Here is a 108,831-nt window from a genome sequence, read left to right as displayed (position 1 = left end):
TGACACGGCGCGGCCTACGCCGCCGACGGCGAAAAACCCCGCGCTGTGGGCCGCCACGGCCACGGACCGGCGTCGGTTCGTTCCCAGACGCTGAGAACAGCCGGTGCGGTTGACCCCGGCGCTGGCCTCGCTTCAGATATGCCCACCACGGACTCGGCGACGGAGACCGAACAGGTTTGGATGGTCGAACGGACGTTCTCCGCGGACTCGCCGCACATCCTCGTCATCGTCTACGCGACGCCGGACGGCGAGCGCTACCTGCAGAAAGAGCGGGCGTACAACCGCTTCGGCGGGTCCGCGCCCGAGGTCACCGCCGCAATCGAGGTCGGCCCCGACGACCTCGTCCCCGTTGACGACGCCGAGCGACGCGCGCGGTACGCTGCGGAAGCCGACCGGATGATGGACCGCCACGACCCCGACGACCCGGTCTGACACCCGGTTCCCGCCCGGCCGACTCCGACCCTTACTGACTCTCGCACGAGGCCACTTCCACCATCCCGTCACCCGTCACGGTCACCTCACAGTCCGCGTACCGGAAGGAGATGCGTCCGTCCGGTCCCATGCTCTCGTAGAGTGCGTCCAGCGCGTCGGCGTCGACGGTCCTCGTCAGCGGGTCGAGGGTGATGGGGTCGACCTCGAGCATCTCGCTCACGGCCATGACCACCCCATCCGTGGCCCCTTCGCCGGCCCGTATCTCTCGCCGCCTCCCGATGTGGCCGTTTCTGTTCATCCTATAGTCTCACGGAACGCCCCGAAATATTATTCTTTTGGCATCTATTCACGCCCGGGAAACGCCCGACGGCAGTCCCGGTGGCCCGCGACCACGGCGTCAGTTGTACTCCCGCCAGCGGTGCCCGCAGGCCTTGCACTTGAAGAATCGCGTCGGGGGTTCGTCCGCCGACCCTGTCTGCTTGATAGTGTACCAGGCCACGCCGTGGCCGCAGTCCTCGCAGGTCGCGTCGTCTGCGGTGGGCTTGCCCTCGAAGTTCGCTCCCTCCTCGGTCTCGATGACCTCCTCGCCCGACTGTTCCTCGGTGCTGACGAAGTCGGCGGCCACCTCCTCGTCCTTGCCGGTGCGGGCACCACAGGACGAGCAGACCATCTCGTCGCCCTCCGGTTGCATCATCGACCCGCAGTCGTCACAGAATTGCATACGTCGGCGTAGTCGATTCGGCCACTAAAACTATTCCTGCTGGAGCTTGCGGCGCTCCTCGACGACCGGACAGTCGACCAGCCGGACCGTCTCCAGGTCGACGAACTCCAGAATCTCCGTTCCCTCGTGGCCACAGCCCACGTCCGGCGGTGCCGAGAAGTGCTCGCAGCGCTCGCAGAAGCTGTGTTTGGACACCTCGGCGTAGGTCTGGCCCTCCCGCTGCGCGACGGAGCCGCCCTCCTCGGCTGCGGCCAGGCTCTCCCACACGCTGTCGGCGTCGACGTCGCCGACGTCCATCCGCTCGAAGGCCTCGAAGGGGTCGCCCTCGCGCTGGTCGACCCCGGCGAACGGGTCCACGTCCGTCGCGCCCCCGCCGCCCAGAGCGCTCGACTCCTGTCCATCTGGCTGGTCTGTGCCCGTCGAGAGGCCACCCTCGCGTTCCCCGTCGACTGGGGAATCGGGTTCGTCGTCGGCATCGACCGGCCCGCCGAGCTGTTCCTCCCGGTCGGGGGCCCAGATGTCGTCCGTTTCCCCGGTGGCGGCCTCGTCGGCGTCCGTCTCGTCGTCGACGTCACGGGGGCCGTCGAGGGAGTCGAACGGGTCGCCCTCGCGGTCGGCGACGGCCTCGTCCAGCTCCTCGAAGGGGTCGTCGGCGTCCTCGTCGTCGCTCATCGCCGCTCACCGGATTCGAGCTGGGAGGCAGTCAGCAGCTGCGCCTTGCCGAAGAAGCCGCTCGCGGGCTCGACGCTGGTCACCGTCGCCTGACAGTGCGGACACTCCGGCTCGGTCAGGAGTCCGATGCTGACCCCGGCACCGCAGCTCTCGCAGCGCGCGCGCTCGACGTCGGCCTTCGCCGCCGCGCGCTTGATGCGGTCGACAGCCTCCGTCCCGGTGTCGTCCTCGTGGGCCTCGCGGAGGTCGCTGACGACCCAGGCGACGGTCTGCAGGCGGTCCTGCACCGAGTCGAGGCGCTCCTCGATGTCGTCGGTCTCGGTCCGCTGGTCGTCAAGTCGGGACCCCACGTCGTCTTCGAGCGAATCGAGGTGGTCCTGGAGCGTTTCGACTTCCGTCGCGAGTTCGTCGACGCGGTCGAGTTCCGCGTGGTCGTGGTCGGCCGCAGCCCGCCCGTCGAGTTCGCGTTTGAGCTGGACGACCCGCTCGCGGACGTCGGAGATCTTGTCCATGTAGTCGTCCTCGACGTCCGCGATGCGCCCGGCGACGCGCTGTCGGACCGCTTCCGACACCCGCTCCTCGACGGCGGCGTCGACGGCCGCCTGTACCTGGCCCCGGACGGCGGACTCGACGCGCTCGTCGAGCCGGTCCGCGAGTATCGATTCGACGGTCTCCTCGACGGTCTCGGTCTCTGCCACCGGCATCCCCTGCCCGTTCGCGGGGTCGAACTCGCCGTCGAGTTCCACCGTCGCGCGGTAGGAGGCGAGTAACTGCACGAGCACAGTCTCCCGGTCCTCGTCGAGCGCAGCCGCGCGCTCGTCGAGCCAGTCTTCCAGCTCGGCCGGGAGATTCACCGTCACCGTCCCCTCCTCGGTCGACTCACTCGCCATCACTCCCCAGTTTACTCACCGGGCAGTTAAGGGTTTGCCGCCGATTTCAGGTGACGATAGCCGGTTCCTACCGGCGGGTAAGCACTTGCTACGTCAGCGTATCTTGCGGACGTCGCTGATGTCGAAGCCCGCGTCGCCCAGTTCCGTCTCGAACTGGACGATGTTCTCGGACTCTATCTGGGAGAGCACCCCGCGGAACTGCTTGACGACGAGCGTCCGCGCCCGCGTGCTCCCGCCGGACTCCCACCGGAAGCGCAACGTCCCGCTACAGGCGTCGACGAGCTGTCCGTGGCGGATGTCCGAGAGCGTCTCGTCGTTGACGTGCAACAGGATGAGGCCGTCCCACTCGTAGGCCGCCTTCTGGAGGCCCTTCACGAGGTAGCCGACGTCCGACCACTCCAGTGTCTCGCCGAGCGTCGTCAGCAGGTCCGACAGCGAGTCGATGACGACGAGGTTGCCCGGGGCGCGCTCGCTGAGCGCCGTGCCGAGTGCGCTCAGCAGTCCCTCCCGGTCCTCGTGGCGCTTGGCCATGTTCTGGATGTTCGGCGTCTCCTCGGCGTACCAGGTACGCGGCACCGGGCTGACGTGGAAGAACTGCCGGGAGAGGGACCGGAACGACACCTGCTCCAGCCCCTCCGCGGCGATGTCGTCGTCCATCGTCGTGGCTATCTCCTCTCTGAGCTGTGGCTCCTCCGCGGTGAAGGAGATGTAGTGAATCTCCTCCGGCGGGCGCGCCCGCTCGTGGAGGTCGCCGTAGTGCAGGTCGAAGAGGTCGCCGCCCCGGCCCGCCAGGCCGTTCATGACGGCTGCAGTGTACATGAACTCCCGCGCACCCGCGCCGGCCTCGCCCGACAGCAGGACGACGCTGCCAGTCGGTGCGCCCCCCTGAATCAGCTGGTCCAGTCGGTTGATGCCGAAGGGTAGGCGGTCCATACGCACACTTCCCCCTGCCCCGAGTTAAAACCTCGCGCACGCCTCACTCCTCGACCGTCGCCCCGCGGTTGCGCGGGGCCGCCGTCAGTACCCGCCCCTCGCAGCCGGCGTCGTCGAGAGCGTCCGCGGCCGCTGCCCGGGCCTCGCTGACGTCCGCCGCGCGGGTCACGCCGTAGACTGTCGGCCCCCACGAGGACTGTCCGGCTCCGTGAACCACCGGGCAGTCGCCGAGGCTGTCGATGAGGTCGCCCGCTGGCGGCCGGTAGACGCCGCCCTGTTCGTCGGCGTACCACGCGCCGTTGAGCCGGCCGAGACGAGCGACCGCCGCCCCGAACTCCGCGACGTCGCGCTCGGCGACGGCGGGCAGGAGCCGTCGCGTCAGCAGCAGCGAGATGTCGTCGGCGATGCCTGGGTCGGCCCGCTCGACGACCGACCGCATGCTCTCGTCCTCGGCCGCGCCGCTTTGCCCCGTCGTGGCCGCTGGCGTCACCAGCACGAACCGCCACGAACTGGGGAGGTCCCGGCGAACCATCGGCCGGGGAACCTCCCAGGACCCCTCGGCCGGCGGGCTGGTCGTGAACCGCTCGGTCGGGTGCCCGGCGTCGACGACGAACCCGCCGTGCTCGAAGCAGGCCACCCCGACCCCCGAGCGCCCGCCCCGGCCGAGTTCGGGTGCGACCGTCCGCGAGTCTGCATACTCGTCGTGCGCGCGAGCGACGGCGACCAGCGTCGCGAGTGCCAGTTGCGTCCCGCTGCCGAGTCCGACGTGGCGCTCGAACCGCTCCTCGACGGTGACCCGCGCGCCCTCGACGCCCAGCACGCTGACGGCGTCCGCGACGAACGGTTCGACGACCGGGTCGTCGCAGACGACGTCGGTGGCCGACTCGGCAGTGACCCGGACCCGCGGTTCGGCGAGTGCGACCCCGACGCCCCCGTACAGGCGCTCGTGGGCGAGCGCGAGGTTCTGGAACCCGAAGTGCAGCCGTGCCCCCGTCTCGACTGTCGCCATACCTCCTCTCCGGTGTGGCCCCTTATCAAAGGCACTCCCGGGGCCTCGACCGGTCGCGACGCCCCGAAGACGGGACTTAAGTCCGCCGGGTGCAACCACTCTGGCATGAGCCAGCAGGAAACACCAGAGCGGGAGCAGTCGGGCAAGGACCCCGACCTCCCGAGCAACGAAGTGACAGAGGGGACAGAGCGCGCCCCCCACCGCGCGATGTTCCGCGCGATGGGCTACGACGACGAGGACCTCGCGTCGCCGATGGTCGGCGTCGCCAACCCCGCTGCGGACATCACGCCGTGTAACGTCCATCTCGACGACGTGGCGCAGTCTGCCTACGACGGCATCGACGACGCGGACGGCATGCCCATCGAGTTCGGGACCATCACCATCTCCGACGCCATCTCGATGGGGACGGAGGGGATGAAGGCCTCGCTCATCTCCCGGGAGATAATCGCCGACTCCGTCGAACTGGTCGCCTTCGGCGAGCGCATGGACGGGCTGGTCACCATCGGCGGCTGTGACAAGAACATGCCCGGGATGATGATGGCCGCCATCCGGACTGACCTCCCCAGCGTCTTCCTCTACGGCGGCTCCATCATGCCCGGCGAGCACGACGGCCGCGAGATAACCATCCAGAACGTCTTCGAGGGCGTCGGCGCAGTCGCAGACGGCGAGATGAGCGAGGCGGAACTCGACGAGATGGAGCGACACGCCTGCCCCGGTGCCGGGTCCTGCGGCGGGATGTTCACCGCGAACACGATGGCCTCTATCAGCGAGACCATCGGCTTCGCCCCGCTGGGCAGCGCCTCCGCGCCCGCCGAGAACGAGCGCCGGTACGAGGAAGCCCGCCGCGCCGGCGAACTCGCCGTCGAGGTGGTCCAGGAACAGCGCAAACCCTCTGATTTCCTCACCGAGGAGTCGTTCGAGAACGCCATCGCTCTACAGGTGGCAATCGGCGGGTCCACAAACGCCGTCCTCCACCTGCTCGCGATGGCGGCCGAGGCGGGCGTCGACCTCGACATCGAGAAGTTCAACGAGATCAGCGCCCGGACGCCGAAGATTGCCGACCTCCAGCCCGGCGGCGAGCGCGTGATGAACGACCTCCACGAGGTCGGGGGCGTCCCGGTCGTCCTGAAGGCGCTGCACGACGCCGACATGCTCCACGGCGACGCGCTCACCGTCACCGGCAACACCATCGCCGAGGAACTGGAAGCCATCGACCCGCCGGCAATCGCGGACCTCGACGTCGACTACCTCCACCCGGTCGACGACCCCATCCACGAGCGCGGTGCCATCCGCATCCTCACCGGCAACCTCGCGCCCGACGGCGCGGTCATCAAGATTACCGGCGAGGACCACCTCCGGCACGAGGGCCCGGTCCGCGTCTTCGAGCAGGAGGAGGGTGCGATGGAGTACGTCCAGGAGGGACACATCGAATCGGGCGACGTCATCTGCATCCGCAACGAGGGGCCGCGCGGCGGTCCCGGCATGCGCGAGATGCTCGGCGTCACCTCCGCCGTCGCCGGCCAGGGCCACGCGGACGACGTCGCGCTGTTCACGGACGGCCGCTTCTCGGGTGCGACGCGCGGCTTCTCCATCGGTCACGTCGCCCCCGAGGCGTACGTCGGCGGTCCCATCGCCGCGCTGGAAGACGGCGACACCGTCACCATCGACATCGACGAACTCGAACTCTCGGTGGACATCTCCGACGAGGAGATGCAGCGCCGCCTCGACGAGCGCGACGCGCCCGAACCAGCCTACGAGAATGGCGTGCTGGCGAAGTACGTGCGGGACTTCGGCTCCGCCGCCAACGGTGCAGTGACGAACCCCGGCGTGCAGTGGGACTGAGGGCGTAGTTCCGCTCCGAACGGAGTAAGCGAGGATTTCTGCGGCAGAGTGGGAAGAGAGGCTACCGCTCGTCGAACAGGTGCTCGGCCAGCATCGGCACGAACGTCCCGATGTCGGTGACCATCCCGACGGCCTGCGCGCTCCCGCGGTCGAGCAGTTGCGTGACGGTGGCGGGGTTGATGTCGACGCAGACGGTCTTCGTCGTCGAGGGCAGGCAGTTCCCGACCGCGACAGAGTGCAACAGCGTCGAGAGCATGAGCACGAGGTCGGCCTGGTGGGCCTGCTCGCGGATGGCGTTTTGCGCCTCGACGGCGTCGGTGATGGTCTCGGGCAGCGGCCCGTCGTCGCGGATGGACCCGGCGATGACGTAGGGCACGTCGTTCTGGACGCACTCGTACATCACGCCGGAGTCGACGAGGCCGTCCTCGATGGCCTGCTCGATGCCGCCGGCGCGGATGATTTCGCTGATGGTGTAGATGTGGTGTTTGTGGCCCTTCCGCGGGTGGTCCAGACTCTCCGTGTCCATCCCGAGCGAGGTGCCGTAGAGGTCCCGTTCGAGGTCGTGGACCGCGAAGCCGTTGCCGATAGAGAGGAGGTCGACGTAGCCCTCACGGACCAGGCGGGCCAGGTCCTCGCGGGCACCGGAGTGGATGAGCGCCGGGCCACAGACCGCGAGGACGTCCCCGCCCTCCGCTTTCGTCTCCGCGATGGCCTCCGCGATGTTGCTGATGGTCGTCTCGGAGGGGCGCTCCGAGGAGACGCCGCCCTGCATGAATCCGAACGCGCCCTCGGACCCGCGGGGGCGTTCCGGGGGCTGGACGCGGATGCCGGCCTCGCCGGTGACCACCATGTCGCCCTCCTCGATGGCGTTGAGGACTTCGGTGTACGCGTAGGGGTGGCCGTCGTCGTCGCGCTCGACGATGACCGCGCAGTCCATCTCGATGTCCTCGACGGGGACCCACATCCCGTCGATGCGGATATCGGTCGGGTGGTTCGTCGTGGAGTAGAAGCCCTTCGGGACCACCTGATCGGCGGGCGCGGGTTCGAGGCGGGCGTCGTTGGGGTCCGACGGGTTCGCGCCGTTCTGGTGGAGTTCGTGGACGATAGACTGCAACTGGTCCGGGTCGTCGGCCTCCACCAGCAGGCGTGCGTAGGACTCCTCGGTCTTCGAGCGGCCGATCCGGAACTCCTCGACCTCGAAGGACCCACCCATGTCCATGATGATGCCGAAACAGCTCTGCATCATCCCGGAGTCGATGATGTGGCCCTTGAGTTCGACCTCGCGCGAGACGGTCATGGGTTACGGCTAGGGGCAGGGGGGTAAGTCGGTTTTGGGTCCGGCGGCGCTACGGCAGGTCAGACGGTCGTTCGACAGTCGACGCGCCAGTCGGCGTCGCTGCGGGCGACGAGGCGGTCGTAGAACGCCCGCAGTCCCGCCGACTCCGTGGCGGGGAGGACGTGGAGTCGGACCCGCCCGTCGCGGACGGAGATGCGGAAGACATCGGCCGTCTCGTCGTCGCGGACGAGGTACAGCGGCATCGGCAGGTCGAAGAAGTCGCCGTGGCGGTAGGGGCCGGCGGTCAGCGTCGCCTCCACGAGGTCGCGCAGGTCGGCGCTGGAGCGGTCGGCCCCCGGCGTGAGCGTGAACACCGTCTCGCCCTCGTACTCGACGCCGCCCTCGTAGGGGTAGCGCCGCTCCGGGTGGGCGGGAATCTCGAACGAGGGGTCGCCAGCCTCGTCGGCGTCGTGGGCTGGCGGCCCTCCGGCGGCGTCACCGGCCATCACACCCTGGTACGTCGTTCTCCCTTTTAATTTCGCGGGCGGGATTGGGGGAGGTCGACCGGACAGCCGCGGATTTCGCCGCCGCGCATCCCGTCGGCCAGCCAGTACAGCGAGAGCACGAGGACGACGGCGGCCAGCAGCGTGAACTCCAGTCCCTCCAGCGGCAGCGCGGTCAGCAACCCCGTCGCGCCCACCAGAGAGAGGACGCCGACGAGAATAGCCGACCCGCAGGCGGCACAGCCGGCACCGAGGACGCCCAGCACGACGCCGACGGCGCTGCCGCCGCCCGACTCCACCGACAGGCCGTGCTCCCGGACGTGGTAGACGACCATCGCGATGTCCGCCCCGGTCAGCCCCGAGATGGCGACGAGCATCAGGCCGGTCACGGGTCCGAAGTCAGTCCCGACGAACGGATAGCGTTCGAGCAGAATCGTCAGGCGGCCGTCCAGCGGCAGCGACCCCGTCAGCGCGAACGAGACCAGCGGCACGTTCTGCGAGAAGACGAACACCGACAGCGCGAGAACGGCGGCGAGGACGGCCAGGGCGGCGTAGGTCGGAATCGACAGGACGAGCCTGAGCGTGCGGCCGAGGAGTCGCCAGTCCGCGCGTCGGGTCGGGAGTCGCGGGCTCATACCTGGAGGACGGCCTCGATGGTGTCGTAGCTGACCGACCCGGCGGCCTTCGTCTGGAACTCGCCGTCGCGAAAGAGGAACAGATGGGGCGTGGTGCGGCCAGCACCGGCGGCCGTGCCGGCGTCGAGGTCGGTCTGGACGGCGCTCGCGGCCGCCTCGCCCTGCGCGTCGCTGACGACGGCCGCGGCATCGAGGTCGGTCTCGGCGGCGAGGAACGATTCGGTCCCTTCGTACACGTCCGCGGCGGATTTCCCCCGGAAATCGCTCTGGTTCTCGAAGTAGTGGCTGGTCAGCGCCCAGAAGGCGTCGGCGTCGCGGGTGAACGTCGCCTCCAGCGCGTGACTCGCCGGGTTGCCCCACTCGTAGACCACGGGATACCCGCGGAAGACGAACGTCGCCGCGCCCGTCTCGACGAGGTTCGAGCGGATCTCCGGGAACACGTTCCGGTCGAAGGCCCGGCAGCGCGTGCAGGACGGGTCCTCGAAGGCGACGATGAGTCCCGGCGCGTCACCCGGTGCCGGCCCGAGCGTCGGCTGGCTGTCGAGAGCGGTCCTGGCCTCGTCGGGGTTCGGGCCACTGCTGCCGCCGGAGCCGCCGGTACCGTCGTCGCCGTCGCTACCACCGTCGCCACTGCCGCCGCTGGTCCCCGTGTTCCCGCTACAGCCGGCGAGAGCGGCCAGGGCGGCCCCGCTCAGGAATGTGCGGCGCTTCATCTACTGGAACAGTAGGTCATCCAGTGGTAAACAGTTGTCCGCACGTGCAGCACAGTCGCGCAACCGGCTCGGGGTTGGCGTGCGGACGGCTTTATCGGCCTCCGGCCCCACGGTCGGAGTATGTGTGGTCGCTACAGTCTGTTCGCGCCGCCGGGCGACATCGAGGAGCGCTTCGACGCCGCCTTCGCCGACGCGTTCCAGCCGCGCTACAACGCCGCCCCGCGGCAATCGCTGCCGGTCGTCCGCGACAGCGCCGCCGGGACCATCGACACCGCGGAGTGGGGCATCGTCCCGCCGTGGGCCGACGACCGGAGCGACTTCGAGTTCATCAACGCCCGCGCCGAGACGCTGGCGGAGAAGCCCACCTTCCGGGACGCCTTCGAGCAGTCGACCGAGGGAGACCTCCGCGTCGGCCGGTGTCTCGTCCCCGCGGACGGCTTCTACGAATGGACCGAGGCGGAGGGCCGCAAGCAGCCCTACCGCGTGACACTGGCCGACGACTCCCTCTTCGCGATGGCGGGGCTGTGGGCGCAGTGGCGGCCGTCGGGGACCCAGACCGGACTTGACGCCTTCGCCGGCGGCGACGGAGCGGCGGAGACGGAACCCGACGTCGTGGAGACGTTCACCATCGTCACCACGGACCCCAACGACCTGATTGCGGACCTCCACCACCGGATGGCCGTCATCCTGCCCGCGGACCGCGAGAGGGAGTGGCTGACGGCCGACCCCGAGACAGCGCAGGAACTCCTCGAACCGTATCCCGGCGGCGAGATGCAGGCGTATCCGGTATCGACGACGGTCAACGACCCGTCGAACGACTCGCCGGACGTGGTCGAGCAGGTCGAACTTGAGTAATCTCCTCTCCCACGCGGGACTGGCGCGGGACGACACCCCGGAGTAACGGAGCAGTCGCTCGGTGTAGGCGCGGTGGAGAAAAACGGACCCCGGAAATCAGTAAACGGCCTCTTTGATGTCGTCGGAAAGCGTCTCGAACTGGGCGAGGTACTCGCGGCGCTCGGCGCGCATCTCGGCGAGTTCGCTCTCGTAGTCCTCGAAGTGCTCGGGCGGGTAGAGATTCTCGACGTCGACGCCCGGGACGGACTCGGGGAGGTCCATCTCCAGGGTCTCGTCGTGGGTCCACTCGATGTCGCCCCGGGCGGCCCCGACGAGGATGTTCACGGAGTCCTCGACGCCGATGTCGGCCTCGTCCTCGCCGACGTAGCCGGTGTTGATGACGTAGGTCTCGACGTCGTTGTCGGCGATGAGGTCGTAGAACCGGTTACCCTCCTCGCCCTCCGGGCCGACGATGAAGGGGTTGGTCCCGACGACACGGATGGACTCGCCGGCGGCGTCCGGGTCGCCGGCGCTGGTCTGGATGGACTCGCCGAGCATGAAGGCGACGGCGGCCTGCTTCGGCGAGAGCCGCGCGACCGGCGGCATGATGGGATTGCGCGTGATGAAGAACATCTGGTCGACCTCGTCCAGGTCGATGTCGTCGGCGGCGGTGTCGAGACAGTCCCGCAGGATGACCGCGCGGCCGTTGGTCGTCAGGGAGCCGTCGTCGAAGTCGACGGTGCCGTCCTCGTCGACGGCGACGTTCTCCAGCACGGCGCTGTCGTGGGTCGCCGCCCGGTGGAGCGCGGGCTGTTCCTCGGCCTCCAGGCCGATGGTCTTGATGTAGAGCCCGTTGCCCTCGCTGCCGGTGACCTGGCCGTCGGGGAGCAAGGCGCAGACGTCGTCCTGGAGCATCTCCGCGCCCTCGGGGTCGTCGAGCCAGCACTGGTGGCCGGTCAGAGTCGACTTGCCGGTCGCGGAGAGGCCGAGGAAGGCCTGTCCGACGTCGGTCAGTTCGCCGTCGCGTTCGATGGTGACGCGCTTGCTGCCGGCGTGGATGCCGAGGCCGCCCATCTGCTTCGCGCGGTACATGTAGAGGCGCAGGAACGACTTCTTGGCCTCGCCGGTGTAGTCGCTGCCGAGGACGAAGGTCAGTCCCTCGTCGGGCAGGACGCGAATGCGGCGGCGGTTTCCGTCTCGTTCGTCCCACTCGGGGAGTTGCAGGGTCTGGAAGTCCGGTTCCCCCTCGGCGGGTTCGAGCATCTTCCCCCACGCCAGCGCGATGCGGGCGTACTCCGTCGGGACGAACAGCCGGCAGACGAACGAGGTCTCCGGATGACGGCCGACGACCCGGTCGAGACAGACGAGGTCGTGGTCCTCGACGCCGTCGAGCGCGTCCGCGATGGCCCCCCAGTCCGCGTCGTCGAACTCGTCGTCGACGAGGTTCTTGGTCTGGTCCGCGCTCCGGGACTTCTGGTCACTGACGTACCGGGCACTCCCGTACTCGGTCGTCGTTTCGTCGTGACTGGCAAGCTCGCGAAGCTCCTCGAACGTCGGATTGTATAACACGTTCTCGGCAGCTTCCGGGTCCGGGAAGTCGTCCTCGAGTCTGGACGTCTCCACCCTCTGGCTGGACATGTAAGTGAGGGGTCGCCAGCACGAGGCATAAAGTATTGGAAATCGTCAGCCTTTGTGCAAGCGGCACAAATATACGTTTCCATATACAACCATTATTCCGATAGGTAGTCGGGTTTTACCGTTATCACTCACGTAGGAACTAATAGAGAAACTACCCGAGATGGGCCACTACGCGGTTTGAGAGAGATTTCTCCGACCGACACCAGTCACACTGCAATCAGTTTCACCCACATGATTTAAAATGTCATCCGGGATTATACAGACTTCCAATATATAAGTAAGATTTTATTAACGCCAGTAAACGCTCGGTTTAGGAACCGCCTGAGACGGCTCAAAAAACTCTTTCCTACGAGCGTATTTTCTTCATGACCACGGACAGAATGATGGTCAGTCGTCGCGACCGGCGCGCCGGTGACCGACCGACTGACAACCGGCAGACGGGACCGCCGAAGGAAGGTCTAAGCCCCGTGACACCCATTTCCGAACTAGCGCCGTGCACGGTGACCGAGCCAGGTCGGACGACTGCACAGACGGTGGCGGCAGATGAGCGGTGCGTCCGAGGTGCTCATCGTCGTCGTGACAATCATGGGGCTGGGCGTCGCGGCCCAGGTGCTCGCCGACCGGCTCGCGGTACCGAGCGTCCTCTTCCTGATTCTGGCGGGTATCGGCGTCGGTCCGGAGGGGCTGGCACTGGTCTCGCCGGACGTTTTCGGCGACTCGCTGCCGGCCATCGTCGGACTGAGCGTCGCTATCATCGTCTTCGAGGGTGCCTTCTCCCTGAAGCTGAACCGGCTCCGCGAGGCACCGCGGGAGACGCTCCGGCTGGTGACCGTCGGCGCCGCAATCGCGCTGCTCGGCACCGCGGCCGTCGTCCACTACGCACTCGGAGTCGCCTGGGACCTCTCGCTGCTCGTCGGGTCGTTGCTCGTCGCCACCGGCCCGACCGTCATCACGCCCGTGATGAAGGTCGTCGCCGTCCGCGAGCGCGTGGCCTCGACACTGGAGACGGAGGGCGTCGTCAACGACGTGACCGCGGCCATCCTCGCGGTCGTGACCTTCGAGTACGTCCTGCTGGGCAACGAGGGCCTCGTGCGCGTTTCGAGCGAGTTCGCCTACCGGCTGGGACTGGGCATGCTCATCGGGGCCTCGGTCGCTGTCGTCCTGTGGTACGTCCTCAGACACACCGACCTCTCGGCCGAGAACGCCCCGCAGAACGCCCGCCTGCTCGTGCTCATCGGCGCGCTCGCGAGCTACGGGCTGGCCGAATCCATCGCGACCGAGGCCGGCATCGCCGCCGTCGCCACCGGCGGCCTCGTCCTCGGGAACACGAACGTCCCCTACAGGGAAGACATCGAGCAGTTCAAGGGCGACGTGACGCTGCTCGTGCTGGCGTTCGTGTTCATCACGCTGGCCTCGCTGCTGTCTCTCGACGACCTGGTCGCGCTCGGTCTCGGCGGGCTCGTCGTCGTGCTCGCCGTCGTGGCCGTCGTCCGACCGCTGCTCGTCATGCTCTGTACCGCCGGGGGCCGGTTCAGCACCAGCGAACGGGTCTTCATGAGCGCCATCGGTCCGCGGGGCATCATCCCGGCGTCGGTCGCGACGCTGTTCGCGCTGGACCTGCGGGCGCGCGCCCAGACGCTGGACACGACAGCCGCCGAGGCCACCGGTCAGCGGGCGGCGACGCTGGCAGCCCAGGCGGACACCCTCACGGCGCAGGCGGACGTGCTCGTGGGGACGGTCTTCCTGGTCATCTTCGTGACAGTCGTCCTGCAGGGCGGCTTCGCACGGCACATCGCTCAAACACTGGACGTGATACCAATGCGTGTACTCATCGTCGGCGGCGGACGCGTGGGCAGAGCACTGGCCACGCGCCTGGAGGACAGAGACGAGCAAGTCGTCATCATCGAGAACGACGACGAACAGCTCGAAAAACTACGACAGGAGGGCTTCACGGCCCGGCGGGGCGACGCCACGGAGCGCGACGCACTGCGCCAGGCCGGCGCGGAGAACGCGTCGGTGCTTGCGGTGACTACCGACGACGACGACGTGAACCTGCTGGTCGCCCAACTGGCGAAAAACGCCTTCGACATCGAGACGGTCATCGCCAGGGTCAACAGACCCGAGAACATGGACGCCTTCGAGGACCTCGACGTCGACGCGGTCCAGTCCTCGATGTCCATCGCGTGGGCCATCGACAACCGCGTCGAGCGGCCCGCGATTTCGGAGTGGATGACGGAACTCGACCGGACGGGCGACGTCCAGGAGATAGAGGTGACCGCCGACAAGGTGGTCGGCCGGACCGTCTCGGAACTGGCCGACGACCTGCCGGAGGACGTCCACCTCGCCCTGCTGAGCAAGGACGGCGACAGCCGCATCCCCCACGCCGACGACGTGCTCAATCGGGGCGACCACATCACACTCATCGGACGCACCTCCGCCGTCGGCGAGGCGATAACCTACTGCGAGACGGAGTGAGAGTCCTCCAGACGGAGTGAGTGCCCTCCGTGGTGCCCCCTTATTAGTCCTGAAGCCGAATTGAAAGGTGCAGTATGAGCACAGATGACTCGACCACGACAGAGGAGATGTCCGAGCCGACCTCGTGGCCGGAGCTCGGCATCGCCCTGTACGAACGCCTGACCGGCCGCAACGCAACGATAGAGTACACGTTCGACGACATGAAAGTCGCAGTGCCCAGCAAGGTGGGCGAGGACGCCGAACACGCCCACTGGGAGATAGACGGAACCGTCAGCATCACCACCCACGAGGACTGATGGCCGCCGCAGTCGACCCGCTCTCGGTCGATGTCGACCTGGAGGTGACCATCGACGGCAGGCAGTGTGCCGTCTGGAACGAGAACGACCACGTCGTCGTCAACGCGCCGACGCTGGCGACCGCTCGGGCGGTGCTAAAGGGCGTCGAGGCCCTGCCCCTCGACCAGACGCGCCTGGCGGCCAGGCTAGCGGAGGCCGACCTCGCAGTCGAACTGCGCGTCAGGCACGCACCCGTCGCACGCCTCGGGGGCCGCGTCGTCCCCTCGCTGCTCGCCGACCTCGCCGGCTACGACGCCGACATCTCGTTGCGAGGGGTCGCAGTGGCCGCCTGGCGGGCGCTGCTGTAGCCGCGCGGACTCACCGGTCCGCGAGCGGGATCCACAGCGCGCTCCCGTCGCGTTCCATCGGCGTGCCGAACTCCCCCGAGAGCGTCCGGACGCGGTCGCGGACCCACTCCGCAGCGTCCCCATCGGTCGGACCGACAGTCTCGTCTTCGATGACGACCGGGACGACGCGGACGCCGGCGAACTGCCCGTCCTCGACGACCAGTTCGAACAGCGCGCTGCGGTCGTTGTGCAGGGACTCCTTGACGACGTAGTCGTCGACGATGTCCGCCGTGTCGTAGAGAATCGGCCGCCCGCGGTAGACCTCGACCCCCTGCAGGACGTGCGCGCTGTGGCCGTGGACGACGTCGACGCCCCGGTCGACGAGCCAGCGTGCAAGCCGCTGCTGCGTGCGGTCGGGGGCAATCACCCAGTTCGGCCCCCAGTGCAGCGAAGCGACGACGAGGTCCGGGTCCGCCTCCCGGGCGCGGGAGAGTGCCGAGCGGACCTCCCTGAGCGTGCGCTCGGCCCCGGTATCGAGGCGCAGGTACGCGGTCCCGGGGCTGGCGAGGCCGGCACGATACGGCCGGAACTGGTCCGTGAGCGCGACGACGGCGACGGTCACCTCCCCCGCCCGGACGACGGCGGGTTCGAGTGCCGCCTCGCGGTCCGGACCGGCACCCGCGGCCCCGATGCCGGCGTCGTCGAGGTGGCCGAGCGTATCCGAGAGGGCGGATTCGCCGAAGTCGAGCGCGTGGTTGTTGGCCAGCGAGACGCAGCTCGTCCCGGCAGCCTCCAGTGCAGGGACGGCGAAGTCCGGGGCAGCCCGGAAGTAGTACACCTTGTCGGGCCAGCGCTCGCCGCCCTCGGAGATGCAACACTCCAGGTTGCAGACGAACCCGTCCAGCGACTGAAGGCGCGAGCGAAGCCCGCCCCAGACGCCCGCCGCGTCCCGCCCCGCCCAGCGGTCGGTCACGCTGCGGCCGAGCATCGCGTCGCCGCCGAAGCCGACGGTGGCGTCGACGCCCCCGCCGATGGTGGACTGCGCCGTGTTCGGGCCAGCGCGGAGACTCGCCGAACAACCCGACAGCGCCAGCGCACCGCTCGCGAGGACGGCCCTGCGTGTCCACCCCATTGGAATCTGCATCCCTCTCGGAGGCACCAGGGTTTGAATCCTTCTGTGTCCGGCGTCCGTCACGGTCCGGGCCGGACGACGGCGGTCACCCGCCCGCGACGAGCGAGGTGGGCCCCATCTTGTGCCGCGTTACCGCACATCTGAGACGACTTATATGTCCACCCTGCCTAGTAGGAGTATGAGTGAGGAGAGAGGGCGTCGCAATCTGCGAATGCCCAACGACAACGAAGTATTCGCCGTAGTAACAGAACATCTCGGTGGGAACCACGTCCGACTGCAGTGTGCAGACGGCAAGACCCGCATGGGCCGGATTCCCGGTCGCATGAAGTTCCGGACCTGGATTAACGAGGACGACGTCGTGCTGGCCGAGCCGTGGGACTGGCAGGACGAGAAGGCCAACGTCGAGTGGCGCTACGACGGCCAGGCGGCCGACCAGCTCCGCCGCGAAGGCCACATCGAATAGCGACCCGGTTTTCCGTCGATTCACTGCTTTCTGGTCCGTTTTGGACAGCAGTAGCTGTACGTGAAGTTTTTTCGACAGCCGTAGCTGCGCGTGAAGTCTCCAAGAACCCTGTACGTGACGTTTCCAGGACCCAGGACACGCTCCAGCACGGGCCGTGCCCGGCGTTCTGTCCATATCTGGCGTTCTACCAGCACCTCCCCGGTTAGCACCTTGCGGGTTTCCGCTGTGCCGACCGAGCGTAGTCACTGCGGAGCAGTTACTGCCTGAAAAACCGCGGTCCTCCGTCGTCCTTAGACGCGCTGGACGTTCGTCGCGCGGGGGCCCTTGGGGGCGTCTTCGATGTCGAACTCTACTTCCTGTCCCTCTTCGAGGTCCGGGCCGCCGATGTCCTCCATGTGGAAGAAAACGTCGTCGTCCGCATCCTCAGTCTCGATGAAACCGTAACCGCCAGTGTCGTTGAAGAAATCAACCTTACCGTTTGCCATTGCAACTGGATAGACGCCAGTACGGGGCATAAGGGTTCCGAGGGAGCCGTTACCACGGCCCGCTACGGTTCGCCAGCCCGCCTGTCGGGGACCGAGTTGTCCACGTCTTGCGGCAATCTCCGACCGGAGACGTACTCGCCAGTCGGCGAGTGTATCGTCCGGTCGTTCGAACCGCCGGCGCCGTCGCTGGCCGGTCAGAAAGACTGAAAAAGTCTCTACGTTCTGCGTCGGGGCTTAGTTGCGGACGACGTTCGTCGCGCGCGGGCCCTTCGGTGCCTGTTCGATGTCGAATTCGAGTTCCGTCCCTTCAGTGAGATCCTCGCCGCCCACGTCCTCCATGTGGAAGAAAACGTCGTCGTCGGAGTCCTCAGTCGCGATGAAACCGTAGCCGCCAGTGTCGTTGAAGAAATCAACCTTACCGTTTACCATTGCAATTAACTCAATCACCGGACCACGGATAAGGGTTCCGAAGATAATATCAGTATTAAAATGCGCTGGACATTCGTCCACTCAGGTGCCGTCAGGAGTCGGCAGCGGCCCACTACCCGCTGTACTGGTCGGTGACGTCGTCGAGGTTCACGACACCCTCTGGCACGCGGTATGCGGCGACCACGTCGCGGTCGGCGTCCGGGGAGTCGACTGTCTTGTCGACGGCGTAAGCGACGTACGTGCACTCGTCGCGGGTGAACTCCACGACGGAGTACCCCCAGTTGTGGCTGTCGAAGAACTCGATGTGGGGGTTCATCGCGGTGACGAGTTTCGACAGGAGCGGTTCGGTTAGCTTGCCGCGCAGGCCACGGGTCAGGTGCAACGCTTCGGCGGCGTTCAGCGACGTCGTGGCCGGGGTCATGAACTCCACGCCGATGCGCTCGCCCTGGGCGACGCCCTCGCCCCCGGTGACGCGGCCGGGGTAGGACGTCTGGTTGTACCCCGCGACGTAGCAGTGCATGTCCCCGGTGAGCGTGACGTAGTTGTCCACCTCCGCCTCGGCGACGGCCTCGGAGATGCGCTGGCGCTCGCGGGTGTAGCCGTCCCACCCTCCCTGGACCGGGTAAACCGACAGCGGCCCCGACCCGAGTCGGAACGGCACAGTCAGCACCTCGTCGGCCCAGACCGTCCACAGGTTCCCGTCGGTCGTCAGCGTCTCGACGAGCCACTCCCGCTGCTCCTCGCCGAGCATCGTCCGGCCGGGTGGTTCGCGGTGCGGTCCCACGTTGTCCGGCGTCGGAATCGCTTCGCGTGGCGGGTCCCGAAAGAGCCGCTCGTCGGTCATCACCAGCGAGACGAGGTCGCCGAACTCCAGTTTCCGCCAGAGCCGGAAGCGCTCCTGCAGCGAGTTGCCGGCGGGGTCGTACTCGACGCGGGCGGGCATGTACTCCCACCAGGCGTGCATCGCGTCGGCGACGAGTTCGGTCATGAACTCCGGGTCGTCGCTGCGGGGGTGGTCGCCCGCTGGGGCGTCCGTGCGGTGGTCCCAGTAGATGTCGTTGACCATCTCGTGGTCGTCCCAGCCGGCGACGAGCGTGTGCGACTCCAGCGCCTCCTGGAGGAAGCGGTCGGTGCGATACGTCCGGTGGAGATAGCGGTAGTCGTCGAGTCCGTGGACCCGGTCGAAGCCACTCGGCAGGGAGAGTTCGCGGCCGGGATAGTCGTACGAGCCGAGTCCCTTGAAGTGGCCGTCGTCGGACTCGTAGATGAAATCGCCCAGGTGGACGATGAAGTCCACGTCCTCCTCGGCGACGTAGTGCAGCGCCGGGAAGTAGCCGTTGAGGTAGTTCTGGCAGGTGAGCACGGCGAAGCGGACTGACTCGGGCGAGTCATCGGGCCGGGGCAGCGTCCGGCAGTGGCCGGTCCGGGAGGCGGTCTCGCCGTAGACGAACCGGTAGGCGTACTCGGTGTCGGGGGAGAGCTGGCCGTCGAGGTCGACCTTGACGGTGTAGTCGTGGGCGGCAATGCGCTCGCCGTCGGTGACGACGCCGTCGTAGACCACCTCGTCGAAGGAGTCGTCGGTCGCCACCTGGACGGCCAGCGGCCGGCCGGCGTCGAAGGCGTCCGGGTCGACCCGCGTCCAGAGGATGACGCCGGTCGGCGTCGGTCCCCCGCTTGCGACCGACTGCGGGAAGACCTCGTCGGGGTCCGCGCCGGGGTCGAAGTCGAAAGCGTCGGCGTCGCTGGCTGCGACGGCGTCCATCGCCAGCGCGAGGTCGTGCGAGTCCAGTTCCGAGAGCAGTTCGGCGTGGTCGTCGTCGCCGGTCGCGGGTTCGTCGCGCCCGTCGACCGGCGTCCCGTCTGACATAGGGGCCTCTCGGAGGCGGAGGTAAATCCCCGTTACGGCCGTCGGAACCCGCAGCGAACGGGCCTCGTCAGGGACCGAGGCGGTCCCGGGCGGTTCCGGCGAGGTAGCCCGTCGCGCCGCCGAAGCCGGCACCGATGCCGGCCCCGACGGGACCGAGCGGGCTGCCGAGTGCCGCGCCGATGCTCGCGCCTGCCGTCGCGCCGCGTTTCGCGTGCTTGTCTTTGCTGCAGAACATTGCAGTCATAGTCAGGGCCTGGACGATAATATATGTCCGGCTGGCGCAGATCGACGACTCCCCAGTTCGTTCGCTCGCTGGCCCGTCCTCGACGGAATCGGCTGACACAACACCTATGTCGACGCCACACACAGACGGGAGCATGGAAGGAGAGTTCGAGGAATTCGGCGGTCGGCACGTGCCGGAGCCGCTGGAGGAACCGCTCGCACAGCTCGCAGAGGCCTTCGAGACAGTCGTTCCCACCGAGGAGTTCCAGGAGGAGTTCCAGTACTACCTGAAACACTACGGCGGTCGCCCGACGCCCGTCTTCCACGCGGAGACGCTGAGCGAGCGCTGGGACGCGAACATCTACTTCAAACACGAGGACCTGCTCCACGGCGGTGCCCACAAGCTCAACAACACGCTCGGGCAGGGCCTGCTCGCGAAGAAGGCCGGCAAGGAGCGCCTCATCGCCGAGACGGGGGCCGGCCAGCACGGCACCGCGACGGCGATGGTCGGCGCCTTGCTCGACCTCCCCGTGAAGGTCTACATGGGCCGCAAGGACATCCAGCGCCAGGAGATGAACGTCTTCCGCATGCGCCTGCTCGGCGCGGAAGTCGAGGAGGTCACCCGCGGCAACGAGGGGCTGGCCGAGGCCGTCGACGCCGCCCTGGAGGACTTCGCTGCGAACATGGAGGAGACCCACTACCTCGTCGGCAGCGCCGTCGGCCCCGACCCCTTCCCGCGGATGGTCCGGGAGTTCCAGTCGGTCATCGGCCACGAGGCCCGCGAGCAGATTCAGGAACTCCACGGCGACCTGCCCGACGCCTGCGTCGCCTGCGTCGGCGGCGGCTCCAACGCCATCGGCCTGTTCCACGCGTTCAAGGAGGATGACGTGGCGCTGTACGGCGCGGAACCCGGCGGGACCGACGACACCCACCACTCCGCGCCGCTGTCGAGGTCCAAGCAGGAGGAACCCCAGGTGTTCCAGGGGATGATGACGAAGGTCATCGACGAGGACACCGAGAACCACTCCGTCTCCGCTGGCCTGGACTACCCCGCCGTCGGCCCGGAACACGCCGCCCTCCAGTCGCTGGGCAGGGCGGAGTACCACGCCATCACCGACGAGGAGGCACTGGACGCCTTCCAGGAACTGTCCCGCGCGGAGGGCATCATCCCCGCGCTGGAGCCGAGCCACGCCATCGCGCTGGCGAAGAAACTCGCCCAGGAGGACCGCCACGACACGCTGCTCGTGAACCTCTGTGGCCGCGGCGACAAGGACATGCAGACCGCCGCCCAGAAGTTCGACCTCTCCTGAAGCCGGGAAATCGCCTTAAATCGGCGTAATTCGGCCAAAACCGGACACACCAGGGCTAGGCGCTTCCCCCGCTTATTCTCCCGGCGTCCCACCCACCAGTCGCATGCAGAAAAGCGACAGCGCAACGACGTCGAGACGTGCGTACCTGAAAGCAATCGGTGCCGTCGGCGCGGCGAGTGCGGTCGGACTGGCCGGTTGCACGGGCGACGCCGCGGCGGCGACGGGGACGCTCGCCACCGCCGTCACCGACCAGCCCGGCGACATCGCCGACTTCGAGTCCTGCGTCGTCACCATCCAGGGCATCTGGCTGAAACCGGCCAGCGAGGACGGGGACGACGGTGAGGACGACGACGGCGATGAGGGTGGTGACGGCAACACCACGGACGGCACCAGCACCGACGGCGACACGACCGACGGCACGGTGGTCGAACAGGCGGAAGAAGACGTCGACGAGAGCGAGGCCCGCGAGTACCACGAGTTCGACGAGCCCCAGACCGCCGACCTCGTGGAGTTACAGGACGGAGCCACCTCCCTCGTCGACGAGCGCGAGGTGGCCGCGGGGGCCTACGAGTTCCTCCAGCTCGACGTGTCGAGCGTCGACGGCACGCTCGCAGACGGCGGCGAGGCGCAGGTCGACACGCCCGGGAACGCGCCGCTGCAGTTCAAGCAGTCCTTCGAGGTCCGCGAGAACCAGCGGACCCGGTTCGTGGCGGACTTCACGCCGGTCAAGCGCGGACAGGGGAGCCGCTACCTGCTCCAGCCCGTCGCGACCAACACCGACGTCGTCTACGAGGCGACGGAGACGCCAACTGACAGCGGCGGCAGCGACACCGGGACCGCCCAGTCGTAGACCGTCAGTCCTCGACCGCAAAGGACTGCCGCACTGAGAGGTCGGCGTTCGTCGCTTCGAGCGTCGCCTCCGCGGTGTAGGAACCAGGAGACGGGTGCTCCCACGTCGCCGTGTGCGTGAACGACTCGCCGGGGTCGAAGGTGTCGGTCCGCAGCGCCTGGGTGAACATCCGGCCGTCGCTCCAGCGCCAGACCACCGCGTCGCCGTCGTACACCGCGACGTCGGCCACCTTCCCGGAGCGGAACGTCAACTCGACGGGGTCGGTGTCCGCGTTGCTGACGGTGAACGCGAACTCGACCGCCGACGGGTGGACGTCGACGACGAGTGTGCCGTCGAGCACGGCTCAGATTGACCGGGAGTCCGAGTCGGAGGCCCCGTCGGTGTCGGTGACGGTCACGGCGACCGTTGCCCCGGTTTGCTTGCTGCGGACCTCGTCGACGCCCGACGCGGCGGAGCCGCTGACGTTCCTCGTCACGGAATCGAGCACGTTCCCTGCGGAGTCGAGCATCTCGACGACCACCGTGTCGAGGTTGCCGTCGGCGTCGCCGGCTCTCCAGTCGACTTCGTAGCGGTCCCACCGCGGATTGCTCCGGTTATTCAGCGCGTCGATGCTCGCCGATGGCGCGGCGTTGGTGCTCTCGGTTTCGCTGACGGCTGTCGACCTGGAGCCGGTATTCTCATAGGAGTCGGTGACGGTTGCCTCGACCGTGTAGCTGTTTCCGGACCCCTCGTCGCCGGCGGCGACCAGGCGGGTCGTCCCGCTGGCGGTATCGCCGGAGACAGTGACAGTCACCGAGTCCTCGTTCTCGCTGTCGGTGTCGTCGGTCAAGCTCAATTCGACCGACGAGAGGTCGCCGTCGGCGTCGCTGACGCCCCAGGAGACGTCGAACTCGGCGTCGGAATCGCTCGTCTCGACTTCGCTTGCGGAGAGGCTGTCGACGGCGGGCGCACTCTCCGACTCGGCCGCCGAGGCCGTCACGGAATCCGTCTTCCCGGCCCCATCGGTGACAGTCGCGTCGACCGTGTAGGAATTGCCCGTACCCTCGTCGCCGGCGGCCACGAGCCGGGTCGTCCCGCTGGCGGTATCGCCGGAGACGCTGACGGTTGCAGTGTCCTCCGTCGACCCGTCAGAGTCCTGCGTGAGCACGAGGTCGACCGACGAGAGGTTACCGTCGCTGTCGGAGACCGACCAGTCCGCGTCGAACTCCGCGTCGCCGTCGCTCGTCTCGACTTCGCTCGCGGAGAGGCTGTCGACGGCGGGCGCGCTCTCGGTGTTGTCGACGGTGACGGTGATAGTCGCAGTGGTGGTGTTGCCCGCCGAATCGGTCGCCTCGGCAGTCAGGTCGTAGCTCCCGTCGGAGACAGCGGTGCTATCCCAGGAGTCCTCGTAGTAGCCGGAGTCCGAACTGTAGGTGGTCACCCGGGAACTGCTGCCGAGAATCCAGTCGACGTTCAGCGTCCCGGGGTCGTTCTCCGCATCCGAGGCGTCTATCTGTACCGTGACGGTCCCGCTGACAGTCCCGCCGTCGCTCGGAGTTACCCACGAGACGCCGGGTGCGGAGTCACTCGACGAGCTTCCGACGGCGGCCTCGGCGTCGAGGAGACCTGCACCCTGTTCGTTGGCGGCGAGGCCGACGTCCTCGGCGGAGTCGGTCAGTTGCTGGCGAATCTCCGCGTTACTCAGGCTGCCGCTCGCGGCCACCTGCCCGGCCGCGCCCGCGACGTGCGGCGTCGCCATCGACGTGCCGGAGAACCTCTCGTAGCCGTCGTTCGAGTCGTCCTCGCTCTCGGGCGGGATGGTCGAGAGGATGCCTGTCCCGGGAGCGGCGAGTTCGACTTCCGAGCCGGTCGAGGAGTAGTCCGCGAGCGAGTCGTCGCTGTCGGTGGCCGAGACGGCCATCACCGTGTCGTAGCTCGCCGGGTAGGAGACGCAGTCCGAGCAGGGACCGTCGTTGCCCGCCGCCGCCACGAGGACGACACCGTTGTCGGATGCGTACTTGCAGGCGTTTCGCAGCGTCGAGTCACTGGAGCCGCCGCCCAGGGACATGTTGACGACGTCGGCACCGTTGTCGGCAGCGTACTTGACGCCGTCGGCGATGTCGGCGTACGTGCCCGATCCACAGCCGCTGAGTACCTTCACCGGCATGATGGTCGCCTCCGTCGAGACGCCGCCAGCGACCCCCTCGCTGTTGCCCCGGACGGCGCTGGCGGTGCCGGCGACGTGGGTCCCGTGGTCGTCGTCGTCGGACCACTCGTAGTTGCAGTCGTTGCCGTTGTACCCCTCGCGTCCGTACCGGCAGCCGCCGCTCTCGGAACCACAGGCGGACCCGAAGGCTGCACCGAGGTTCGGGTCGACGTTGGCCGCCAGGTCGGGGTGGTCGTCGTCGACCCCCGTATCGAGGATTGCGATGGTTGCCCCCGCGCCAGTGTCACCGTTGTCGTGGAGTACGTCCGCGTCGACGCGGTCGACACCCCACGGCAGCGTCTCCAGTTTCTCCGCGGCGTAGTTCGGTTCGACGTACTCGACGTTCGGGTTGTTCTGCAGGTTCGCCCGCGCCTCCGGTGCGAACTGCCCGACGACGACCCGGCCGTACGGACCGAGGTCGATGGTCTTGCGCACCGCGTCTGCGGCCCGCTTTGCCGCCCGTTCGGCGCCGCGGGCCCCCGCCGCGACGCCGACGTTGAACTCCGCTGTCCCCGCTGCGGAGGCGAACCCGGAGAGTCCGCCAACCGCCCCGAGTGCCCCCGCTGCCTGGAGGACCTGCCGTCGTGAAATCGACAGGTCCTCACGGTTACTCTCACGTAACATCTCGTCTTACCCCGTCACAGTGGCAGTATATATGCGTTTTTCGTACGTAGAGGATAGATTAGTAGTACGTCAAGTACAGATTAGTAGCCACTTACAGAGCGTCGAGAATGTTCAGAAAGCCGCTGCCGTAGTACGTCTTGTCGTAGCCGTCGGGGACGTCAGCCGCACGTTTCAGCCGCGACTCCACCTGGTCGGCGCCGAGGTCCGGATACTGACTCCGGACGAGGGCGGCGGCACCCGCCACCTGTGGTGCCGCCATGCTGGTTCCGGCGACCCAGCTGTAACTGTACTCCGCTCCGAGGTACTTGCCGCTCTTCGTGAACTGCGGCTCCGCAAACGTGCTCAGCACGAGGTCGTAGTACCACGGGACCCCCGTCCCGATAGCGCCGAGGTCGTAGTCGCCGCCCGGCGCACCGAGGTCGACGGCGTTGGTCCCGTAGTTCGTGTAGCCCGCCGGGCTCTCGGGCGGGTCGTCGAGGTCCAGCGTCTCGCCGTCGCCGTCGGCGTCCCACCTGTAGCCGATAGGGCCGGTGGCGCTGACGCTGACCGCCTGTGCCCCCTCGTTCGGGAGACTGATGAAGTCGCCGTCGTGCTGGAGGTCCGCGCTGTCGTTCCCGGCCGCGATGCACAGCAGCGTCCCCTCCTTGTTGACGTAGGTCATCGTACGGTTGAGCGACTTGCCGTAAAAGCCGCCGAAGCCCTCGCGGGGAATCGGGTACGCGCCCAGGCTCAGGTTCGCGACGTCGCAGTCGACGTTCGCGCTGTAGACGATTGCCGCCAGGATGTCCCCGAAGAAGGCCCCGGCGTAGGTGGGCGAGAAGACCCGACAGTCGACGACTTCCGTCGCCGGTGCAGTCCCGACGACGCCTTCGCCGTTGCGACCGTTCGCGGCGGCGATGCCGGCGACGTGGGTGCCGTGGTACCCGGCGTAGGGAGCCCCAGCGCCGTAGTCGTCGGTCGTGAAGTTCCGGGACAGGGTCGTGTTCACCGCGTGCTGGAGGTCGGGATGACCTGCTGCGACGCCGCTGTCGACGATGGCGATTCTGGTACCCTCCCCGCGAGTGACGTCGTGGACGGCCGGGACGTCCAGCGCCTGTTTGTCCCACTGGAGGGGATAGAGCGGTTCGTCGGTCGCACTCGCGGTCGAACTCCCGCCGGACTGCCCCTTTCCGTTGGCTTGGCCGCCGCCTCCCGTGCCGGAGTCGGACTCGTACTGCTTCTGGAGGGTTCCGTCGCTCGGGCGGTCGAGCTGGTATGAGACATCCGGCTCGTAGCGCTCGGAGAGGGCCGCGACCCGGGACTCGTCACCCCGGACGACAGCGACGTCGACTGCATCCAGCGCGTGGATGACGTCTACGCCGTCGAGCGCGTTTACTCCGGTCGTATCTACGATGTACCGGTCGGTCGATGTCGCGGCCGTGACGGTCGACCCGACGGCGATACCCCCGAGCACTGCGCCGCTCACCTTGAGAAACGTGCGTCTGTCTTGAGATGACATGGCACAGAAATGTAGACGAAACATCACCAAAAGTGTTTGTCCAGTATCCAGTTGTCAGTGTTCCGGACGTACCGGGCCGTCGATGCCGGGAGTGACAGCCACTGGTAGATGAGGAGGCCTCGGTACTCATAGGGTTCGTCGTCGCCGGGAAGTGGTAGCTCCCGCGGCTCGGAACACAGGGTTCGTCATCGGCCGGTCGACGGTAGGTGCCCGACGACTAAAAGGCACAGCCGTTTCCTGCCGGGGTCGGCGGCCACAAGCCACATACCATTATGTAGGCAAGGTGGGAAGCGTACCGCAACAATGGCACGGGACTGTCGGAGCAGCGGGGCAGTAGTGACGTTTCTGGAGACACAGAGGACCGGTGAGCGGCCATGAGTGCCGCCCGGAAGGCCGGCCTCGTCGTGGTGGCGCTGTTGCTGGTCACCAGCGTCGGCGCGGCGAACGTCGTGATGACCACCGAGCGAACGGTGTTGAACGCGAATTTCGTGGACCAGTCGCTCGCCGAGGAGGACGGGTACAACGAACTCCGTGACATCACCGTCGACGCCGTCACCACCGAGGTCGAACGGGCGGCTCCGGGGCAGAGCGAGCAGTTACCGGCGGCGATACAGGACAGCATCGACGCGACGGCGCTGGTCGAGGAGACGGTCACGGCCGAGTACGTCAGGAACCAGTCGCGAGCGAACCTCTTTCGGCTGTACGAGTTCCTGCACGGGCAACGCTCGGACCTGGTGCTGCGAATCGACATGGTGCCGCTGAAGGAGGGGCTGGCCGACGCTGTCGGCGACCAGGTCAGGGACGTCAGCGTCGCGGACCTCGTCGACCAGTACGCGCCGTCGACGGGCGACGTCCCCATCGAGATAACCGGTGACCGGATCAGCCGGATGCGGTCGAGCCAGTCCGGGTATCAGGACGTCCGCGACCAGTTCCGCAGCGACGTTCGCGAGGCCGTCCTCGACCGCCTCGTCGACGAGGCGTTCCAGCAGGCGAGCAACGACGAACTGCTCATGCTCATCGGCGAGGACCCCCGACAGTACACGGATGCGGAGAAAGAGCAAATTGTCACCCAGCAGGAGGACCAGATACGGCAGGCACTCCGACAGCGGATTCTCGAGGAAGAGGACGGGCGACTCAGCCGCGAGATAGACGAGGAACTGGCGGACCGCGCCGAGACGGCCAAACAGCGCGTCCGCGAGGAGACCCGACAGGCGACACAGGACTTCTCGGAGAACGTGACCGGGGCCGCCATCGACCTGCAGGTGGCCGTCATCGACGGGCTGGCGACGGATACCTCGTACCAGGAGTTCTCCAGCCGGATGGACGCCGCCGAGAGCCGACTGGCCGACGAAGCCGCGCGTCTGGCGGCCCAGCAGATAGACGAACAGGTCCCCGACGCCATCTCGGCGGGCGAGGAGCTTGCACCACAGGACCGCCAGCAACTCGACAGGCTGGCGAGCAACGTCCAGTTGCTCGATACGGCGAACCTCGTCCTGCCGGTGCTCGCGCTCGTGCTCATCGGGTTGCTCTACCTCATCTCGCGGTCCCTGGAGACGACGGCGCTGACGACCGGGGTCGCACTCGGCGTTGTCGGACTCTTGAGTTTCGTCGGTGCGTCACTCGCCACCGGACCGACCGAGACGTTCATCAGGGACCAGGTGAACGGCGAGGACGTGCAGGCAATCCAGGACGTGGCCGTCGGATTCGCCGGGAAGATACTCGGGACGCTCAGCGCGCAGTCGCTCCTGCTGCTCGTCGTCGGCGTCCTGCTGGTGGGAGTCGCCATCGCCAGCAGACAGGGATACCTCGACAGCCAGCGGAGCTAACGAGAGAAGCGGTCACTCCCTGATTCGTTCGCGGGCGGCGGCGACGACGAGCGGGAGCGTAATCGTCGCGTCGGCGTAGACGGACACGTTGCGGGCGGCCTTCTCCAGTTTCCCCCACGAGCGGGCCTCGTCCAGCGTCGCGCCGGAGAGCCCGCCGGTCTGTGGCGGATCCATCGTCAACTGGACCGCGTAGTCGTAGGCGTCCGGCGAGACCAGCATCGTCTGGAGGACGTAGTTCTTCGGGACGCCGCCGCCGACCACCAGCGCGCCCGCCTGCTCGGCCTCGAAGGCCTGGTCGGTCAGCGTGTCCATGTCGGCCAGCGCGTCCAGCGAGAAGTCGGAGGTCTGTGAGTACATCCACGCCTGGATGCCGAGCACGGAGTCCTGCACCGCAGGACAGTAGACCGGCACGTCGTGTTCGTAGGCCGCCGCGGCGATGCCGGGTTTCTCGGCGACCTCCTCGCGGTCGTTGACCTCGCTGTTCGCCCGTCCCAGTTCCTCGGTGAGCCGCTGGATGCTGACGGTTCCCTCGTCGGCAAGAACCGGGAAGACCTCCTCGCGGAGGTGCGATTCGAAGGCCGCGAAGTGCTCCTGGGGGAGGTAGACGTTGTAGATGCGGTCGACGCCCTCGTCGCGCAGTTGTTCGTCGTGTTCGCGCATCGTCGACCCCTCGGCGACCTCCTCGCCGTGATGGTGCTTGCCGCCGATGGCTTCGATGGTGTCGTGAGTGAGGTTCGCGCCGGTGGTGACCAGCGCGTCGACGTACCCGTCCCGGATGAGGTCTGCGACGACGGCCCGCATCCCGCCGGGGACCATCGCGCCGGCCAGGCCGAGGAAGACGCTGACGTCGTCGTCGCCGAACATCTCGGCGGTGACGTCGACTGCCTCGTGGACCGCCGTCGCGCCGATGCCGGCGTCGCCGTAGCTCTCGGCGAGTTCGGCGACGGTCATCCCTGCCTGGACCTCCGCGTGCCCTACCGGGTCGTGGTCGAACGCCTCGCGGTCGGAGTCGTCTGTCATTGGGTAGGGGTGGGAGACCGGGCGGTTTCAACGGCGCGGTTGCCGGTCGCCGCCGGGACAAGATGTTTCCTGGCCGGCCCCTTACCAGCGGGGAGTGACAGCCGACCCACCCGCCGGTTACGACGGACCGTCGCTGGACACCCTCGCCGCCGACGTCGACACAGGGACTGCGGAGACCCTCAACGTGACCGCACCGTTCACCGGCGAGGCGGTCGGCGAGGTGCCCGCGTGCACGCCCGACAACCTGCGTCGAGCGGTCGAGCGCGCACGCGAGGCACAGGAGCCGTGGGCTGGTCGCCCCGTCAGCGAGCGGGTCGCCGCAGTCGAGCGGTTCCGGTCGCTGGTCCGCGAGCGGCAGGCGGACCTGCTCGACCTCGTGCAACTGGAGAGTGGCAAGGCCCGCCTGGACGCGATGGAGGAGGTCCTCGACGTCCAGCTGACCGCGGGCCACTACGCCGACAAAGCGCCGGAGTACCTGGCACCCGAGCGGCGGACGGGTGTCGTCCCGGGGCTGACGCGCGTCCGTGAGCACCGCGACCCGTACGGCGTCGCGGGATTCGTCACGCCGTGGAACTACCCGCTGACGCTCTCGGTGTCGGACGCACTGCCGGCGTTGCTGGCGGGCAACGCCGTCGTCGTCAAACCCGCCGAGGCGACGCCATACACCGCGCTGTTCGCGGCGGAACTGCTCCGGGAAGCGGGCGTCCCGAACGAACTCGTGCAGGTCGTCACCGGCGACGGCGAGCGGCTCGGGCCGGCGCTGGTCGAGGCCGTCGACCACGTCAGTTTCACCGGGAGTACGGCGGTCGGTCGCGAGGTGGCCGCCCGGGCGGGTCGTGAGCTCACGCCGGTCTCGCTGGAACTCGGCGGGAAGGGACCGATGGTCGTCCGTGCGGACGCGCCGCTAGACCGGACCGTCACCGGCGCGGTCCGGGGAGCCTTCGCCAGCGCCGGACAACTCTGTATCGCCGTCGAGCGAATCTACGTCCACGACTCCCGCTACGACGACTTTTGCGAGCGACTCGTCGGACGGACGCGCGCGCTGGAGGTCGGAACCCGGTTCGACTACGGCCCCGACGTCGGCTCGCTGGTCTCCGAGCGTCAGCTGGAGAAGGTGGCGACCCACGTCGAGGAGGCCGTCGACGCGGGCGCGACAGTGCTGACGGGCGGCCGGCGACGACCCGACGTCGCTCCGTTCGCCTACGAGCCGACCGTCCTGACCGACGTGCCCGACTCGGCCTCCGTCGCCTGCGAGGAGACGTTCGGTCCGGTCGTGACCGTCGAAGCCGTCCCCGACGACGACGCCGCGGTCGAACGAGCCAACGACTCGACGTACGGCCTCCACGGCACCGTCTGGACCGACGACACCGCCGCCGGCAGGGACGTCGCCCGGCGGATGGACTGTGGCACCGTCGCCGTCAACGACGCCCACGTCGCGATGTGGGGCTCGATAGACGCGCCGATGGGCGGGCGGAAGGAGTCCGGCATCGGCCGTCGCCACGGCGACGAGGGCTTCGAGAAGTACACCCAGTCCCAGAGCGTCACCGTCCAGGGTGGTCACCCCATCGCGCCGCCGCCTGGCGTCCCGAACCGTCTCGTCGCGGGGGGACTGTCGGCGTATCTCCGGGTCATGCAACGGCTGGGGTTGCGATGACTGCGTTCCTCACCGGCTTCCCCGGGTTTCTGGGCTCTGCGCTGACGGAGCGACTGCTCGCCCGCGGCGAGTCCGTCACCTGTCTCGTCCAGTCACACTACCGGGAGCAGGCCCGCGACCGGGCGCGAGCAATCCGCGAGCGGGTCGGCGTCAGCGACGACAGCCTCACTCTCGTCACCGGCGACATCACGGACTCCGAACTGGGGCTCGACGACCCGGAACGCCACCGCCGGGAGGCCGACGCGTGCTACCACCTCGCGGCCATCTACGACCTCGGCGTCGACCGGGAGCCCGCCGAGCAGGTCAACGTCGACGGGACCGGGCGCGTGCTCGACTTCGCACAGCGCGCGGCCGTCGACCGGTTGCACTACGTCAGCACCTGCTACGTCAGCGGCCGCCACGACGGCGCCTTCGGCCCCGACGACCTCGACGTCGGCCAGTCGTTCAACAACCACTACGAGGCCACCAAGTTCGAGGCCGAAGTCGCAGTGCAGGCGCGGATGGACGACCTGCCGACGACCATCTACCGGCCGGCCATCGCCGTCGGCGACAGCGAGACCGGCGCGACCGACAAGTACGACGGCCTCTACTACCTGCTGGGCCTGCTCGACCGCCAGCCCGGGATCGCCGTCGCGCCAGTCCAGCCGCCGTCGCGGCGCTACGAGTTCAACGCCGTCCCGCGGGACTTCGTCGTGGACGCAATCGCCCACCTGAGCGGCCGCGCGGACACTGCGGGGGCGGTCTACCAGCTCTGTGACCCGAACCCGCCGACGGTCCGGCGGCTGGTGGATATCTGTGGCGAGGCGGTCGGGAGCCGCGTCGTCCGCGTGCCGGTCCACGCCAGGCTGGGCCGCCGATTCGTCGAGCGGGTGCCGGGCCTGGAGCGGCTACTCGGCGTCGAGCCGGCCTCGTTCGACTACCTCGCGCACCCGACGCGGTACGTCTGTCCCAACACCAGCCGCGCGCTCGCGGGGGCCGGTATCGAGTGCCCGCCGCTTGCGAGCTACGTCGACGACCTCGTGGCCTACATGCGCGCGAACCCGTCGGTGACCGACGCGGCGATGGCCTGACTACAGCCCGGTCGGGTGGTCGATGTAGGTCGTCCGCAGCCCCCAGTCGGCGACGAGGTCCTGCAGCGCGCGCACCCCGAAGGTCTCCGTCGCGTAGTGACCCGCGAGCACGACGTGGATGCCCGCCTCGCGGGCCTCGTGATAGGCGAACTGCTTGCCCTCGCCGGTGACCAGTGCGTCCACGCCGTCTTCGATGGCCTCGTCCAGCCAGTCGACGCCGCTGCCGGTGACGATGGCGACATCGCGTATCTCCGCTGGGCCAAAATCGAGTAGCTGGACGTCCCGGCCGCCGGTGTCCAGTTCCGCCGCCAGCGTGTCGCGCAGCTCCGGGGCGGTGAAGGGGTCTGCGGCCGTCCCGCGCTGGCCGATGAACTGCTCGCCCATCGTGCCGAAGGGCGCGCGGTTGCTCAACTCCAGTACGTCCGCGACGCCCGCGGCGTTGCCCAGCGACTGGTGCCCGTCGAGCGGAAGGTGGGAGACGTACAGCGCGAGGTCGTCGTCGAGAAGCGGCGCGATGCGGCGGTAGTGCTTGCCCGTCAGGCGCTCGATGCCGTCCCAGATGAGGCCGTGGTGGGTGACCAGCAGGTCCGCACCCGCCTCGGCCGCGCGGTCGATGGTCTCGACGGCGGCGTCGACGGCGAAGGCGACGTGGTCGACCTGCGTCGCGGCGGGTCCCACCTGGAGTCCGTTCGCGCTCGCGTCCACGTCGGCGTAGGCCGCCGTCTCCAGTTCCTCGTCGAGCCGCTGGCAGAGTTCGCCACAGTGCATACGTGGACCTTGCCCGCGCTGGTCCGTAAGGCTGTCCGCCCTACTCCGGCCGGGCGAGCTGGCCGTCGGTCTCGGCGATGAGCCCCCGGTCGACGGCGAGGTCGATGACCGCCGCGCACTCGCTCCGGGAGAGGTCGTAGGCGTTGGCCGCGACGGTCTCTATCTCCGCCCGGTCGACCGGAAACTCCCGGTTCTGGAGCAACCGCATCACCTTGTTGTACTCCAGCGCCGAGATGCTCGCCTGCGCGCTGGGCGTCGCGTCGGCCGCACCCTCGTCGCTCGCTGGCGCGTCCACGTCAGCGTCCTCCCCGGCCACCTGCCCGTCCGCGCCAGCGTCGTCCGCTGCCGACTGCCCCGCGTCGGTACCGTCGTCGGCTTCCGTCTCGTCCGCCGACTTCACGCCGTCAGATCGGGAAGCGTCGCCCCCACCCGCCCCGGTCCCGCTGTCGGCCAGCGGGTCCGCCTCGTCGTCCGGCGCTTCGTCGGCCACCTCGTCGTCTCCCGCCGTCTCCTCGACCGATTCGTCGGCAGTCTCACCGCCGGACCGGAACTCCTCGGGGACGTCGGGGTTCATCGCATCCTGGAGTTCCTCGTCGGCGTCGGCTTCCTCGTCTTCGAGGACGTCCGCGTCGACGTCCCCGGCCATCGCTGTCACGTCCGCGGCCGTGATGTCGTCCTCGTCGGGCGAGTCGATGGCCTCGTCCGGGTCGACGAGGACGTCGCGCGCCCCAGCGCCCGCAGTTCCTTCGTCGGCATCACCTGCGGGCTCCGCCTCGTCGGTCCCCGCGTCGCCACCGGACGTGGCGTCTGAACTGACGGATTCGGCCCCCTCCGCGGCCGCGACGACCGCGTCGAGGACACGTTCGAGTTTCTGCTGGCAGGTCGGACACAGGGTTGCGGTCGTGACGTCGCGCTCGGCGTCGCGGAACGCGGGCGGCACGACGGCGTACTCCTGCAGTTGCTCGTCGAGCGCGGTCCCACAGAAGTAACACGATGAGAGGTGGTCCATGTCCGCACCAACCGCGGCCGCCAGTAAAAAGGCCCCGGCAGGTCAGCCGTCGGCGTGCGCGTAGACGAACGCCCGGAGGAGTTTCGCGGCCAGCGTCGCCGCCTGGCCGTCGTCGCGGTCGTTGACCTCCACCACGTCGAAGCCGACGGCGTCCGGGGCCACCGCGCGCACCACGTCGTGCATCGTCGACGGGTCGAGTCCGAACGGCTCCGGCGTCCCCGTGCCCGGTGCGAAGCCGGGGTCTGCGGCGTCGACGTCGACGCTCAGGTACACGTCCCGACCTCCGAACTCCGGTTCCCACGAAGGTACTTTCCGGGGTGGGACGACCGTCACGTCCGCTGCGTCGGCGCGTTCCCACTCGGCCTCACAGCCGGAGCGCGCGCCGAGGACGACGGCCTCGTCGGCGTGGTCGAGCGCGTGCCGTGTGACTGTCGCGTGGCTCAACGGGTTGCCGGCGTAGGATTCGCGGAGGTCCAGGTGGGCGTCGAGACAGACGAACACGTCCGGGTCGAGCGCGCGGACCGGCGCGAGCGAGACGGTGTGCTCGCCGCCGACGACCAGCGGGAGCGTGTCCTCGTCGCGATAGTCCCGGATGGCACCTGCGAGAAAGTCCAGATACTCGGCGGCGTCGTCGCCGGGGCGGACGTCGCCGTGGTCGTGGACGGCGAGCGAGGAGAAGTGCCGACCGGTGTGGTGGTCGTAATCCTCGAAGGATTCAGAGAGGTGGCGGACGCGGCGCGGTCCGAAACGGGTGCCGGGCTGGAACGTCGTCGAGGCGTCGAGCGGAGCCCCGACGACGGCGTAGTCGGCCTCGGCACGGTCGGCCGCGGCGCCGGGGAACATCAGACGATTTTGCGCTGCTCCTCGTATTCGAGGAACTCGATTTCGTCGTCCGCGGAGAGGTTCTCGTCGCCGGCGCGCATCACGAAGTTGTCGTAGGTCTCCAGGTCCATGACCTGCACCTCGCCGTCGCGGACGTCGATGACCTGACCCTGCTTGCGGTTGATGATTGGGACCCAGATTTTCGCGTCGACGGGCTGGGACAGCGAGCGCTTCTTGCCGTCGAAGACGCCCTTGGCGTCGATGCGGGCCTTCGCGCTGCCGTGCTTGCCCGGCTTGGCCGTCGAGTAGGAGGTGATCTTGCAGGGAGTGTCGTCGATCATCACGTAGCTCCCCTCGTCGAGGTCCCGAACTTCCGTCTGCTGTCGTGGCATGTGCCCGGATTATCCACCTGCGAGTATAAACGGTTTGGAATGGCGCGGGGTCAGGTCTCTTCGTCGGATTCCTCCGGCGAGGGCTGGACCGCGGCGTCGCCAAAGCCCAGCGCGCCGCTTGCCCCCTCCTGCTCCTCGCGCTCGCGCAGGTTCTGCCGGGTGAACTGCGGGGTCGCCCTGATACCGCGGCGCTTCCGGAACGAGCGGTACAGGAGGAAGCCGACGAGCACCGTCAGCCCGCCGGCGACGACGATAGCGACGGTCTGGTTCGGGCGGAAGGAGTACAGCATCGCCGTCGAGATGCCCCCGGCAGCGAGTGCGAGTCCCAGGACGAGACGCCTCCCCAGGCGGTCGAGGACGTGCTCGGAGTCCTCGATGTCCGCCCGGATGTGGAAGTCCTCGCGCTCGACCCGGTCGAGGGCGTCCTCTATCTTCGGGGGAATCCTGACCGAGGACTCGACGGCGTCGCGGCCCTCCTGGACGCGGTCCTCGACGAAGTCCCGGACGCCCTCCTCGATGAAGCCGTTCTCGCGGAGGTAGTTCGTCGCCACCGAGATGAAGTCGAAGTCGGGGTCCAGCGTCACGCAGACGCCCTCGACCACCGTCGCCACCCGGAGGACGAGCGCGAGATTCGACGGCAGGCGCAGCGGGAACTCGTAGATGGTGTCCTCGACCTGCTGGACGATCTGCTGGACGCGGTACTGCTCGACGTCCTCGCCGCGGGCGTCGGCGATTGCAAGTTCCATCACGTCGCTCATCACCTGCCGGTCGGCCTCCGGCGAGAGCGTCCCCATCTCGATGAGTGTGTCGAGGATAGCGTCGATGTCCTGGGCGGCGACGGCGGCGTAGAAGTCGACGATCTTGTTCTGGATGAACGGGTCGACGTAGCCGCTCATCCCGAAGTCGTAGAACACGAGCGTCCCGTCGTCCTGGACGGCGAGGTTGCCGGGGTGGGGGTCGGCGTGGAACACGCCGTCCTGGACGATCATGTCGAGGTAGGCCCGCTGGAGCGTCTCGGCCAGCGCCGAGCGGTCGACGTGGAGTTCGTCCAGTTCCTCGACGTCGGATATCTTCGTCCCGGGGACGTACTCCATAGTCAGCACCCGGCCCGTCGAATGGGTGCCGATGACCGACGGGATACGGATGTCCTCGTGGTCCCGGAAGTTCCCCTTGATCTCGTTGAGCATCCGCGCCTCGCGGTTGTAGTCCATCTCCTGGCGGATGGTGCGGTCGAACTCGTCGGCCAGCGTCTCCAGAGAGAACGCCTGCGCGTCGCCGACGAAGCGGATGAGCAGCGGCAGCGACCAGCGGATGACCTTCAGGTCGGCCTCGACCAGTTCCTTGACGCCGGGCCGGCGGACCTTCACCGCGACCTGCTGGCCGTCTATCTCGGCGTAGTAGACCTGTCCGAGGCTCGCGCCGCTGATAGCGTCGGTGTCGAACTCGGTGAACCGGTCGCCGACCGCCCCCAGTTCCTCTTCGAGGACGACGCGCGCGTCGTCCCACTCGGCCGGCGGGACGCTGTCCTGCAGTTTGGCGAACTCGTCGATGTACTCCGGCGGGAGCACGTCGGGGCGGGTCGACAGCAGTTGGCCGAGTTTGATGAACGTGGGTCCGAGCGTCAGCATCGAGTCCAGAAGCGAGGTCGCGCGGCGGTGGCGCGTGTCGGAGGAGACGTCGCGCGAGGAACCGAACAGGATGAACCGACGGCGGTCCCGGGCGTAGGCGACGATGAGCGGCAGGAACTGGTAGGCGACGACGACGAACCGCCAGTACGCGCGGAGATTCACCGTGGCACCTCAGTCATCTATCGGAATTGTCGTCGCCGGGGCGGCCGACTGCTTCGGCAGGCGGAGTTCGAGGACGCCACGCTCGACGCTGCCCTCGGCGTCGGCACCGGTGGCGTCAAGAGGGAGGGGGAGTTCGGCGTCCAGGAACAGCGAGCGGTCCTCGCTGACGTAGCGGAACTCCGGGGGGACGTCCTTCTCGCGGCGCGCCTCCAGCACGAGTCTGCCACCTTCGACGCGCGCGTCGACCGTCTGGCCAGTCGTCCCCGGGAGGTCGATGACCAGCAGGTAGGCGTCCTCACTCTCCAGCAGGTCGGCGTACACGGTGTCGGGCAAGTCACGCAACGCGTCACGGAGCGCGGACATGCAATGTCGTTGGAGCGGACAGGCGAAAAAGCCCCCGATACGCCATCGGCTGGGACCCGTGGACGCGCCGTCGCTCAGACGCTGAGGTCGGTCAGTTCGGCCACCCGCCGGTCGCCCAGCACGCGCTTGCCGGCCCAGTTGCGGTTCGGCCGGGAGACGTGGATGCCGTCCAGACCGGCGTTGTGGGCCGCCTGCACGTCGGCCGGGTCGTCGCCCGCCATCGCACCAGCGTGGCCGTTGCCGCCGACGCCCAGCTCGCTCATCGCCAGTTCGACCGGCGTCGGGTCAGGCTTCCAGCCCGTCTCCTCCGAGCAACAGACCACTGTGTCGAACCAGTCGGCGATGTCCAGTTGCTCCAGGACCGGCCCTGTCAGGTACTCCTGGCAGTGGGTGACGACGCCCACCGGCGTCTCCAGGCCCTGGACGAACGCCGCGGCGTCGTCGTAGACGTACGTCGCCGCGGCGCGGCTGACCGGCTCCTCGACGGCGTGGAACGTGTCCCAGAAATCACCGGGGTCGATGCCGGCACCGCCCAGAATCTCCTCGCGGGCGTTGCCGATGCCGTACCAGAGCAGTTCTGCCTCGTAATCGGTGAAGCCGTGGCCCAGTCGGTCCCCGACCTCGCCCATGACCTCGTGGATGTACGGCTGTTCGATGTCGACGACCGTTCCGTCGAGGTCGAGCAGCCAGAAGTCGTAGTCGCGACCGGTCATCGGATTACGCAGCTACGCCGCTGGCAGGTAAGTACTTTCCGGTGAATATCGCCGGTGAGTTGGCGCGCGAGCGGAGTCAAGCGGTCACTCGTAGATGTCGTCGAGTCGCTGTGCGAGGTCGATATCCTTCTCGGTGATGCCGCCGGCGTCGTGGGTCGTCAGGCGGACCTCCACCTCGCCCCAGGTGATGGTCATTTCGGGGTGGTGCCAGGCGTCCTCGGCGAGGCCGCCGGCCCCCGAGAGAAAGCCCAGTCCGTCCAGGTAGGAGTCGAACTCGTAGACCCGGACTATCTCGTCGCCCTCGCGGTTCCACTCATCGGGTAGCTGTGTCGCTATCTCGTCGTCGGTGAGCGTGTCTGCCATGTCTCTATCCAGGGTCGGCAGCCCGAAGATAGTTTGGGTGGGGTCGCTCGCGCCGCTCAGGACTGGTGTGGCGGGGATTCGGCCTCGATGACCGACGATATCTCGCCCATCTCGTCCTCCAGCAGGACCACCAGGTCGTCCAGCGTCAGGATGCCGACGAGCCGGCCGTCGTCCATGACCGGCATCCGCCTGATGCCGTGCTCGCTCATCTTCTGGCACACCTCGAAGACCCCCTCCGAGACGTCCGCCGTCACCAGGTCGCCGGTCATCAGGTCCCGCGCCGTCGTCTCGGTGGGTGACCGTCGGCCGCCGACGATACCGATGGCGAGGTCGCGGTCGGTGACGATGCCGATGGGCCTGTCCCCCTCCTCGACGACCACGCTTCCGACCTTGTTGGCCTCCATCAGGTCCGCCAGGTCCGCCGCTGTCGTCGACGGCTCTGCCGTTACCAGTTCCTCCCGTCCGCGTGCGAGTGTCTCGAGTGTCATAGCTGTCTCCCGGCTTGCCGCCGGGTAGTGAGAGAGTACCACACACAGCCTGAAAGCCGTAGTTGCCGGATGCCGAGAGGTGGGCGCAGAACGGTTGTCGTCAGTCGTCCGTTAGTCGTCCAGTTGGTCGAGGACCGCCGCGGGCATCTCCTCGCGCATCTCCTCGGGGATGTCCTCGGAGCCCACGCTGGCGACGAACTCCGGCGGGGGCGACTCGGGGCCGAAGTTCGGGTCGAACAGTTCCAGCGCCGTCTGGATGGTCTCCCAGTCGTCGACCTCGGCGGCGTCGCGCAGGCTGGTGGTCGGCGCGGCGAGCAACTGCGAGACGATGGCGTCGGCCATCGACTCCACGATTGCCTCGCCCTCCTCGTCCAGGTCGAGTTTCCCCAGCGCGGTGCCGACCTCCTGTGCCTTCACCCGCTCGGCGCTCTCGTACATCGCCGAGATGACGCGGTCGGCGCGCTTGCGCTTGTACTGGACGAGCAGGCGCTCGAACTCCTCGTCGACGATGCGCTCGACGGCCTCGGCGGCCCGCTCGCGCTGGCGTCGGGTCTTGTCGGTGACCGCCTCCAGCCTGTCCAGGTCGTAGACCGTCAGCCCGTCGATGGCCTCGGCGGCCGGCGGCACGTCCCGCGGCTGGGCGATGTCGACGAGGAACGTCTCGCCGGCGGCTTCCAGCGTCTCCACGTCGAAAATCGCGTCCGGACTCCCCGTCGCAGAGACGATGACGTCCGCCTCCTCGACTGCTGCCGGCAGTGCGTTGAGCGCGACGGCACTCGCCTCGGTGTCGACCATCCGCACGACGTGCTGGGCGTGGGGGACCGTCCGGTTCGCCACGATGAGGTGGTCGAGGCGCTCGGCCAGCGACTTCGCGGCCAGCGTCCCCATCTCGCCGGCACCGACGACAAGGCCCGTCGCGCCGCGGAGGTCGCACTCGTCGTCGAGCAACTGGACCGCCGCGCTCGCCAGCGAGACGACGCCCTCGTTGATTCGCGTCTCCGTCCGCGCGCGCTCGCCGACGTGAATCGCCTTCGTCACGCCGTCTTCGAGCAGCGGCCCGATGCCGCTCTCCGAGCGGGCGTCCTCGTAGGCGTCGCGGACCTGCCCGAGAATCTGGTCCTCGCCGAGCACGAGCGATTCGAGGCCGGCGGCCACCCGCAGGAGGTGGCGCAGGCTCTCCTCGTGGTCGAATTCGACCACGGTTCCAGCCTCGACGGCGTCGGTCAGGACGCCGAGTGCCTCCCGTCCGGCTTCGTGGCTTTCCGCGACGACGTAGCCCTCGACGCGGTTGCACGTCTGCAGGACGAACGCCTCCTCGACGGTCGGCTCGTCGAGCAGCGTCGCGACTGCTGCGCGCTGGCTCGTGGCCGCCGCGCGTTCGAGGTCGTCGACGGAGGCAGTAGCGTGGGAGATACTGACGCCCGTGACGACACCTGTTCCGACTGTCACGAGGAATCACCTGTCACGTCCGAAATCACGTCCGATGCTCTCTGTCGGGGCTTTGTACCGGGAGTATCTAAACCCTTCCAAACCGCGTCGTCGCGCACGACCGCCCGGAGCGCCGCCCGTCGGTCTTCGGGGCCGTACGACTCTCGGAGCTCCCCGCGGAGGTCACCCGCAAACTCCGCCATCGCGCCGGCACCGTCGACCACGTCCGCAATCTGCTCGCGGAGGTACCGGCTGAGAGCGGGGCTCCGGCCGCCCGTCGAGACGGCGACGACCACTGGGTCGTCACGCACCGTCGCGGGGACGACGACGCTACCGGCGTCCCGGCCGCCGTCGGCGTCGGCCCGGTTCACGAGAATTCCTCGCTCGCGCGCTGCGGCCGCGACGGCGGCGTTTACGTCCGCGTCGTCCGTCGCGGCGACAACGAGCACGGGGTCTGCTCGCTCCAGCCACCCCGGGACCGCCTCGGCGTCGACGGCCTCGCGGACGCGCGCTGCGCCGCCGAAGTCCGCGTCGGCGAACTCGGGGCTGACGACGACGACCTCGGCCTCCCGGGCGAACCGGCGGGCCTTCCGGGCACCGACGGGGCCGCCGCCGACGACCAGCACCGTCTCGCCCCCGAAGTCATGAAAGAGGGGAATCATGCGGGTACCACTGTTGTCAGGTCTCCCTCGGGACGTGACTTAAATCGCTCGCCTAGATTCACCCTGCGGGAGTCGCTGTGTCGCTCACTCGATGACGGACGACCCGGGGCTCTCGGCGTCTCCCCGGACCCCCGTGGCCTCGTAGCCAGCGTCGCGGACGGCGGCGAGCAGCCCCTCCGTGTCGGCGCTCGACTCGAAGTAGAACACGACGTCGAAGGTCCCCTCGCGGAGCAGTTGCTGGCACTCCCAGACGAACGACTCGTCGTCGAGTGTCAGCCCCTGGTGCTGGTTCGAGGCGAAGTCGGTGTCGTCGGTCCCCGAGTAGACGAACGTGTCGGTGGGCTCGAAGCCGGCGTACTCGGCGATGAGGTCGCCGATTTCGACCGTCGCCTGGTGCATCCGTGTCTCCGCGCTGCTCTCGAAGTCGGTGTGGACCACCAGCCCGTCGAGTGCGATTTCGCCAGGCTGGAGCAGTTGCCAGGTCCGCTGCCGGAGATCCGGGTCGATGTCGCTCATACGTAGCGGTTCTCGGGGTGCATTATACGCCTCACGGTTGCGCGGACGCGTAGCTCTCGGTAGTAGTGTTCGCGGCGTCGACAACGCAGGTGCTACCGACGCCAGCTAACGGACAAGCCAGAACAGCCGTCCGCCTTACAGGCGCGTAACGTTGGTCGCGCGCGGTCCTTTCTCTGCCTCTTCGATGTCGAACTCGACTTCTTGTCCCTCTTCGAGGTCAGGGCCGCCAACGTCTTCCATGTGGAAGAATACGTCCTCGTCCGCGTCCTCAGTCTCGATGAAACCGTAACCGCCGGTGTCGTTGAAGAAGTCAACCGTACCTTTCGCCATTGCACTTACTCAGACGACGGGCGAGCATTAAAGTTCTACGGGTTCGGGGACGGGGCGGCCCCCGCCCGAAGCCACAAGACTCTTATCGGCAGACTGATAGCCTTTTGATGATGTTATCGCGGCTCCGTCGGCTGGCGAACCGGACGTACGAGCGGGTGCTGAAGTGGGAACTCTCGGAGACGCCCTCTCACGTCGCCGTCATCATGGACGGAAACCGCCGTTACGCCAGCCAGCGGGGCCAGGACAAGACGGACGGACACCGCGAGGGCGCCCGGACCACCGAGCAGATACTCCACTGGAGCGACGAACTCGGCATCGAGGAGGTCACGCTGTACGCGTTCTCGACGGAGAACTTCGACCGCCCCGAGGCGGAGCGGGAGTCCCTGTTCGACCTCCTGACCGACAAGCTCTACGAGTTCGCCGACGCCGACCGGGTCCACGAGGCCGAGGTTCGCATCCGCGCCATCGGCGAACTCGACCGCCTGCCGGAGCGGGTACAGGAGGCCGCAGCGTACGCCGACCGGCGGACTGCCGGCTACGACCGCCTGCACCTGAACATCGCGCTGGCCTACGGCGGCCGCGCGGAACTGCTCGGCGCGGCCCGGGACATCGCCCGGCAGGTGGCCGACGGCGACCTCGAACCCGATGCCGTCGACGACGAAACCGTCTCGCAGGCGCTGTACGACGGGCCGACGCAGGACGTCGACCTCATCGTCCGCACGGGCGGCAACGAGCGCACGTCGAACTTCCTCCCGTGGCAGGCAAACGGCAACGAGGCCGCCGTCTACTTCTGTGCGCCCTACTGGCCGGAGTTCCGGAAGATAGACTTCCTGCGGTCGATTCGCACCTACGAGAACCGCGAGGAGTCCTGGCGGCGCACCCGCGCACAGCGGGCGCTCGCGCTCGTCCGCGCCCTGGGCCACACCGAGTGCGCCGAGGCCACGCGGATTCTCCACCGGTTCCGCGACGCGCTGCCCAGCGGCGAGCGGGACGCGCTGGACGCGGACCCGGTCGAGGACGCCGACCTCGAAGCGTCGGCGGACTGAGCTACTCGTACTTCGGCGAGGCGGGTTCGCCGCGTCTGCCGGCCGCCGAGTCCTCGACGACGCTTCGCATCCGCGGCGTGAAGTCCCAGGTGTAGAGACGCGTCGGTTCGATGGAGATTGTCACCTCTTCCCGGTCCGCGGCCAGGAGCCACTGCGCCATCTCGGCCTCGGTCGTGCCCAGGTACCGGTCGACGAGGTCACGGAGGGCTTCCTTGCCGCCGTCGGCCTCGATTTCGGCCCGGCCGGCCCCGCGGACGCCCATGTACGGCGGCATGTTCGTCGACACCTCGAAGCAGATGGCGTCGTTCTTCCGGAGGAAAGAGACCACGTCGGCGCTCTTCGCGGTGGCACACTGGATCTGGCCGTCCCGGTACCGGTACCACAGCGATAGCATCCAGAGCCCGCCGGCGGGGTTGTGACAGCCCAGGCGGACGGGGACGAGCGCCGCGTCGAGGAACTGCTCGGTCTCGGCCCGGGTCCACGAACCTTCGATAGACACCATTGCGCACACGTTGGGTCGCCGCGCCAATACGCCTTCGGGGCCACCCGCCGCGGACGGACCCAGAGGCCACGACGGCCCCCAAGGGGACGCGTGACGGAGTATATGTGTCCGCAAGCCCAACTGTGGGATTGATGAACGGTCCACACGCGGGGTGGCCCGGCGGACAGCGGCTGCTGCTCGTCTGCACGGCGCTGCTGGTCGCGCTGGCCGGCTGTTCCGGGTTCGAGGGGCCCGACGGCACCGCGCCGACGCCGGCGCCGACGGCGACGGCGACGAGTTCCCCGGAGGAACGCTGGCAGTCCGGACCGCGGATCGGAACCCCCGAAATCAGGCCCGTGAACACCGACCCCGGGGAAGTCGTCGGACCGGCCGTGGAGACACTCCGGGCGGTCGACGCCTACAGGGTGTCGGGAACGGTCGACGTCACGGTCGCCGGCGCGGACGGGAACCAGCCGACGAGGGGCGTCGTCACCACGAGCGTCAATCGGACCGCGATGCAACTGCGGACGACGTCGAGCCTGGGACAGGACGGCCGGACGGAGGCGTACCTCGTCGACGGCGTCGTCTACCGGCGGGACCCGGGTTCCGTGGCGACCCGCGGCACCGAGTGGGTCGTCGAGAGCTCAACCGACCCGGCGGCCTGGTTCAACCGCCACGACGAACTCGGGGCACACAGGGTGATGCTCGAACACGCGACCGCGGACGTAGTCGGGACACAGCAAGTCAGCGGCGGGTACGCCTACCGGCTCGCGCTCGACGTCGACGTCGCCGCGCTGAACGACTTCTACGGGTTCGACGACCGCCGCGGCGTCGACCGGGTCGAGGCCACGGTCTGGATTCGACCGTCCACGGACCGCCTGGTCCGGGCAGCGGGGACCGTCCATCGTCCGATGGTCGTCGACGGCCGGACCGTCGACGCAACCGTGGAGTACGAAAAGAGCTTCTCGTACACGTCCGTGACCATCAGCCTCCCGGCGGCCGCAGACAGCGCGGTCGCCGTCAACGCGACCGCAGGCACCTGAATCGGGGCGAGCGTGACAAGACATTTCACGCCGGTCACCGGAGAGAAATGCGATGCCAGCCTCGACGGTATCACGCAGGCGACTCCTCGCGACCCTGGCCGGAGGTGTCGCCGGTGCTGTCGCAGGGTGTAGCGAGTCGCAGGGGACGACAGGGAACGCGGACGGGAACGACGGCGGGACGGGAACAGCCACGAGGACGCCAAGCGCCACCGCGGCAGCGACCGCGACAGAGACCTCGACACGCCTCGACGCCGACGTCGAGATAGTCGCGAGCTACCCCGTCGAGACCGGCAACGGGACGGAACACCGGGAGACGACGGTCCTCGACGAGCGCGACGTCGCCGCAGTCGGTCGCGTTCAGGAAGGTGCTGGCGGGCGACCCCCCTCCGTCCCGGTCGGACTCACCGAAAGCGGGGCGGAGAACTTCACGACCGCCATGCGCGAGTTCGGCTTCACCAGTTCCGCGGGCATCCAGGCCTGCCGGTACGAGGAGCGTCCGGACGACCCCGGCTACTGCCTGCAGACGGTGCTCGACGGTGAAGTCGTCTTCTCGGCGTCGATGAGCAGCGGCCTCGCGCGAACGCTCGAGTCCGGGGCGTTCGCGGACGACCCGCGGTTCGTCCTCCAGACCCGGAACCTCTCGAAGGCCCGCGATCTTCGCGCTTCCCTCGAAGGTAACAGTAGCAGCGAGTGACGCGATTCACCCTACCGGCCGAACTTCCGTCACGTCGTCCCTCGTGACGTCATTCGGACTCACGTCCGAACTTCCGGAAGACTCACACTGTTCGTCTTCCGGCGTTTGCCCTAACGGCCAAACCTCCGCCACGTCGTCCCTCGTGGCGTGATTCGGACTATCGTCCGAATCTCCGCTGACGGTCCTGATAATCCCTGAGCGCCCGGAGGTAGTCCCGGCGGCGGAGATTCTGCCAGTTCACGTCGGTGAAGTACAGTTCCGAGTAGACGGACTGCCATATCATGAAATCCGAGAGCCGCTCGTCGCCGGTCTTGATGACCAGGTCGGGGTCGATGGGGAAGACCAGTCGCTCCTCGACGTCGGACTCGGAGATGTCCGCCGGCGAGAGGTCGCCCGAGTCGACCTCCTCGGCGATGCCCTGGACCGCGGCGGCGAACTCGTGTTTGCCGCCGAGGCCGATGCTGACCTGAATCGGGGCGTCGGCGCGCTCGCGGTCGTCCGGCCCGCGGACGGCGACCGAGCGGGGTGCGTCGACCGACTCCAGACGCTCCCGAAGGGCGGGAACGGCCTCCTCGTCGAGGACGCTGACGTAGACGACGACGCTCGACGCGCCGTACTCGAACGCCCACGAGAAAAGGTCCGAGAGGGTCCCGTACCCGCCGTCGGTCAGCAGGTCGCGCTCCGTGACGACGACGGCGACGGTCTCGGGGAGGGTGGCGTCGCTGAGGCGGATGCGGGTCGCGAGGTACGTATCGTACAGGCCCACACCCGCCGTTCCCGGTGATGGGGCCTAAATCTGCCGCCTCGGGGTGAGACGACAGCGGGAACTATAAGTGCGCCTCGGTGATACCCGCGGAGTAGTGACCTCCACAGTCCGGCGGGCCGCGGCGTTCACGCTCGTCGGGAGTCTCGCACTCCTCGTCCCAGTCGTCGCGACGGTCGACGACCCGGCCTACGCCACCGTCGCCGCCGCCGGCCCGTTCCTCGCCGCCGCGGCGTTCGCCCTCACCGTCTCCGACGACGGCGTCGCCTTCGAACTGTTCGCCCGCCCCGGCGACCACCGCGACGGGAAGCTGTACGGCCTCGCCGGGTTCGCCCTCGCGGCCGCCGGCCTCGCCATCCTCACCGTAGGCTTTGGCATGCCCGACCACGTCTACGTCGCGACCGTGCTGCTGGTCGCCGTCGGCAACCTCGGCACCCAGGTCACGCGCCTGTGGACCGCCGAGCGCGTGCTCGCGACCGCCGGCTTCGTGACCGCCGGCTTCGTCGGTGCCGCCGCGGGCCAGCTGGTGACGGTGCAGGTGACCGGCGACGTGACCGGGATGCCGACCATCGCCTTCCTCGCGGCCAGCGGCGCGCTCACGGCGGCGCTGCTCCGCGCGGTCCTCTTCCAGCGCGACGACCCGCTGGTGATGGCCGTCGTCGGCATCCTGCTGTGGCTGTTTTCCAGCTTCCCGCTGGACATCACGACGACGCGCATCGCCGTCGCCCTGGCCGTCACCATCGTGCTGGGCTACGTCTCCTACGCGCTGGAGACTGCCTCGCTGCCCGGAATGTTGACCGGCGTGTTGCTCGGCCTGCTCACCATCGTCCTGGGCGACTACGGCTGGTTCGCCATGCTCATCGCCTTCTTCGGCATCGGCGGGCTGGCCGCGAAGTACCGCTACGACGAGAAGGCCGACCGCGGCATCGCCGAGGAGAACGAGGGTGCCCGCGGCTCCAGCAACGTCCTCGCGAACTCCCTGGTCGCGCTGGTGGCCGTCCTCGCCGCCGCGGCCAGCCCGGAGTTCGGCCTCCCGGACCGGCTGTTCCTGTTCGCCTTCGCCGGGGCCGTCGCCGCGGCGCTTGCCGACACGCTCTCCAGCGAAATCGGCGGCCTGTTCGACAACCCCCGGCTGGTCACGTCCTTTCGCGTCGTCGAACCCGGGACAGACGGCGCGGTGACCTGGCAGGGCGAACTGGCCGGCCTGGCCGGTGCCGGCATCATCGCCGGCATCGCGCTGGTCGGCTTCGAGAGCATCCAGCCCCCCGGCGCGGCCGTCGTCGTCGCCGCGGGCGTCGTCGGGATGACCGTCGACAGCCTGCTCGGGGCGACCATCGAGGGGTGGCTGTGCGGGAACCAGGGCGTCAACCTGCTCGCGACGCTCGCCGCGGCCATCGCCGGCGGCGTCCTGGCAGTCGCGCTCGGCCTCACCGCGCTGTGACGATGACGGAGATACGCGAGGGGCGACCGGACGACCTGCCACGGCTGCGGGCCATCCAGTCGGCGGCGCTCGCGGAGCCCTGGCCGGAACTGCTCGAGACGGCCGCACGGGGTCCACCGGCGCTGTACGTCCTCGGCAGCGGGCAGCCAGTCGGCTACGCCATCGTCGTCGCGGAGACCGACGGCGTCGCCTACGTCCCGGAACTGGCCGTCGACCCCGACGAGCAGGGCCAGGGCTACGGCTCCGAACTGCTCGTGTGGCTCCGCGAGCGCCTCGCTGCGGAGGGGTACGCGGAACTGCGGCTGACGGTGCAGGCCGCAGACGAGCGCGCGCGGCGGTTCTACGACCGCCACGGGTTCGCGACGTACGAGCGTCTCGACGGGCACTTCGAGAGCGGTGACGGGCTCTTGCTTCGCCAGTCACTCGACGAGAACGGAGTGTGACTCAGACCTCGGCGGTGAGTCTGACGCGGACGCTCGTGGGCTGTTTGACGAACTCGCCGGTGCCGGTGGCGACCACTTCGGGGACGCCCCGCTGTGCCGCCACGTCGAGGACGCGCTGACTCAGGTCGCCGTCGAGGACGACCGTCGCCGGGACGGCGTCGGCGGCCTCGATAGCGTCGAAGGCGTCGTCGGCGGGTGCCTCCGCGAGGACTGCCCACTCGTCGTCGAGCAACCGGACCTGCCCGGAGTCGACGACCGCGTCGACGTGGCCCGCCAGGTTCGTGGGCGGGCTGTCGTCCGCGTCGTCTTCGTCGTCCGTCACCTCGTCGTGCGTCTCGTCGTCCTCGGCCACCTCCGCCTCTGCTGTCGTCTCGGTGGCTTCCGCGTCCACTTCGGCCGTCTCCGCTCCGGTCTCGGCGGCGGTGCTCTCCGCGGTCGCGGAGACCGCGGCCGCTTCCGGGGTGTCGGCGGCTCCGGTGGCCGTCGCGTCCGGTGACGCGTCCTGCCCGTCGGGTGGTTCAGCCTCGCCGGCCGCCGCCTCGACCACGGCTTCGGCCTGCGCTGCCAGTTCGTCGGCGGCGTCACCGGTCACGGCATCGCTGCCGTCGTGGCTGGTGGCCGCGGCCGTCGATGCGTCGTCGGTCGGGTCCGCCGGCCGCTCGGCCGGTTGTGTCTCGCCGGCGAAGGCGTCCCGGATGGAGCCGGGACCCGTCAACTGGTCGTAGGGGGCCTTCTTGCGCAGCGCCGACAGCACCTCGTCGCGCGAGAGGTCCTCGACGGACTTGCCGGCGGGCGCGAACGTGACGTAGTCGACCGAGCCGACCTGGTCGAGTTCCCGGAGGATGAGGTCGCCGCCCCGGTCGCCGTCGAGGAACGTCGTCACCGTCCGGTCCCGGGTCAGCTCCGCGACCGCTTCGGGAACGTCAGTCCCCTCGACCGCCACGGCGTTTTTAATGCCGTAGCGCAGCAGCGTGAGCACGTCCGCGCGACCCTCGACGACGATGATGGCGTCGCTGTCGGTCACCCGCGGCCCCGCCGGCAGGCCCTCGTACTCGCCGATGTCTTCGACGCGGATGTTCTGGCGGACCTCCTCGACGAGTTCGCGGCTGGACAGCGCCGTCTCCTCGAAGGCGGCCAGCAGGTCCGTCGCACGGTCGACTACCTCCCGGCGCTTGGCGGCGCGGGCGTCTTCGAGGTCCGTCACCTCGAACTCGGCGCGACAGGGACCGACCCGGTCGATTGTTTCCAGTGCCGCGGCTAGAACGGCCGTCTCGGCCTTGTCGAGGCCGCTGGCGATGGTGACGGTCCCGTAGGAGCGGCCGGCGTCGGACTCTATCTCGACGTCGATGCGGCCGACTTTCGATGCGTCCTGAAGCGTCCGGAGGTCGAGTTCGTTTCCGAGCAACCCCTCGGTCTGCCCGAAGATGGCTCCGACGACGTCACTCCGTTCGACCACCCCGCTCGCGCGAATCTCTGCGTGGATGAGGTACTTCGCTGAATCCTGCATGCTGAATCTGCCCCTGTGTGGGCGTGAAGCGTAATGCTGCCATGAGTTGGCTCATGGACGGTTTTAAGTAGGCCGGGCCGGCGGAAATACCTGGCGGGTGGGAGACAGACGTAAGCGCCTGGACCCGCTAGCGCGGGCGATGGTCGAGGCAGTACTCGTGGCCGCCGGTGTCCTCGCGGCACTCGCGTTCGTGCTCGCGCCGCTCCTGCGCAGCGAGGCCGACCTGAAGTCGCTGCGCCGGCCGCGGCCCGGGACCCGACACCTCCACGGCCTGGAGGGCAGGGAGATGCGCCTGCGCGAGGAGTACGAGCGGCGCTGTCCCCACTGCGGTGCGACCGTCGAGGACGGCTACGTCTTCTGTGGCGAGTGCGGCTCACCGCTGCCGTGAGCGCGTGAAACGGCAGCATTGACGGCAAGAGTCAGAATTAAGCTTATCCTACCAACAGTCCCGGTCATGGAGGCGACAGTCGGCATCGCGCTCTGGGTGGTCCTGGCGACGTCGATACTGCTGCTCCCACCGTTGCTCCGCAGCGACGTTCGCCCGTACCACGACCGACAGAACTGGTTCACCAGCACCCGCCGCGACGGGGCCGACCGGCAAGCGGCCGAGTCCGACGCGCGGCAATCGGCCGGCCGCCCCATGGCCGACGGCGGCCGGGTCTGTCACAACTGCGGGGCCTACGTCGAAGGCGACTACCTCTACTGCGCGGAGTGTCTGATGCCGAAGGTGTAGGCTCAGGGCCGGACCAGAACCTTCAGCGCCTCGCGCTCGTCCATAGCCCGGTAGCCCGCCGCGATGTCGTCGAGGTCGACCGTCTTCGTGAAGATGGGAGAGGGGTCGAGCGTGCCGCCGAGGACGTCGCCCAGCAGGTCCTCGGCGTAGGCACGGACCGGGGCGACGCCGCCGGCGAGCGTGATGTTGTCCGAAAAGAGGTCGAACACGGGCAGTCCCTCCGCATCTGTTCCGTGGGGGACGCCGACGTAGCCAACCGTGCCACCGGGCCGACAGACGTCGACGGCGAGTTCCATCGCTCCCGCCGCGCCGACACACTCCATGACGTGGTCCGCGCCGCCGCCGGTCAGGTCCGCCACGCGTGCCGCCGCGTCGACGTCCTCGGTGTCGAGGACCGTCTCGGTCGCGCCGAAGTCCTCGGCCAGCGACAGGCGGTCCTCGTGGTGACCGACGGCGACGATTTGCTTCGCGCCGAGACGGCGCGCCGCGAGAACGGCACAGAGTCCGACCGCGCCGTCGCCGACGACGACGCACTCCTCGGCCGCGTCGACGCCGGCACTGACCGCGGCGTGGTGGCCCGTCCCCATCACGTCAGTCAGCGGGAGGACGGATTCGAGCGCGTCCTCGTCGTCGGCGTACCGGTCGGGCACGCGGACGAGCGTCCCGTCGGCGTGGGGGACGCGGACGTACTCGCTCTGTGCGCCGCCGTGGTCGCTCCATGACTCGCCGTCGACACAGGAGGTGTGCAGGCCGCGCCGGCAGAACTCGCACTCGCCGCAACTGATGACGAAGGGGGCGAACACGCGGTCGCCGGGTTCGACGCGCCGGACGCCGTCGCCCACTTCCTCGACGATACCCATCGGTTCGTGGCCGACGCGGGAGCCGACGTCGCGGTCGGCCTGCCCCCGGTAGAACCAGAGGTCCGACCCGCAGATGGCGGTGTGTGTGACGCGGACGATGGCGTCCGTCGACGCCTCGCGCTGTGGCCTGTCGACCTCCTCGACGCGGACGTCACCGGGACCCCGGTAGACTGCTGAACGCATACCTCGACGGTTGGCGACCAGAGTCAAAAGGACTGCGTGTCGGGCGGCGGCTGAACCTACAAGGGCGTCCGGCGCGAAGATTGGGGTATGAACATCGAGGAAGATTCCGACGGTCGCGGTCGCCTCGTGCGCGTACTCCTCGCCGTCGCGCTGACCGTCGCTGCGGTCCGCTCGTTCCGACACGGCAAGCGCCTGCGAGGGGTCGTCGCCGGTCTGGCCGCGCTCGCCGTCGGCTACACCATGCGGTCCCCCGACACCGACGCAGTCGACCGGGAGTGGGAAGGGTCGGGCAGCGAGACGACCACTGCGGAGAGTGTCGGAATCGAGCGGGAGGTGCCAGCGGGTGCAACACCCCGAGGGGCGTCCCGCCCCGGTGCAGTCATGACGTGTGCCGCCTGCGGGGAGCCAATCGTCGCCGGCCAGCGCCGCGGTCCGGACGACCGGGGCGAAATCGTCCACGAGCGCTGCATGAACGAGACGGCGCTTTAGTTGGCGGCGTCGACGGACGGAGCGTGCCGTCAGTGGACCGGCTGGCGTCCCGCTGCCGAGAGCGACCGCCGGAACGTTTGAACCGGTGGCGACCCGACAGGGCAGTATGGGCGTCGCCGGTCTGTGCGAAATCTGCGAGAGTCGCGCGGCAGACCACCGGTGCGACCGCTGCGGGACGATAGTCTGTCTGCTCGACTACGACGCCGAGATGGGGCTCTGTGCCGACTGCGCGGCCAGAGCCAAACCGGACGACCGGCGCGGGGACACGTTTCGACTGTGAGTCCGCGGCCGGGGTAACGCAGCCAGGAACGCTGGCCCGGGACCTTCTGGATTGGCGGACAGACGACCGAACGCCACCGGTGTCCGGAGTCGCGGCAGAGTCACCCGTTCGGTCCGGCTGTGAGGTCGGCGACACAGCGCCGACAGAACGTGTACGCGGAGTCGTTTTCGGTGCCACAGTCGGGGCAGGCGACCATCCCTGCCGATACCTCCGGACTCGCCTGGAAGGCACCGCTGGTGCGCGAGTGGTCGGCGGGCCTGTACGGACTGACAGACCGGGACGTCTCGGTCTCGCTGTGCATCCCTGTGAACCGGCGGCGGAGCGACCAGCCGATCAGGAACAGCAACGTGCAGCTAGCGAGGAGGACCGCCAGGGTGATGGTGCCCATGTGGGGGGACAGTACTACTCACCAAAGACGAGCGTGCCGATTCCCAGTATCTGGGTACGGCGAGGCGCGCGGACACGGGCAGACGCTGTCGAGAAGACTGTGTTTTTTATAAACACCGACCTACCGTAGACCAAATGCAGACACACATCGTCCCGGTCGGGTTCGACTACGACCGGCTCATCGCGCCGCTGGTGCGCGAGCAGATGGACGTCGACCGCGTCATCCTGCTGGAAGGGGCGGTGGGCAGCGAGGCCAACGTGGAGTACTCCCAGCGGCTCGCGGGAAAGCTCGAACAGGACTACCGGAACCTGCTGGGCGCGGAGACCGAGCGGGTCGTCATCGAGGACGTCTACGACTACGACACGGCCTTCGAGCAGGCCTTCGAACTCATCAACGCTGAACTCGACCGGGAGAGCGAGGACGGGACGAGAACCGGCGAGGTCTGGGTCAACATCTCCGCGATGCCCCGCACCGTCTCCTTCGCCTTCGCCACCGCCGCCCACTCCATCATGGTCGAACGCGAGGACGACCGGCGGCGCATCCACACCTACTACACCGTCCCCGAGAAGTACCTCGAAACGGAACTCGCCGAGGAACTCCGCCAGCAGATATCCCTGCTGGAGGACATCCGCGACGGGGACGACGGGGACCGCATCGGCGACCGGCTGGACAGCGCCCGCGAACTGCTCGCCGAGTTCGACGAGCGCGGGACGACCATCGGCGCGAAGGAGATAGACGGCAGCCACGTCGTCGAACTCCCGGTCGCCTCCTTCTCGAACGTCAAGCCGTTCGAGGAGGTCATCCTGTTCACGCTGGGCGACCACGGCGAGTTCGAGTCCGTCAGCGAACTGGCCCAGCAACTCGCCCGCGAACTCGGCGAGGAGTACACCGACTCCTTCCGCTCGAAGGTCATCTACAACGTCGACCGCCTCGGCCCCGGCGGGAAGGGCTACATCGAGCAGGAGGAACACGGCAAGTCCTACCGGACGCGCCTGTCGCGCATCGGGGAACTGTGGGTCCGCGCCCACGGTGACCGGGAACCGGACGCGCTGGCCTGAGCCATCTGGAACCGAATCACCGGCGAGTCCGTCGCGTTACTGGCCCAACCAGTCCGCGAGAGTCGCTGTCCCGACCGGTAGCTATTCCACGCGGTGTCGACACACCCTCTCTATGGCGAAAACAGTCGACGAGTTGCGAAACGAGATCCGGGAGGCGGTGGGACGCTACGAACGCATCGAATCGACGTCGTTCACCAAGGAGGCGCTGGTCGCCATCTGCGAGGCAGTCGACGCGGACATCGACACCGCGACGACCCCACCCAAACCGGAGATGCGGGGGGCGATTCTCGACGCCGTCGGCATCGAGGGGGACGGCGAGACGGCGTTCAGGAAGGCGCAGTTGCAGGCCATCGCCGAGGCCGTAGAGGAGTGACTCAGTCCGTCGGCGCTCCCCACGGCGAGCGTCGCGCCGAGCAAGGCGAGGATGACGAGTTTGCTGCGGTCGGTTATCAGGGCGGCGTACCGGGCCAGCGGGTCCGTAGCGGAGGAATCCGACATACTCGGTGGCGATGTCACGGCCGGGACCGATTGCTCTACTGGTTCGTGGCTCGAACCCGGCGCGAGCGGCGGGTTATCCGGCGCGGCGACCCTTCTCGACGCGCGTGGCGAGTGCGAGAAAGACGGCGGCGATAGTCAGCGCGACGGCCCAGCCGGCAGCGAGGTCGTGGGCCGGAACCGCGTGGGTGATGACCCCGTCGACGTACTCGGCGCGGAGGACCGTGTGGTGAGGGCCCTCCAGAAGCGGCCAGAAGTAGTCCACCACGTCGTTGAACCCGTACCAGACCGTCGCGACGAAGACCGCACCGAGCGAGAACGAGGCGTAGCGGTGGATGACGAAGGCCTCGACGGCCATCGCGAGGTGGGAGAGAATCAGGAACCAGTACAGCCACGCGGCGATGCCGCCGGGCCCGTTGAGCGCAAGCTGGACGTAGGGGGTCCACAGCCCGAGTTTGATGCAGCCAAAGAACGCGAGCATGTGCAGCCACTCCGCCTGCCAGTCCAGCCGCCAGGCGATAAGCGAGAGGCCGATGAACATCGTGGCGACCGGGGAGTCGGGAATCAGCGGGTAGGCCGCAAGCGGGGCCGCGCCGAGTTGCCCTTCCAGGAGCGGCGGCGAGAACTCCAGCGGGCGCCCGGCGTAGTACCAGAAGCCAAAAAGCGTGCCGACGAGGTTCACGATGGCGATGGGCCAGGCCAGGCGCAGGGCGACGTTCTCCAGCCAGGTCGGCAGCGGCGCGACGTACCACGGCAGGCCCTCGGACGCGGGTAGGGACCCGTCGAAGTAGCGGGCGACGAGGGATTCGATGCGGCTGCCGACACCGGTCGTTGCCATTGGCGGGTCCACGAACGGCGGCGGCAAAACGGTATCGGGATGGTGCGACGCCGACGCTACGGGAAAGACACGCGTTAAGTGAATCCAGCCCGTTCCGTCCGATATGACAGAGGAGACCGACCTGGAGGACCTCCAGCGCGGGACCGAACTGGTCAAGCGCGGCTTCGCGAAGATGCAGAAAGGCGGCGTCATCATGGACGTCGTCAACGCAGAGCAGGCCCGCATCGCCGAGGACGTGGGCGCAGTCGCGGTCATGAACCTGGAGGCCGTCCCCGCGGACATCCGCAAGCGCGGCGGCGTCGCCCGCATGGCGGACCCCGCCTCCCTCCAGGAGATCATCGACGAGGTCTCGATTCCGGTGATGGGCAAGGCCCGCATCGGCCACACCAAGGAGGCCGAGATTCTCGAAGCGGCCGGCGCGGACATGGTCGACGAGAGCGAGGTGCTCACGCCCGCCGACGACCGCTACCACATCGACAAGCGCGAGTTCACCGCCCCCTTCGTCTGCGGCGCGCGCAACCTCGGCGAGGCGCTGCGGCGCATCGACGAGGGCGCGGCGATGATTCGAACCAAGGGCGAGGCCGGCACCGGCGACGTGAACCAGGCCGTCCACCACCAGCGCAACATCAAGGGCGCGATTCGCAAACTGGAGGGGATGTCCCACGAGGAGCGCGAGAAGTGGGCTCGTGAACACGAGGCACCCGCAGAGCTCGTCCACGAGACGGCCGAGCGCGGCCGTCTTCCCGTTGTGAACTTCGCCGCCGGCGGCATCGCCACGCCCGCCGACGCGGCGCTGATGATGCACCACGGCTGCGACGGCATCTTCGTCGGCTCCGGCATCTTCGGCGCGGAGAACCCCGAGGCGATGGGGACGGCGATCGTCGAGGCCGTCAACCACTGGGACGACCCCGAGACGCTGGTCGAAATCGCCTCCAACGCCGGCCAGGGCATGAGCGGCGACGCCAACGTCGACCTGCCCGAAGAGGAGAAGATGCAGGGCCGCGGCGTCTGAGGATGGGCGTCGACATCCCCGTCGACGTCGAGGGGGAGGACGAACCGAGCAGCGACCGCGCCGCCAATACCGACCGCTCGCCCGCAGAAATCGTCGACGACATCGACCGGCCGGTCCTGCTGTTCGACGGCGTCTGCAACCTCTGTCACGGCACTATCCGCGCCATCGTCAAACTCGACAGAGAGGGCGAGTTCCTCTTTGCCCCGCTGCAGTCCGACGTGGGGACGGAACTGCTCGAACGCATCGGGATGGAGCCCGACTACTTCGATTCCGTCGTTCTCGTAGAGGACAGCGGGACTCCAGCGGAGTCCCGGAGAGCCGGTGTAACCGGCGACTGGAAGGCCTACACCAAGTCGACCGCCATCCTCCGGGTCTGTCGGCGTCTCGACGGCCCCGTCCCGCTTCTGTATCCACTGATTTGCCTCCCCGAGGGACTCCGTGACACGGCGTACGACCTCGTCGGGGAGTACCGGTATCAGATATTCGGGAAGAAAGACGAGTGCGAGGTCCCCGAACCGGAGATTCGCCGGCGCTTCATGGAACGGTCGCTGGCCTGACCGCACCACGACGAGCCCCCGCCGAGTCCAGGCTTACTTTCCGCCGACCGCGCCTAGCGAGACAGTACCTGTCAGTACGAGGTTATTACTTATCCGTGCGTAGTTTCAATTGTAATGACACAAATGAGTGAGACGGACGACACGACAGTACAGGGTGCTCGCGGCGAGACCACCCATGTACTGGGCAGGACGGTCGACTGGGTCGTGACCGCGTTGCTGGTGCTCGGTGGGGTGCTGTTCGGCCTCCTGGGCGTGTTCCTCAACAGCGTCGCGAACCGGGCGGAGATCGCCCGGCTCGTCGCCGACGGGACCATCGAGTCGACGGTCCTGTCCGACGCCGAACTGGTCAACGTGACCTACGCGATGGCCTGGTGGGGGGGACTGGGGCTAGCCGTGATGGGCGTGTTGCTCGTCGTCGGCGGCGTCGCCTTCCTGGCCTACCGGCGGCGCATCCGGCAGCGCCGCGAGGAGATGGGCGTGACGGAGCCCGACACGACCACCAACGCCATCGTCGGCGCAGTGGTCTCGGTGGTGGGGGGGTTCATCCCGTTCGCGCCGGTCATCGGCGGCGCGGTGGCGGGGTACCTGGAGCGGGCCGACCGGATGGCCGGCGCACGCGTCGGCGGCCTCTCCGGACTCGTCGCCTCGGTCCCCATCTTCGTCCTGTTCGCGTTCCTCATCGGCGGCCTGTTCGTCGTCTCGGCCGAGATCAGCTTCGGCATCGGGGCCGCCTCTGTGGCGCTCGTGCTGGCGATCGCGTTGCTCGTCGCCGTGGTCTACATGGTCCTGTTGGGCGCCGTCGGTGGCTACATCGGCGCCTACCTCCGCGAGGACAGGATGGCGGCGGCATGACCGCGACGCGACGCCAGGTGCTCGCATCGGCCGGTGCACTCGCCGGGTTCGCCCTCGCCGGGTGTACCAGCCCGGGCCAGGTCGGCGGTCCCTCGGCGGACGAGACGGTGCTCAGAGTTCGCGTGAACAACCAGAGCGGGCGGACACAGCCCGTCGCGGTGACCGTCACCGGCGCCGACGGAACGGCCGTCGTCGAACTGTCCGACGAGACCATTCCCGCGGGCGTCAGCGAAACCTTCGAGCGGACGGGACTGGACGGCGACAGCTACAGCATCTCCGTCGAGGGGACCGACTGGGCGACCGGTGCCGTCTGGACGCCGGCGTCCTGCCCGACCTACACCGTCGTCACGCGCCTGGAGGGGACCGAGGGGAAACCCGACGTCGCCATCGAGAGCTCCTGTTCCGGGTCATAGCCCGGACGGATTCTGTCGCCGGATGCACAACATTTCCGTTCGCTCGGCCCGTACGTCCACGTATGCCGGCTTTCGAGATGGAGTGGCGCGACGTCCTGTTCGCCAGCTATCCCGTCGACCCCGCCGTCGTGCGCCCGCACGTCCCCGAACGCTTCGAACTCGATACCTTCGAGGGCGACGCCTATCTCTCCGTGGTACCCTTCGTCATCGCCGACATCCGACCGAAGGGGCTGCCGGCGGCCCTCGGACTGACGACGCCGGAGTTGAACCTCCGGACCTACGTCACCTGTGACGGCGCGCCGGGGGTGTACTTCTTCAACCTCGACGCGGACGACGTCCTCGGCGTGCTGGGGGCGCGGCTGTTCAACCAGTTACCGTACTACTTCGCGGACATGGAGTACGACCCCGGCCCGCCGATACGGTTCGAGAGCCGCCGGACGACGCCCGGAGCCCGGCCCTGTCGGTTCGCCGGGACCTACGGCCCCGACGGCGACCCGTTCCAGCCCGAACCGGGGACCCGCGAGCACTTCCTGACCGAGCGGTACCGCTACTTCACGGAGACCGGGAACGGCACGGTCCGGTACGCCGACATCGAACACGAGCCCTGGACGCTCTCCCCGGCGACGTGGGACGTCCGGGAGAACACCATCTTCGCGGCCAACGGCTTCGACGAGCCCGACGCCGACCCGGTCCTCTCCTACAGCCGCGGCGTGACCGTCAGTGCATCAACGAGCAAGCAATGGGCACGTAACTGACGAGGAAAAGGCCCAAGTCGCGGCGATTCGTCCGTGGGCGGTATGGACCCGGTCGTGCTGCAGAACGTGACGTTGCCGTCCGAGATTCGCTCGGTCGTCGAACAGGTCACCTCGACCGAAGGACGGCTCGCACTCACGGCCGGCGTCGTGTTCGTCACGGTGGTCGTGGCGCTGGTCGTCGCGCCGCTGCTGGTCCGCCGGGTCGCCAGCGTGGTGCGCCGGAGCCTGCCCTCGGGCCGGATGGCCTCCTCGGTCGACCTGGTCGGCGAGTACGTCCCGACGACCATCGGCGGCCTCTTCCTCCGGACGATACAGGTCGCGCTGGTGCTGCTGGCGTCCGTGACCCTGCTGACAGTCTGGGGGCTCATCGACCTCGCCGTCGAGGTGCTGACGCTGGTCGGGCTCTCGATTCCGGTCCTCGGACAGGTCGTGACGACGGCTGCGCTCGTGCTCGTGGCCTACGTCGCGTCGGACGTGCTAGACGACAGTATCGAACGGTTCGCGGAGGACAGCGACCGGGTGACCGACCACCAGCGCGAAATAATCCTCCGCGTCGGGAACATCAGCCTGCTGGCGCTGCTCGTCGCCGGCGGACTGACCGTCTGGGGCGTCGACCTCTCCGGGTTGCTCGTCGGGGCCGGCTTCCTGGGCATCGTCGTCGGCCTGGCCGCCCGCCAGACGCTCGGGTCGCTCATCGCCGGGTTCGTCCTGATGTTCTCCCGCCCGTTCACTATCGGCGACTGGGTGGAGGTCGGCGAGAAGGAGGGAATCGTCACCGACATCACCATCGTCAACACGCGGCTGAAGAACTTCGACGGCGAGACCATCGTCCTGCCGAACGACAGCGTCAGCAACAAGCCAATCGTCAACCGAAGCGAGCGCGGGCACCTGCGCATCCGCCAGGACGTGGGCATCGACTACGCGACCGACCCCGACCACGCCGCCGAGGTGGCACTGGATGCGATGCGTGACCTCGGCCCGGTCGCCGACGCGCCGCCGCCGCAGGTCGTCCCGAAGTCCTTCGGCGACTCGGCGGTCGTGCTGGAACTGCGCTTCTGGATCGACCAGCCGATGCCACCGCGGAAGTGGCAGGCCGTCGACGCCGTCGTTCGCGCTATCAAGGACGCCTTCGACGAGGAGGACATCAAGATTCCCTTCCCGCAGCAGGAACTCTCGGGACGGGCCGAGACCGGCGGGTTCCGCATCCGGCAAGGAAAGCCCGAGACCGAGAGCATCCGGCCGACGACCGAGCGGCCCGAGGAAGCACGGCGGGTGGCGGGACCGGACGGCGACGGCGCGTCTGGAAACGGGTCGGCCGGGGACGACGCGTCGACGGACGACGACACGCTGCGTGACGGCACGGAGAAGTAGGTCAGTCGAACAGCGTCGCGCCCTCGCCGATGCGGGTCTGGTAGACCTGCGAATCGACGCCGTGGGCGTCGAAGGCGTCGAGCATCGCGACGCCGACGTCGCGGCGGTCGCCCTCGTGGCAGGCCGCGATGACCGTCGGGCCGGCACCGCTTATCGTGACGCCGGTCGCGCCCGCGTCGAAAGCGGCCTCCCGGACGTCGTCGTAGCCGTCGATGAGTTTCGCGCGGGCCGGCGTGACCACGGAGTCGTACATGCCCGCGCCGACCAGGTCCGGGTCGTCGCGGTGCATCCCCGTCGTCAGCGTGGCGGCGTTGCCCACCGTCTCGACGAGCTGGGAGACCTTCGCGCCGTCGGGGACGACCCGGCGGGCGTCGCGCGTCGAGACGACGATGTCGGGCAGGCAGGCCACCAGCGGCACGTCGGCGTCGACCGTGCGGACGCCGTCGTCGGTCGCGATGGTGAACCCGCCGAGAATCGCGGGTGCGACGTTGTCGTCGTGGGCGTCGCCGGAGACGACGGCCTCGCCCTTCGCGGCGATGGGGACCAGTTCCTTGCGAGTCTTCCCCCGGTCGTAGAGTTCGTTCAGCGCGACGGCCGCGGCGGCGGCGCTGGCCGCGGAGGAACCCAGTCCCGACGCCGGCCGGACGCCCTTGTCTATCTCGATGTGTGCGGGCGCGGAAAGCGCCTCCGCGACGGCTCCCACGGTGTTCTTCTCGGGGTCCTCCGGGATGTACTGGCTGCCGGCCCCGGTGACCTCGATGGTGGTCCGGTCGGCTTTCTCCACGCGGACCACGTCCGCCGGGCGCGAGAGCGCGACGCCGAAGACGTCGAAGCCACTCCCGAGGTTCGCGCTCGTCGCCGGCGCCCGAACGGTCAGCATACTCCGCCGTTCCGTGACTGCGGGCAAAAAGGTAGCGGACTGGCGCAGTTGGACGGTGCGGGCTCTCGCGGTGGCGGCCGCTCAGTCCGACTCGGGGTAGATGCGCCGTCCGACCGGGGCGGCGATACGCTCCCAGTCGAGGGCAAACACGACCGCGCCCGCGACGGCGTACGCGCCGGCCCAGAGGAGCAGGAGGTCGGCGAGCACCACCACCGAGCCGGAGACCAGACCGACGCTCGTGTCGACGAACAGACCCGTCGAACGGGCACCGCCTGCGACGACCCAGGCGAGAACCGGAACCGCCCCCAGCGCCAGCGGGCGCGGGCGAGCACCCCAGCGACCGAGTAGCGCGCCGACCAGCGCCGACAGCAGGACGGCAGTCCCGTCGAAGGGGAGCACCGGCAGCGGGTCGACCAGCACCGCGCCGAGAACCGAGCGGCCCACGCTCTGGAGGGCGACGAACACCGCCGGGCCGTAGTAGAGGACCGCCTCGCCGACGGGGAGCGGGTCGCGGTCGCTCATGCCGACCTCCCCAGTGTGCGCAGGACTCCTCCGGCGGCGACCGCGACGCCGTCGACGACGGCCGCGGCCGACTGAATCCGCTCGCCAGGGAAAAAGCGCGCGGCCTCGCGGCCGGTCGCCGGGTCGAGGACGGCGAGCCCATCCGTCGTCGGGACGTACAGCCAGTCAATCGTCGCGAGCGGGGATCGGGTGACCTCGTACCGGTCGGTCGCCCAGCGCTGTTCCCCCGTAGCCGTGGCGAGGGCGACGAGCCGTCGCGGGGCCTGTGTCGAGTTCACGAAACAGTAGACGGCATCTGGCCCGAGCGACAGTTCCAGCCCCTCGTCGCGGAAGCCCTCGACGCGCCACCGGCGCGTGCCGTCGTCCGTGTCGTAGGCGGCGACACTGGCCCGTCCCTCGCCGCGCCAGTCACGGACGACGACGCGGCCCTCACCGACTGCGAGGGCACCGCCGTACGTGTACGTCGGCACCTCGACGTCGGCAGTCCACTGGTGGTCGCCCCGGCGGTCGGTCACGGTCAGTGCGTCGCCCAGCCACGCCAGCCGGTCCCCCGCGGCGGCGGTCGCGTGTCCGTGGTTGGCGTCGAACCCCCACTGCTTGAAGCCGGTCCGCGGCTGGACGACGTGGTAGCGCTCGTCGCCGGCGGTGACATCGGTCGGGAGGTAGGCGTCGCCGCGGTGGGTCAGGGGTGCGAGCACGCCTGGCGTCTCGTACTCCCCGACCCACAGGGTCTTGCCCGTCGGGGCGTCGAGCAAGCTCACCCCGCGGTTGGCGGGGACGACGAACGTCTCGCCGACGCGTGCGACGGCGCCGAGGTGACCGGGCTCGAAGCGGCGTTCCCAGGCCAGCGAGCCGTCGTCGCGGTCGTACGACCGGAGGGCATTGCCCTGGCGGACGACGACACGATTGCGGCCGAGACAGGGGACGTGCAGGTCGGAGGGCCGGTCGGCCTCGACCGACGGCCGGACGTGCCAGCCAGGGGAGAGTTTGCTCGGGTCCAGGGAGACCGGCACAAACTTCGAGAGGGTCGGGTCGCCCCACTGCTGTCGCCAGACGCGGGTCCGGTCCGCCGGTCCCGGCCCGTCGAACGTCTCCGCGTCGAGGAGGGCGCTCCCGCCGAACGCGGCGACCGCGAGGCCACCACTCGCGAGGACCGCGCGACGGGAGAACAGGCGGTCAGTCATCGTTCCGGGCTGGCTGCCCTGCTCGTAAGTATTTTTTCGAAAGCAGTCCACAACACAAAACCTATCCACGCGAGCGCGGAAGAACGGCCAATGATAGGCGTCGTCGGCGGCGGCATCGCCGGACTCGCGGCCGCCCACCGGCTCCAGGAGCGCGGCCACGAAGTGCAGGTCTTCGAGGCCAGCGAGGACCTGGGCGGGCTGGCAGCCACGTACGCGACGAACGGCGACCGCATCGAGAAGTTCTACCACCACCTCTCGAAGTCGGAGGAGACCATCGTCGAACTCGCCGAGGACCTCGGCCTGGGCGACCGCCTGGAGTGGCGCTACGGCTCCGACGCCTACTACGTCGACGGCGTCGTCCACCCGATGAACAAGCCCTGGGAGATTCTGGCCTACCCCCACCTCTCGCTGTACGACAAGTTCCGCCTGGGGATGCTCGTACTCGACGTCGACGTCCGCGGCGGCCGACCCTCCTTCGACACCTACGAGCGCCTGGAGGACTTCGAGGACGTGCCGGTGAAGGACTTCATCCTCGACCACACCTCGCGTGGCTGCTTCGAGAACTTCTTCCGGCCGCTGTTGCGCGCGAAGTTCGGCGACCGCTGGGAGGACGTCAGCGCCGCGTGGCTGCTCGGCCGGGTCAAGTTCCGCGGCGAGCGCGACATCCTGAAAGGCGAGGTGCTGGGCTACTTCGACGGCGGCTTCGGCGTCCTGCTGGACGCGCTCGTGGAGTCGGTCGGCCGGGAGAACATCACGACCGGCGCGCGCGTGACCGACCTCGGCCGCGCCGACGGGGCAGTCGAGTCGCTGACGGTCGAGACGGACGCCGGGGCGACGACCCACGACGTGGACGCGGCCGTCGTCGCGACGATGCCGAACGTGCTGGAGGCGCTGACCGGCTACGAGTGCGACATCGACTTCCAGGGGACGGTCTGCTCGGTCATCAGCATGCCCGAGTCGCTGACCGAGACCTACTGGCTGAACATCGCCGAGGAGGTTCCCTTCGGCGCGCTCATCGAGCACACGAACTTCGTCTCGCCGGAGCGCTACGGCGGCGAACACCTGCTGTACGCCGTCAGCTACATCCAGAGCCCCGAGGAAGACCTGTGGCAGATGGACGACGCCGGCGTCGAGGCGGCGTGGCTCGACGGCATCGAGTCGCTGTTCCCCGACTTCGACCGCGCGGACGTGAACTGGATAGAGACGGCGCGCAACCCCCGGACCGCGCCCATCTACGAGCGGGGGTACCTCGACATGGTGATTCCCTACGACCTCGGCGACGACGTGGCCGAGGGGGTCTACTACGCCGGGATGGCCTCGCGGGCGCAGTACCCCGAACGCTCGCTCAACGGCGGCATCGAGGCGGGCTACGCCTGCGCGGACGCGATTGCCGACCGCGCCACGCCGCCGCGTGCGACCCGATAACACAAACAGGCGTCTGAGATTCTGGAAGACATTTCTGTCGAGCCTGTGAACCGGCGTGTGTGAACCGACGCGACCTGCTGGCCGCGATGGGTGCCGGAATGGCCGGCCTCTCGGGCTGTTCGGGCCTGCTCGGCGGTGACGGCATGCCGGAGGAGACGCTGACGCCGGTGGAGGTGCCCCCGACCGAGACGCCCGACGGGACGCGCCCACCCGTCGGCGGGGGCGACCCCTGCGAGACCGACGACGGGCCGTACGACCCGGACCACCCGCCGGTCTACGACCTGCCGAGCGCGTCGTCGTGGTTCGACGACGTCGGCTGTCCCACTTTCGAGTGGGCGGCCAAGACCGTCTGCCACCACACCAGCGACATCGCGGAGGAGGACGTGGTGCTCGTCGGGATGGAGGACCGGGCGCTCGTCCAGGAGGACGCCGGGAAGGCGGTGTCCTTCGTCCTCGTCAACCGCGGCGACGGACCGGTCCGGACCCAGCCGGCCACCTGGTCGGTCCTCCAGCGCGACGACGCGGGGACCTGGGAGAGCGTCGCCGGCGGCGAACCGGGATGTACCAGGACAATCTACAGCGAGGAGTACCACTGGTGGCGCGTCGGCGTCCGGACGTCGGTTCCCTCGGGCGCGGTCAACGTGACGGGACTGCGGGTCGACCTGGAGCCCGGTATCTACGCCTTCGCCGTCCCGGTGTTGCGCGCCGACCGGCCGGACTTCGTCTGTGTCGCACCGTTTTCCGTGCGCCGGGTCGAACCCACTGGCCTCACACCCGAGACACCCGTCTCCGACCCCACCATCGTTGAACAGCCCGCAGCGGGCCGGGGGACGGCGACGCACGCGCCGAACGTGAGTTCCGAGCGCTAGCGGGACCGTGCGCCCCACAGGCGACAGCGAGGTGCCACACTCGCGACTCAAACGCCCGTTTGAGTCTGTTGAAGACCCTTTATCCCCGCTTGCGTACTATCGGCTACATGAAACTACGCCGCCGAACGTTCCTCGTCGCGCTCGCCGGGACCGCCGCGTCGGCGGGCTGTACGGGCGCTGCCGACCAGCCACAGGACGAGCGCCCCACCGAGACACAGACCCCGGCACCGACAGAGGACCCGAAGGCAGACACGCCCGAAGACCGCTTCGCCGACGAGCCCTGCCCGTCCTTCACGCAGACAGACCGCACCGTCTGCTGGCACAGCCGCGAGGACGGCGACGTCTTCCTCGAACCATCCGCCGAGGTACTCCGCGTCGGCGACGGCGACGACACCGTCGAGACGGTGACGTTCACGCTCCACAACGACGCCGACCGGGCGTTCAAACTGAACCCTCACGCCTGGGCGGTCAAGGAGAAGCTCGACGGCGAGTGGACCCACGTCGCGCCGGACGCGCACGTCGAACCGCAGATGGAGGTGCCGGCGGGGAAGACCTACGAGTGGGTGCTCTCGCGGCAGACCCACAGTTCGCCGATGGCCGAGCGAACCCTGGCGGTCACCGCCGACGTGACCCCCGGAGTGCACGCCTTCGCCGTCCACGGCTGGTACGGCGACGGCGACGACGCCGAGGACGTCGAGTGCATCGCGCTGTTCGAGGTGGAAGACGTCGTCACCGAATAAGCGTGAGGGCTTGCAGCGTGGCGCGGGCTACGCGTCGGCCTCGTCGGCATCGTCGGGGACGCCGGGAGCCTCCGCCACGTCCACTTGCTCGGGTTCCTCGCCGCCACCGACGACCAGTTCGCCGTCCCCCGTCTCGACGTAGACGTCGTCCGCGAACCCGCCCTCCGCGTGGGGGTGTTCGGGGTCGTCCAGTTTCCCGGGCGTCGACGGAGCCTCCGTGATGCCAGCGGCGGGCCGGAACTCGCCCAGCGGGTCGTCGATGGTGATGTCGTACTTCTGGAAGAAGTCCGCATAGCGGTCGTAGTGCGTTTCCACCTCGTCGACGGGGAACTCCATCATCTCCGTCCAGCCGTGGTTGTAGAAGTCGAAGTTGGCCTGGGCGTGGGTGATTTCGCGGGCCTCGGCCTCCGGGAAGCCGTCTTCCAGCGCCGCGACGTAGGTGTCCATCGTCGCGTCGAAGAAGTCGTCGAGGTGGGCCTTGCGCTCGGCGCGGCGGTCCGGGTCGGCGCGGTCCGAGAAGACGCTGGTGTGGATGTCGACCAGTTTGTCGTTGACGTACCCGCTGACGACCGGCGCAGTCAGTGCCTGCTTGGCTGCCCAGTGACGGACGTTCTGACGGATTTTCATCGCACCCGTGGTAGGGACACGAGACCCTTGAATCGTCCGGATGCGGGAGTCGCCAGCGGGGTGTGAGGGCGTCACAACCCCGCCACGGAGATAGCAATCCACATTAGGCCCCATATCCAACCGCCAGTTATGAGCACGTCGCACGTAATCGTCGGTGATGGCATCGCCGGGAGTTCCGCCGCCGAGACAATCCGGGAGCGGGACCCGGACGCGGACGTGACGGTCATCACCGACGAGGGAGAGGCACTGTACAATCGCATCCTCATCAAGGAGTTCGCCAAGGGGAAACTGCCCGAGGCCCCTATCTCTATCCACGAACCCGACTGGTACGAGGAGCGCGACGTCGACCTGCACCTGAACACCCACGTGACCGGCGTCGACACCGACGCTCACGAGGTCTACACCCACGAGGGCGAGTCCTTCGAGTACGACAAACTCCTGATTGCGACCGGCGGCACCCCGATACAGCTCCCGGTCGACAACTCCGACGCCGACGGCATCCACCACTTCTGGACCTTCCAGGACGCACGCAAGATTCGCGAACACGCCGACCAGGCGGAGAAGGGCATCGTCGTGGGTGCCGGCCTGCTCGGCATCGACCTCGCCGCAATCTGTGCCGCCCAGGACATCGAGGCGAACTACCTGATGCGGGGCAACCGCTGGTGGCGCTACGCGCTCTCGCTCGACGGGGCCGAAATCATCCACGACGCCCTCGAAGAGAACGGCGTCACGCCCGTCTTCGAGTCCGGCGTCGACCACTTCGAGACCGACGACGACGGCCACGTCACCGCCGCCGTCGACCCCAACGGCGACCGCTACGAGGGAGACTTCTGTGGCATCGCAATCGGCCTGGACTTCAACATCGAGTGGCTCCAGGACTCCGGCATCGAAACCGACGACGGCGTCGTCGTCGACGAGTACATGCAGACCAACGTCGACGACGTCTACGCCGCCGGCGACATCACCCAGTTCCACGACACCATCCTCGGCGAGCGCGCCCAGAACGGCGCCTGGGGCTCCGCAAAGGAACAGGGGGCGACTGCGGGCCGGAACATGGTCGCCGACAGCGAGGCCGAGGAGTTCCGCTGGGTCTCCTCGTACTCCATCACGCACTTCGACTTCCCGTTCCTCTCCTTCGGTCACCCGACGCTGGGCGAGGAAACCGCCGAGCGCAAGTACTCCGACAGCGAGTGGCGCCGTCTGGCCTTCAAGAACGGCCAGCTCATCGGCGGCGTCCTCATCGGCGACCTCTCCCAGCAGTCGAAGCTCAAACAGCTCATCCGCGAGGAGCGCCAGGTCGCCGACCAGAAGGAACTCCTGCTCGAAGAGGACATCGACCTGGAGAAACTCGAAGCGCCCGCCCAGGCGGAGTGACGCGTCCAGCCGGGACAGCCCGCCAGACCCACGCCCGGGACGGGACGAACGTGTAGCGACGACGGGTCGCACGTCCGGACGACGGCCGTGATTTTTGCCCGGTCACACCCCACGGAGAGCGATGGGCTCGAAGCGACGACGGTCCACCTGGCGCTGGCGGCGCTGTCGCTGCTCGCCTGCCGGCACCGCGGGCGGCTGTTCGAGTGTCTCGCCGGGCGGCCGTAGCGGCCGGTGTGACGGGTGAGGCGAATTTCGCGATTCGACACCGTTTTGCGCGCGCCCGGCGGAAACAGGCGTATGGACGGCGGCAGCAGCGACATGACCCTCGCGTTCGACCTGGAGGCGTTGAAGGAACTCGCGCGACCCGACGCGGCGTTCAGCAACGCGCGCCAGTGGAGCGAGTACGTGGGCGTCATCTCCGAGAAACCCACCTACGTCGTGACGAACTTCACCCGCAAGCACCGCATCCGCCAGGACTTCTTCTCCGGACCGCGGGGACGCGAGGAGAGTCTTGAGAACGTCAGAGAGCAGTTCGACACCGAGCGCCACGTCTACATCGGGACCACCGACGAGGACGCCGACGTGGCCGAGGCTGCCGGCTGGGAGTTCCTCTCCGTCGAGGAGGCCGCCGAGGCCGCCGGCTGGGAGCTCGGCGACGCCGAGGAGACCGCCGCGGCCGAGGAAGACACCCGCGACGATTGGCCGTAAACTACCCCACCTTACTCCCTCGGCGCATAAGCGCCTCGGTCATTGAGGATGGGGCTTTGATGTGGACTCCCAGCAATCAATCGCCAGCAATAGGCTGGTGACTCTTGCCGTTCAACGTCCCACCATTTATACGCAGGTTTACTTCTGCGTCTCCGCTCCCCGACTTGGGCGAGGAACGGAGTCTGTGTGTCCGCTTCCGAGCGTATCGTAGCCCGATGTTCTTCGCGGCGTTGTAGTCCGCGTTCACCTCGTAGCCGCACTTCTGGCAACAGAAGTGTTCTCCGTGACGATTATCGTCGTGCGTGAACCCACAGTCCGTCCGAGAACAGCGTTGAGACGTGTGGTTCGGCTCGACTTGCTCAACGGAGACACCGTGGTCTGGTGCTTTATACGCAACGTACTCGAATAGGCGTCGGAACGCCCATACATGGTGCCACTTCGCCTGCGGAAGCCGTTCGCGGATGTCCGTTAGGTCCTCGAACACGATAACGTCGCAGTCGTGTTCAACGGCTTCCGCGACAAGTTCATTGGCGACGGTGTGGATGTACTGTTTCCGCCATGCTTCTTCACGCTTGCCGAGTCGGAGCAGAGCGTTGTGTGCGGCTTGTGTGCCGCGCTGTTGCATCTTCCCACGTCGCTTCTCGAACTCGCGGCACCAGTGGTCGTAGTCGTTTCCCTCCCAGAAGCGCCCGGTTGAGGAGACGGCGAGGGAGTTAACGCCGAGGTCGATACCGAGGACCGTTTGATCGGGGTGCCCGGTATCTGCCGGAACCTCTGCGCCATCGCCGTCAATCCGTCGAGTCGAGATGTTGAGGTAGAACTCGTCTGTTGCCGCGTCGTACCGAAGCGTACTCTCGCGGAACTCGTAGTCTTCGGAGAGTACGTATCGCTCATAGGGCGTCGGACTGTCTGCCGGGAGAACAAACGACGGTTCGACCCGACCCTCAACAGTTGCCAGCGACACCTTGTCGCGGTAGAAGGTCGCGCTTCGCGTGTCGTAGTCCATCGTCTCAGCGGTAAACGTCGGTTGGGAGACTCGCTGTCTCTTCTTCCAGCGTTCGACAACGCCTTTGACGGCTTCGACCGCGCGGCGAATGGCGGCTTGAACGAGTTGTGCCTGTAGGTCCGTTTCCTCTCGGAGTTCGGAGTAGAGCGCGTCCCGAACCTCCCGTTTGTTGGTCTTGCACTCGGTGTATGAGATGTCGGACCAACAGTAGTCGCTGGTTCGGTTCGCGCAGTACAGGTATTGCTCAGCAGTTCGGTGGAGTGCGCCGCGGTGCTCGTCAGAAACGGCGAGTTTCACGACGGCAGTACGACGCACGCCTATACTTCAGAGAGGGATAGACGGTACTTATACATTCGGGAATCGGGCGGTCGCAGTATGCCGGTTGCGTCGTACCGTATCGGTTTCCTCTCCGGCCTACTCGCTCCCTTCGCTACGCTTCGGTCGCTCGTTGAGGCCGGAGGCACTACCTCAAAACGCTGAGACGAGCGACCCCTCCCGTTTTCCGCGTCCCAGACGATACATTGGGTATGCCCAGCGACACGAACGTCGACGTCGAGGTAGAGGTCGAAGTCGAAGTGGATTCGGACGAACTGGAGGCAGAACTGGACGACCCGCGAGAGGCGGAGGTAGAACTCGAAACCGACGGCCTGGAAATCGAGGCCGAAATCGAAGTCGAAGTCGAAACACGGGAGAGTGATGACGCGGACGTCGAAGGCGAGGACGACCACGACGAAGCCGAGGCCGTGGAGAAAGACGACGCAGAGGGGACCGACTGGGAAACGAGCGGCGGCCAGGACGAGCAACGAGAAACTGCCGAGGACGAGACGGACAGGGCCGTGACCGACGAGGAGGACGTCGAACCGATGGAACTGGAGAAGGACCGCGACGAGGAGGAGTAGCCCGGCCCGGAACGAGCAGCCGGTTCCGCGGTCTTTATCCACCGGAGCACCGTACGGAGGGCAATGGCAGAGCCAGGCGTTCCGGGCGGGGCGAGCGAAGAACTCGACCTGCCCTGCGGGAGGACGGTCCGCGCCTACGACCTTGACCTGGGGGTCCGCGAGTTCGACTGTTCCTGCGGGGAGAGTCACGCTGTCGTGATGGACATCCACCCGCTCTCGCGGTTCGTTCCCGAGTTCATGGTCGACATCCTCCGGCAGACCGTCGACACCGCCGACGACTTCGACGAGTTCACGACCGCCCACCTGATGGGGATGATTCGCGAGGAGTTCCCCGAGGAGATAGTCAGCGCGGACCTCTCCGACGACGGGCACGTTGGCTACGCGCTGGTGTGGGTTGCCGACATCGACTCGCGGCGGCTCCACGAAATCGCCGTCGAGTTGCTGGTGGAACTGATGGAACACGCCGTCAGCCACGCTGAGGACGGGACCGCGATGGGCGAGTTCGAGAAACAGATGCAGGAGTTCGACGTCGCCGCATTCGTCGAGGAGTACCGCGCCGAGCGCAACCTCGAAACCGAACACGACACCGCGATTTAGCGGAGCAGCGGTCAGTTACTCGTAGACCTCGGCGAGGAAGTCACGTAGATGCGCAGTGACTTCCTCGGGTCGCTCCAGATTCGAGGGGTGTCCGGCACCGGGCACCAGTTCCATCCGACCCTGCGGGAGCGCGTCCACGGTGCGGCGGGCGCGCTCGGGCGGAATCGACTGGTCTTCCTCGCCGTGAATCGCCAGCGCCGGGACGTCGACTGCGTCGAGTTCGTCGAGGACGCCCGGTTCGGTGCGCCAGGACTCGATTTCTGCGGCGACGGCGTCGCCAGGGTAGGTGTGCCAGCGGTCGACCCAGTGCTGGACGAGGTCGGCCTGCTCCGCGTGGGCGCGCTCGGAGAACATCAGGTCGGCGGACATCTCGGCCATCTCCAGCGGCATCCGGTCGGCCCCGCGGGCGCCCTCGGCCAGGCCGCCGTACTCCGCGCGTTCCTCCTCGGTGTAGGCCTCGGCCATCGAGTCGACGAGCACGAGTCCGTCGAGGCGGTCGAGGTGGGCGAGCGCGAAGCGGACGGCGACGAAGCCACCCATCGACATGCCCGCCAGAACGCAGGAGTCGACGTCGAGCGCGTCCAGCACGACACGGCAGTCCTCGACTAAGTCGTCGAGGTCGTAGGGGCCCTGCCAGCGGTCGGTGCGGGCCCGCAGGTCGTAGGAGACGACGCGGTACTCGTCTGCTAACGCCGCTGCCTGCGGGTCGAACATCGTCCGGTCCATGAGCGTCCCGTGGAGACACAGCAGAACCGGTCCCTCGCCGCGGTCGTCGACCAGTGTGTCGGTCCGGTAGCGGTACATCGCCGCGCCCGGGTTCTCCTCGCTGTCAATGCTCGCACTCTCCTCGCTGTTCATACCCGTTCTAGTCGCCCGCGGTCGAAAACGGTCGCCCCAAACTGATGAGGTAGCGGACGCCAAATTGGTGAGGGAACGGACGCCGCGTCGGTCCGGTGGCCGTCAGCCGACAGCGAAACCGTATGACAGAGTGGCACACGAACCCGACCCGTCGCCGTCCCTCGGTTCGGCGAGAACGGCCGTCTGACGCGTGTCTGACGCCGTTTAATGAGGATGCAGGTATAGAGTAGGAACATGGCGATACGTCACGGCGAGTTCGAGCGCATCAGGTCCGTGCTCGAGGACGCCGACCACGACGGCCCGCTGACGGCCCGGGAGATTCTCGACCTGCTCGAAGAGCACGGCGAGGATTTCGACAGCGCCCACCGCGTCGCGACGGTCCTCGGGCGGCGGGAGGAGACCGGCGACGTGGAGGTCATCCGCGACCAGCCCTACCGCTACCGGTTCGTCGACGAGAACAACTGACCGGCGGGTCCACGGCCACCCCAGTGCCGCCCCGACAGTTCTGCTGCTATCGACCGTTCGACAGTCACCGGAGAGTCCTCTCCGTCCAGACCGGACCGTGCGAGGCGACACCGTGGTAGGCCACCACAATACGATATTCGAAATTCGGCTTCGATGTTCGTACTCTATCGCCGGGCTTATTACGATGTGCAGGCTTCGACCGGGTAATGAAGGGCGAGGACCGGACGATACTGCTCATCGGTAGCGGGCCAATAAAGATCGGTCAGGCGGCCGAGTTCGACTACTCGGGTGCGCAGGCGTGTCGCGCGCTCCGCGAGGAGGGCGCGCGAGTCGTCCTGGTGAACTCGAACCCCGCGACCATCATGACGGACCCGGAGATGGCCGACGAGGTGTACATCGAGCCCATCAACACCGAAGCCATCGCCGAAATCATCCGGAAGGAACAGCCCGACGGCGTCATCGCCGGGCTTGGCGGCCAGACCGGCCTCAACGTCACCGCGGAACTCGCCGAGGAGGGCGTCCTCGACGAACACGACGTCGACGTCATGGGGACGCCGCTGGACACCATCTACGCCACGGAGGACCGCGACCAGTTCCGCCAGCGGATGGAGTCCATCGACGAGCCGGTCCCCGAGTCCGTCACCATCGAGAGCATGGACGAGGTGGAGGAGGCCGTCGAGGCCGTCGGCGGGCTCCCCGTCATCATGCGGACGACGTACACGCTCGGCGGTGCCGGGTCGGGCGTCATCGACGACATGGACGAACTGAAGGAAGCCGTCAGGAAGGGCCTGCGCCTCTCGCGGGACAACCGCGTGATGATTACGGAGTCCATCGACGGCTGGATCGAACTGGAGTACGAGGTCATGCGGGACGCCGACGACTCCTGTATCATCATCTGCAACATGGAGAACCTGGACCCGATGGGCATCCACACCGGCGAGTCCACCGTCGTCACGCCCAGCCAGGTCATCCCCGACGAAGGCCACCAGGACATGCGCGACACGGCCCTGAAGGTCATCCGCGAACTCGGTATCCAGGGCGGCTGTAACATCCAGTTCGCCTGGCAGGACGACGGCACGCCCGGCGGCGAGTACCGCGTCGTCGAGGTCAACCCCCGCGTCTCCCGGTCCTCGGCGCTGGCCTCGAAGGCGACGGGCTACCCCATCGCCCGCGTCACCGCGAAGGTCGCACTCGGCAAGCGCCTCCACGAAATCGAGAACGAGATTACCGGCGAGACGACCGCCGCCTTCGAACCGGCCATCGACTACGTCGTGACCAAGATACCGCGCTGGCCCAAGGACAAGTTCCGCGACGTGGAGTTCGAACTCGGGCCAGCGATGAAGTCGACGGGCGAGGCGATGGCCATCGGCCGGACCTTCGAGGAGTCGCTGCTGAAGGCACTGCGGTCGACGGAGTACAACCCCGCCGCAGACTGGAGCGAGATTAGCGACGAGGAACTCGAAGAGAAGTACCTCGTCCGCCCGACGCCCGACCGCCCGTACGCGATGTTCGAGGCCTTCGAGCGCGGCTACAGCGTCGAGGAAGTCTCCGAACTGACGGAAATCCGCGAGTGGTACGTCGAGCGCTACGAGCGCGTCGCCGACGCCGCCGAGGCGGCCGCCGCCGGCGAGTTCCAGACCGCTGCGGAGGCCGGTTTCACCGACCACGAGATTACCGCTCTCGCGGGCGGCGACTTCGACGACACGCACGCGTCCTGGCTGCCGGACCGCCTGCTGGACTCGCGCGGTGCCGTGGAAGGCAGCGAAGCGGGCACGCCACAGGCCGACGGTGGGACCGCGGCGGACCTCGACACAGTGGACGACGCGACGGTCGACCGCGACTTCAAACTGGTCGACACCTGTGCCGGCGAGTTCGCCGCGACGACGCCGTACTACTACTCGACGCGGGACCCCATCTCGGAACTGCACCGCGACGAACTCCAGGTCGACCGCGACGTCGAGAGCGTCGTCGTGGTCGGCGGCGGCCCCATCCGTATCGGGCAGGGCGTCGAGTTCGACTACTGCTCGGTCCACGCCGTCAACGCCCTCGAAGAGCTTGGCATCGACGCCCACGTCGTCAACAACAACCCCGAGACGGTGTCGACGGACTACGACACCTCGGACGGCCTGTTCTTCGAACCGGTCACCGCCGAGGAGGTTGCCGACGTCATCGAGGCGACCAACGCGGACGGCGTGATGGTCCAGTTCGGCGGCCAGACCTCCGTCGACATCGGCCACCCGCTGGAGGAGGAACTCGCCCGGCGCGACCTCGACTGCGATATTATGGGTACGTCCGTCGACGCGATGGACCTCGCGGAGGACCGCGACCGGTTCAACCAGCTGATGGACGAACTCGGCATCGCACAGGCCGAGGGTGGCTCCGCGACCAGCGAGGAGGAGGCGCTGGAACTGGCCCACGACATCGGCTACCCGGTGCTCGTACGCCCCTCCTACGTGCTGGGCGGGCGCGCGATGGACGTCGTCTACAACGACGAGGACCTCCAGACCTACATCGAGGAGGCCGTTCGCGTCTCCCCGGACAAGCCCATCCTCGTGGACGACTTCCTCGCGGACGCGGTGGAACTGGACGTCGACGCCGTCGCCGACGAGGACGACGTGCTCATCGGCGGCGTCATGGAGCACGTCGAGACCGCCGGCGTCCACTCCGGGGACTCCGCCTGCATGATTCCGCCCCGCTCGCAGGAGATCAAGGACGTCATGCCGCGCATCCGCGAAATCGCCGAAGACATCGCCGAGGCGCTGGAGACCGTCGGCCTGCTGAACGTCCAGCTTGCCGTCCGCGACGGCGAGGTGTACGTCCTCGAAGCGAACCCGCGCTCCTCGCGTACCGTTCCGTTCATCGCCAAGACGACGGGCGTTCCGCTGGCGAAGATTGCGGCGAAGGTCATGGCCGGCGCGAGCCTCGACGAACTCGACTACGAGGAGCACATTCCCGACCAGGTCTCCGTCAAGGAGGTTGTCCTGCCCTTCGACCGCCTGCCGGGCAGCGACCCGCGCCTCGGCCCGGAAATGAAGTCCACGGGCGAGGTCATGGGCACCGCCGGCTCCTTCGGCAAGGCCTACCAGAAGGCCCAGATGAGCGTCGGCAAGCCCATCCCGCTTTCGGGCACCGCCATCGTCGACCTGCCCGTGCTCGGCTTCGAGGAGCACTTCGACGTCCACGACCTGGACGACTTCGGCGACGAGGAACTCCAGGAGAAACTCCACAACGAGGAGATCGACCTCGTCGTCTCGCGGGACCGCGACGTCCTGGGGACCTGCGTGGACGAGACCATCACGTACTTCTCGACCATCGAGAGCGCCGAGGCGGCCCTGGAGGCCATCAACTCCGCCGACCAGCCACTCGCCGTGCAGGACATCGCCGAACGCCCCAAGACACAGCGCCAGTGGGGCGAGTGACCCAGCCGTAGCGAGTGGAACGTATCACTGAAATATGTGATAATGACGGCGTAATCTTTTATCCGAGCGGGTGCAATAGGTACGCTATCACGAGCGAACAGATGACCGAGGGAGACAGTTACCTGCGATTCACACCGCTGGCCGACCGCGGTGGCCTGGAGATCATCGACCGCATCGAGCGGCGACGGTACAAGCTCCACACGCCGGCGGCTGTCTCCCCTACGCCCGTCGACCCGGAGAGTTTCCGCTTCCCCGTCGGCCAGGCCGTGGCCGTGACGACGTCGGAACTGGTCTTGCCCCGCGTCGTCGGCGTCTACGTCCGCGACGACACCGGGTCGATGGTCGCCGAGGTGGAACACCTCGACAGCGTCTCGCTGCCCGCGGGGACCTACACGCTGGAACTCTCGACGCAGATAAAGACGTACATCCGCGTCGAGGGTCCCCTGGAGATCGCGGCCGACTTCAGCCAGACGCGGATTGGCCTGCCGGAGTCGAGCAGGGTCGCCATCGGGGCGCGGTCACGACACAAGCGCCCGGCCGATACGATTACCACGACTACAGACCCGCGGGACATGATGGCGGCAGTAGAAACGTTCGGGTCGGCGCTGAAGACTGCCGACCCCGAGCGCTCGTACCCCACACTCCGCGGTCACCCGCCTGCGGTCGAACTCGGCGAGACACTGGATATTCCCAGTGGCATCGAGCGCCCGGATACCGGCATTCGACTCGAACTGCCGCCGACGCTGCCAGCCATCTACGTCGCCGCACCCCTGGCGTTCTATCTCGGGGCCGAACTGGAGCCCGGAACGGAGCCACGACTGGTAACCACGACCGGGTTCGAACACACGTTCAGCCGAGATCGGTTCGAGAGAGAAGTCGAGCACGCCCTCAAACAGGTGTTCTTCCTGGACTGCGTGACTCGGACGGAAGGGTACTACGAGATCGACCTCCACGAGCGAAACGCCGTCGAACCCCACCTCGACCTCGACTTCGAAGCGCTATACGACCAGACACTCGCAGAGCAAGTCGAAACCTATCTCCAGGTCCCGTACGAGCTGTTGGCCGACCACATCCCCCAGTGGCGGCTGACGACACACGTCGAGCCGACGCCTGATGCTATCGAGCAGTTGCCGTTCGTCATCGACGACCTGAGCGTGATTCGGACCGCAGAGACGGACAGTCAGCCAGAGCCGAGCATCACGCCGGAGTTGAATCGGGAGTTCACGCGCGACGAAGTCATAACGCGTTCGACGGCGACGTCACCGGAGACGACCGAACGGTCGTTCGTCCAGCCTGAATCCACTGGTGCGCTGGAGGAGGCGTGGATCGGCGAGAGCATCCCTATCGGTGCGAGTAAACTGACGATAGACGCCTTCGAGAACCGACTGGAGCGGGAGACAACGGACGGAGACATCACAATCAGCATCGTCGTGAACGACGAGCGGATGAACGAGGAAGAGGACCTGGTCGACGGGGTGTACGGCGACCGCGACAATCTCCCGTTCGACGTGAGCGTCCACCGTAATACGACGGTAGCAGAACTTCGGGAGTTGCTGACCAGACGGACGGGTTTTCTCCACTACATCGGGCACACCGAACAGGATGGGCTCGAGTGCGCAGACGGGAAGTTAGACGTGCGGACGGTCGAAGAGACTGGTGTCGACGCGTTCCTCCTCAACTCCTGCAACTCGTACGAACAGGGACTGTCGCTCATCGAAGCCGGCGGTATCGGGGGAATCGTCACGCTGAACGAGGTCATCAACGAGGGAGCAGTCAAGATGGGGGAGACGATTGCGCGACTGCTCAATTCCGGCTTCCCACTTCGGGCAGCACTCACAATCGCCCGAGACGAAAGCGTGCTTGGTGGGCAATACATCGTCGTCGGTGACGGAGGGATGACGGTGACACAGGCAGCTACGATGACGCCCAACCTCCTTGAGATTGAAAAGTCCGGGAGCAAGTACGAGATACACTACAAAACTTTCGCTACAGACAATGCAGGGCTAGGGAGCGTTGTGATACCGTATTTCGAACATGTAGAGGAATACTTTTTAAGTTCTGGCGAAATCGGGACATTCCGTTTGGATGAGTCGGGCCTCTCTCGGTTCCTTGAACTGGAGCAAGTACCCGTACGTGTCAATGACAATCTCTTTTGGAGCCGGTCGCTGAGGCTCAAGGATTTGTTCTAATCGACAGATGACTTCTGTAAGAAATTAGGGGCCGACTAGCGTGTTTGCATTCCCCGCTGCCACGTTCCCTGCTTGCGTGAGAAGCAGCATCATCGTGAACAGGACGCCGATCATTCGTGGGTGCTCTGCCAGGTACGACGCAATGTCGTTGTCTGCCATGGTACACCCGAAATGTTAGGCGCGACTGAATTAAATTTTTCTGATGTTTTCTAATATGTAATTTATTGTATTAAGCAACGAGTGGGTAAGTATTGCACTCGTAATCAGTCTCAAAGCTGAGTATTGCGAATATCATCTATCTGTAGATTGAACGACTAGTTATCGGATTGTACGTCTACCTATTTGATACTATTGCCTGCAAATGGCACTACCTTTTTTAGCTATCCGGATAATTATGGGATAGCAATCAACCTGACCGCCGCGGCCATTCCAGCAGCGGCCGGCCGCGCAGTCGGGTTATCACAAACGATGACTGCTCACCAGCCAGAGATGACGACGGAAACCGTCGAGATTCCCCGTTCGATACTCGGGACCAGCGCCCGCGCCGGTCAGCGGGAGGCACCGCTCGTCCGCAGCGAGGAACTCGAATCCCTGGACGAGTCCGTCCTCGAGGTACCGACGCCGCTCATCGACGTGGCGGAGTCCCAGCCCATCCGCGTCCTCCACGTCGACGACAACCCCGACATCACGGAGGTGACGTCGGTGTTCCTCGAACGCATCAACGACCGCTTCGACGTGATGACCGAGACCACCGTCGTCGAAGCACTCGAAACGCTCCGGCGGTCGGAGGTCGACTGCATCATCAGCGACTACCAGATGCCCAACACCGACGGCCTGGAGTTCCTGGAAATCGTCCGCGACAGGCATCCAGACCTCCCGTTCATCCTCTACACGGGGAAAGGGAGCGAGGAGATAGCGAGCGAAGCTATCGCCACCGGCGTCACAGACTACATGCAAAAGCGGGGCGGCAGCGACCAGTACGAGGTGTTGTCGAACCGCATCGAGAACGCCGTCGAGCAGTACCGGACCCAGCAGCAGTTCTGGGACGCGCTCTCGTGGTACCAGCGTCTCGTGGAGCAGAACATCGCGGGCGTGTTCGTCATCCAGGACAGGGAACTCGCCTACGTCAACCAGAAGCTCGCGGACATCTTCGGCTACGACCAGGGCGACCTCATCGGGGAACCGCCCGTCGTACTCGCGTCCCCCGGCGAGCGCGACCGCGTCGAGCGGGCACTCAAACACTGTCGCAGGACGCCGAGCGAGACGTTCGAGGACGAGTTTACCGGGAAACGACGGAGCGGCGAGGACATCACCGTCGAAGTTCACGGCGGCCCGGTGGAGTACAACGACGAACAGGCCATTCTCTGCATCCTCCGCGACGTGAGCGGACAGTCCTAAGTCCCAGCTCCGAGTTGCCGAGAAGCGACAATCGCCCGACAGGCATACGAACGCTTTATCGCGCATGGGTGAGTAGCCCGGCCAAGTAGGAGATGAGTCAGGGCGAGGAGTATCTGCAGGTGGTGTCGCTGGACGACCGGCCCGGCCTCCGAATCGTCGACCGGATAGAGCGCAAGCGGTACGCGCTGGAGACATCGAAGCCGGTCTCCCCGACTCCCGCAGACCCGGAGGAGTGTCCCTTTCCGGTGAGCAAAGCGGTCCGGATAGCGACCGAGGAACTGACGCTACAGCGGGTGGTCGGCGTCTACGTCCGCGACGAGTCCCAGTCGATGCTGACTGCCGTCGAACATCAAGAGAGTGCCTCGCTGCCAGCGGGGACCTACACGCTGGAGTTGGCGACGCAGATCAAGACGTACCTGGAGGTAGAGGGACCAGTCGAAATATCGTCGGATGTCGAGCGGACGCGAATCGAGTTCCCGGCGACGACAGACGTTCTGGTCGGCATCCGGTCGCGTCACGAGCGCCCGGCGGCAACCGTTACCACCACAGCCGACCCCCTGGACGTGATGCAGGCAATCGAGACGTTCGGCTCGGCGCTGAAGACCGCCGACCCCGAACGGTCGTACCCCACGCTCCGCGGGCACCCACCCTCGGTCGACCTCGGCGACAGTCTCGACATTCCCGAAGGACTTGACCGTCCCGACACCGGCGTCCGCCTCGAACTCCCCCCGACCCGCGCTGCACTCTACGTCGCCGCCCCACTCGCCTACTACCTCGGCGCGGAACTCGTCCCGGGCGAGGTACCGCTGCTGACAACCGATATGGGCTTCGAGTACGCGTTCGACCGGCAGTCCTTCGAAGCCGACGTCGAGCGCGTGCTCAAACAAGTCTTTTTCCTCGACTGCGTGACCCGGACTGAGGGACTCTACGACCTGAACCTCCACGAGCGTACCGCCGTCGAACCGCAGCTCGACCTCGACTTCGAAACCCTGTACGACCAACCGCTCGCCGAACAGGTCGCGACCTATCTGGGCATCCCCTACAGCATCATCGAGGAGCACGTGCCGCAGTGGCGACTCACCGCCCACGTCGAACCAGGCCCCGAGAGCGTCGAACAGATACCGTTTCTCGTTGACGACCTCGCCGTCGTTCGAACAGTGGGAGACGCGGAGACAGGCGGGTCGGCCGGACCGCACACCACCCGGACGTTCGCACGCGACGAGGAGATTTCGGGCGTCAGAGGGGATGGAGCCACCGGAAGCCGAGCCTACGTCAATCCGGGGGAGTCGGACAGCCTAGAGCAGGCCTGGGTCGGTGACAGCGTCCCCATCGGGGCGAGCAAACTGGTGACAGCGGCGTTCAGGAACCGCCTCGATCGCGAGACGGTAGACGGCGACATCGCTATCGCGGTCGTCCTCAACGACGGACGAATGGACGAGGAACAAGACGTCGTCGACCAGGCCTACGGCGACCGCGACGACCTCCCCTTCGACGTCAGTTTCCACCGCGACCCGACCGTGACCGAACTCCGGGACGTAATGCGTGAGCGAACTGACTTCCTGCACTACATCGGTCACACCGAGGCCGACGGCCTGGAGTGTACGGACGGAAAACTCGACATCGGTACCCTCGACGAGACTGGCGTCGATTCGTTCCTGCTGAACTCCTGCAACTCCTACGACCAGGGACTGCGATTCATCGAGGCGGGTGCAATCGGCGGCGTCGTTACGCTGAGCGACATTAGCAACCGGGAAGCGGTCCACGTCGGGGAACTGACGGCGCGCTTGCTGAACGCGGGCTTTCCGCTTCGGGCGGCTCTGACCATTGCCCGCGAGGAGAGCGTCCTCGGCGAGCAGTACATCGTCGTCGGTGACGGTGGCGCAACAGTGGCACAGCCACCGAGTATGACACCGAATTTACTCGACGTCAGGAAGCAAGACAGTGGATACGACCTGACTTATCGGACCTATGCCACGGACGAGGCAGGACTCGGAAGTGTGTTTGTACCCTTCGTCGAACACGTTGAGGAGTCGTTTCTCAATTCAGGCGTCCTGGGGACGTTCGAGTTCTCGAAATCGGACCTACGTCAGTTCCTCGACCTCGAACAGGTCCCGGTCCGGATAGACGGCGACCTCCACTGGAGCCAGTCCGTCGACCTCGACGAGGTCCTGTAGTCACGCAACGCCGTGGCAACTGGTCGAAGCGTGCCGGCTATTCCTCGGCCAGCGCCAGCACGTCGTCGAAGAAGTCCAGCGAATCGTTGGGACCGGGGTTGGCCTCGGGGTGGTACTGCCGCGTGATGATGGAGAGGTCGTCGTTCTCCAGGCCCTCGGGCGTGTCGTCGTTGACGTTGACCTGCGTGACGTTCAACTTGTCACCGGGGTCTGCAACGGTGTAGCCGTGGTTCTGGGTGGTCATGACGACGCGGTCGGTCCGGAGGTCACGCACGGGCTGGTTGACGCCGCGGTGGCCGAACTCCATCTTCTCGGTCTCGCCGCCGAGCGCGTTGGCGACGACCTGCTGGCCGAGGCAGATGCCCGCAAGCGGGAGGTCGCCGACGTACGCCTCGACGACCTCGCCGGCCTCCTCGAAGTTCTCGGGGTCGCCCGGCCCGTTCGAGATGAACAGCAGGTCGGGGTCCACGTCTGCGACGTCCTCGGCGGTGGCGTCGTAGGGCAGGCGGTGGACGACGGCGTCGCGCTCGACCAGCGAGTCCGTGATGGAGCCCTTCGCGCCGCAGTCGACGAGCGCGACCCGCGGCCCGTCGCCGTCGGGGTTGTGTACCTCGGGTTCGGTGACAGAGACCTGCTTGCCGATGTCGGTGTGGTCGGACATGTGCTTGCACTGGGCGAGTTCGTCCAGCGCGTCCTGCTCGGTGACGTCCGGCCCGGCGGCGATACCGCACTTCATCGCGCCCTCGTCGCGGATTTCCGTGACGATCTCCCGCGTGTCGAGGTGGTCGACTGCGGGGACGCCCTCGTCGGTGAGCCACTCGGCGACGTCGTCGGTGAGTTCGCGCGCGACAACGGCGTTGGGCTGGACCCGGTCGGACTCGAAGCGGTCCGCTCGGACGCCGTAGTTGCCGATGAGCGGGTACGAGAAGGTGAGGACCTGCTCCTCGTAGCTCGGGTCGGTGAGGCTCTCCTCGTAGCCCGTGTATGCGGTGGTGAAGACCAGTTCCCCGCGTGTCGTGCCCGGCGAGCGTGCGCGTGCCTCGATGACGCGCTCTCCCTCGACGGCGACGTAGGCGTCCGTCATTACGAGATACGTATGAAATATCGGTTGATAAGCGTTGCTTTCGAAGTCGAGTTACGAAATTCGTAGAATTGAAGTACTGACCCATGGTAGTCACGCATCTCGATGGACGAACTCGACCGGCAGATTCTGGATATCCTGCGCCGGGACGCCCGAACGCCGTACACGGAAATCGCGGACGACATCGGAACATCCGAGGGCACGGTCCGCAACCGCGTCGAGCAACTGGTCGAGGACGACGTCATCGAGCGGTTCACCGTCGCCACGCGGACGGGTAACGTGAAGGCGATGGTGGAGATAAGCGTCGACGTCAACGTCCAGACCGAGGGGCTGACCGAGCGGATGGCCGACTGGACGATGGTCGACTTCGTCTGGCAGGTCTCCGGCGAGGAGGACATCGTCCTCGTCGTCGACGCCACGGACACCTCCAGCCTGAACGACCTCATCACACGCGCACGCGAACTGGAGGAAGTGGTGTCGACGAAGACGAGGCTGATTCTGGACGAGTGGCTCGGCTGAGCGCAGCGAAGCGAGCCAGTGACACGGAATCCGGCGAGTGAGGCTGATTCTGGACGAGTGGCTCGGCTAGTCGAGCCACAGCAGAAGCCGGCGAGTGAGGCTGATTCTGGACGAGTGGCTCGGCTGAGCGCAGCCAGTAAACTGCGTACACAATCGAAGCCGGTTTGAGGGGGGTGGCCAATTGGAGAGACAATGAGCGCGGACGAGGAAGTCCACGAGAACGCAGGGCAGGACGTCATCGCGGTCGACGCGGACGACAACGAGCAGGGGCTGGTCAACCGGCTGGAGGCCCACACCGGCGAGGGCATCCGCCACCGGGCCTTCACGACGCTGCTGTTCGACGGGAGCGGCCACATTCTGCTGGCCCAGCGCAGCCCCGACAAGCGCCTGTGGGACACTCACTGGGACGGCACCGTCGCCTCCCACCCCGTCGAGGGGCAGTCCCAGGTCGACGCCGCCAGCGAGCGCCTCGACGAGGAACTCGGCATCTCTCCGGACCAGTACGACGACCTGCGCGTGACCGACCGCTTCGAGTACAAGCGCCACTACTACACCGACGGCGTCGAGCACGAGGTCTGTGCCGTCCTGAAGGCCACGCTGTCTGACACCAGCATCGACCCCGACCCCGCGGAGGTCGGCGGCGTGATGTGGGTGCCGTACGAGCACCTGTACGAGAACCCGCGGTTGTATCGCCAGCTCCGTCTGTGTCCCTGGTTCGAGATTGCGATGCGCCGGGACTTCGAGGAGTAGTCACTCCCCGGTCGGCGCGCCGCCGCCGATGCGCTCGGTGGCGTCGGCCGTCGCGGCATCCGCGAGTGCGCCGGACTGATTCTCACCGGAGGTAGCACCGCCCTCGGCCCGCGGGAGGGAAACGCCGACGACGCACCCGTCGTCCGTGTTCTCGAAGGAGAGGCTGCCGCCGTAGCGTTCGACGACCCAGTTCGCGAGCCACAGCCCCAGCCCGCTGGCGTGGGACAGCGGCGTCTCGCGGCCGGCCTCGACGGCGCGGTACTCCTGGGCGTCGATGCCGGGGCCGTCGTCGGCGACCGTCACGACCACCGACTCCGTGTCGCTCGCGGACTCGTCGAGTTCGACCTCGGCCTGCGGCCGGTCGGCGTCGTTGTGTTCGACGGCGTTGACGAGGAGTTCCTCGAAGGCGACGGTCACCGACGGCCCGGCCGCCACCGGGAGCGAGTCCGGGAGCGCGACGGTGATGTCCGCCCCGGGGTACTCGTCGGCGACGGCGTCGAGGTCGGAACCGAGCCGTTCCCCGAGGTCGATGGGACCGTCGGTCGTCTCGGAGAGCCGGGAGAGCTGTCCGACCTTGTTGCTGCGCTCGACGATGTCGTCGACCGTCTCGACGGCCGCGTCGAGGCGCTCGGCAGCGCCGTCGTCGACTGCCGACCGTGCGAGTTCGACGTGCCCGCGGACGATGTTGAGTTCGTTGCGGATGTTGTGCCGCAACACGCGGTTGAGCACGTCGAGGCGCTGTTCGCGCCGGCGCTGGTCGGTGACGTCGCGCAGGCTGACCAGCAGGCCGGTGACGGCCCCGTAGCCCCGGGCGAGCCGCGAGACCTGCACGTCGTAGTACCGGGCCTCGCCGCCGCCGTCCAGCCGCAGCGGGGACTCCCCGCCGTCGAGCGCGCCGGCGAGGTCCGGCAGACAGGCCGAGAGCGGCTGGCCGAGGTACGCCTCGTCGGTGGCACCGAGCAGCGACTCGGCCGCCTCGTTGGCGTCGACGACCCGCTCGGCCTCGTCGAGGATGAAGACGGCGTCGTCCAGGTCGGCCAGCACCGCCTCGCGGCCCAGGTCGCGGACCGCCGGCGCGACCCGGAGCAACTGCGCGCGGAACATCGCGACGGCGAGGACGACGCCGGTGACGACGTAGCCGACGCCGGTCGGGTCGACGCCGGGGGGCAACACGGAGAAGACGTACAGCGCGTTGCCGACCATCGGGACGGCGATGGCGACGAGCAACGCGGTGCTCTGGACCCGGTAGAGGCGGTTCGTCCGGAGTATGGTCCGGACGAGCAGGGCCGCGCCGCCGGCGACGAGCAGGTACGCGTAGACCTGCTGGGCCCAGAAGGCGAGCCCGAAGTCCATCACGAAGACGGAGAACTCGCCGAGAAACGCCGTGCTGGAATCGGTCCAGACCAGGTCGTGGCCCTCGGCAGTCCAGACGAGGAACACGAAGGCGGCGGGCCAGACCAGCAGGGCGGCGAGGCGACGCCGGCTCAACCACTCGTCGGTCCCGGTGTACTCGAGGACCGTGACGAGCCAGGCGATGGGAACGACCGCCGAGATGGTGAGTCCCACTTGCGTCCAGAACCGAATCGCGCCGATGCCGGCCGAGGCGACGGCCAGCCCCTCGGCGACGGCCCAGAAGCTCGCAGTGACGACGAACAGCGTCAGCGGTCGCGACCCCGGCCGGTCGCCGTGCACCCAGGCGGCGAAGGCCACCGCCGCGCCAACGACTGCCGCCAGCAGGACGACCGTGAGATACAGCGGCTGGACCATCGCTGTCACCGGGGGCAACGGAGCCCACCCCTATCAATCCACCCGGGACGGCGGGTCACGACGAGCGCGAACGCACCGCGGCCCAGACGGCGACGGCGGCCAGCAGGAACGCCGGCACCAGCGGCAGGACGAGGTAGGCGTCCCGCAGCGTCAGCCCGAGCGTCCCGATGAAGCCCTGGGCCTCCGGGAGGACGAGAATCGCGCCCGGGACGACGAAGAATGCGAAGACGATGACGCCGACGAGGAGCCAGCCCCGCCAGTCGAAGGTGCCCTCGCCGGTCGGGGCGCGCGAGGGCGGCGACGAGCGGGGCTGGTGGACGTACGCGTCGTCGCCCTCGGATTCGCCGTCCTCGGCGTCGACCGGCTGGCTGGTCGCGGACGTCCCCTCGTTCATGCGAAGCTATCGCCACTACGGTCGCAAAATACTGTCGTTCCCTACATCTCGCTGTCCGGGATGACGACGACCTTCCCGAAGCCCTCGCGCTCCTCTATCATCTCGTGAGCGTCGGCAATCTCGCTCATCGGGAACGTCTCGCGGATGCGCGGTTCGAAGGCGCCCTCCCAGACGAGTTCGAGCACGTCGTCGACCTCGCCGGGCGTGCCCATCGTCGAGCCGTAGATCTCCAGCTGGTTCCAGAAGATGCTGTTGATGTCGGTCTCGGGGTCGCGGCCGGTGGTCGCGCCGCAGGTGACGACGCGGCCGCCCTTGACGAGACTGTGCAGGGAGTTCTGCCACGTCGCCTTCCCGATGTGGTCGACGACGACGTCGACGCCGCGGCCGTCGGTCGCCTCGTCGATGGCCTCGGCGAAGTCGTCTTCCTCGTAATTGATGACGTGGTCTGCGCCGATCTCCTTCGCGTAGTCGAGTTTCTCTGCGGTGCTCGCGGTCGCGTACACCTCCGCACCGACGTAGTCGGCAATCTGGACCGCGGCGTGGCCGACGCCGCCGCTGGCACCGAGGACGAGAATCGACTCGCCCGGTTTCAGTTCGGCGCGCGTGACGAGCATCCGCCACGCGGTCTGGAAGACAAGCGGTGCCGCCGCGGCGATCTCCCAGTCGACGTGTTCCGGGACCGGCACGAGGTTCTCCGCGGGCACCGCCGTGAACTCGCTCTGGACACCGCGGACGTGCTCGCCGATGATTTTGAAGTCAACACACATCGTCGGGTCGCCGTCGCGGCAGTGCTCGCAGTGGCCACAGGCCAGGCCGCCCGAGACCGCCACCCGGTCGCCGGGTTCGAACCGTGCGACGTCCTCGCCGACCTCCTCGACGACGCCAGCGGCGTCGCTGCCGGGAATGTGGGGCATCTCCAGGTCGAGCCGCGACAGTGCTCCCAGCCCGTACCGGGTGAACACGTCCAGGTGGTTCAGCGCGGCCGCCTTCACGTCGACCAGAACCTCGTCGCTGTCGACCTCGGGGTCCTCGAACTCGCCGTACTCCAGTACCTCTCGACCGCCGTGTTCCGGGAATTGAACTGCTTTCACGTCTGGGCTCACGCCCGCAGGCTGGAAAAACCCTGTTGGTACCACGTCCGACTGCCGGTACATCGACAGACGACGAACCGGCGGGAGGACCGGGGTTTTTCCTGGCACGCGGAGAAGTGCGTCTATGGTCGACTTCCAGTCCCGTGACAGGCGACGAGACGCGCACGTGAGCGGCGTCGATGACGAAGACGAGGATGTGACGGCAGACGAGTCGGCCGCCGGTGACGACGAGACGACGGACGAGGAGGCGCGCGCCGAGTACGGCCCGGAGACGTTTCCCTTCGCCGTCGTCGCGGTCACGGACGACCGGACGATGGAGGAGGACGCGACGGGCGACATCGTGGTCGACGCCATCGAGTCGGCGGGTGACGCCGTCGCGACGCGGGAACTCGTCGCCGCCTCGTACGACGGCGTCCAGAGCACGCTGACGACGCTCGTCGCCCGCGCGGACGTGGACGCGGTGGTGACCGTCGGCGGCACGGGAGTCGAACCCGACGACGTGACCGTCGATGCCGCCGAGCACCTGTTCGACAAGCACCTCCCCGGCTTCGGCGAACTCTTCCGCGTCCTCTCTCACGAGCAGGAGGGGACCGCGACCGTCAGGACCCGGACGACCGCCGGCATCGTCGACGAGGTGCCCGTGTTCTGTCTCCCGGGGGACACCGTCGCCGCGCGCCGCGGCGTCGAACAGCTCGTCCTCGAAGAGGCCGAGACGCTGGCCGAACAGGCCGCCACGGAGGACACCGAGTAGCGGCCGACGGCGAGTACCGGCGGGCCGACCCGTCACGACGCCAAACATTGATAGCTGTATAGGCCCTGAAATGCGGTCATGAAAGCGTCTCCGCCCGGCCCCCGGGGCGAACCGCTGTTCGGCAGCAGCCGCAAGTACGCCAAGGACCCGTTCCGCTTTCTCTCCGCCTGCGAGCGCTCGTACGGCGACATCGTGACGTTCGAACTCGGGTCCCTCCAGACCTACCTGCTGACGAACCCCGCCGACATCCAGACGGTGCTGCTAGACCCCGACACCTACCGGAAGCCGGCGTTCCAGAACGACGCCCTCGGCGACCTGCTGGGCGAGGGACTGCTGTTGAGCGAGGGCGAAACCTGGGAGAAACAGCGGGAACTCGCCAACCCCGCCTTCGCGATGGGTCGGCTGGCGAACTTCGCCGACCGCATCGTCGACCACGCCGACGCGATGCTCGCGGGGTGGCACGACGGCCGCGAGGTCGACGTCGAGCGCGAGATGACGACGGTCACGCTGGACGTCATCGCGGACCTGATGCTCGGCGTCGACCTCGACGCCAACGTCGTCGAGACGGTCAGGGAGAGCCTGGACCCGCTCGGGTCGCGGTTCGAACCGGACCCCATCTCCTTCGCCACGCCCAACTGGGTGCCCATGCCCGGCGACCGCGAGTACAACCGCGCGCTGGCGACGCTGGAGGGCGTCATCGACGACATCGTCGCCGAGCGCCGCGGGAGCGAGGGCGACGACGACGGCCCCATGGACATGCTCTCGATTCTCCTGCGGGCCCAGGAGCGCGGCGAGCAGTCCGACCAGCAACTGCGCGACGAGGTGATGACGATGCTGCTTGCGGGCCACGACACCACCGCGCTGACGCTGACCTACACCTGGTACCTGCTCTCGGAACACCCGACCGCCCGCGAGAAGGTCCACGAGGAGATCGCCGACGTGGTAGGCGACGGGCGGCCGACGATGGACGACGTCCGCGAGTTCGAGTACGTCGAGTGGGTCGTCGACGAGGCAATGCGGCTGTACCCGCCGGTGTACACGCTGTTCCGGGAGCCGACCGAGGACGTCCAGTTGAGCGGGTACGACATCTCCGAGGGGTCGGCGCTGATGCTCTCGCAGTGGGCGGTTCACCGCTCGCCGCGGTGGTGGGACGACCCCGACAGCTTCCGGCCGGAACGCTGGCAGCGCGAGCAGACGAGCGAGCGGCCGAGTTTCGCCTACTTCCCCTTCGGCGGCGGGCCGCGCCACTGCATCGGCAAGCACCTCGCCAAACTCGAAGCGCAACTCATCATCGCGCGGACGGCCAGCCAGTTCGAACTGGAGACCAACCGGCCCGGCCGACTCGAATTCCGCCCCTCGCTGACGATGCACCCGAAAGACGGGATGCCGATGACCGTCCACGAGCGGTGAGACGGGCGCTACCGCGGCGCACACCCAACTGATTGGCGCGGTTGCTTTTGTAGGTTCCCGCCCTAACCGTAGTATGGTCACCCGACTCGCCGACGACGTGTGGTGGTTCGACTACCAGGGGGTCAACGCCTACCTCCTGCGCGACGAGGAGTCCCTGACGCTCGTCGACACCGGGATGCCGTGGCACGCCGGGCGGCTCGAACGCGACATCGAGAGCCTCGTCGACGGCCTCGCTGCCGTCGACCGCGTTCTCGTCACTCACTTCGATTTCGACCACGTGGGCGGGCTGAACCGCCTCGCGGACGGCGGCCTCGACGCCCCGGTCTACATCGGAGCCGGCGACGAGCCCTTCCTGGCCGGCCGGGAGAAACCCACCTGGACCAACCGCAAAGGGGCGCTCCAGCGGGTCACCGACATCGCACGCAGCATCCCTGCTCTCCCCGTGGAGACGGTCGACGATGGGGACGAAATCGGCGGCTTCGTGGCCTACCACACGCCGGGGCACACGCCGGGCCACACCGCCTTCGTCCACGAAGACCTGTCGGCAGCGATGGTCGGCGACCTGGTCCGCGAGAGCGACGGCGCATTCGAGGTGCCGCCGTGGTTCCTCAACTACGACCAGGAGCAGGCGGAGGAGAGTCTGCGGTCGTTCGTCGAGCGCGCCCCCGACTGCGACATCGTCTGCCAGGGCCACGGGACGCCCTTCACAGAGCGCGGGGCGGAGCGGCTGGCGGCGTGTGCCGGCGCGCTCGCTGCGCCCTAGGCGGAGAGTTCGGCGGCGACGGCTTCGGGGTCGAGCAGCGCCGGGTCGACCATCAGGTCGGTCTGGCGCGTGGCGAACTCGGGCAGCGACCCCTCCGCGTAGACGACGACTTTCAGGTCCTCGTTGAGGTCCTTCGCGACGGAGATAGTGGTCGCCTGCTCCATCTCGGTCAGCACGAAGGCATCGGTCTCCAGGATACCCGCCTCCTCCAGCCCCGGCCGGTTGGCGATGTCGACGCGCGAGACGGCGTGGCCCTCCGCTTCGATGGCAGCGGCGATGTCGTGGTCGTCGATGCCGGCGACGATGACGTTCATTGCTGGGGAGAATGCTCCGACGGGGCTTGTGTCTTATCACCCGCGCTCGGGCGTGTCACTCGTACTCGATGGTCGCCGGGGGCTTGTGGGTCACGTCGTAGAGGACGCGCGCGACGTTCTCGTTCTCGCCGGTGATGCGTGACTGGATGCGCTGGAGCGTCTCCCAGTCGATTTCCTGGGCGCGGGCGGTCATGCCGTCGCGGGACTCGACGGAGCGGACGGCGACGACCCACCCGTGGACCCGGTTGTCCCCCTTGACGCCCGTGGCCTTGCCGATGACCGCAGCGAGTGCCTGCCAGGGCTCGTACTCCTCTAATTCCTCCTCGACGACGTGGTTGGCCTCGCGTGCGACGGCCAGTTTCTCCTCCGTGACCTCGCCGATGATGCGCACGGCCAGGCCCGGACCGGGGAACGGCATCCGTTCGGCGACGATTTCGTCCAGGTCGAGTTCGCGGGCCACCTCGCGGACCTCGTCCTTGTAGAGGTCACGCATCGGCTCGACGATGCCCTCGAAGTCGACGACGTCGGGGAGCCCGCCGACGTTGTGGTGGGACTTGATGGTCCCCTCAGACTCGATGCGGTCGGGGTAGATGGTCCCCTGGACGAGGTAGTCGGCGTCGACCTCGCGGGCGACCGTCTCGAACTCCCGGATGAACTGCTCGCCGATGGCGTGGCGCTTCTCCTCCGGGTCGGTGATGCCTTCGAGCGCGTCGAGGAAGCGGTTCTGGGCCTCGATTATCTGGAGGGAGTCCATGTAGTCGAAGGTCTCCCGGATCTGGTCGGTCTCGCCTTTCCGCATCAGCCCGGTGTCGACGTAGACGGGTGTGAGCTGGTCGCCGATGGCCTCGTAGGCCAGTGCTGCGGCCGTCGAGGAGTCGACGCCGCCCGAGAGCGCGATGACGGCGTTCTTCTCCCCGATTTCGTCGGCGATCTCCTCGCGGGCGTCCGCGATGAAGGAGTCGACGTCGACCATCAGTCGTCACCTCCGATGGGTGCCTGCTCGCCGGCAGCCGTCTGCCTGGCCTGCATCCCTTCGACGAAGCCGACGAAGGGCGGGCTCGGCCGGGTCGGCCGCGAGCGGAACTCTGGGTGGAACTGCGTCCCGAAGAAGTACGCGTGGTCGGGCAGTTCCAGAATCTCCATCCGGTTGCCGGAGGTGCCCGAGAAGACCATGCCGGCATCCTCCAGGTCCGGGATGTAGTCGGGGTTGACCTCGTAGCGGTGGCGGTGGCGCTCCGTACACGAACCCGCGCCGTAGAGGTCGTGAGCGAGCGTGCCGGGGGCGATGTCGGTCTCGTGGGCACCGAGGCGCATCGTCCCGCCCATGTCCTCCATCTCCTTTTGCTCGGGCAGGAGGTCGATGACGGGATAGGGCGTCTCCTCGTCCAGTTCGGCGGAGTGGGCACCCTCCAGGCCGAGGACGTTGCGGGCGTACTCGACGACGGCCATCTGGAAGCCGAGACAGAGGCCGAGGAAGGGCACGTCGTTCTCGCGGCAGTAGCGGATGGCCTCGACCTTGCCCTCGGTCCCGCGGGAGCCGAAGCCGCCCGGGACGATGACGCCGTCGACGTCGTCGAGCTGGCCGTCGTGGCCGTCCGCCAGCTCCTCCGCGTGGACCCAGCGGCGCTTCACGTCGACCTGCTTCTCCAGGCCGGCGTGTTTCAGCGACTCGTGAATCGAGATGTAGGCGTCCTCCAGCCCGTACTTGCCGACGAGGGCGACGGTCACCTCGCCCTCTTTCTCGCGGGTGACCTGGTCGCGCCAGGCCGTGTCCCGCTGGCTCCTGGGCAGGGCCTCGTCGGCGAGACCGAGGTGGTCCATGACGTACTCGTCGAGTTCCTCGTCCTCGACGACCAGCGGGACCTTGTAGATGTCCGCCACGTCGGGATTGGAGAAGACGGCCTCGGTGGGGACGTCACAGAAGAGCGCGATTTTCTCGCGGGTGTGCTGTTCGAGCGGGTCCTCGCAGCGGCCGACGAGGATGTCCGGCTGGAGCCCGATGGAGCGCAGTTCCTTGACGCTGTGCTGGGTGGGCTTGGTCTTCTGCTCGCCGTTCTTCGAGTAGGGGACGAGCGTGACGTGGGTGAAGAGGATGTCCTCGTCGTCCTCCTCGTGGGCGAACTGGCGCAGGGCTTCGAGGTAGGGCATGCCCTCGATGTCGCCGACGGTCCCCCCGACCTCGACGATGCAGACGTCGTTGCCCTCGGCGGCCTCGCGGATGCGCCGCTTGATGTCGTTGGTGATGTGCGGGATGATCTGGACGGTCTTGCCCAGGTAGTCGCCGGCGCGTTCCTTCTCGATGACCTCCTGGTAGACCTTCCCCGTGGTCACGTTGTGGTCGAAGGTCATGTCGATGTCGAGGAAGCGCTCGTAGTTCCCCAGGTCGAGGTCGACCTCGCCGCCGTCTTTGAGGACGTAGACCTCGCCGTGCTGGAACGGGTTCATCGTCCCCGCGTCGACGTTGAGGTAGGGGTCTATCTTGACCGCCGTCACGTCGAAGCCGGCGTTTGCCAGCAGTCGCCCCGTGCTGGCTGCAGTGATACCCTTCCCCAGCCCGGACATGACGCCACCGGTTACGAAAATGAATTTCCGGCCCAGGCTCGGGTCGTAGCCCGTCTCGGATTCTGTCGGCATATCGAGGGTGTGCTGGCAGGCCTCAAAACCGTTTCGAAGCGGGCACCTTTTCGGGAACTGAACTGTCAGGAGGGACAGCGCGGTGGCCGCACAGGTGCGGCGCTCGTCCGACTCTGGCCAGCGGCAAAAGCGACGGGCCGGGGAGTGTAGCTCGTCGGTCGCTCGGGCACCGAAGCGATTCCAGCGGGGACCGCAGTCAGCGGACTTTGCGGACAGTGAATCCGCAGGCCGGGCAGTTCAGTCGGTCGCTCTCGTAGTCGAGTCCACAGTGCTCGCACTCGTAGGCGGGTCCACCCCCGAGGCGAACCCGAATCTGTTCTCTGATGCTCATAGATAGGCAGTTCAGTCGAGTTTGCCGCAGGTGCGACAGCGGGACTTGCCGACTTCGGTGTCGAACACGAGCGAGCCCTCCTCACAGAACCGGCAGCCCATGTAACTCGCGCTGCGCAGGGTCGGCGTCTCGGTGGTCTCTACGGACGATGACGATTCGACGGATGATTCGTGAACGCTCATCAACTACACCATATGGTCGACTTTACTAAAAACTTCTGGGTGTATGTCCTATAAACTCCTAATATTCTACCCTATCTTCCGCAAATATGGCCATGGGGTTTGCATGCGCTCACTTCAGCGTCGAGAACAGTGCAAACCGGCAGTTCGTCGGGTTCGAAGACGGGTCCGGCTGGAAGTCCGTCCAGTCAGAACGAGGAATCGAAGAAGGACGCCACGTCCGCGGCGATGGCTTGCTGCTGGCCGGCGAAGAAGTGGTCCGCCGGGAGGGCCGTGACCGTGTCCCCCCTGTCGCGTGCCCGCTCGGCAATCGGCAGCGAGTCGACGGTATCGTCGCGCTCGCCGTAGCGCACCTCCAGCGGGCACGCGACGTCGTCGACGGCGGGCATCACGTCCCGCCCGTGAACCGTCGAGGCCGGGGAGAGGACGGAGACTGCGCCGGGGGCGTCCTCGCCCTCCCGGAAGGCCGCGGCGGCGAGCAGCGCCATCGAACCGCCGAAACTGTAGCCGAACAGACCCACCGTCAGGAAGTTGTCGTGTGCCCACGCGAGTGCGCTGCGAACGTCGGTCACTTCGGCGCGGCCCTCGTCCCAGGGGCCGTAATCGAACCGGAGGCAGGCGCAGTCGACCCCGGCGAGCGCGTCGGCGACCGCGCGGAGTCGGCTGTCGCGGCGGTCGCCGCCCATCTGGGGGTGGGGCGGACAGGCGACCACGACGCGGGACGCGTCGGAGGTGTCCAGCGAGGCCGTCACGTCGCGCGGGCCGGGAATCGGCAGTCGGTCGGTCATACCGGGGAGTTTGCGTGTGAGAATTTTAAGTTTCGCCGAGACAAATAGGGAATATGGGAATACTCTCGCGCGCATCGTACGTCATCCGCTCGAAGCTCAACTCACTCCTCAACCGGGCGGAGGACCCGTCGCAGACCCTCGACTACTCCTACGAGAAGCTGCAGGACGAACTGCAGGACGTCAAGCAGGGCATCGCAGACCTGACGACCCAGAAGAAGCGCCTCGAGATTCAGAAGCGCCGGCTCGACCAGAACGTCGAGAAGCACAACGAGCAGGCCCGCGAGGCCGTCAAGCAGGACCGCGACGACCTCGCGCGGAAGGCCCTGGAGAAAAAAAAGCAGAAGATGAACCAGATCGAGGAGCTGGAGACGCAAATCGCCAACCTCCAGCAACAGCAGGACCAGCTCGTCGAGAAGAAAGACCAGCTCCAGGCCCAGATAGAGGAGTTCCGCACGAAGAAGGAGTCGATGAAGGCCCGCTACGAGGCCGCCGAGGCCAGCGCCCGCGTCTCCGAGGCCATGACCGGTGCCGGCGAGGAGATGGAGGACATCAGCCGCTCCATCCAGCGCGCCGAGGAGCGCACCGAGGACATGGAAGCCCGCTCGGCCGCGCTGGACGAACTCCAGGAGACCGGCGCGCTGGAGAGCCAGATCTCCGACAAGGACTCGCTGGACCGGGAACTGGAGGAACTGGCGACGGACAGCGCAGTCGACACCGAACTGGAGACGCTGAAATCCGAGATGGGCAAGGGCGAACAGGCGGCCGAGAGCGACGAGGAGGAGACCGAGGTCGAGGCGGACGCGGCCGACGTCGAGCCGCCGGACGTCGACGACAGCGAGGTCGAGGAGGAACTGGAGGAACTGAAGGACAGGGAGACGGAGTGAGCGGCCCGCGGGAGTTTCTCAGAGTCCGTAGATGACGGTGATTCCGACTGTCGTGACGACGGAGAGCAGCGCGAGCAACGGCCCGCCGACGCGGAGGTAGTCGGTGAAGCGGTAGCCGCCGGGACCGTAGACCATGAGGTTGGTCTGGTAGCCGATGGGGGTGATGTAGGCGGCGCTGGCACCGAACAGCGTCGCGAGCACGAACGCGAAGGGGTCCACGCCGAGGGTGCGCGCGGTGTCGACGGCGACGGGACCGAGCAGGACGACTGTCGCGACGGGCGTGACCACGGCGGCCAGAAGCGCCGTGACGAGATACAGGAGTGTGACGACCAGCACGGGAGCGAGACCGACCGCGGCCCCGCCGATGGCGTCGCCGAGGAAGGCCGCGCCGCCGGTGCGCTGGAGGGCGACACCCAGCGGGAGGATGCCCGCGAGCAGGAAGACGACGGGCCAGCTGACGGCGTCGTAGGCGTCGGCGGGACTGAGACAGCCAGTCACGACCATCGCGACGACTCCCCCGAGGGCGGTGACGGGAATCGACAGCGGCGTGGCGGCCGCCAGCAGGACAGCCACGACGAGGATGCCGACCGACAGCGGCGCCCGGGCGTCCAGTTCCGGCGGGGCCTCCGGTTCGATGTCGGGCGTCGGGTCGGGGGCCCCGTCCAGCGGGATGAGGTCGTCCTCGTCGTAGAAGAACTCGATGGCCGACTCCGTGGTCTGGAGGAGGAGCGTGTCCCCGGCACGGAAGCGGCTCTTCGAGAGGCCCGATTGCGCCACCTCGTCGCCGCGGCGGCGGGCGATAACCTTCGTCTCGAAGCGCTCGGTGAGCTTCTCGGCCTCGGGCGTCGAGTCGACCCAGTCGGAGTCCGGTGGGACGACCGCCTCGACGAGCATCCCCGGGTGGGCCTCGGCCGCGAGTCGCTCGGCGTCGACCCGCTCGCGGGGGAACTGCCGGAGGTCGTAGGCCTCGGCGAAGCGGTTGAGTACCTGCCGGTCCGCACGGACCGTCAGCACGTCCCCGGAGGCGATGGGCTGGCCGCTCCCGGCGATGTACGTGTCGTGGATGGCCCGCGTCTGGAGCCCCTCGACGTCCTCCTCGTCGGCGACGACCGCCCGCTCGCGGTCTATCTGCAACACGTCGAGGTCGAGTTCCAGGTCGGCGTCGAGAAACAGGTCCGCCGCGGTCCGCCCGACGAGCGGGGAGTCGGGCCGCACCCGGACCTGCGCGAGGTTGCGTTCGAGGTCGTAGGCCTCCGTCACGCTCCGCTCCGGTGCGAGCCGGGCCGGGGTGAGCCAGTAGCCGACCGTGACGAGGTAGACGACGCCGACCCCGAAGACGAGCACCCCGAGCGGCGTGAACTCGAACATGCCGAGGGGGTGGTCGATGAGTTGCTCGGAGACGTCGCTGGCGAGCAGGTTGATAGAGGAGCCGACGAGGGTGAGCGTCCCCCCGAGCATCGCGGCGAAGGAGAGGGGCATGAGGAACTTCGAGGGGGAGACGCCGGCTTCCTCGGCCAGGTCGGAGACCATCGGGATGAAGACGGCGACGACCGGCGTGTTGTTGACGACGCCGGCGAACAGGCCGGTCGATGTGGTCGTCGCCCCCAGCAGCCGGGTATCGTCGCCGTGGGTGGCCCGGGCGAGGTGGGCACCGAGCCAGTCGACGACGCCCGAGCCCTCGACCGCGTCGCTGAGGATGTACATGGCGATGATGGTGACGACGGCGGGGCTGGCAAAGCCCGCGATGGCGTCGGTGGCGGCGACCTCGGTGTACGGTTCGAGGACGGCGAGGGCGACCAGCACCGCGATGGCCGTCATGTCCGGCGGGAGGAGTTCGGTGACGAAGAGCGCGACTGCGACCCCGATGAGCACGAACACGACGAGTGCCCCAGTCGACAGCGCCATGGTATGCCTGCGCCGGGGCGTGGAATAGCAGTTGTGGTCAGCTCAGCGACTCGACTATCTCTTCGAGGTGTGCCGCGGCGTCGTCGTCGCGGGGCCCGACGGCCCGCCAGTAGATGACGCCGTCGCGGTCGACCAGGAAGGCGTGAATCTCGCTCTCGTCCTCGATGTCCAGCGCACGCCGCACGATTCGCTTGTCGGTGTAGACCGTCACTGTGCGCTCGCGGGTGTCCGTGTCGGGAATCCCGGCCCGCATCCCGCCGTCGATGACGGGTCTGGCAGCGGCGTAGAGGCGGCTGATGACCGGGACCTCGTAGTAGCGGACGTCCGGGTACGAGGCCTCGATGTCGCTCGCCACCGGGAGCCAGCTGTCGATGTCGGCCTGCTGGGTGCGCCGGAAGGCGACGAAGACGAGGTTCAGCGGCTCCTCGAACTCGTCGGGGAGCTGGAGGGTGCGGCCGGTCAGCGTCTCACCAGTTATCGGCGGAAAGCGGGCCTCGGTTCTGATGGACATACTGGTACTACGGCTGGCGTCCTGATAACGATACCACAGCCCGCACTCCCATTCGGCACGCTTTTTACTGGCCGTCGGGTGAACTTGGGTATGCGACTGCTGTTCATTCACTCGGACCATCTGGAATTCGAGGCGCGGGAGAAGGCCGGTCCCGACGACCTCGCGGAGACGGAGGGGGTCCCTATGGAAGGCCGCATGGAGGAGTGCGTCACGGCCTTCATCAGCGTCGAGTCCGACGACCAGGAAGATCTGGACGGGGTCGTCGAGAACGCGCTGACGGAACTGCGCGACGTCACCGGTCAGCTCAACACCAACAACGTCGTGCTCTACCCCTACGCCCACCTCAGCGAGGACCTGGCCGGCCCGGACGCCGCGAAACAGGTCATGCAGGACCTCGAAGTCGCGCTCGAAGACGAGGGCTTCGAGGTGCTGCGGGCCCCCTTCGGCTGGTACAAGTCCTTCGAGGTCGCCTGCAAGGGCCACCCCCTGTCGGAACTCTCGCGCCACGTCGCCCACCACCGCGACGAGGAGAAAGACGTCGAGGAGACCGACCGCGAACCCAGCGACTGGCAGGTGATGCACCCCGACGGCAGCGTCGAGGACGCCGTCGCCGCCAAGGCGGACACGAGCGACGACATGCGCGCGTTCATCGAGGACGAGGTCGAGGACATCGTCGCCAGCCCCGGCGAGGAACCGCCCCACCTCCAGATAATGAAGGAGAAGGAACTGGTCGGCTACGACGAACTCTCCGACGTCGGCAATCTGCGGTTCTACCCGCGCGGGAAGCTCATCCGCGACGCCCTGATGGAGTACGTCAACGACCTCGTCGTCGACTACGGCGGCATGCCCGTCGAGACGCCCATCATGTACGACCTCGGCGCGCGCTGTATCGACGAACACGCCGGCAAGTTCGGCGAGCGCCAGTACCGCTTCGAGTCGGGCGACCGCCGGATGATGCTGCGCTTTGCGGCCTGCTTCGGCCAGTTCTCCATCATGCGCGACATGCACATCTCGGTCAATGACCTCCCGCTGCGCATCTACGAGATGTCCACCTACTCCTTCCGCCGCGAGCAGAAGGGCGAGGTCACCGGCCTCAAGCGCCTGCGCGCGTTCACGATGCCGGACATGCACACCGCCACCGAGGACATGGACCAGGCCCGCGAGGAACTGATGAAGCAGGCCAAACTCGCCCTGCAGACCAGCGAGGACCTCGACATCAACTACGAGCCGGCCATCCGGATGACCCGCGAGTTCTACGAGGAGAACGAGACGTGGGTCGAGGAAGTCGTCGAGGAACTCGGCAAGCCCGCGCTGCTGGAAATCATCCCGGAACGACACCACTACTGGTCGGCGAAGATAGACTTCGCGGCCATCGACGGGCTGGGCCGCCCCATCGAGAACCCGACGGTCCAGATAGACGTCGAGAGCGCCGAGCGCTTCGACATCGAGTACACCGACGGGACCGACCAGTACCATCCGCCGATTCTCCACTACTCGCCGTCGGGAGGCATCGAGCGCGTGATGGCCGCCCTGCTGGAGCGGACGGCGACGATGGACACGCCACAGTTGCCGACCTGGCTCTCGCCGACGCAGGTCCGCTTTATCCCCGTCAACCCCGACGAGCATCTGGACTACTGCGACCAGCTGACCGACGAACTGGAGGCCGCTGACCTCCGCGTCGACATCGACGACCGCGACGAGTCCGTCGGCAAGCGCATCGCCGAGGCGGAGACCGACTGGGTGCCCTACTACGTCGTCGTCGGCGGCAACGAGATCGAGGGCGACACCCTGGGCGTCAACGTCAGGGCCGAGGGCGAGGAGCGCGACATGACGCTGGCCGAACTGCGCGAGACGGTCGAGGCGGACATCGCCGACCTCCCGCAGAAGGCGCGGTACCTCCCCCGGTACGTCGGCAACCATCCGAACTTCACTGGGAACTGACAGACACGCATCTCCCGTGGGGAGCGGTCACACGGGCGGAAGTGAACAACGCATTTATCACTGTCGACGGGCAGACACGGAGTGAATGCGCCCGCGCGCACGTGAGAGCGGACGGCGTCGGACCGGGACGACGAGTCGGGACACGGACAGCAGCGGCCGCCCGGACCACGGCAATCAGGTGGTGACCTGACGTGCCGAGCGTGCCCTCTTCGAGCAGGGTCCAGCAGGGCTTTCTCCGCTACCAGCACGTCTTCGTGTTCCTCGCGCCGCTCCTGTTCGTGACGGCGGTGTTCTTCGGGGCTCCCGTCCCGGGCGACGTCAACGGCAACGCCTACTGGCTCGAGTACTGGTGGCTGTTCCCCTGTTTCATGCTCGGTGCCACCATCGTCAACACGGTCGGCATCAGCGGGTCGGCGCTGTTCGTCCCCTTCCTCATCTTCCTGTTCCCGCTGGCAGCCCACCCGCTGGACCCCGAGACCATCGTGAAGGTGGGCCTCATCAGCGAGTCCTTCGGCCTGTCCAGTTCCGCGCTCGCGTTCATCCAGTACGGACTGGTCGACCGCCGCCTCGCCCTCGCGCTCGTGGGCGGCGCAGTGCCCTTCGTCGTCGCCGGCGCGTTGCTGTCCTTTGTCATCCCCGAGCCACTCTTTCACCTGTTGCTCGGCCTGGCGCTGATTGCTGCCTCGTACCTGCTGTTCAAGGCTGACCTCGGCCACGGCGACTCGGAGACCGATGCCGAGACCGACGCGGACGCCGCCGCCGTCTCCGACGGGGGCCAGTCGGAGTCCCTGCCGGACGACGACAACAAACTCGGGCCGGCGGGCGTCGACACCGACGAGGAGGGCACCGTCACGCGGGTCGACCGCGACGGCGAGGACTACACGTACGACCGCAGCGGCTATCTCCGGCGCTTCGCCAACTACAGCATCGGCGGCACCTTCCAAGGCCTGGCCGGGTTCGGCGTCGGCGAACTCGGCATCATCTCGATGCTCGGCTCGAAGATTCCGGTGCGGGTCGCCATCGGGACGAACCACATCGTCGTCGCGGTGACGGCGGTGCTGGCGTCGCTGGTCCACGTCTTCGGCGGGGCCTACGTCCCCTTCGGCCACGAACTCGACATCGCGCAATCGCCCTGGAACATGGTCGTCTGGACGGTGCCAGCGACGGTCACGGGCGGGCAGGTCGCCCCCTACGTCTCCGCCGCGCTGGAGACGGAGACGATAAAGAAGTTCGTCGGCGGCCTGTTCGCGGTCATCTCCGTGGCCCTGTTCGTGATGGCGGCCGGCGGCCTCTGACCGCCGACGTTTTTCCCACCCCACTCCAAGGGCGAGTATGTACGACCGCATCTTGCTGCCGACCGACGGGAGTCCGGGGACCGTCGCCGCCGCCGAACACGCGGGGGCGCTCGCGAAAGCCTTCGACGGGACGGTCCACGTGCTCTCGGTCGCGGACACCCGCAACCGCTTCGAGAGCCCGACGAGCGGCCTGGCACCGGGCATCTGGCTGTCGGGCGAGCGCGAGCGCGCCGGGGAGGCAATCGAGCAGGCCGTCGCGGCACTGCCCGACGACGTCGCAATCGAGCGGGTCCAGCGCGAGGGACTGCCGCGGAGCGAAATCGTCGACTACGCCGAGGAGGCGGGCGTCGACGTCGTCGTGATGGGGACGCACGGACGGACCGGCATCGACCACTACCTCCTGGGGAGCGTCGCCGAGCGCGTCGTGCGGACCTGTCCGGTCCCGGTCGTGACGGTGCCGATCGAAGACGAAGAATAACACGACGGCGGCGTCGCTGTCGGGGGTGCAGCGCTTTCTGTAGTCGGTGTCTCACTCGCGGTCGCCGGACTCGTAGAGCGCGCTCTGCTGGTCGACGTAGCGCCGCGGCCACTCCCTGACGTGGGTCCGGAGGGTGCCAAGGACCGCGCGCCCCCACGCCAGCGGTCCGCGCCCGCGCCGGCCGTCGGCCGGTGTTCCCGCCTCGCGCTCGCCGAGTGAGCCGTCGTCGAAACTCATCACGTCAGTACGTCGATGGGCCTCGCTAATAAATACCATGGTGAGGAGTGACGCAGGATGGCAGCCGACGGCCGTCACCGGGACTGGACGCAACCGGGGCCCGGCGAGCCCCCGTCGCCCGGCTCCCGCGGTGAGAACGACGCACAGCGCTTAAGTCGCGGGCAGGAGTGGTCACGTCCATGTACGACGAAATCCTCCTGCCCACGGACGGCAGTTCCGGGACCGTGGACGCGCTGGAGCACGCCATCACCGTCGCATCCGACCAGGACGCCCGCATCCACGTCCTCTACGTCGTCGACCGCCGCCTGTACATGGCGGCCAGCGACGAGAACAAGGACGAGGTCCGCCAGTCGCTGAACGAGGAGGCCGAGCGCGCCCTCGACGACGCCAGCATGCGCATCGAGGACGAGGGTATCGAGTGCCACACCGAGAGCCGGGAGGGCATCCCCCACAAGACCATCACCGAGTACGCGGCCGAGGCGGACATCGACCTCGTCGTGATGGGGACCCACGGCAAGACGGGGCCGGAACGGGTCGCGAACCTCGGGTCGACGACCGAACGCGTCGTCCAGAGCGCCGACCTGCCCGTGCTCGTCGTCGACATCGAGTGAGCGAGACGAGCCCGCGGTGTCAAGAGTTTTGAGGACCCGCCACCTGCGCCCGCTATGGACAGTCGCGAGTACACGTTCGAAGGGAAGGGAGCCGACGTCGACGAGTCGGCCGCGGTCAGCCGCGAGAGTACGCTGGTCGGTGACGTGACCGTCGGGCCGAACGTCACCGTCTGGCCCGGCGCAGTTCTGCGCGGCGACGTGGGACCGGTGGAACTGGCCGCGGGGAGTGCAATCGGCGACAACGCCGTCCTCCACGCATCGACCGTCGGCGAGGAGGGCATGGTCGGCCACGGCGCAGTACTGAACGACAGCCACGTGGAGGCGGGTGCGATGGTCGGCTTCAACGCCACCGTCGCGGAGACCACGATCGGCGCGGACAGCATCGTCGCGATGGGGACGGTCATCCCGTCGGGCTACGAGGTGCCCCCCGAGTCGTTCGTCCGGGGTACCCCCGCCCGCGTGACGCCGCTGGCCGAGACGGACATCGACCGCGACGCCGTCTTCGACCAGTTCGCCTCCGGCGAGTTCGCCCACCTGACCGAGGGCCACGACGACCTCTTCGACCGATGAGCGAGACGACAGACCTCGTGAACCGCTCGCTGGGCGGCGACGCGACACCCGAGTTCGAGGAGCGCGTCGAGCGCCAGGCCGCCGCCCTCCGGGAGGCAATCGCGGCCGGCGACCTGGACAACGCCGACTTCGCGGTCGGCCTGGAACTGGAAGTGTACGCCGTCGCTCGCGGGGAGGACGACGGCGATGGCGGCCACCTCACGCCGCTGTCCGACGACGTCTTCGACGGCGTCGCCAACAAGGAACTGGGCCTGCACAACGCCGAGATAAACACCGAGCCGAACGTGATGGACGGCGACGGTCTGGCCGCGCAGGCGGACAGCATCGCGGCGCGGTTCGAGGCGGCACAGCAGGCCGCCCGCGAGCACGGCCAGGAACTCGTTCCGGACGCGATGTGGACGATACCGCCAGCCGCGGGCAGCGACCCGTATCTCTCGGGCCACGAGACGGTCGACGGCGTGAGCATCGCCGGGAACATGCGCCCGGACCCCCGCTATCTCGCAATCGACAACGAAGTGCTGGACCTGGCCGGCGGCGACATCGACTTCTCGGTGCCCGGCGTCGACCGGGCGTTTCCTTCTATCCTTTTCGAGTCGCTTGCCACCTCCATCCAGCCCCACCTCCAGATTCCCAGCGCCGAGGACTTCCCCGAGTACTACAACGCCGCCATCCGGACGCTGGGGCCGGTGCTGGCAATCGGGACGAACGCCCCGTTCCTGCCGCCCGACCTCTACACCGATGTCGACGACCCCCACCGACTGGTCGACGAGACCCACCACGAGCTCCGCATCGCCGCCTTCGAGCAGTCGGTCAACGTCAGCCCGAACCCGAAGGTCCGCGTGCCGCGTGACCTCGACGACGCCACCGAAGTCGCCGAGCGGGTGGTCGAGGACGACCTGTACGCCCCCTTCCTGCGGGAGTGGCTGGACGAGTCCCCGCGGGACACGTTCGCCGACCAGCACTGGGAGTTCGACTACAAGCGCTCGACGTACTGGCGGTGGCTGCGCTGTGTCGTCGGGGGCGACCACATCGACGCCCGGAACGACGAGCGCTCGCTGCGCATCGAGTACCGCCCAATCCCGACTCAGCCGACGGTCCGCGACGTGGTCGGGATGCAGGCGCTCACGACGGGGCTCGTCCGCGGGCTGGTCGCCACCGGCCACCCCCTGACCGAGTTGCCGTGGGCAGCAGCCGAGGAGAGTTTCTACAGCGCAGTCGAGTCCGGACTGGACGCCGACCTCGCCTGGGTCACGGCCGACGGCGAGCGGACCGACGACGCGGAGACGGTTTTCGGTGAGGTCTTCGAGTACGCCCGCCGCGGCCTGCGCGAGGCCGAGGTGCCGGCCGCGGACGTCGACCACTACCTCTCGCCAATCGAGGCGCGCTGGGAGGCCGGCGTGACGCCGAGCGTCTGGAAGAAGGAGTGCGTCCGCGACCGACTCGACGCCGGGGAATCCCTCGCGGAGGCAATCGAGGGGATGCAACACACGTACATCAGGCAGAGCCGCACGCTCTCCTCGTTTGCCGAGTGGCTGTAGAGAACGGTACGGCGGCCGCTCGACCGCCTGCTCGACTGTCTTCTCAGCGCGGGCGCGCGCCCGTCCCCGCCCCGACCGCTGTGAGGGCGAGTCTCCCCTCCGGCATCGGGACCCCGTCGTAGGGGTCGTCGGCGAGCAGGAGAGCGCCGTCGAGGTCGGCGTAGTCGACGAGCGGCGCGAGGTGGCAGGCTCCGGCCATGCCGGCGTTCGAGGCGACCATGCAGCCGAACATCGTCTCCAGACCGTGGGCGTCGGCGGCCGCAATCTGGCGGGCCGCCGCGCGGAGGCCGCCGCACTTGTCGACCTTGACGACGACGATGTCGACGGCGTCCGCGACGCGGGGGACGTCTTCGGCGGTGACGCAGGACTCGTCGGCGGCGACCGGCAGGGAACCTTCCTCACTGACCCGGCGGAGGCCGTCGATGTCGTCCGCCGGCACCGGCTGTTCGACGAACTCGACGCCGTGGTCGGCCAGCCAGCTGGTGTGCTCGATTGCCTCCGCCGGCGTCCACGCCGTGTTCGCGTCCACGCGGATGCGCGCCTCCGGCGCGGCCTCGCGGATGGAACCGATACGTGCGCGGTCGTCCTCGGTCCCGAGTTTGACCTTCAGAATCGGGTAGCCGGCCTCGCGGGCACTCGCGGCCTTCTCGCCCATCCGCTCGGGTGTGTCGATGCCGATGGTGAAGGAGGTGGCCGGCGCGGCCGCGGGGTCCAGTCCCCAGCGGCGATAGAGGGGTTCGCCCTGCTGGCGAGCGGCCAGGTCGTGGACGGCGACGGAGACGGCGCCGCAGGCCGATGCCGCCTCGGGTGCCCGTTCGTGCAGTGCGCGAGCGATGCGCTGCTGGGCGTGGGGATCGTCGACCTCCTCGACGGCAACGAGCAGGTCCGGCAATGCCGTCGCCACGCTGTCGGGCGTCTCGCCGTAGTACTCGCTGGGCGCGGCGGCCCCGACGCCGACGTTCCCGTCGCCGTCCTGGACGCGGACGAGGACGTTCTCGGCCGCCTCCGTGGTGCCCCGCGAGATGCCGAAGGGGTCCGCGAGCGGGAGCGACACCCGCTCGAAGTCCGTCGAGAGCGTCACAGCAGGTCGTCGAAGGGGCCGGCCTTCGACGCCTCCAGGCGCTCGAACTGGTCGTCGGTCAACTCGACGGTGGCCGCGCCGAGGTTCTCCTCCAGCTGGTCGACGGTCCGCGCGCCGACGATGGGCGCGGTGATATCGGGGTGGTGGAGCTGGTAGGCCAGCGCGACCTGCGCGGGCGAGGCGTTGACCTCGGCGGCGACGGTCTCGACGACGTCCAGCGCGTCGAAGTTCTCCGGCGTGAGATAGCGCTCCTCCCAGCCCTCGCTGTCGGAGGCCGTCGCCTCATCGGGCAGGTCGGCGTCGCGCTCGTACTTGCCGGTGAGAAAGCCCTGTGCGAGCGGGCTCCAGGGCACCACGCCGATGCCGTTCTCGCGGCAGAAGTCCAGGTACTCGCCCTCGATTTCGCGGTTGACGAGGTTGTAGCGGGGCTGTGTGACGGTGAAGGGTTCCCAGCCGTAGCGGTCGGCGATGTCGTTGGCGCGGGCGAGCTTCCAGGCGTTGGGCGCGAGCGTCGACGCGCCGAGGTAGTGGACCCGGCCGTCCTGGACGAAGCCATCCAGCGTGCGCATGACCTCGCGGGCGGGCGTGGCGTCGTCCCAGCGGTGGATGTACAGCAGGTCGAGGTAGTCGGTACCGAGGCGGTCCAGCATCGCATCGAGTTGCCGGCGGAGGTGCTTGCGGTTGAGGCCGTCACCGTTGGGGTCGTCCTCGCGCGTGGGCCAGTAGATTTTCGAGGCGACGACGAAGTCCTCCCGGTCGCGTTCGTCGAGCCAGTCGCCGATCCAGGACTCGCTTTTCCCGCCGCCGTAGACATCGGCGGTGTCGATAAAGCGCCCGCCCGCCGCTTCGTAGGCGTCGAGCAGGTCGTGGGCGGTCGCGCGGTCGATTTCGAGGTTGCCGGCGGCGGTCTCGCGACCGAACCGCCAGGTCCCGAAGGCGAGTTCGCTGACTTCCAGTCCGGTCCGTCCCAGCGACACAGTGTCCAGAGCCATCAGTTCGGAAAACGGCGCGGCGAAAAATGAAACTTCGCTGTTCAGGCGAGGTCTGGGTCCCGGGGCGGGACCTCCTCGGTCGCCACCTCGCCCTCGCCGCCGCGGCGCACCGCCAGCACGGACAGGGTGAACGCGCCCAGCCCAAAGAGGAGGTAGAGGAAGCCCACGATACCGCCGAGGTCCACGAAGGAGGCGACGGCGGGGACGGCCAGTCCGACCGCCAGCGCACCCCACGCGGAGGTGCGGTCGGTCAGGCCGAGCAGGTAGGTGCCGACGACCAGCGCGCCGTAGACGAACGCCAGCCAGAGGACGAGCGCGTACACGCCGAAGCCAGCGAGCGCCAGCGGGATGCCGACGATGGTGACGGCGGTCAGGGTGAGCGCCACCGGGACGCCGACGAAGGTGGCGATGCCGGCGACGCCAGTGCGGACGGCGTCTGTCGTGCCGGTCTCGGTGACGCGGCGGGCGAAGCGGGGCGCGACCACAAGGAGCAACGCGCCCAGCAGGAAGTTCACGACGAAGCCGAGAGTCACGAACACGCCCGTCGGGAGGACGCTGCCGACATCGAAGTCGCCGACGAACGGGGCGGGCACGGCGACGGAGATGCCGTCGACGCGCTCGGTCGTCCCGAGAACCGTGGCACCGTCGTCGACAACGGTGGTCCCCGAGCCGTAGCGGAGGTTCCCGCTGATGACGGTCGCCTCGCTGAGACGCAGCGTCGCCACGCCGGCGTCGACGTTCCCGCCGACGATGCCGTCGATAGCGAGCGTCTGCGCGCCGGCGGCGACGTCACCGTCGACGCGGCCGCCGTTGGCGATGGTCACCGTATCGGCGGCAGCCTCGACGTTGCCTTCGACGACGCCCTGGATGGTCACCGAACCGGCGGCGGCCTCGATGTCGCCGGTGACGGTCCCGGTGACGACGATGGAACCGGCGAGGCCCTCGATGGAGCCGTCGACGGTCCCGTCGACCAGAACACTTCCCCCGACAACCGAGAGGTCGCCCTCGTGGACGGTGCCGGCAGGGACGGTGATGGCGCCACCGCCACGGACCTCCTGTGCACTCGCGACCGGGACGGCAGCGAGGAGCAGTACGACGACGAGTGTGAGAGCGACGGCGCGTCGCCCGACTGTTGTGAACATCGGAATCACGGCGAGAACGAATCTCGTCAGATAACAATACAATCAGCAGCGAGATAAATCAGTATGGACGCATGCTATCGCTCCGCGCGAGAAACCGGCGCAAACGGCCCGAGCGGCCCGGTCAGCCGTTTCCGACGTCGAAGTCGTCCAGGGTCTTGCCGGCCCGGACGATGCGCTCGGCGACCCTGAACTTCTCCATCCGCGAGAGGCGGTCCCAGGCGAGGGCGTCCGGCGGGGAGTCCTCGAAGTCCTCGTACTTCGCGTAGACCCCGTCGTGGACGAAGCGGCCGAACTCACCGCAGTTGTCGCAGGTGAACGAGATGTGGGACACGTCGTACTCCCGCTCGACGGTGTGTTCGAGACAGTTCAGGCAGCGGTAGGTTCGGGTGTCTGTCACTGGTCGGACTCCATCAGGCGAGCAGGTACTTCACGCAAACATGTCCTCCGTCGCTTCGCTCGTGGCCGTCCGGCTACGTGTCATGCAAACAGGTCCTCCGTGGCTTCCAGCGCCTCGACCAGTTTGTCGACTTCCTCTCTCGTGTTGTAGAGGTAGAACGACGCTCGCGCGGAGGCGGGTGCCCCGAGCTTGTCGTGTAGCGGCTGTGTGCAGTGGTCCCCGGCGCGGATGGCGACGGCGAACTCGTTGAGTATCTCGCTTGTGTCGTGTGCGTGGACCGAATCGAGGTTGAACGACACGAGCGCGCTGCGGTCGTCGCCCGGCGGGCCGTACACGTCGATGCCGTCGAACTCCTGGAGGCGGTCGTAGGCGTACTCCGCCAGTTGCTCGCCGTGGCGCCTGACGTTCTCCATACCGATGTCCTCCAGGTAGTCGATGGCCTCGGCCAGCGCGATGCCCTGGGCGATGACCGGCGTGCCGGCCTCGAACTTCCAGGGGAGTTCGTGCCACGTCGAGTCCTCGAAGGTCACCTTCGAAATCATCATCCCGCCGTAGAGGTAGGGCTCCATCTCCTCCAGGATGTGCTCCTTGCCGTAGAGGACGCCGATGCCCGTCGGGCCGCACATCTTGTGGCCCGAGAAGGCGAAGAAGTCGGCGTCGATATCCTGGACGTCGACGGGCATGTGCGGGACTGACTGGGCACCGTCGACGAAGATGTAGGCGCCGTGGTCGTGGGCGATGTCCGCGAGTTCCGAGACCGGGTTGATGGTCCCCAGCGTGTTCGAGACGTGGACGACGCTGACCATCTTCGTGTCGTCGGTGATGAGGTCGCGGGCGGCGTCCATGTCGAGGTAGCCCTCCTCGTCGACGGGGATGTACTTCACCTCCGCGCCGGTCTTCTTGGCTATCTGCTGCCAGGTGACCAGCGCGGCGTGGTGTTCCATCTCCGTCATCACGATTTCGTCGCCGGGACCGAGTTCCGCCAGGCCCCACGCGTAGGCGACGGTGTTCATGCTCTCGGTGGTGTTCTTCGTGAAGACGACCTCCTCGCGGCCCTCGGCGCCGATGAAGTCGGCGACGCGGTCGTGGGCCTCCTCGTATGCGATGGAGGCCTCCTGGCTCAACTGGTGGAGTCCGCGGTGGACGTTGGCGTTGGTGTGGCGGTAGTAGTGGGCGATGGCGTCGACCACCTGGTCGGGCGTCTGCGAGGTGGCCGCGTTGTCCAGGTAGACCAGTTGCGTCCCGTCGAACTCCCGCTGCAGGATGGGGAAGTCCTCCCGTATCCGCTCGACGTCGAGCACGTCGGACTCGGTAGTTGCCATTGTTGCTAGAAGTGACTGGACGGCTAATTGTTCTTCGGTTTGCCTAAACTCTGCTTGGCGGAGACGAAAACGGGGCGTGCTACATCCAGAGCAGTTGAGCGTGGCGGGTGCCCTCGAAGTCGAGGACGTTCTCCTCGTCGACGAAGCCGTGGTCGATTGCCAGGCCGACGGCGCGGGTCCCGACGAGGTTGGCGACCGAGCAGCGCGCCAGGCTCTGGACGACGGCTTCCTCGTCGGCCTCGTCACCGTCGTAGAACTCGGCCTCGACGGTCAGCGAGACGTCGCCGTTCTCGAACGTCTCGCCCACGACGTCGGCGTCGCAGACGGAGACGAGCAGGCCCTTCTGGGTGTCGCGTTCGTTGAGCAGCAGTTCGGTCGTGTCCTGGGCCGCCATCTCACTCCACCAGCTTCTCTTCCTGCTGCTTGCGCAGTTCCTCGGCCTCCTCGGCGACCTCCTCGGCGCGTTCGTCCTCGCCGATTTCCTCCAGCGCGACCGCCTTCTCCTCCAGGAGTTCGACGTTCTTGAACCCGAGTCGCAGGGCGTTGTCGAAGCAGTTCAGCGCGTCCTCCGCGAGGCCGCGCTCGTTGAGGAAGAAGCCGCGGTTGTACCAGGCCTGGCCGAAGCGGGGGTCGAGTTCGACCGCG

121 protein-coding genes (2 of these 121 cut by a window edge) are annotated in these 108,831 nt (G+C 67.7%); 54 read left to right on the top strand and 67 right to left on the bottom strand.

Going from position 1 to position 108,831, the window contains the following annotated elements; genetic code table 11:
- On the bottom strand, positions 1 to 6 hold the 5' portion of the coding sequence (locus WDJ57_RS17960) for a YkgJ family cysteine cluster protein (RefSeq protein ID WP_338902313.1). Its footprint begins 531 nt before the window's first position; only the first 6 of its 537 coding nucleotides appear in the window; its start codon is at positions 4 to 6; its stop codon lies beyond the left edge, outside the window.
- Positions 7 to 138: 132 nt separating this feature from the next.
- Between WDJ57_RS17960 and WDJ57_RS17955 the strand changes: the two genes are divergently transcribed.
- Positions 139 to 432, top strand: a complete 294-nt coding sequence (locus WDJ57_RS17955; protein ID WP_338902312.1) for a hypothetical protein — start codon at positions 139 to 141, stop codon at positions 430 to 432.
- A 31-nt stretch (positions 433 to 463) separates the two neighbouring features.
- Here WDJ57_RS17955 and WDJ57_RS17950 read toward each other — a convergent pair whose 3' ends face one another.
- The 6 genes from WDJ57_RS17950 to WDJ57_RS17925 form a co-directional block, all read right to left on the bottom strand.
- Entirely contained in the window at positions 464 to 730 is a 267-nt protein-coding gene (locus WDJ57_RS17950; RefSeq protein WP_338902311.1) for a HalOD1 output domain-containing protein, read from the bottom strand.
- Positions 731 to 829: 99 nt separating this feature from the next.
- Positions 830 to 1,153 carry a transcription factor S gene (locus WDJ57_RS17945; RefSeq protein ID WP_338902310.1) on the bottom strand — a complete coding sequence of 108 codons (324 nt, stop codon included), beginning with the start codon at positions 1,151 to 1,153 and terminating at the stop codon, positions 830 to 832.
- Between the two features lie 30 nt (positions 1,154 to 1,183).
- Positions 1,184 to 1,825, bottom strand: a complete 642-nt coding sequence (locus WDJ57_RS17940) for a hypothetical protein (protein WP_338902308.1) — start codon at positions 1,823 to 1,825, stop codon at positions 1,184 to 1,186.
- Positions 1,822 to 2,715 (bottom strand): hypothetical protein, encoded by an 894-nt coding sequence (locus WDJ57_RS17935; RefSeq protein WP_338902306.1) that lies wholly within the window; start codon positions 2,713 to 2,715, stop codon positions 1,822 to 1,824. Before WDJ57_RS17935 ends, WDJ57_RS17940 begins: the two co-directional genes overlap by 4 nt.
- Positions 2,716 to 2,808: 93 nt before the next feature.
- On the bottom strand, positions 2,809 to 3,648 hold the full coding sequence (locus WDJ57_RS17930) for an RAD55 family ATPase (protein WP_338902305.1): 840 nt from the start codon (positions 3,646 to 3,648) through the stop codon (positions 2,809 to 2,811).
- Between the two features lie 43 nt (positions 3,649 to 3,691).
- Positions 3,692 to 4,657, bottom strand: a complete 966-nt coding sequence (locus tag WDJ57_RS17925; protein WP_338902304.1) for a beta-ribofuranosylaminobenzene 5'-phosphate synthase family protein — start codon at positions 4,655 to 4,657, stop codon at positions 3,692 to 3,694.
- Between the two features lie 105 nt (positions 4,658 to 4,762).
- Between WDJ57_RS17925 and ilvD the strand changes: the two genes are divergently transcribed.
- Complete coding sequence (gene ilvD, locus WDJ57_RS17920; RefSeq protein WP_338902303.1) at positions 4,763 to 6,499, top strand: dihydroxy-acid dehydratase; 1,737 nt, start codon at positions 4,763 to 4,765, stop codon at positions 6,497 to 6,499.
- A gap of 61 nt (positions 6,500 to 6,560) precedes the next feature.
- Here ilvD and WDJ57_RS17915 read toward each other — a convergent pair whose 3' ends face one another.
- Genes WDJ57_RS17915 through WDJ57_RS17900 form a run of 4 tightly spaced genes read right to left on the bottom strand, consistent with a single transcriptional unit; the run spans position 6,561 to position 9,626 of the window.
- Positions 6,561 to 7,796 carry a TIGR00300 family protein gene (locus WDJ57_RS17915; protein WP_338902302.1) on the bottom strand — a complete coding sequence of 412 codons (1,236 nt, stop codon included), beginning with the start codon at positions 7,794 to 7,796 and terminating at the stop codon, positions 6,561 to 6,563.
- A 59-nt stretch (positions 7,797 to 7,855) separates the two neighbouring features.
- Positions 7,856 to 8,281 (bottom strand): hypothetical protein, encoded by a 426-nt coding sequence (locus tag WDJ57_RS17910; protein ID WP_338902301.1) that lies wholly within the window; start codon positions 8,279 to 8,281, stop codon positions 7,856 to 7,858.
- Positions 8,282 to 8,307: 26 nt separating this feature from the next.
- On the bottom strand, positions 8,308 to 8,913 hold the full coding sequence (locus WDJ57_RS17905; RefSeq protein WP_338902300.1) for a hypothetical protein: 606 nt from the start codon (positions 8,911 to 8,913) through the stop codon (positions 8,308 to 8,310).
- Positions 8,910 to 9,626 carry a DsbA family protein gene (locus tag WDJ57_RS17900; RefSeq protein WP_338902299.1) on the bottom strand — a complete coding sequence of 239 codons (717 nt, stop codon included), beginning with the start codon at positions 9,624 to 9,626 and terminating at the stop codon, positions 8,910 to 8,912. The genes WDJ57_RS17905 and WDJ57_RS17900 overlap by 4 nt, the downstream gene beginning before the upstream one ends.
- 120 nt (positions 9,627 to 9,746) lie before the next feature.
- On the opposite strand from WDJ57_RS17900, the gene WDJ57_RS17895 reads away from it, so the two are divergent.
- Complete coding sequence (locus WDJ57_RS17895) at positions 9,747 to 10,481, top strand: SOS response-associated peptidase (RefSeq protein ID WP_338902298.1); 735 nt, start codon at positions 9,747 to 9,749, stop codon at positions 10,479 to 10,481.
- 96 nt (positions 10,482 to 10,577) lie between these two features.
- Here the strand turns inward: WDJ57_RS17895 and WDJ57_RS17890 are convergent, their stop codons facing one another.
- Positions 10,578 to 12,098, bottom strand: a complete 1,521-nt coding sequence (locus tag WDJ57_RS17890; protein WP_338902297.1) for a phosphoenolpyruvate carboxykinase (ATP) — start codon at positions 12,096 to 12,098, stop codon at positions 10,578 to 10,580.
- Positions 12,099 to 12,641: 543 nt separating this feature from the next.
- On the opposite strand from WDJ57_RS17890, the gene WDJ57_RS17885 reads away from it, so the two are divergent.
- The 3 genes from WDJ57_RS17885 (at position 12,642) to WDJ57_RS17875 (ending at position 15,216) form a co-directional block, all read left to right on the top strand.
- The gene (locus tag WDJ57_RS17885; RefSeq protein ID WP_338902296.1) at positions 12,642 to 14,573 is read left to right on the top strand and encodes a cation:proton antiporter; all 1,932 of its coding nucleotides are present in this window, start codon (positions 12,642 to 12,644) and stop codon (positions 14,571 to 14,573) included.
- 74 nt (positions 14,574 to 14,647) lie between these two features.
- Entirely contained in the window at positions 14,648 to 14,869 is a 222-nt protein-coding gene (locus tag WDJ57_RS17880) for a hypothetical protein (RefSeq protein ID WP_338902294.1), read from the top strand.
- Positions 14,869 to 15,216 carry a hypothetical protein gene (locus WDJ57_RS17875; protein WP_338902293.1) on the top strand — a complete coding sequence of 116 codons (348 nt, stop codon included), beginning with the start codon at positions 14,869 to 14,871 and terminating at the stop codon, positions 15,214 to 15,216. The genes WDJ57_RS17880 and WDJ57_RS17875 overlap by 1 nt, the downstream gene beginning before the upstream one ends.
- Before the next feature lie 10 nt (positions 15,217 to 15,226).
- Here the strand turns inward: WDJ57_RS17875 and WDJ57_RS17870 are convergent, their stop codons facing one another.
- Positions 15,227 to 16,327: a CapA family protein gene (locus WDJ57_RS17870; protein WP_338902292.1), complete on the bottom strand. Its 1,101-nt coding sequence runs from the start codon at positions 16,325 to 16,327 to the stop codon at positions 15,227 to 15,229.
- 178 nt (positions 16,328 to 16,505) lie between these two features.
- Here WDJ57_RS17870 and WDJ57_RS17865 point away from each other — a divergent pair, with 178 nt between their 5' ends.
- Complete coding sequence (locus WDJ57_RS17865; RefSeq protein WP_380629942.1) at positions 16,506 to 16,790, top strand: translation initiation factor eIF-1A; 285 nt, start codon at positions 16,506 to 16,508, stop codon at positions 16,788 to 16,790.
- A 290-nt stretch (positions 16,791 to 17,080) separates the two neighbouring features.
- On the opposite strand, the gene WDJ57_RS17860 is transcribed toward WDJ57_RS17865, so the two are convergent.
- The 4 genes from WDJ57_RS17860 to WDJ57_RS17845 form a co-directional block, all read right to left on the bottom strand.
- Complete coding sequence (locus tag WDJ57_RS17860) at positions 17,081 to 17,275, bottom strand: cold-shock protein (protein ID WP_338902291.1); 195 nt, start codon at positions 17,273 to 17,275, stop codon at positions 17,081 to 17,083.
- A gap of 234 nt (positions 17,276 to 17,509) precedes the next feature.
- Complete coding sequence (locus WDJ57_RS17855) at positions 17,510 to 17,704, bottom strand: cold-shock protein (RefSeq protein ID WP_338902290.1); 195 nt, start codon at positions 17,702 to 17,704, stop codon at positions 17,510 to 17,512.
- Positions 17,705 to 17,816: 112 nt separating this feature from the next.
- Positions 17,817 to 19,571, bottom strand: coding sequence for an alkaline phosphatase D family protein (locus tag WDJ57_RS17850; protein ID WP_338902289.1), 1,755 nt, complete (start codon positions 19,569 to 19,571; stop codon positions 17,817 to 17,819).
- Positions 19,572 to 19,638: 67 nt separating this feature from the next.
- Positions 19,639 to 19,806: a glycine zipper domain-containing protein gene (locus WDJ57_RS17845; protein WP_338902288.1), complete on the bottom strand. Its 168-nt coding sequence runs from the start codon at positions 19,804 to 19,806 to the stop codon at positions 19,639 to 19,641.
- Positions 19,807 to 19,948: 142 nt separating this feature from the next.
- Here WDJ57_RS17845 and trpB point away from each other — a divergent pair, with 142 nt between their 5' ends.
- Both trpB and WDJ57_RS17835 read left to right on the top strand, forming a co-directional pair.
- Positions 19,949 to 21,103, top strand: a complete 1,155-nt coding sequence (gene trpB / locus WDJ57_RS17840; protein WP_338902286.1) for a tryptophan synthase subunit beta — start codon at positions 19,949 to 19,951, stop codon at positions 21,101 to 21,103.
- 103 nt (positions 21,104 to 21,206) lie between these two features.
- A complete protein-coding gene (locus WDJ57_RS17835) occupies positions 21,207 to 21,953 on the top strand; it encodes a DUF4382 domain-containing protein (RefSeq protein ID WP_338902285.1) in 747 nt (248 codons plus the stop codon).
- A 4-nt stretch (positions 21,954 to 21,957) separates the two neighbouring features.
- Here the strand turns inward: WDJ57_RS17835 and WDJ57_RS17830 are convergent, their stop codons facing one another.
- The 3 genes from WDJ57_RS17830 to WDJ57_RS17820 all read right to left on the bottom strand — a co-directional run bounded on the left by WDJ57_RS17830 (position 21,958) and on the right by WDJ57_RS17820 (position 26,260).
- Positions 21,958 to 22,293: a BsuPI-related putative proteinase inhibitor gene (locus WDJ57_RS17830; protein ID WP_338902283.1), complete on the bottom strand. Its 336-nt coding sequence runs from the start codon at positions 22,291 to 22,293 to the stop codon at positions 21,958 to 21,960.
- A gap of 3 nt (positions 22,294 to 22,296) precedes the next feature.
- Complete coding sequence (locus tag WDJ57_RS17825) at positions 22,297 to 24,762, bottom strand: S8 family serine peptidase (RefSeq protein ID WP_338902282.1); 2,466 nt, start codon at positions 24,760 to 24,762, stop codon at positions 22,297 to 22,299.
- Positions 24,763 to 24,853: 91 nt separating this feature from the next.
- Positions 24,854 to 26,260 carry a S8 family serine peptidase gene (locus tag WDJ57_RS17820; protein WP_338902281.1) on the bottom strand — a complete coding sequence of 469 codons (1,407 nt, stop codon included), beginning with the start codon at positions 26,258 to 26,260 and terminating at the stop codon, positions 24,854 to 24,856.
- Between the two features lie 374 nt (positions 26,261 to 26,634).
- On the opposite strand from WDJ57_RS17820, the gene WDJ57_RS17815 reads away from it, so the two are divergent.
- Entirely contained in the window at positions 26,635 to 28,086 is a 1,452-nt protein-coding gene (locus tag WDJ57_RS17815) for a hypothetical protein (protein ID WP_338902280.1), read from the top strand.
- A 12-nt stretch (positions 28,087 to 28,098) separates the two neighbouring features.
- Here WDJ57_RS17815 and WDJ57_RS17810 read toward each other — a convergent pair whose 3' ends face one another.
- Complete coding sequence (locus tag WDJ57_RS17810) at positions 28,099 to 29,106, bottom strand: deoxyhypusine synthase (RefSeq protein ID WP_338902278.1); 1,008 nt, start codon at positions 29,104 to 29,106, stop codon at positions 28,099 to 28,101.
- A gap of 94 nt (positions 29,107 to 29,200) precedes the next feature.
- On the opposite strand from WDJ57_RS17810, the gene WDJ57_RS17805 reads away from it, so the two are divergent.
- Both WDJ57_RS17805 and WDJ57_RS17800 read left to right on the top strand, forming a co-directional pair.
- Positions 29,201 to 30,760 carry a succinic semialdehyde dehydrogenase gene (locus tag WDJ57_RS17805; RefSeq protein WP_338902277.1) on the top strand — a complete coding sequence of 520 codons (1,560 nt, stop codon included), beginning with the start codon at positions 29,201 to 29,203 and terminating at the stop codon, positions 30,758 to 30,760.
- The gene (locus WDJ57_RS17800; protein ID WP_338902276.1) at positions 30,757 to 31,830 is read left to right on the top strand and encodes an SDR family oxidoreductase; all 1,074 of its coding nucleotides are present in this window, start codon (positions 30,757 to 30,759) and stop codon (positions 31,828 to 31,830) included. Before WDJ57_RS17805 ends, WDJ57_RS17800 begins: the two co-directional genes overlap by 4 nt.
- Here the strand turns inward: WDJ57_RS17800 and WDJ57_RS17795 are convergent, their stop codons facing one another.
- The 13 genes from WDJ57_RS17795 to WDJ57_RS17735 all read right to left on the bottom strand — a co-directional run bounded on the left by WDJ57_RS17795 (position 31,831) and on the right by WDJ57_RS17735 (position 41,474).
- Complete coding sequence (locus WDJ57_RS17795) at positions 31,831 to 32,598, bottom strand: Nif3-like dinuclear metal center hexameric protein (protein WP_338902275.1); 768 nt, start codon at positions 32,596 to 32,598, stop codon at positions 31,831 to 31,833.
- Between the two features lie 40 nt (positions 32,599 to 32,638).
- A complete protein-coding gene (locus tag WDJ57_RS17790) occupies positions 32,639 to 33,607 on the bottom strand; it encodes a hypothetical protein (protein WP_338902274.1) in 969 nt (322 codons plus the stop codon).
- Positions 33,608 to 33,649: 42 nt separating this feature from the next.
- Complete coding sequence (gene speB / locus WDJ57_RS17785; RefSeq protein ID WP_338902273.1) at positions 33,650 to 34,450, bottom strand: agmatinase; 801 nt, start codon at positions 34,448 to 34,450, stop codon at positions 33,650 to 33,652.
- Complete coding sequence (locus WDJ57_RS17780; RefSeq protein WP_338902272.1) at positions 34,450 to 34,821, bottom strand: translation initiation factor IF-5A; 372 nt, start codon at positions 34,819 to 34,821, stop codon at positions 34,450 to 34,452. The genes speB and WDJ57_RS17780 overlap by 1 nt, the downstream gene beginning before the upstream one ends.
- Positions 34,822 to 34,871: 50 nt before the next feature.
- Complete coding sequence (locus tag WDJ57_RS17775; RefSeq protein ID WP_338902270.1) at positions 34,872 to 36,611, bottom strand: ABC1 kinase family protein; 1,740 nt, start codon at positions 36,609 to 36,611, stop codon at positions 34,872 to 34,874.
- A gap of 9 nt (positions 36,612 to 36,620) precedes the next feature.
- Positions 36,621 to 36,974, bottom strand: coding sequence for an Hsp20/alpha crystallin family protein (locus tag WDJ57_RS17770; RefSeq protein ID WP_338902269.1), 354 nt, complete (start codon positions 36,972 to 36,974; stop codon positions 36,621 to 36,623).
- Positions 36,975 to 37,048: 74 nt separating this feature from the next.
- A complete protein-coding gene (locus WDJ57_RS17765; protein WP_338902268.1) occupies positions 37,049 to 37,687 on the bottom strand; it encodes an HAD family hydrolase in 639 nt (212 codons plus the stop codon).
- Positions 37,688 to 37,771: 84 nt separating this feature from the next.
- Positions 37,772 to 38,050 carry a 4a-hydroxytetrahydrobiopterin dehydratase gene (locus WDJ57_RS17760; protein ID WP_338902267.1) on the bottom strand — a complete coding sequence of 93 codons (279 nt, stop codon included), beginning with the start codon at positions 38,048 to 38,050 and terminating at the stop codon, positions 37,772 to 37,774.
- 56 nt (positions 38,051 to 38,106) lie between these two features.
- Positions 38,107 to 38,538, bottom strand: coding sequence for a CBS domain-containing protein (locus WDJ57_RS17755; protein ID WP_338902266.1), 432 nt, complete (start codon positions 38,536 to 38,538; stop codon positions 38,107 to 38,109).
- 111 nt (positions 38,539 to 38,649) lie between these two features.
- Positions 38,650 to 39,987: a glutamyl-tRNA reductase gene (hemA, locus tag WDJ57_RS17750; RefSeq protein WP_338902265.1), complete on the bottom strand. Its 1,338-nt coding sequence runs from the start codon at positions 39,985 to 39,987 to the stop codon at positions 38,650 to 38,652.
- Positions 39,984 to 40,628 (bottom strand): precorrin-2 dehydrogenase/sirohydrochlorin ferrochelatase family protein, encoded by a 645-nt coding sequence (locus WDJ57_RS17745; RefSeq protein WP_338902264.1) that lies wholly within the window; start codon positions 40,626 to 40,628, stop codon positions 39,984 to 39,986. The genes hemA and WDJ57_RS17745 overlap by 4 nt, the downstream gene beginning before the upstream one ends.
- 84 nt (positions 40,629 to 40,712) lie before the next feature.
- Positions 40,713 to 41,144, bottom strand: a complete 432-nt coding sequence (locus tag WDJ57_RS17740) for a DUF5778 family protein (protein ID WP_338902263.1) — start codon at positions 41,142 to 41,144, stop codon at positions 40,713 to 40,715.
- 135 nt (positions 41,145 to 41,279) lie between these two features.
- Positions 41,280 to 41,474, bottom strand: a complete 195-nt coding sequence (locus tag WDJ57_RS17735; protein ID WP_338902262.1) for a cold-shock protein — start codon at positions 41,472 to 41,474, stop codon at positions 41,280 to 41,282.
- Positions 41,475 to 41,584: 110 nt separating this feature from the next.
- Here WDJ57_RS17735 and uppS point away from each other — a divergent pair, with 110 nt between their 5' ends.
- On the top strand, positions 41,585 to 42,520 hold the full coding sequence (uppS, locus tag WDJ57_RS17730) for a polyprenyl diphosphate synthase (RefSeq protein WP_338902261.1): 936 nt from the start codon (positions 41,585 to 41,587) through the stop codon (positions 42,518 to 42,520).
- Position 42,521: 1 nt separating this feature from the next.
- Here the strand turns inward: uppS and WDJ57_RS17725 are convergent, their stop codons facing one another.
- The gene (locus WDJ57_RS17725) at positions 42,522 to 43,022 is read right to left on the bottom strand and encodes a pyridoxamine 5'-phosphate oxidase family protein (RefSeq protein ID WP_338902260.1); all 501 of its coding nucleotides are present in this window, start codon (positions 43,020 to 43,022) and stop codon (positions 42,522 to 42,524) included.
- Positions 43,023 to 43,153: 131 nt separating this feature from the next.
- Between WDJ57_RS17725 and WDJ57_RS17720 the strand changes: the two genes are divergently transcribed.
- On the top strand, positions 43,154 to 44,044 hold the full coding sequence (locus WDJ57_RS17720) for a hypothetical protein (protein WP_338902259.1): 891 nt from the start codon (positions 43,154 to 43,156) through the stop codon (positions 44,042 to 44,044).
- 52 nt (positions 44,045 to 44,096) lie between these two features.
- Complete coding sequence (locus WDJ57_RS17715; protein WP_338902258.1) at positions 44,097 to 44,738, top strand: hypothetical protein; 642 nt, start codon at positions 44,097 to 44,099, stop codon at positions 44,736 to 44,738.
- 157 nt (positions 44,739 to 44,895) lie between these two features.
- On the opposite strand, the gene WDJ57_RS17710 is transcribed toward WDJ57_RS17715, so the two are convergent.
- Positions 44,896 to 45,504 carry an undecaprenyl diphosphate synthase family protein gene (locus WDJ57_RS17710; protein WP_338902257.1) on the bottom strand — a complete coding sequence of 203 codons (609 nt, stop codon included), beginning with the start codon at positions 45,502 to 45,504 and terminating at the stop codon, positions 44,896 to 44,898.
- A gap of 94 nt (positions 45,505 to 45,598) precedes the next feature.
- Here WDJ57_RS17710 and WDJ57_RS17705 point away from each other — a divergent pair, with 94 nt between their 5' ends.
- Both WDJ57_RS17705 and WDJ57_RS17700 read left to right on the top strand, forming a co-directional pair.
- Complete coding sequence (locus WDJ57_RS17705) at positions 45,599 to 46,942, top strand: DUF92 domain-containing protein (RefSeq protein WP_338902256.1); 1,344 nt, start codon at positions 45,599 to 45,601, stop codon at positions 46,940 to 46,942.
- Between the two features lie 2 nt (positions 46,943 to 46,944).
- Positions 46,945 to 47,385: a GNAT family N-acetyltransferase gene (locus WDJ57_RS17700; RefSeq protein WP_338902255.1), complete on the top strand. Its 441-nt coding sequence runs from the start codon at positions 46,945 to 46,947 to the stop codon at positions 47,383 to 47,385.
- Position 47,386: 1 nt separating this feature from the next.
- Here WDJ57_RS17700 and dnaG read toward each other — a convergent pair whose 3' ends face one another.
- A complete protein-coding gene (dnaG, locus tag WDJ57_RS17695; protein ID WP_338902254.1) occupies positions 47,387 to 48,892 on the bottom strand; it encodes a DNA primase DnaG in 1,506 nt (501 codons plus the stop codon).
- Positions 48,893 to 48,989: 97 nt separating this feature from the next.
- Here dnaG and WDJ57_RS17690 point away from each other — a divergent pair, with 97 nt between their 5' ends.
- Positions 48,990 to 49,280, top strand: a complete 291-nt coding sequence (locus tag WDJ57_RS17690) for a zinc ribbon domain-containing protein (RefSeq protein WP_338902253.1) — start codon at positions 48,990 to 48,992, stop codon at positions 49,278 to 49,280.
- A 66-nt stretch (positions 49,281 to 49,346) separates the two neighbouring features.
- Positions 49,347 to 49,625 (top strand): hypothetical protein, encoded by a 279-nt coding sequence (locus tag WDJ57_RS17685; protein ID WP_338902251.1) that lies wholly within the window; start codon positions 49,347 to 49,349, stop codon positions 49,623 to 49,625.
- Between the two features lie 2 nt (positions 49,626 to 49,627).
- Here WDJ57_RS17685 and WDJ57_RS17680 read toward each other — a convergent pair whose 3' ends face one another.
- A complete protein-coding gene (locus WDJ57_RS17680) occupies positions 49,628 to 50,668 on the bottom strand; it encodes a zinc-binding dehydrogenase (RefSeq protein WP_338902249.1) in 1,041 nt (346 codons plus the stop codon).
- 87 nt (positions 50,669 to 50,755) lie between these two features.
- Between WDJ57_RS17680 and WDJ57_RS17675 the strand changes: the two genes are divergently transcribed.
- Positions 50,756 to 51,157, top strand: a complete 402-nt coding sequence (locus WDJ57_RS17675; RefSeq protein ID WP_338902248.1) for a DUF2892 domain-containing protein — start codon at positions 50,756 to 50,758, stop codon at positions 51,155 to 51,157.
- A gap of 106 nt (positions 51,158 to 51,263) precedes the next feature.
- Positions 51,264 to 51,437: a hypothetical protein gene (locus WDJ57_RS17670; protein ID WP_338902247.1), complete on the top strand. Its 174-nt coding sequence runs from the start codon at positions 51,264 to 51,266 to the stop codon at positions 51,435 to 51,437.
- 100 nt (positions 51,438 to 51,537) lie between these two features.
- Here the strand turns inward: WDJ57_RS17670 and WDJ57_RS17665 are convergent, their stop codons facing one another.
- Positions 51,538 to 51,825: a DUF7577 domain-containing protein gene (locus WDJ57_RS17665; protein ID WP_338902245.1), complete on the bottom strand. Its 288-nt coding sequence runs from the start codon at positions 51,823 to 51,825 to the stop codon at positions 51,538 to 51,540.
- Between the two features lie 134 nt (positions 51,826 to 51,959).
- Between WDJ57_RS17665 and WDJ57_RS17660 the strand changes: the two genes are divergently transcribed.
- Complete coding sequence (locus tag WDJ57_RS17660) at positions 51,960 to 52,883, top strand: DUF6293 family protein (protein WP_338902244.1); 924 nt, start codon at positions 51,960 to 51,962, stop codon at positions 52,881 to 52,883.
- 112 nt (positions 52,884 to 52,995) lie between these two features.
- Positions 52,996 to 53,256, top strand: a complete 261-nt coding sequence (locus tag WDJ57_RS17655) for a hypothetical protein (protein ID WP_338902243.1) — start codon at positions 52,996 to 52,998, stop codon at positions 53,254 to 53,256.
- 198 nt (positions 53,257 to 53,454) lie between these two features.
- Here the strand turns inward: WDJ57_RS17655 and WDJ57_RS17650 are convergent, their stop codons facing one another.
- On the bottom strand, positions 53,455 to 54,216 hold the full coding sequence (locus WDJ57_RS17650) for a DUF1405 domain-containing protein (RefSeq protein ID WP_338902242.1): 762 nt from the start codon (positions 54,214 to 54,216) through the stop codon (positions 53,455 to 53,457).
- A 103-nt stretch (positions 54,217 to 54,319) separates the two neighbouring features.
- On the opposite strand from WDJ57_RS17650, the gene pdxS reads away from it, so the two are divergent.
- The 6 genes from pdxS to WDJ57_RS17620 all read left to right on the top strand — a co-directional run bounded on the left by pdxS (position 54,320) and on the right by WDJ57_RS17620 (position 59,176).
- On the top strand, positions 54,320 to 55,228 hold the full coding sequence (gene pdxS / locus WDJ57_RS17645) for a pyridoxal 5'-phosphate synthase lyase subunit PdxS (protein ID WP_338902241.1): 909 nt from the start codon (positions 54,320 to 54,322) through the stop codon (positions 55,226 to 55,228).
- Positions 55,229 to 55,230: 2 nt separating this feature from the next.
- A complete protein-coding gene (locus WDJ57_RS17640) occupies positions 55,231 to 55,785 on the top strand; it encodes a thiol-disulfide oxidoreductase DCC family protein (protein ID WP_338902240.1) in 555 nt (184 codons plus the stop codon).
- A 114-nt stretch (positions 55,786 to 55,899) separates the two neighbouring features.
- Positions 55,900 to 56,637 carry a DUF5518 domain-containing protein gene (locus WDJ57_RS17635; protein WP_338902239.1) on the top strand — a complete coding sequence of 246 codons (738 nt, stop codon included), beginning with the start codon at positions 55,900 to 55,902 and terminating at the stop codon, positions 56,635 to 56,637.
- The gene (locus WDJ57_RS17630) at positions 56,634 to 57,050 is read left to right on the top strand and encodes a hypothetical protein (protein WP_338902238.1); all 417 of its coding nucleotides are present in this window, start codon (positions 56,634 to 56,636) and stop codon (positions 57,048 to 57,050) included. The genes WDJ57_RS17635 and WDJ57_RS17630 overlap by 4 nt, the downstream gene beginning before the upstream one ends.
- Before the next feature lie 62 nt (positions 57,051 to 57,112).
- Positions 57,113 to 57,805, top strand: coding sequence for a YqjF family protein (locus tag WDJ57_RS17625; RefSeq protein ID WP_338902237.1), 693 nt, complete (start codon positions 57,113 to 57,115; stop codon positions 57,803 to 57,805).
- Between the two features lie 42 nt (positions 57,806 to 57,847).
- Entirely contained in the window at positions 57,848 to 59,176 is a 1,329-nt protein-coding gene (locus WDJ57_RS17620) for a mechanosensitive ion channel family protein (protein ID WP_338902236.1), read from the top strand.
- Between the two features lies 1 nt (position 59,177).
- Here WDJ57_RS17620 and WDJ57_RS17615 read toward each other — a convergent pair whose 3' ends face one another.
- From WDJ57_RS17615 to WDJ57_RS17605, 3 genes are all read right to left on the bottom strand, one after another.
- The gene (locus WDJ57_RS17615; protein WP_338902235.1) at positions 59,178 to 60,056 is read right to left on the bottom strand and encodes a homoserine kinase; all 879 of its coding nucleotides are present in this window, start codon (positions 60,054 to 60,056) and stop codon (positions 59,178 to 59,180) included.
- Between the two features lie 81 nt (positions 60,057 to 60,137).
- Complete coding sequence (locus tag WDJ57_RS17610) at positions 60,138 to 60,578, bottom strand: hypothetical protein (RefSeq protein WP_338902234.1); 441 nt, start codon at positions 60,576 to 60,578, stop codon at positions 60,138 to 60,140.
- Complete coding sequence (locus WDJ57_RS17605) at positions 60,575 to 61,762, bottom strand: PQQ-binding-like beta-propeller repeat protein (protein ID WP_338902233.1); 1,188 nt, start codon at positions 61,760 to 61,762, stop codon at positions 60,575 to 60,577. Before WDJ57_RS17605 ends, WDJ57_RS17610 begins: the two co-directional genes overlap by 4 nt.
- Before the next feature lie 90 nt (positions 61,763 to 61,852).
- Here WDJ57_RS17605 and WDJ57_RS17600 point away from each other — a divergent pair, with 90 nt between their 5' ends.
- The 3 genes from WDJ57_RS17600 (at position 61,853) to WDJ57_RS17590 (ending at position 64,796) form a co-directional block, all read left to right on the top strand.
- Entirely contained in the window at positions 61,853 to 63,187 is a 1,335-nt protein-coding gene (locus WDJ57_RS17600) for an NAD(P)/FAD-dependent oxidoreductase (RefSeq protein ID WP_338902232.1), read from the top strand.
- Between the two features lie 59 nt (positions 63,188 to 63,246).
- Positions 63,247 to 64,056, top strand: coding sequence for a hypothetical protein (locus tag WDJ57_RS17595; RefSeq protein WP_338902231.1), 810 nt, complete (start codon positions 63,247 to 63,249; stop codon positions 64,054 to 64,056).
- 107 nt (positions 64,057 to 64,163) lie between these two features.
- Positions 64,164 to 64,796: a hypothetical protein gene (locus WDJ57_RS17590; RefSeq protein ID WP_338902230.1), complete on the top strand. Its 633-nt coding sequence runs from the start codon at positions 64,164 to 64,166 to the stop codon at positions 64,794 to 64,796.
- A gap of 27 nt (positions 64,797 to 64,823) precedes the next feature.
- On the opposite strand, the gene WDJ57_RS17585 is transcribed toward WDJ57_RS17590, so the two are convergent.
- Positions 64,824 to 65,423: a DUF6149 family protein gene (locus WDJ57_RS17585; RefSeq protein WP_338902229.1), complete on the bottom strand. Its 600-nt coding sequence runs from the start codon at positions 65,421 to 65,423 to the stop codon at positions 64,824 to 64,826.
- Positions 65,424 to 65,552: 129 nt separating this feature from the next.
- Between WDJ57_RS17585 and WDJ57_RS17580 the strand changes: the two genes are divergently transcribed.
- The 3 genes from WDJ57_RS17580 (at position 65,553) to WDJ57_RS17570 (ending at position 67,505) form a co-directional block, all read left to right on the top strand.
- Entirely contained in the window at positions 65,553 to 66,797 is a 1,245-nt protein-coding gene (locus WDJ57_RS17580) for an NAD(P)/FAD-dependent oxidoreductase (protein WP_338902228.1), read from the top strand.
- 87 nt (positions 66,798 to 66,884) lie between these two features.
- Positions 66,885 to 67,022: a hypothetical protein gene (locus WDJ57_RS17575; RefSeq protein ID WP_338902227.1), complete on the top strand. Its 138-nt coding sequence runs from the start codon at positions 66,885 to 66,887 to the stop codon at positions 67,020 to 67,022.
- A gap of 72 nt (positions 67,023 to 67,094) precedes the next feature.
- A complete protein-coding gene (locus tag WDJ57_RS17570) occupies positions 67,095 to 67,505 on the top strand; it encodes a DUF7124 domain-containing protein (RefSeq protein ID WP_338902226.1) in 411 nt (136 codons plus the stop codon).
- Positions 67,506 to 67,581: 76 nt separating this feature from the next.
- Here WDJ57_RS17570 and WDJ57_RS17565 read toward each other — a convergent pair whose 3' ends face one another.
- Positions 67,582 to 68,832, bottom strand: coding sequence for an RNA-guided endonuclease InsQ/TnpB family protein (locus tag WDJ57_RS17565; RefSeq protein WP_338906312.1), 1,251 nt, complete (start codon positions 68,830 to 68,832; stop codon positions 67,582 to 67,584).
- A 206-nt stretch (positions 68,833 to 69,038) separates the two neighbouring features.
- Here WDJ57_RS17565 and WDJ57_RS17560 point away from each other — a divergent pair, with 206 nt between their 5' ends.
- Both WDJ57_RS17560 and WDJ57_RS17555 read left to right on the top strand, forming a co-directional pair.
- Positions 69,039 to 69,410 (top strand): hypothetical protein, encoded by a 372-nt coding sequence (locus tag WDJ57_RS17560; protein ID WP_338902225.1) that lies wholly within the window; start codon positions 69,039 to 69,041, stop codon positions 69,408 to 69,410.
- Between the two features lie 63 nt (positions 69,411 to 69,473).
- On the top strand, positions 69,474 to 70,007 hold the full coding sequence (locus WDJ57_RS17555; RefSeq protein ID WP_338902224.1) for a DUF5815 family protein: 534 nt from the start codon (positions 69,474 to 69,476) through the stop codon (positions 70,005 to 70,007).
- A gap of 15 nt (positions 70,008 to 70,022) precedes the next feature.
- On the opposite strand, the gene WDJ57_RS17550 is transcribed toward WDJ57_RS17555, so the two are convergent.
- Entirely contained in the window at positions 70,023 to 70,865 is an 843-nt protein-coding gene (locus WDJ57_RS17550; protein WP_338902223.1) for an alpha/beta fold hydrolase, read from the bottom strand.
- A 234-nt stretch (positions 70,866 to 71,099) separates the two neighbouring features.
- On the opposite strand from WDJ57_RS17550, the gene WDJ57_RS17545 reads away from it, so the two are divergent.
- The 3 genes from WDJ57_RS17545 (at position 71,100) to WDJ57_RS17535 (ending at position 76,938) form a co-directional block, all read left to right on the top strand.
- Positions 71,100 to 71,330, top strand: coding sequence for a hypothetical protein (locus tag WDJ57_RS17545; protein WP_338902222.1), 231 nt, complete (start codon positions 71,100 to 71,102; stop codon positions 71,328 to 71,330).
- Positions 71,331 to 71,536: 206 nt separating this feature from the next.
- Positions 71,537 to 74,749, top strand: coding sequence for a carbamoyl-phosphate synthase large subunit (gene carB / locus WDJ57_RS17540; protein ID WP_338902221.1), 3,213 nt, complete (start codon positions 71,537 to 71,539; stop codon positions 74,747 to 74,749).
- Between the two features lie 101 nt (positions 74,750 to 74,850).
- Positions 74,851 to 76,938 (top strand): hypothetical protein, encoded by a 2,088-nt coding sequence (locus tag WDJ57_RS17535; protein WP_338902220.1) that lies wholly within the window; start codon positions 74,851 to 74,853, stop codon positions 76,936 to 76,938.
- Positions 76,939 to 76,962: 24 nt separating this feature from the next.
- On the opposite strand, the gene WDJ57_RS17530 is transcribed toward WDJ57_RS17535, so the two are convergent.
- Positions 76,963 to 77,097: a DUF7503 family protein gene (locus WDJ57_RS17530; RefSeq protein WP_338902219.1), complete on the bottom strand. Its 135-nt coding sequence runs from the start codon at positions 77,095 to 77,097 to the stop codon at positions 76,963 to 76,965.
- A gap of 330 nt (positions 77,098 to 77,427) precedes the next feature.
- Here WDJ57_RS17530 and WDJ57_RS17525 point away from each other — a divergent pair, with 330 nt between their 5' ends.
- Positions 77,428 to 78,336, top strand: coding sequence for a response regulator (locus tag WDJ57_RS17525; RefSeq protein WP_338902218.1), 909 nt, complete (start codon positions 77,428 to 77,430; stop codon positions 78,334 to 78,336).
- Positions 78,337 to 78,428: 92 nt separating this feature from the next.
- Positions 78,429 to 80,510, top strand: a complete 2,082-nt coding sequence (locus WDJ57_RS17520; RefSeq protein WP_338902217.1) for a hypothetical protein — start codon at positions 78,429 to 78,431, stop codon at positions 80,508 to 80,510.
- Positions 80,511 to 80,547: 37 nt separating this feature from the next.
- On the opposite strand, the gene carA is transcribed toward WDJ57_RS17520, so the two are convergent.
- Positions 80,548 to 81,594, bottom strand: coding sequence for a glutamine-hydrolyzing carbamoyl-phosphate synthase small subunit (gene carA / locus WDJ57_RS17515; RefSeq protein ID WP_338902215.1), 1,047 nt, complete (start codon positions 81,592 to 81,594; stop codon positions 80,548 to 80,550).
- Between the two features lie 102 nt (positions 81,595 to 81,696).
- Between carA and WDJ57_RS17510 the strand changes: the two genes are divergently transcribed.
- Together WDJ57_RS17510 and WDJ57_RS17505 are read left to right on the top strand one after the other, a co-directional pair.
- Positions 81,697 to 82,110, top strand: coding sequence for an Lrp/AsnC family transcriptional regulator (locus WDJ57_RS17510; protein ID WP_338902214.1), 414 nt, complete (start codon positions 81,697 to 81,699; stop codon positions 82,108 to 82,110).
- 192 nt (positions 82,111 to 82,302) lie between these two features.
- Positions 82,303 to 82,860, top strand: a complete 558-nt coding sequence (locus tag WDJ57_RS17505; protein ID WP_338902213.1) for an isopentenyl-diphosphate Delta-isomerase — start codon at positions 82,303 to 82,305, stop codon at positions 82,858 to 82,860.
- Here WDJ57_RS17505 and WDJ57_RS17500 read toward each other — a convergent pair whose 3' ends face one another.
- The 3 genes from WDJ57_RS17500 to WDJ57_RS17490 are packed head-to-tail and all read right to left on the bottom strand — an operon-like array spanning position 82,861 to position 86,112.
- Positions 82,861 to 84,627: a histidine kinase N-terminal 7TM domain-containing protein gene (locus WDJ57_RS17500; protein ID WP_338902212.1), complete on the bottom strand. Its 1,767-nt coding sequence runs from the start codon at positions 84,625 to 84,627 to the stop codon at positions 82,861 to 82,863.
- 55 nt (positions 84,628 to 84,682) lie between these two features.
- Positions 84,683 to 85,021, bottom strand: a complete 339-nt coding sequence (locus WDJ57_RS17495; RefSeq protein WP_338902211.1) for a hypothetical protein — start codon at positions 85,019 to 85,021, stop codon at positions 84,683 to 84,685.
- A 41-nt stretch (positions 85,022 to 85,062) separates the two neighbouring features.
- A complete protein-coding gene (locus tag WDJ57_RS17490; RefSeq protein WP_338902210.1) occupies positions 85,063 to 86,112 on the bottom strand; it encodes a zinc-binding dehydrogenase in 1,050 nt (349 codons plus the stop codon).
- Between the two features lie 124 nt (positions 86,113 to 86,236).
- Between WDJ57_RS17490 and WDJ57_RS17485 the strand changes: the two genes are divergently transcribed.
- The 3 genes from WDJ57_RS17485 (at position 86,237) to WDJ57_RS17475 (ending at position 89,036) form a co-directional block, all read left to right on the top strand.
- Complete coding sequence (locus WDJ57_RS17485) at positions 86,237 to 86,863, top strand: MogA/MoaB family molybdenum cofactor biosynthesis protein (RefSeq protein WP_338902209.1); 627 nt, start codon at positions 86,237 to 86,239, stop codon at positions 86,861 to 86,863.
- 78 nt (positions 86,864 to 86,941) lie between these two features.
- Entirely contained in the window at positions 86,942 to 88,273 is a 1,332-nt protein-coding gene (locus WDJ57_RS17480; RefSeq protein WP_338902207.1) for a cytochrome P450, read from the top strand.
- 73 nt (positions 88,274 to 88,346) lie between these two features.
- Positions 88,347 to 89,036: an MBL fold metallo-hydrolase gene (locus WDJ57_RS17475; RefSeq protein ID WP_338902206.1), complete on the top strand. Its 690-nt coding sequence runs from the start codon at positions 88,347 to 88,349 to the stop codon at positions 89,034 to 89,036.
- On the opposite strand, the gene WDJ57_RS17470 is transcribed toward WDJ57_RS17475, so the two are convergent.
- From WDJ57_RS17470 to WDJ57_RS17445, 6 genes are all read right to left on the bottom strand, one after another.
- On the bottom strand, positions 89,033 to 89,350 hold the full coding sequence (locus WDJ57_RS17470; protein WP_338902205.1) for a DUF7126 family protein: 318 nt from the start codon (positions 89,348 to 89,350) through the stop codon (positions 89,033 to 89,035). The two genes, WDJ57_RS17475 and WDJ57_RS17470, sit on opposite strands and share 4 nt — an antisense overlap.
- Positions 89,351 to 89,405: 55 nt before the next feature.
- Positions 89,406 to 90,323 (bottom strand): glutamine-hydrolyzing GMP synthase, encoded by a 918-nt coding sequence (gene guaA / locus WDJ57_RS17465; protein WP_338902203.1) that lies wholly within the window; start codon positions 90,321 to 90,323, stop codon positions 89,406 to 89,408.
- A complete protein-coding gene (locus WDJ57_RS17460; RefSeq protein ID WP_338902202.1) occupies positions 90,323 to 91,984 on the bottom strand; it encodes a CTP synthase in 1,662 nt (553 codons plus the stop codon). The genes guaA and WDJ57_RS17460 overlap by 1 nt, the downstream gene beginning before the upstream one ends.
- 196 nt (positions 91,985 to 92,180) lie before the next feature.
- Positions 92,181 to 92,315 (bottom strand): hypothetical protein, encoded by a 135-nt coding sequence (locus tag WDJ57_RS17455; RefSeq protein WP_338902201.1) that lies wholly within the window; start codon positions 92,313 to 92,315, stop codon positions 92,181 to 92,183.
- 11 nt (positions 92,316 to 92,326) lie between these two features.
- A complete protein-coding gene (locus tag WDJ57_RS17450; RefSeq protein WP_338902200.1) occupies positions 92,327 to 92,497 on the bottom strand; it encodes a hypothetical protein in 171 nt (56 codons plus the stop codon).
- 185 nt (positions 92,498 to 92,682) lie between these two features.
- Positions 92,683 to 93,282, bottom strand: a complete 600-nt coding sequence (locus WDJ57_RS17445; RefSeq protein ID WP_338902199.1) for an alpha/beta hydrolase — start codon at positions 93,280 to 93,282, stop codon at positions 92,683 to 92,685.
- 53 nt (positions 93,283 to 93,335) lie between these two features.
- On the opposite strand from WDJ57_RS17445, the gene WDJ57_RS17440 reads away from it, so the two are divergent.
- Positions 93,336 to 94,166: a PspA/IM30 family protein gene (locus WDJ57_RS17440; protein ID WP_338902198.1), complete on the top strand. Its 831-nt coding sequence runs from the start codon at positions 93,336 to 93,338 to the stop codon at positions 94,164 to 94,166.
- Between the two features lie 18 nt (positions 94,167 to 94,184).
- Here WDJ57_RS17440 and WDJ57_RS17435 read toward each other — a convergent pair whose 3' ends face one another.
- Together WDJ57_RS17435 and WDJ57_RS17430 are read right to left on the bottom strand one after the other, a co-directional pair.
- Positions 94,185 to 96,071, bottom strand: coding sequence for an SLC13 family permease (locus WDJ57_RS17435; RefSeq protein WP_338902197.1), 1,887 nt, complete (start codon positions 96,069 to 96,071; stop codon positions 94,185 to 94,187).
- Positions 96,072 to 96,108: 37 nt separating this feature from the next.
- Positions 96,109 to 96,582 (bottom strand): hypothetical protein, encoded by a 474-nt coding sequence (locus WDJ57_RS17430; RefSeq protein WP_338902196.1) that lies wholly within the window; start codon positions 96,580 to 96,582, stop codon positions 96,109 to 96,111.
- Positions 96,583 to 96,672: 90 nt separating this feature from the next.
- Here WDJ57_RS17430 and WDJ57_RS17425 point away from each other — a divergent pair, with 90 nt between their 5' ends.
- The 3 genes from WDJ57_RS17425 to WDJ57_RS17415 all read left to right on the top strand — a co-directional run bounded on the left by WDJ57_RS17425 (position 96,673) and on the right by WDJ57_RS17415 (position 100,296).
- Positions 96,673 to 98,523, top strand: a complete 1,851-nt coding sequence (locus WDJ57_RS17425; protein ID WP_338902195.1) for a threonine--tRNA ligase — start codon at positions 96,673 to 96,675, stop codon at positions 98,521 to 98,523.
- A 191-nt stretch (positions 98,524 to 98,714) separates the two neighbouring features.
- Positions 98,715 to 99,818 (top strand): sulfite exporter TauE/SafE family protein, encoded by a 1,104-nt coding sequence (locus WDJ57_RS17420; protein ID WP_338902194.1) that lies wholly within the window; start codon positions 98,715 to 98,717, stop codon positions 99,816 to 99,818.
- 37 nt (positions 99,819 to 99,855) lie between these two features.
- Positions 99,856 to 100,296 (top strand): universal stress protein, encoded by a 441-nt coding sequence (locus WDJ57_RS17415; RefSeq protein ID WP_338902193.1) that lies wholly within the window; start codon positions 99,856 to 99,858, stop codon positions 100,294 to 100,296.
- 51 nt (positions 100,297 to 100,347) lie between these two features.
- Here the strand turns inward: WDJ57_RS17415 and WDJ57_RS17410 are convergent, their stop codons facing one another.
- Entirely contained in the window at positions 100,348 to 100,533 is a 186-nt protein-coding gene (locus WDJ57_RS17410) for a hypothetical protein (RefSeq protein WP_338902192.1), read from the bottom strand.
- A 179-nt stretch (positions 100,534 to 100,712) separates the two neighbouring features.
- Between WDJ57_RS17410 and WDJ57_RS17405 the strand changes: the two genes are divergently transcribed.
- From WDJ57_RS17405 to WDJ57_RS17395, 3 genes are read left to right on the top strand one after another with little or no spacing between them, the layout of a single operon-like run.
- Positions 100,713 to 101,144, top strand: coding sequence for a universal stress protein (locus tag WDJ57_RS17405; RefSeq protein WP_338902191.1), 432 nt, complete (start codon positions 100,713 to 100,715; stop codon positions 101,142 to 101,144).
- Between the two features lie 54 nt (positions 101,145 to 101,198).
- Positions 101,199 to 101,714 carry a gamma carbonic anhydrase family protein gene (locus tag WDJ57_RS17400; RefSeq protein WP_338902190.1) on the top strand — a complete coding sequence of 172 codons (516 nt, stop codon included), beginning with the start codon at positions 101,199 to 101,201 and terminating at the stop codon, positions 101,712 to 101,714.
- Entirely contained in the window at positions 101,711 to 103,252 is a 1,542-nt protein-coding gene (locus tag WDJ57_RS17395; RefSeq protein WP_338902189.1) for a hypothetical protein, read from the top strand. The genes WDJ57_RS17400 and WDJ57_RS17395 overlap by 4 nt, the downstream gene beginning before the upstream one ends.
- 43 nt (positions 103,253 to 103,295) lie before the next feature.
- Here the strand turns inward: WDJ57_RS17395 and WDJ57_RS17390 are convergent, their stop codons facing one another.
- The 7 genes from WDJ57_RS17390 to WDJ57_RS17360 all read right to left on the bottom strand — a co-directional run.
- Positions 103,296 to 104,333 (bottom strand): dipeptide epimerase, encoded by a 1,038-nt coding sequence (locus WDJ57_RS17390; protein ID WP_338902187.1) that lies wholly within the window; start codon positions 104,331 to 104,333, stop codon positions 103,296 to 103,298.
- Positions 104,330 to 105,325, bottom strand: coding sequence for an aldo/keto reductase (locus WDJ57_RS17385; RefSeq protein WP_338902186.1), 996 nt, complete (start codon positions 105,323 to 105,325; stop codon positions 104,330 to 104,332). Before WDJ57_RS17385 ends, WDJ57_RS17390 begins: the two co-directional genes overlap by 4 nt.
- Positions 105,326 to 105,366: 41 nt before the next feature.
- Positions 105,367 to 106,467 (bottom strand): bactofilin family protein, encoded by a 1,101-nt coding sequence (locus WDJ57_RS17380; RefSeq protein ID WP_338902185.1) that lies wholly within the window; start codon positions 106,465 to 106,467, stop codon positions 105,367 to 105,369.
- A gap of 121 nt (positions 106,468 to 106,588) precedes the next feature.
- Positions 106,589 to 106,864, bottom strand: a complete 276-nt coding sequence (locus WDJ57_RS17375) for a hypothetical protein (protein ID WP_338902184.1) — start codon at positions 106,862 to 106,864, stop codon at positions 106,589 to 106,591.
- 80 nt (positions 106,865 to 106,944) lie between these two features.
- On the bottom strand, positions 106,945 to 108,186 hold the full coding sequence (locus tag WDJ57_RS17370; protein ID WP_338902183.1) for an aminotransferase class V-fold PLP-dependent enzyme: 1,242 nt from the start codon (positions 108,184 to 108,186) through the stop codon (positions 106,945 to 106,947).
- Positions 108,187 to 108,265: 79 nt separating this feature from the next.
- On the bottom strand, positions 108,266 to 108,556 hold the full coding sequence (locus WDJ57_RS17365) for a DUF424 domain-containing protein (protein ID WP_338906311.1): 291 nt from the start codon (positions 108,554 to 108,556) through the stop codon (positions 108,266 to 108,268).
- A gap of 25 nt (positions 108,557 to 108,581) precedes the next feature.
- Positions 108,582 to 108,831, bottom strand: the end of a protein-coding gene (locus WDJ57_RS17360; protein WP_338902182.1) for a tetratricopeptide repeat protein. Its footprint extends 479 nt past the window's final position; 250 of the gene's 729 nt are visible here — the last part of the coding sequence; its start codon lies beyond the right edge, outside the window; its stop codon occupies positions 108,582 to 108,584.

This window comes from Salinibaculum sp. SYNS191, from assembly GCF_037338445.1.
In the GTDB taxonomy this organism is placed as follows: domain Archaea; phylum Halobacteriota; class Halobacteria; order Halobacteriales; family Haloarculaceae; genus Salinibaculum; species Salinibaculum marinum.
This window is presented reverse-complemented; position numbering and strand designations above follow the sequence as displayed.

Coding starts and splice junctions, on each gene's coding strand:
- WDJ57_RS17955 (WP_338902312.1), top strand. CDS start 139: ATGCCCACCACGGACTCGGCGACGGAGACCGAACAGGTTTGGATGGTC.
- WDJ57_RS17950 (WP_338902311.1), bottom strand. CDS start 730: ATGAACAGAAACGGCCACATCGGGAGGCGGCGAGAGATACGGGCCGGC.
- WDJ57_RS17945 (WP_338902310.1), bottom strand. CDS start 1,153: ATGCAATTCTGTGACGACTGCGGGTCGATGATGCAACCGGAGGGCGAC.
- WDJ57_RS17940 (WP_338902308.1), bottom strand. CDS start 1,825: ATGAGCGACGACGAGGACGCCGACGACCCCTTCGAGGAGCTGGACGAG.
- WDJ57_RS17935 (WP_338902306.1), bottom strand. CDS start 2,715: ATGGCGAGTGAGTCGACCGAGGAGGGGACGGTGACGGTGAATCTCCCG.
- WDJ57_RS17930 (WP_338902305.1), bottom strand. CDS start 3,648: ATGGACCGCCTACCCTTCGGCATCAACCGACTGGACCAGCTGATTCAG.
- WDJ57_RS17925 (WP_338902304.1), bottom strand. CDS start 4,657: ATGGCGACAGTCGAGACGGGGGCACGGCTGCACTTCGGGTTCCAGAAC.
- ilvD (WP_338902303.1), top strand. CDS start 4,763: ATGAGCCAGCAGGAAACACCAGAGCGGGAGCAGTCGGGCAAGGACCCC.
- WDJ57_RS17915 (WP_338902302.1), bottom strand. CDS start 7,796: ATGACCGTCTCGCGCGAGGTCGAACTCAAGGGCCACATCATCGACTCC.
- WDJ57_RS17910 (WP_338902301.1), bottom strand. CDS start 8,281: ATGGCCGGTGACGCCGCCGGAGGGCCGCCAGCCCACGACGCCGACGAG.
- WDJ57_RS17905 (WP_338902300.1), bottom strand. CDS start 8,913: ATGAGCCCGCGACTCCCGACCCGACGCGCGGACTGGCGACTCCTCGGC.
- WDJ57_RS17900 (WP_338902299.1), bottom strand. CDS start 9,626: ATGAAGCGCCGCACATTCCTGAGCGGGGCCGCCCTGGCCGCTCTCGCC.
- WDJ57_RS17895 (WP_338902298.1), top strand. CDS start 9,747: ATGTGTGGTCGCTACAGTCTGTTCGCGCCGCCGGGCGACATCGAGGAG.
- WDJ57_RS17890 (WP_338902297.1), bottom strand. CDS start 12,098: ATGTCCAGCCAGAGGGTGGAGACGTCCAGACTCGAGGACGACTTCCCG.
- WDJ57_RS17885 (WP_338902296.1), top strand. CDS start 12,642: ATGAGCGGTGCGTCCGAGGTGCTCATCGTCGTCGTGACAATCATGGGG.
- WDJ57_RS17880 (WP_338902294.1), top strand. CDS start 14,648: ATGAGCACAGATGACTCGACCACGACAGAGGAGATGTCCGAGCCGACC.
- WDJ57_RS17875 (WP_338902293.1), top strand. CDS start 14,869: ATGGCCGCCGCAGTCGACCCGCTCTCGGTCGATGTCGACCTGGAGGTG.
- WDJ57_RS17870 (WP_338902292.1), bottom strand. CDS start 16,327: ATGGGGTGGACACGCAGGGCCGTCCTCGCGAGCGGTGCGCTGGCGCTG.
- WDJ57_RS17865 (WP_380629942.1), top strand. CDS start 16,506: ATGAGTGAGGAGAGAGGGCGTCGCAATCTGCGAATGCCCAACGACAAC.
- WDJ57_RS17860 (WP_338902291.1), bottom strand. CDS start 17,275: ATGGCAAACGGTAAGGTTGATTTCTTCAACGACACTGGCGGTTACGGT.
- WDJ57_RS17855 (WP_338902290.1), bottom strand. CDS start 17,704: ATGGTAAACGGTAAGGTTGATTTCTTCAACGACACTGGCGGCTACGGT.
- WDJ57_RS17850 (WP_338902289.1), bottom strand. CDS start 19,571: ATGTCAGACGGGACGCCGGTCGACGGGCGCGACGAACCCGCGACCGGC.
- WDJ57_RS17845 (WP_338902288.1), bottom strand. CDS start 19,806: ATGTTCTGCAGCAAAGACAAGCACGCGAAACGCGGCGCGACGGCAGGC.
- trpB (WP_338902286.1), top strand. CDS start 19,949: ATGGAAGGAGAGTTCGAGGAATTCGGCGGTCGGCACGTGCCGGAGCCG.
- WDJ57_RS17835 (WP_338902285.1), top strand. CDS start 21,207: ATGCAGAAAAGCGACAGCGCAACGACGTCGAGACGTGCGTACCTGAAA.
- WDJ57_RS17825 (WP_338902282.1), bottom strand. CDS start 24,762: ATGTTACGTGAGAGTAACCGTGAGGACCTGTCGATTTCACGACGGCAG.
- WDJ57_RS17820 (WP_338902281.1), bottom strand. CDS start 26,260: ATGTCATCTCAAGACAGACGCACGTTTCTCAAGGTGAGCGGCGCAGTG.
- WDJ57_RS17815 (WP_338902280.1), top strand. CDS start 26,635: ATGAGTGCCGCCCGGAAGGCCGGCCTCGTCGTGGTGGCGCTGTTGCTG.
- WDJ57_RS17810 (WP_338902278.1), bottom strand. CDS start 29,106: ATGACAGACGACTCCGACCGCGAGGCGTTCGACCACGACCCGGTAGGG.
- WDJ57_RS17800 (WP_338902276.1), top strand. CDS start 30,757: ATGACTGCGTTCCTCACCGGCTTCCCCGGGTTTCTGGGCTCTGCGCTG.
- WDJ57_RS17795 (WP_338902275.1), bottom strand. CDS start 32,598: ATGCACTGTGGCGAACTCTGCCAGCGGCTCGACGAGGAACTGGAGACG.
- WDJ57_RS17790 (WP_338902274.1), bottom strand. CDS start 33,607: ATGGACCACCTCTCATCGTGTTACTTCTGTGGGACCGCGCTCGACGAG.
- speB (WP_338902273.1), bottom strand. CDS start 34,450: ATGTTCCCCGGCGCCGCGGCCGACCGTGCCGAGGCCGACTACGCCGTC.
- WDJ57_RS17780 (WP_338902272.1), bottom strand. CDS start 34,821: ATGCCACGACAGCAGACGGAAGTTCGGGACCTCGACGAGGGGAGCTAC.
- WDJ57_RS17770 (WP_338902269.1), bottom strand. CDS start 36,974: ATGTCCGCGCTCCGTGACGCGTTGCGTGACTTGCCCGACACCGTGTAC.
- WDJ57_RS17765 (WP_338902268.1), bottom strand. CDS start 37,687: ATGACCGGTCGCGACTACGACTTCTGGCTGCTCGACCTCGACGGAACG.
- WDJ57_RS17760 (WP_338902267.1), bottom strand. CDS start 38,050: ATGGCAGACACGCTCACCGACGACGAGATAGCGACACAGCTACCCGAT.
- WDJ57_RS17755 (WP_338902266.1), bottom strand. CDS start 38,538: ATGACACTCGAGACACTCGCACGCGGACGGGAGGAACTGGTAACGGCA.
- WDJ57_RS17745 (WP_338902264.1), bottom strand. CDS start 40,628: ATGATTCCCCTCTTTCATGACTTCGGGGGCGAGACGGTGCTGGTCGTC.
- WDJ57_RS17740 (WP_338902263.1), bottom strand. CDS start 41,144: ATGAGCGACATCGACCCGGATCTCCGGCAGCGGACCTGGCAACTGCTC.
- WDJ57_RS17735 (WP_338902262.1), bottom strand. CDS start 41,474: ATGGCGAAAGGTACGGTTGACTTCTTCAACGACACCGGCGGTTACGGT.
- uppS (WP_338902261.1), top strand. CDS start 41,585: ATGTTATCGCGGCTCCGTCGGCTGGCGAACCGGACGTACGAGCGGGTG.
- WDJ57_RS17725 (WP_338902260.1), bottom strand. CDS start 43,022: ATGGTGTCTATCGAAGGTTCGTGGACCCGGGCCGAGACCGAGCAGTTC.
- WDJ57_RS17720 (WP_338902259.1), top strand. CDS start 43,154: ATGAACGGTCCACACGCGGGGTGGCCCGGCGGACAGCGGCTGCTGCTC.
- WDJ57_RS17715 (WP_338902258.1), top strand. CDS start 44,097: ATGCCAGCCTCGACGGTATCACGCAGGCGACTCCTCGCGACCCTGGCC.
- WDJ57_RS17700 (WP_338902255.1), top strand. CDS start 46,945: ATGACGGAGATACGCGAGGGGCGACCGGACGACCTGCCACGGCTGCGG.
- dnaG (WP_338902254.1), bottom strand. CDS start 48,892: ATGCAGGATTCAGCGAAGTACCTCATCCACGCAGAGATTCGCGCGAGC.
- WDJ57_RS17685 (WP_338902251.1), top strand. CDS start 49,347: ATGGAGGCGACAGTCGGCATCGCGCTCTGGGTGGTCCTGGCGACGTCG.
- WDJ57_RS17680 (WP_338902249.1), bottom strand. CDS start 50,668: ATGCGTTCAGCAGTCTACCGGGGTCCCGGTGACGTCCGCGTCGAGGAG.
- WDJ57_RS17675 (WP_338902248.1), top strand. CDS start 50,756: ATGAACATCGAGGAAGATTCCGACGGTCGCGGTCGCCTCGTGCGCGTA.
- WDJ57_RS17670 (WP_338902247.1), top strand. CDS start 51,264: ATGGGCGTCGCCGGTCTGTGCGAAATCTGCGAGAGTCGCGCGGCAGAC.
- WDJ57_RS17665 (WP_338902245.1), bottom strand. CDS start 51,825: ATGGGCACCATCACCCTGGCGGTCCTCCTCGCTAGCTGCACGTTGCTG.
- WDJ57_RS17660 (WP_338902244.1), top strand. CDS start 51,960: ATGCAGACACACATCGTCCCGGTCGGGTTCGACTACGACCGGCTCATC.
- WDJ57_RS17655 (WP_338902243.1), top strand. CDS start 52,996: ATGGCGAAAACAGTCGACGAGTTGCGAAACGAGATCCGGGAGGCGGTG.
- WDJ57_RS17650 (WP_338902242.1), bottom strand. CDS start 54,216: ATGGCAACGACCGGTGTCGGCAGCCGCATCGAATCCCTCGTCGCCCGC.
- pdxS (WP_338902241.1), top strand. CDS start 54,320: ATGACAGAGGAGACCGACCTGGAGGACCTCCAGCGCGGGACCGAACTG.
- WDJ57_RS17640 (WP_338902240.1), top strand. CDS start 55,231: ATGGGCGTCGACATCCCCGTCGACGTCGAGGGGGAGGACGAACCGAGC.
- WDJ57_RS17635 (WP_338902239.1), top strand. CDS start 55,900: ATGACACAAATGAGTGAGACGGACGACACGACAGTACAGGGTGCTCGC.
- WDJ57_RS17630 (WP_338902238.1), top strand. CDS start 56,634: ATGACCGCGACGCGACGCCAGGTGCTCGCATCGGCCGGTGCACTCGCC.
- WDJ57_RS17625 (WP_338902237.1), top strand. CDS start 57,113: ATGCCGGCTTTCGAGATGGAGTGGCGCGACGTCCTGTTCGCCAGCTAT.
- WDJ57_RS17620 (WP_338902236.1), top strand. CDS start 57,848: ATGGACCCGGTCGTGCTGCAGAACGTGACGTTGCCGTCCGAGATTCGC.
- WDJ57_RS17615 (WP_338902235.1), bottom strand. CDS start 60,056: ATGCTGACCGTTCGGGCGCCGGCGACGAGCGCGAACCTCGGGAGTGGC.
- WDJ57_RS17610 (WP_338902234.1), bottom strand. CDS start 60,578: ATGAGCGACCGCGACCCGCTCCCCGTCGGCGAGGCGGTCCTCTACTAC.
- WDJ57_RS17605 (WP_338902233.1), bottom strand. CDS start 61,762: ATGACTGACCGCCTGTTCTCCCGTCGCGCGGTCCTCGCGAGTGGTGGC.
- WDJ57_RS17600 (WP_338902232.1), top strand. CDS start 61,853: ATGATAGGCGTCGTCGGCGGCGGCATCGCCGGACTCGCGGCCGCCCAC.
- WDJ57_RS17590 (WP_338902230.1), top strand. CDS start 64,164: ATGAAACTACGCCGCCGAACGTTCCTCGTCGCGCTCGCCGGGACCGCC.
- WDJ57_RS17585 (WP_338902229.1), bottom strand. CDS start 65,423: ATGAAAATCCGTCAGAACGTCCGTCACTGGGCAGCCAAGCAGGCACTG.
- WDJ57_RS17580 (WP_338902228.1), top strand. CDS start 65,553: ATGAGCACGTCGCACGTAATCGTCGGTGATGGCATCGCCGGGAGTTCC.
- WDJ57_RS17570 (WP_338902226.1), top strand. CDS start 67,095: ATGGACGGCGGCAGCAGCGACATGACCCTCGCGTTCGACCTGGAGGCG.
- WDJ57_RS17560 (WP_338902225.1), top strand. CDS start 69,039: ATGCCCAGCGACACGAACGTCGACGTCGAGGTAGAGGTCGAAGTCGAA.
- WDJ57_RS17555 (WP_338902224.1), top strand. CDS start 69,474: ATGGCAGAGCCAGGCGTTCCGGGCGGGGCGAGCGAAGAACTCGACCTG.
- WDJ57_RS17550 (WP_338902223.1), bottom strand. CDS start 70,865: ATGAACAGCGAGGAGAGTGCGAGCATTGACAGCGAGGAGAACCCGGGC.
- WDJ57_RS17545 (WP_338902222.1), top strand. CDS start 71,100: ATGGCGATACGTCACGGCGAGTTCGAGCGCATCAGGTCCGTGCTCGAG.
- carB (WP_338902221.1), top strand. CDS start 71,537: ATGAAGGGCGAGGACCGGACGATACTGCTCATCGGTAGCGGGCCAATA.
- WDJ57_RS17535 (WP_338902220.1), top strand. CDS start 74,851: ATGACCGAGGGAGACAGTTACCTGCGATTCACACCGCTGGCCGACCGC.
- WDJ57_RS17530 (WP_338902219.1), bottom strand. CDS start 77,097: ATGGCAGACAACGACATTGCGTCGTACCTGGCAGAGCACCCACGAATG.
- WDJ57_RS17525 (WP_338902218.1), top strand. CDS start 77,428: ATGACGACGGAAACCGTCGAGATTCCCCGTTCGATACTCGGGACCAGC.
- WDJ57_RS17520 (WP_338902217.1), top strand. CDS start 78,429: ATGAGTCAGGGCGAGGAGTATCTGCAGGTGGTGTCGCTGGACGACCGG.
- carA (WP_338902215.1), bottom strand. CDS start 81,594: ATGACGGACGCCTACGTCGCCGTCGAGGGAGAGCGCGTCATCGAGGCA.
- WDJ57_RS17510 (WP_338902214.1), top strand. CDS start 81,697: ATGGACGAACTCGACCGGCAGATTCTGGATATCCTGCGCCGGGACGCC.
- WDJ57_RS17505 (WP_338902213.1), top strand. CDS start 82,303: ATGAGCGCGGACGAGGAAGTCCACGAGAACGCAGGGCAGGACGTCATC.
- WDJ57_RS17500 (WP_338902212.1), bottom strand. CDS start 84,627: ATGGTCCAGCCGCTGTATCTCACGGTCGTCCTGCTGGCGGCAGTCGTT.
- WDJ57_RS17495 (WP_338902211.1), bottom strand. CDS start 85,021: ATGAACGAGGGGACGTCCGCGACCAGCCAGCCGGTCGACGCCGAGGAC.
- WDJ57_RS17485 (WP_338902209.1), top strand. CDS start 86,237: ATGGTCGACTTCCAGTCCCGTGACAGGCGACGAGACGCGCACGTGAGC.
- WDJ57_RS17480 (WP_338902207.1), top strand. CDS start 86,942: ATGAAAGCGTCTCCGCCCGGCCCCCGGGGCGAACCGCTGTTCGGCAGC.
- WDJ57_RS17475 (WP_338902206.1), top strand. CDS start 88,347: ATGGTCACCCGACTCGCCGACGACGTGTGGTGGTTCGACTACCAGGGG.
- WDJ57_RS17470 (WP_338902205.1), bottom strand. CDS start 89,350: ATGAACGTCATCGTCGCCGGCATCGACGACCACGACATCGCCGCTGCC.
- guaA (WP_338902203.1), bottom strand. CDS start 90,323: ATGGTCGACGTCGACTCCTTCATCGCGGACGCCCGCGAGGAGATCGCC.
- WDJ57_RS17460 (WP_338902202.1), bottom strand. CDS start 91,984: ATGCCGACAGAATCCGAGACGGGCTACGACCCGAGCCTGGGCCGGAAA.
- WDJ57_RS17455 (WP_338902201.1), bottom strand. CDS start 92,315: ATGAGCATCAGAGAACAGATTCGGGTTCGCCTCGGGGGTGGACCCGCC.
- WDJ57_RS17450 (WP_338902200.1), bottom strand. CDS start 92,497: ATGAGCGTTCACGAATCATCCGTCGAATCGTCATCGTCCGTAGAGACC.
- WDJ57_RS17445 (WP_338902199.1), bottom strand. CDS start 93,282: ATGACCGACCGACTGCCGATTCCCGGCCCGCGCGACGTGACGGCCTCG.
- WDJ57_RS17440 (WP_338902198.1), top strand. CDS start 93,336: ATGGGAATACTCTCGCGCGCATCGTACGTCATCCGCTCGAAGCTCAAC.
- WDJ57_RS17435 (WP_338902197.1), bottom strand. CDS start 96,071: ATGGCGCTGTCGACTGGGGCACTCGTCGTGTTCGTGCTCATCGGGGTC.
- WDJ57_RS17430 (WP_338902196.1), bottom strand. CDS start 96,582: ATGTCCATCAGAACCGAGGCCCGCTTTCCGCCGATAACTGGTGAGACG.
- WDJ57_RS17425 (WP_338902195.1), top strand. CDS start 96,673: ATGCGACTGCTGTTCATTCACTCGGACCATCTGGAATTCGAGGCGCGG.
- WDJ57_RS17415 (WP_338902193.1), top strand. CDS start 99,856: ATGTACGACCGCATCTTGCTGCCGACCGACGGGAGTCCGGGGACCGTC.
- WDJ57_RS17410 (WP_338902192.1), bottom strand. CDS start 100,533: ATGAGTTTCGACGACGGCTCACTCGGCGAGCGCGAGGCGGGAACACCG.
- WDJ57_RS17405 (WP_338902191.1), top strand. CDS start 100,713: ATGTACGACGAAATCCTCCTGCCCACGGACGGCAGTTCCGGGACCGTG.
- WDJ57_RS17400 (WP_338902190.1), top strand. CDS start 101,199: ATGGACAGTCGCGAGTACACGTTCGAAGGGAAGGGAGCCGACGTCGAC.
- WDJ57_RS17395 (WP_338902189.1), top strand. CDS start 101,711: ATGAGCGAGACGACAGACCTCGTGAACCGCTCGCTGGGCGGCGACGCG.
- WDJ57_RS17385 (WP_338902186.1), bottom strand. CDS start 105,325: ATGGCTCTGGACACTGTGTCGCTGGGACGGACCGGACTGGAAGTCAGC.
- WDJ57_RS17380 (WP_338902185.1), bottom strand. CDS start 106,467: ATGTTCACAACAGTCGGGCGACGCGCCGTCGCTCTCACACTCGTCGTC.
- WDJ57_RS17370 (WP_338902183.1), bottom strand. CDS start 108,186: ATGGCAACTACCGAGTCCGACGTGCTCGACGTCGAGCGGATACGGGAG.